This is a genomic window from Cupriavidus sp. GW822-FHT02D05 (assembly GCF_058802485.1).
This window is the reverse complement of record NZ_JBXAOE010000009.1, coordinates 1-115,343: the sequence shown is the minus strand read 5'-3', so window position 1 is coordinate 115,343 and position 115,343 is coordinate 1. Positions and strand designations below refer to the sequence as shown.

Sequence of the window (115,343 nt, the reverse complement as noted above, 5' to 3'; positions counted from 1 at the left end):
ATATCGTTACCTTCGCCGCCGCTCAATATTCCGGATCCCGTCAGATGGTCGTCGCCCTCGTCGCCATACAGTGCCCCACTGCCGACCAGAACGTCATCGCCTGCGCCGCCGTTCATCGTGGCTGTGTCGGGACCATGGTATTGAACACCGTTCCACATGATTTCGCCACCCTGCAACAGGACTCCAGCGCCGCCGGTCTGTGCGCCGCGCAGGATGTCGTCACCGGCGCCCCCGTCCATGGTGTCCCCACCAGCCGTACCGATCAGCGTATCGTCGCCGTTGCCGCCGATCAGCTTGTCGTTGCCGGCGCCACCGTCCAGCACATCGTCGCCATCACCACCGAACAGTTCATCGTTGCCGGCCCCGGCATTGAGCGTATCGTTCCCGCTACCGCCCAAGAGCAGGTCGTCGCCGCCATTGCTCGTGAGTAAATCGTCCCCGGACCCGCCATCCAGTATCTCGGCGGTGTCGTCTCCGATGATCTCATCGTTCCCAGCCCCAGCGCTGAAGAAACGTTTGCTGTTCTTCAGCACCTGCGCCCATTCGGCGGTCAGCCCCATGGGATTGACAGTCGAGGTCCCCACGAGCATCAAGTCATCACCGTCCGTGCCCTGCGGCCCCCAATTGACTCCCACGATCTCGAAGTAATAGGCCAGTTGCTCAAGGGTGTAGGTGTCATTTCCCACCTTGTACACATTGATCAGCTCGCCTGTGCTGGTACGCTCCTGGATCAAGGTCGGGTTGTAAGCTACACGCTCATTATGTTGATACGACACGACCCCGCCACTGACGACGCCGTTGAAATACACCCCTTGATCAGTGACCATCAGGCCATCCCTGGCGTAGGGCTTCTTACGGCCGACGCCAGGAATAGGCGAGACATAAATGACGGTCTTGTTTGTCACGGCGCCGGACACAGGATTTACCTTGATGACCCCATCGGTCGACATCCATCCCATTTGCTCGGCGGTCAGCTTCTGCGTCACCCCTTGCAGCAAAACACTGCGCGTGCCGGAGTGACCCGCATAGCTCAGTAGCAACCCGCCCGGCTGCAGGATCTGGGTCACCGCGTTGGCCGACAATCGGGCCGCGGACCGGAGCATCAACAAGTCACCCGCGGCCGCGTTGAAATCCGTGATCGTGGTCACACCTGCCCCGTCGTCCTCAATCACGAAGGTATCGGCCTCGGTGCCGCCCGTCAGCGTATCGCCAATACCGCCCAGGAGTACATCCTTGCCTGCTCCTCCGGTAAGAGAATCACTGCCTTGACCGCCTTCCAACCGGTCTTTTCCTTCACCTCCCACCAGTGTGTCGTTACCCCGCCCTCCTACCAGACTGTCGTTTCCGGCCGCACCAATCAGCGTATCGTTCCAGTCGGTGCCGACTACGCGGTCGATCCCGGCGTTCACCCCAAGACCATAGTCGTTGGCGCGACTGGCCGTCGCGCCTGACAAGTCAATGTAAACCGCACTGCTCAAGGCCGACGCATTCAGCTCCGACAGCCCGCCCTCTGGCGCGATGGTCAACTGTCCGGCGTACTCGTCGGTCAGCACATATCGCTTGACCTGATCTGCGCCACTGCCAACTACCTGCAGGCTGGCCTGAAGACCGTTCACCCCACCTGCGCCCGCCGCCTTGTCTTCGACCACGAGTTGCCATTGACCATGAACGTCTTCGCCCCGGAAATGCACGCTCATCAGGTCAACGTCCAGCGTCGTCGCATTCAAGGGGTTAGCGATCCCACCCGTCAGGCCGGGCCTGTCCAGCAAGATGCTACGCGTGCCGGACGGCGAAATGAGCGTGACCACCAGGTCGCTCCAGCGTGCGTGTCCTAGGCTCAGGTGCAGCAACACCTGCTCGGCGCTGACATGCTGGTCGACATGGAATGCCAGTATGCGCTGCCCGCCATCAGGCAGCGCATTGGCTTGTGCGGCCACCGAATCAGTATAGACGGGGGCCTGGTCATTCGAAACCCAGGTCTCCGCCATGCGCACGGCCGCAGCGGCATCCACCATGCCAAAGCCGAAGTCGTGACTGAAATGCATGCCCACGCCGTTCCAGGCCTTGTCCTGGTTGTTCGACCACGTGGTACTGGACGCCGCGCCGGCGCCCATATCCTTGCGCGCTGTCAGCGCGAGAATGCTCTGGACGTCGCGGTACGTCAGCTTGGCATTGGCTTCCAGCATCAGCGCGGCCACACCCGAGACGATCGGTGCGGCAAAGGACGTGCCCTGGGTCTCAGCGCTCTCGCCACCCACCTTCTCGCCATCGGGCGTTTCTACCGACACGCTGGCCGTCAGGATATTGGACGCCGGCGCGGCCACCAGAATATTGGCGCCGCGCTCACTGAACGCCTTGGCAGGCTGGTTGCTGCCGCCCACATTGCCGATCTGATTCACACCCCCGACGTTGATCGCGTATTCGTTCGAGGTCAGCGTGTTCAGGCCCGCATCAAAGCCTTTGGCACGCTGATTTCCGGCACCGTAGACCATGACCGTTCCCAGGCCATTGCGTCCGTGAGTCGCTGCGGATTTCTGCGCGACAAACTCGGCTTGTGTCTGCAGCATGATCGCCGGATCGCCGGCGGTCAGACTGGCGAACCAGCCGAACTGGTCGGGGTTACCCTGTCCCCAACTGTTGTTGACGACGTCGTAGTCGCGCATCGTCATCAAGTCTTCGCGGAAGCGGGCGACCGTCGATGCGGGGTTGGAAAACGGGATAAAGGCCTTGGAGTCCAGCGTAACGCCATACGCCACTCCCACGCCGCCGATGCCATTGCGCGCCGCACCGATGACACCAGCCACTTGCGTGCCGTGAGCGGAGTGCTGATTCGTGTCCTTGAAGTACGCACTTTTGTTGGATACCAAGTCAGCGTGATTCAGATCTGCCGCCTGGCGATCCACCGCGAAATCGCCGCTGGGTTCGAGCACCAGGACCTTCACGCCCTTGCCGCTATAGCCACGATCCCACGCCACGGGTGCGCCCACGGCGCCCAGGTACCACTGCTTGACGTAGTCAGGATCGGCTGGAGCGTTGCTGGGTACCAGCAGGACGCGTGCCTTCATCTCGGCGGTGACGGCCGGGTCGGCGGCATTGGCGATGATCGGTGCCGCGTTGCCCTGGGCATCCTTGACACGATAGCTGAACTCGATCGGACCTGCGTAGCCGGCCTTTCGCGTAAATGTGACGGTTTGACCGTCTTGACTTAAGGAGACAAAGCCGCCGACTGCATCACCGACCCAGTGGATGGAAAGCTGTGCGGCGCCAAGGTGCTGGAAGTCCAGGTCGTTGGCCAGCAGGCTACTCACGGAAATCGTCACGGGGCCGGCGGCGGCCACCGCAATGCGATCATCTACGGGCAATGGCTCGTCCAGCCCTAAATCAAGGGTGGTGGAAGCCGTGCCGGTTTTGAAAGAGAACTTCTCGACGTTGGTCAGCACCATTGTGCCGTCGCGATCAGCCACGGTATCCGTGATCTGATATCCGCCGCTCGCCGTGCGTATGAAGCGATAGTCGGACAAGGCGCCCGAGAGTTCAATCAGGTCGATGCCAGCCCCGCCGTCAATGGTGTCCCGTCCGGCCGAGGCCGAGATCACGTCGTTGCCTGCGCCGGCATCGATGATGTCGTCGCCTCCACCGCCATCAAGAACGTCACCGCCAGCGCCGCCGAACAGTTGATCACTACCGCGGCCGCCGCGAATCAGATCATCGCCATCATCACCAAACACAACGTCATCCCCGTCCTGCCCCGACAGTGCGTCGTCGGCGCGGCCGCCCCGGATGTAATCGTCCCCCGCTGCTCCCTCAATGAAATAGTTGTCCGCTCCGGCTCCCACCAGTACATCGGCGCCGTATCCGCCGTAGACCACCTCGACATTGGCCTGATATAGGTTGAGCGTGACGCCACGATCGTCGGAGATCAGCACGGTATCTATCCCGTCACCGCCATTAATGTTGGCTTGACGGTCATCTGAGTCAATGACCAGCAGGTCGCTGCCGCCGCCGCCCGAGAATGTGTCCGAGCCAGCACCGCCAATCAGCCAATCGTTGGCGGTCGTGCCCAGTAGCGTGTCGTTGCCCGCCTGGCCCATCGCTTGTGTCGCGCCACTGCCGTTCAGGTCGATGCGTACGCCCAGTGCGCTCTTGGCGACCAACACCGATTTTCCATCCAGAACAATTTTGTCGATGTCTGCAGCGTACTTCGTGGTTGATGCCGATCCGGGATTGCCTGAGGACTCCAGGTCCACATCCCACAACGTGCGGGTGCTGCCGTCCGTATAGGTGGCGACCACGCCCTTGACATTGCTTTGCCCCGCCACCGTGCCGGTTACGGGTGCAAGATTAATCGATTGGATACCCAGATCCGCCAGACTGGTCAATTCGCTAGCGCTCGCATAGGCGTCCTGGTTGCGATCGCTCCAGACGCGCAGGTCCGACCATTGAATGTCCGCAGCATCCAGCTTGCCATCGGCATTGCTGTCCAAGATGGCCAGCGTAGGGCGCGCACCGGCGCCTTGCGTCAGTGTAAAGAGTTCGGCGCCGCCGGATATCCTGCCATCGAAATTGCGGTCCATCACCAACAGTGGGTCGGTCGGCGCAGTCCAGCGCACGCGCTCTGGTGTGCCGTCGGAATCCATGTCGAAGTCCACCTGGCCAACTCCGAGGACCACGCCGTCGTCGCCCGCGTCGAGCATTATCGGATCGACATAGGGAACCCCGTTCGCAGCCGTCTGCGACTCAAGACTCCTGACCACGATCTCGGTGGCTACCGGCATCCAACCGCGCGCAATCAGTTCTCCATCACTCTTCACGGCGCTTTCGCCAACCAGGATGGTCTGCGTGGGATCAAGTTGGATCACCGTGCCGTCCGCCATGCTCACCGTCCCGGTCTGCCCGGCAATGGGCGTGAAGCCAATCCAGCGGCCCTGGGCGTCGAAGTAGACGGTCGCCTCGAAACGTTGCCCCCTGAAATCCACAACATCGGGCCGAGCCGAGTTCGGCGCCTTGATGAGCATTACCTGATCCCCGGACTCGACCAGCATGCTCTGTTGATGGGTCTGCGTGCGCACACCTGCAAGCAAGCCAGAAAGATCATTCAAGCTGTTGTTACCCGGGCGCGTGCCGCCTGTTACGACGTTGCCGGGTGCGACATACTCGATGCCGTCACGATTCACGTAACGTTCCAGCATGGTCGCCGTGTAGCCTGCACCAGCTTGCAATAGCCCATGCCCGCCACCGGATGCACCCAGATCAAGGCGTGACGGCTGCATCGTCACCGTGTCCGTGGACACGTCCAGGATCGTGCCGTTGCGAGGAGTGGACGCCGCGGAAGGATTCAGAATGTCCGTCACGCCCGTTGCGATCTGTTGCACGCTAGCGCCGATCTCGGTCACCGTATCGCCAAAGCCTTGAACCACGCCGTGCACTTCCTTGCCAAGGGTTGCGACAAGGTGTTCCTTCACTGCGTCTCCCAGGGAGGCGAGATTCTCATCGACAAAGACGCCGCTGTCTTTCCATCTCTCCAACAGCCCTTCTTTGGTACTGTTCCAGATCGCTTCGGCCACTGCCTTCAGGTACCCCTCAGGATCCTGTGCGAAAGCAGTAGCGTTGAACTGGATATTCTTCAGGTAGGGAACGACGACTTCCTGGGTCCACTCCGCGATCCCTGCGCCGACCGACTTCAGGTCCGCCAGCGCCTCGCCGAAATCGGCGTCGCTGAGCGAGCCCGCCATCTTGGCCAACGGCGCCCCGACGTAGTCCCAAGCGCTGTCGGCGACCGCTCCCACAATCGATACGCCGGCAACAAGGGCGCCAGCCGACAGCGCCGGTACTCCTGCGGTGGTGAGGAGAACGGTCCCGCCCACCACCAACAAGCTCACAGCCGCATCGTGCAGGAATTGCTTCCCTGCCGTGACGTCAGCCTCCAATACCGTCTGCCCCGCTGTTCTGGCCGCTGTATAGCTGCCGAATGCATCCGTCGTCGCAATAGCTCGGTCAAAGGCTTTGCCGGCGACCGACAGCACGCCACGTCCCAACGAGGCGGTGTCCTGAGCCTTGGCCACCGCGGAAAGCGATTTGTCCTGGGCGGATGCGATCGCGCGTTGCCTGGCCTGGGCGAGGGCCTGCAGCCGGGGCGTGACAGGTTGGCTGACGGTCAGCCCCTTGGCTTCAATATAGGTATTTAGGTCGGCCAGCTTGGCCTTCTTACCAAACAGATTGGTGTTGTTGGCTTGTGCGGTGGACAACAGTGTGTCGATTTTTGTCTGCGTGTTGAAGGCACGCCAGCGTAGGTCGCCGTGGGCCGCCTTGATTGCTGCGGTCTCGGCGCGAAAAGCGGAAAGATTCTGACGGCCGACTTCGAATCCGTCCGGCCCTGACCCGAACACCTTGGCAACGTCTGCTTTCCACGCCGCATCTGCTGCCGCGTCGGAGAGATTGGCGTATTTCTGATCTGTCTTAGTGAGAGTAAGGCGGTTGTCCAGCATCGCCTTGTTCGTATAGTCCCGCACATCGATTGCAAGCTGCTCGGCATCTTTGAAAACGTGAGGTCGTAGCGCCCTGTCGGCAGGAAGCAAATCCTCCTCTTTCGTTTGCATTAGTGCAGCATAGGACAGCCCGGATGGCGTTACTTGAGCTCCAAATTTATCAAAAATTCTCTTTTGAGCCGCCTCCACTGGCTCATGATTACTGGCATGGCGAATAGTACCGGTTGCCTTTGAAATACCTGCATCTCTCGGCAAAAATAGTAAATTCTCCGGAGCATCGATATTGAAGCGTTTGGTCGCAATCAGAACGGCCATAACATCACTAACATCTCCAACATTCTGTTGAAGCGCGTGATGTCGCTCCATAACTGAATTCGCCACTTCCAGCCTCCAAATATGATCAATCGATTATTTATCAGCCACGTCCGCAAATTTGAAGCAATTCAATTTTTCTTCGCGAATTTTTTTAACAAAAATCTCATCGACGATCTCCACAAGCGGCGAATACTTCAAACGAAATGCTCGGGACTGACCCACGGATTCAGGTCTTATTCTTACGCCATTCAACGCGATATAATTTTTGAATGGAACATTTTTTTGAAATTCAATTTCTGAATTATCCTCATCAATACAATCCAAAAATCGCACGATGTCACAAAACCAAAATTCTGGCCCAGGTGTTTCAAAGTTGCTATAGTCGACCTCCGCCTTAACAAATGCGAAAGCGTCAAGATCCAATGACTCTAGCAATTCTTTCAACCGATCTGAAATAAGCCATATACCCAGCATAATTCCGTAGGCATCCCAGATGGCACCACGCCGCCCCTTTCTGTCAAAGGAAATTTTTGGTGGCTCCTGGAAACGCAATCCATGAAATGGCTTGGAACTTTCCGGACGCCATCCCGTTTTCAGAACAGACTCATTTACCCAGATACGCCACGGCGTGACGCGAAGACCCCTAGTTTCTTGTTCTATTCTAAAATATTTACCCTCTTTTTTATTCTCACCGTCAACACCGGATCGATTTTTTTCTGTGTCACGCAGTTCACAATTTTTCATTTCATTCTCTCATTTATCGAACAGCGAGCTTTACGCCAACTATATCTGATAATTATTCTCATTTCCGGCCAAAGGTAGTGCGACGCTCGTGTTGCGTCGGCGTACGACCGAACTCATCCAGGATTGCCAGCTACGCCGCATGGATTGGCAAAATGGTTCCCCGCATAACGGATGGTACCCGGGACCTTGGCGACGGACTCGTCTCTTGGAAGAAACGGCAGGTTCTCCGGAGCGTTGATATCAAACCGTTTCACATTGAGCAGCAGTCTGAGTATGGCACTTTCTTGTCCGACATTCTGCTGCAGTGCACGATGCCATTCCGTTACAGCATTCGCCATTTCCCGCATCCTCCAACGTTCGATCGGAAATTGCTGCGGTTGCAAGTCCGGCTGTGTCCATTTTTTCGCGACAACTAGAGACAAAGTAGTGACGCTCGCACGAGGGCATCCGAAGCAAAGCGAACGTTTCTTCTGCGACGAATACTACACAACCATTCGTGACGGTTCTATGTCATATTGTATTTTATGTTCCCCCAGTGAGAAGGGGAGCGTCCGAGGCTCAGGGCGGAAGGACCTGGTTGGCGTTGACCTGCCGTCAAAGTGGAGATTCTTTAGGCCGGGAACGACGACCTCCTGGATCCAATCCGCAATTCCGGCACCGACCGCCTTCAGGCCCGCCAGCCGAAAGGGTCGGGACACGTGCCGCAGTGAGGAGGACGGTCCCGCCCACCACTGGCAAGCTCACAGCCGCATCATGCAGGAATTGCTTGCCTGCCGTGATGTCGACCTCCAGTACCGTCTGCCCCGCTGTTCTGGCCGCCGTATAGCTGCCGAACGCATCCGTTATCGCAATGGCACGGTCAAAGGCTTTGCCAGCGACCGACAGCATGCAACGTCCCAACGGAGCGGTGTCCTGAGCCTTGGACATCGCGGAAAGCGATTTGTCCTGAGCGGATGCGATCGCGCGTTGCGTTGCCAGGCCTGGGCGAGAGCCTGCAGCCGGGGCGTGGAAAGTTGGCCGACAGTTAGCCCCTTGGCTTCAATATAGGTATTGGGGTCGGCCAGCTTGGATTTCTTGCCGAACAAATTGGTGTTGTTGGCTTGTGCAGCGGACAACAGCGTGTCGATCTTTGTCTGCGTGTTGAAGGCACGCCAGCGTAGATCGCCGTGGGCCGCCTTAATTGCCGCGGTCTCGGCACGAAAAGCAGAAAGATCCTGACGGCCGACGTCGAATCCGTCCGGCCCCGATCCAAACACCTTGGCAACGTCAGCCTTCCACGCCGCATCTGCTGCTATGTCGGACAGGCCCACATACTTGGGATCGGTCTGGCTGAGAACAAGGCGGTTGTCCAGCATTGCCTTGTTGGTGTAGTCGCGAAGGTCAACGGCGAGCTTTTCGGCCTGATCGAATACCTGGACCCTCAAGGGTCTTTCTGCGGCGGTCAGCTTCGCAGGGGCAACTTCCATAAGCAGAGCATAGCTCTTGCCAAATTGCGTGGGAGTACGACCGAACTCATCCAGGACTGCTGGCTGCGCTGTATCGACTGGCGCATGGTTCCCTGCGTGGCGAACGGAACCCATAGCCTTGGCGATGGACTCGTCTCTTGGAAGAAACAGCGAGTTCTCCGGAGCGTCGATATCAAACCGTTTCGCATTGAGCAGCAGTCTGAGCACAGAACTTTCTTGTCCGACATTCTGCATGCAGTGCATGTGCCGTTCCATTACGGCATTCGCCATTTTTTCGCATCCCCCAACGTTCGATCGGCAATTGCTACGGTTGCAAGCTCTGGAACGAAAATCCTTCGATTTTGCGCTCCGGAGTGCGTCTACCACCACGTCGTCGGCAATCTGTATCAATGAAGCGTGTGTGAGTCTGAATACACGCGCCTCCCCAACTGTGTCGCGCCTCACTTTCACATCAATAAGAATCTTGTATACCTTGAATGAAACGTCTTCGTAGCGGGTAACTTGCGACCGTTCGTCGGCAATGCAATCAAGCCTGCGCACAGCGTCGCAAAACCAGAATCCGGGCCCAGCCCCATCGAAGTTGCTGTTGTCCACCTCCGCCCGCACAAATGCGAACGCAGTCGGATCCAATTGAATCAGCAAATCTCTCGGCCTGTCTGAAACCAACCAGATACCAAAAGTGATGGTATAGGCGTCGCGGAGGGCGATGGGTCGTGCTTTCTTGTCAAACTCGATCCTGGGTGATTCGCAGAATAAATGGCCAAAGAAAGGCGATGCCTCATCGGCCGAAAGCCTCTATTTCAGCGTCTCTTCATTTACCCAAACACGCCAATGTATTATTTCAAAGTTGAGATCAGTGTCTAGCATTTAGTATTTCCGCTCCTTCTCCTACTTGCCGTCGCCTCCAGAAATGTTCAGTTTCCCGCCCGGCATTTTATTTTGACCGTCTCACCCTGCAATTTATCGCACAACGAGTATACATACCCACTGAACCCGATAGTCACATTTTCCAAATGCTCTATACTTCTGTTAATTATATGCACAATTCTTAGGTCGACACATTAGGTCAACAAGGAAGTCAGTCGATCAAACCGATTACTCTTTCTTTTTGATGCATTTCTTCGCGAAATTCCATCCGTCCATGCGCTCTGACGCGACAAAGTCCCGTAACGCATCAGAACAGAAGAACTCATTGCTAGAATGCTCCGGATACTGTTTCGTTGCCCCAAAATCGCTAGGCAATTGCCAAAAATGGTGACCAGCCACTATATTTCCGTCTAACACGCAGACACCATCGGCAGCGCTAGAGATTTGACCGCCGCTTAGTTCGTAGCCAGTGCGGCCATATCCCTTGGCAAATGTCGTCTCCTCGACAATCACCGCATCAAGCCGCGGAGGTGATACAATCCAGTAATAAATCCCATAGCATTGGTCCCGGTGCGAGTTCTCCAGCCCCCATATCTCGAGCGGAAAAAAGCGGTGCCTACCCGGCTCGAGCGATTCCAGTTTGTCTTTGAGAGACTCACAAACAATGAATGGGCCGGCAAGCCAACCGAGAATTGCGGGTATCCCACCACCCTTGCGTTGCGCCACTCTCAGCACTCGGGGAACTCCCGCTTGCTCTTCGTCTGTTAGCTCCAGTCCGCGGTCGATTTTGGTCTTTAACCGGATAGAAATTGGCGGATCGAATTCCCTGCCCACAGCGCTTGCTCCGCTGCTGACCATTACTAGGTATGACATACCGTCTCCTTTTCCTCATCCTTGCGTTGACAGTTGATATAGCAAGACGCGTCGATGGGATCACTTCTGCAAGCAGAAGATATAGTGCACGCCCATAACGAATTGGGCCTTTGAAAACTGGCGACGACTATCTCTACGTCAGTATGCAACATACCAGATTGCCTCACGCTGGATGACCGCAATCTCCCTTCGTGTATGAAGACCAGTTCATTCAGACGATCAAATAGCCAGCTTGTGTCAGCTGTACTTCGAGACTCTGTGACTCTTTCCTTAAGCGGGTCTTGCAATCGGATCCCGATCCGAAGGTTGGATCACCCGTCCGGCTAGACGGATTCGCGCCATTCATCGAGCAGAAAGTCACAGAAAATTCATCTCAGATCGCGAAAAAATGGCGACCGTATCCCGTTCCCCACGCCGCCCAGAACTATGCGATTCGATACGCTATGGCACGCCAGCCCGTAGACACGTACGTCCGGTACGTACGTTCATCGATGCTTGGAAATGCACTTCTTGTCGCCGGCCCATCCGTCCATCTTCTCAGCCCTGATGTGCCTCCATAGCTCGTCCGAGCAGAAGTAGCTGGGGATACAGCGGTCTGGGTGGCTTTGTGTTTGGCCGTAGTCCCGTGGCAGTTGCCAGAAGTGATGACCCTCAATGACATCCTGATCAAGCACGCACTGCGCATCGTCGTCCGTATCTATATCTGCGCTGCGTTCATAGCCTTCGCGGCCAAATCCTTTGGTAAAAGTGGTCTCCTCGATGATCACAGCGTCGAGTCGCACTGGGCACAAGATCAGGTAGTAGGTGCCGAACACCTTTTCATTGGGTCCCGCGTCCAGGCTGCGAATCTCGATCGGCACGAAGTCATGCCGTCCGGGTTCCAGTCCTTCCAGAATGCCGCGCAGGCGCTCGCACACGATAAAAGGGCCATTTCCCCAACCAATAATCGCCGGCACCCCGCCACGGCGCCGCTCCTCGACCCTCAGGATGCTGGGAATCACGGCCCGCTCTTCTGGCGTGATCAATGTCCCGATCGAAAGGCGTGCCTCCAGACGCCCATCGATCTCCGGATCAAATTGCTTGGTGACCGCACTGCCGCCATTAACGTTAACGGTGATCAGGTAAGGCATGTTCATTCTTCCATTGGAGATGGTGTCAGAAATTAGTTCCCGTGAGGCTGGCACCATTGGAACATCGGGAATCCCGTAAGATCGGAAAGGCCGATAGTGTCAACGACGGCGCTTACTGACGAGTTCGATTCGATGGAGTATCGCTGAAACGGCATGCTGGGCCTCGGACACGTACGTCCGCCATGTTCCTCTGCGTTTGGCAATGCACTTCTTGTCGCCGGCCCATCCGTCCATCTTCTCGGCCCTGACGCGTCGCCATAACTCGTCAGAGCAGAAGTAAGTGGGGATACAGCGGTCTGGGTGGCTCCGTGTTTGGCCGTATTCCCGTGACAGTTGCCAGAAGTGATAACCCTCAATGACATCCTGATCAAGCAGGCACCGCACATCGTCGCCGCTACCATCCAGGACGACGGGGTAAGATTGTCTTAATATCTTATATATTTCTTACGACACACTTTTTCTCTATCGTCCACCCATCCATCTTCTCGGATTTGAACCTAGACCATAGTTCATCTGAACAAAAGTAACCTGTTTCTGAGTGATTCGGATAATTCGACGTACTCCCGAAATCAGATGGCAATTGCCAAAAATGATGACCCTCTATAACCATTTTATTCAATGCACAGACGCCTTCCTTTAGTGTTGAAATTCCACCTCCGCTCAGCACATAACCTTCCCGCCCACCCCCCTTATCAAATGAAGTCTCATCGATAATCACCGCATCGAGCCGAATAGGACACAAAATCAGGTAGTACGTACCAAATATTTTTTCATCGACCCCACGATCTTCGCTGCGAATTTCGATAGGCAGAAAGTCATGTCGACCCGGCTCCAACTCTTCAAGAATATCGCGCAAACGCTCGCAAATAATAAACGGTCCGATATTCCACCCAATAACGTCGGGTATTCCGCCGCGTCTACGTTCCGAAACTCTCAATACTCGAGGAATAGCCGCCCGATCTTCTGTCGATATTGACGTCAGGAGAGTTATCTTCGCGTGCAACTCACGGGCAATCTCTGGATCAAACTGCTTACGAACAGCGCTCCCATCTGAAACACTAAGTCCAACTAGATATGGCATAATTACCCCACTTATCTTTTTTATCCTAAACCAAATCAGTGATTTATATTCCACTGAATCAAGTAAATCACACAAGTGGAATTATAAATATACTCTCAACCCGCCAACGGAATAAATAATCTCGATCACCGAGCCTGGCTAGGGTTAGTCCACCGCATGGCTACTGCCGTCGAGCCGTCGAGAGACTTGACAGTAATCTGGGGCAACTCTTTGAAATCCGTAAAGTCGATAGGGTCAGCCATGATGCTTTCCGATCACTTCACTTCACTATTGGTTGGTTCCGAAGCAGAACGCCTGAGCCTTTCCGAAACATAGACGTCCGTCATCTTCATCTGCGTTTGGCAATGCACTTCTTCTTGGCGGCCCAGCCGTCCATCTTCTCGGCCCTGATGTGCCTCCATAGCGCGTCCGAGCAGAAGTAGCTGGGGATACAGCGGTTTGGGTGGCTTTGTGTTTGGCCGTACTCCCGTGGCAGTTGCCAGAAGTGATGACCCTCAATGACATCCTGATCAAGCACGCACTGCGCATCGTCGTCGCCATCAATCCGTGCGCTACGCTCATAGCCTTCGTGGCCGAATCCTTTGGTGAAAGTCGTCTCCTCGATAATCACGGCGTCGAGTCGCACCGGACACAGGATCAGATAGTAGGTGCCGAACACCTTTTCATTGGGTCCCGAGTCCAAGCTACGAATCTCGATCGGCACGAAGTCATGCCGTCCGGGTTCCAGTTCTTCCAGGATGTCGCGCAAGCGTTCGCAAATGATGAAAGAGCCACCACTCCAGCCCAAGATCGCAGGAACCCCGCCACGCCGCCGCTCCCTCACCCTCAACACGCGGGGAATCGCGGCCCGCTCTTCTGGCGTGATCAATGTCCCGATCGAAAGGCGCGCCTCCAGACGCCCATCGATCTCCGGATCAAATTGCTTGGTGACCGCACTGCCATCGTTAACGTTAACGGTGATTAGGTAAGGCATGTTCATACTTCCATTGAAAATGGTGTCGGAAATAAGTCACCGTGAAAGGCCAGTGGTGTCCCCCACGGTGATTTCTGACGAGTTCGATTCGATGGCGTATCGCTGAAACGGCATGCCCGGCGTCGGACACGTACGTCCGTCATGCTCTTCTGCATTTGGCAATGCACTTCTTCTTGGCGGCCCATCCGTCCATCTTCTCGGCCCTGATGTGCCTCCATAGCTCGTCCGAGCAGAAGTAGCCCGTGATACAGCGGTCTGGGTGGCTTTGTGTTTGGCCGTATTCCCGTGGCAGTTGCCAGAAGTGATGACCCTCAATGACATCCTGATCAAGCATGCACTGCGCATCGTCGCCGCTATCAATCCGTGCGCTACGTTCATAGCCTTCGCGGCCGAATCCTTTGGTGAAAGTCGTCTCCTCGATAATCACAGCGTCGAGTCGCACCGGACACAGGATCAGGTAGTAGGTGCCGAACACTTTTTCATTGGGTCCCGCGTCCAGGCTGCGAATCTCAATCGGCACGAAGTCATGCCGTCCAGGTTCCAGTCCTTCCAGGATGTCGTGCAGGCGCTCGCACACGATAAAAGGGCCACTTCCCCAACCTATAATCGCTGGCACCCCACCACGCCGCCACTCCTCGACTCTCAGGATGCGGGGGATCGCGGCCCGTTCGTCTGGCGTGATCGACGTATCGATAGCAAGGCCCGCCTGCAGACGTCCATCGATCTCCGGATCAAATTGCTTGGTGACCGCACTGCCGTCGTTAACGTTAACGGTGATTAGGTAAGGCATGATCATTCTTCCATTGGAAATGGTTTCGGAAATTAATCACCGTAAGGCTACCACCATTGGAACATCGGGAATCCTGTAAGATCGGAAAAACCGATAGTCCCACCGCAGTGCGTTCTGACGAATTCGATTCGATGGAGTATCGCTGAAACGGCACGTTGGGCCTCGGACACGTGCGTCCATCATGCTCCTCTGCGTTTGGCAATGCACTTCTTCTCGGTGGCCCAGCCGTCCATCTTCTCTGCCCTGATGTGCCTCCATAGCTCGTCCGAGCAGAAGTAGCTGGGGATACAGCGGTCTGGGTGGCTCCGTGTTTGGCCGTAATCCCGTGGCAGTTGCCAGAAGTGATGACCCTCGATGACATTCTGATCAAGCACGCACTGCGCATCGTCCTTCGTAGCTATTTGTGCGCCACGTTCATAGCCTTCTCGGCCAAATCCTTTGGTGAAAGTGGTCTCCTCAACGATCACGGCGTCGAGTCGCACCGGACACAGGATCAGGTAGTAGGTGCCGAACACCTTTTCATTGGGTCCCGAGTCCAAGCTACGAATCTCGATCGGCACGAAGTCATGCCGTCCGGGTTCCAGTTCTTCCAGGATGTCGCGCAAGCGCTCGCAAATGATGAAAGGGCCACCACTCCAGCCCAAGATCGCAGGAATCCCGCCACGCCGCCGCTCCCTCACCCTCAACACGCGGGGGATCGCGGCTCTCTCGTCTGGCGTGATCGACGTACCGATAGATAGACGCGCTTCAAGACGACCATCGATTTCGGGGTCGAATTCTTTAGTCACCGCACTGCCATCGTTTACGTTGTCGTTGATCAGGTAAGGCATGTTCATACTTCCATTGAAAATGGTGTCGAAAATAAGTCACCGTGAATCTACCACCATCGGAACATCAGAAGTCCTGTAATATCGGAAAAGCCGATAGTGTCAACCACGGCGCTTTCTGACGAGTTCGATTCGATGGAGTATCGCTGAAACGGCATGCTGGGCCTCGGACACGTACGTCCGTCATGTTCCTCTGCGTTTGGCAATGCACTTCTTCTCGGTGGCCCAGCCGTCCATCTTCTCTGCCCTGATGTGCCTCCATAGCGCGTCCGAGCAGAAGTAACCCGTGATGTAGTGGTCTGGGTGGCTCTGTGTTTGGCCGTAGTCCCGTGGCAGTTGCCAGAAGTGATGACCCTCAATGACGTCCTGATCAAGCACGCACTGCGCATCGTCGTCCGTATCTATATCTGCGCTGCGTTCATAGCCTTCGCAGCCAAATCCTTTGGTAAAAGTGGTCTCCTCGATGATCAAAGCGTCGAGTCGCACTGGGCACAAGATCAGGTAGTAGGTGCCGAACACCTTTTCATTGGGCCCCGCGCCCAGGCTGCGAATCTCGATCGGCACGAAGTCATGCCGTCCAGGTTCCAACTCTTCCAGAATTTCGCGCAAACGCTCGCAGATGATAAAAGGTCCGACGCTCCAGCCCAGGATCGCTGGCACCCCACCACGCCGCCGCTCCCTCACCCTCAGGATGCGGGGGATCGCGGCTCGTTCTTCTGGCGTAATCGACGTATCGATAGCAAGTCCGGCGTGCAGACGGCCATCGATCTCTGGATCAAATTGCTTGGTGACCGCACTGCCGTCGTTAACGTTGACGGTGATTAGGTAAGGTATTTTCGAGGCTTCCCAGTCTCAATGGAGTAGCCGATGCGGCTCAAATGATCTACCCGTTGCGCCTTCTTGTATCGCTCGGTGGTCATTCCGAGTCCTCTTGCGCAGGCGATCCACTGTAAGCATCTGGAAGCGTCGCACCGTCAAGGTTTGCTCCGGCCAAATTTGCCCCGGTAAGGTTCGCCTCCTTGAGATTTGCACCCGTGAGGTTCGCGCGCGCTAGATTCGCGTACGTGAGATTTGCACCCGTTAAGTTCGCGCGGGTGAGATTGGCCTCGAGCAAGTTTGCGCCCGTGAGGTTCGCATTGCTCATGTCGGCTTCACCCAGCCGCGCACAAAGAAAAGTGGCCTTCGACAGATTCGCTCCGCTCAGGTCCGCATCGAACAGATTGGCCTCAGTAAAAATGGCAGCCCTGCAATCCGCACCGCTCAGCGTGACACCGGGCATGTCCGTTCGCGAAAAATTTGCCCAGCTCAATGTCGCACCGGAAAAGTAGGCGCCGCAGGCGTCTTCTACGTTGGCGAGACGGGCGCCCGTGAGATCAGCACCGGTAAAATCAGCATAGAGAAAGTCGGCCTGCTCTAAGTCCGCACCACTGAGATTCGCGTTGGTGAAGTTGGCCGCGCGGAGTTGCGCATAGGTCAGATCGGCATTGATGAATTCGCTGCCAGTGAGATCCGCACCGTCGAGATTCACGCCGTGCAAATCCGCGCCGCTCAGGGATGCGCTACTCAGTTTCGCCCCGCTCATGTTGGCGAAACGCAGTTCGGCGGAACGAAGAACTATGCCGGCAAGATCCGCATCAGCCAAGTTCGCATTATGAAGATCCATGATCCCAGCGGCGATCCGTTCAGAGCGGGTAAAGGCGCCAGCCGCCGCCTGCAGCGTCAGTCGGATACTGTTGTTTTCTGCTTCATGGGAGAAAATGACCCGATCGCGGTCGTCTTTGATGTCGATTTTCATGGGGACCCTTTGGAACAAAAAATCAAACTTTCGACTGAGGTGCCGCAGCGCACGAAAATATCGAGTGCAAAACAAGTGCTCTCTGTGTGCCTAATAGTACACAGCCATTCATGACGCTCTTGTGTCACATTGTATTTGTTGTGTCCCCACCGAGGAGGGGCCCGAGTGGATGGCCCAATGTTGCCGTCTGCATTAACGGCTTCGACGAAACGGCCTATGGGTGGCACGGCCTCGCAAGGAGCGTTTGGTCCGACGGCACGGCAAGGTGGCAACTTGCGAGTGCCCCGCGGTCTGCCTTGGCCCACGGCGCCCTATTGGCCGGTTGATCGCATAACATACCCCACCCGGAAAAGCTCCTCCGTCTGCCCCGTGTGGGACCGCGCGCTGCAGCCACTCCGGCATGGCGCCGCGGCCGTCCCAGCTCTGCCCCTGTGCGTTGCGGTAGCGCACTGGCCCAGACGATGGGGTCGGCAGTATCTCGACAAAGCAGCCTGCCGCCTGCAGGTCGGCCAGGGTCGGGCCGTGCTGGGCCATCAGGATGATGGATCCAGATAGTTGCTTGGGCGCGCTCGATTTCAATCGACATGGTGTGGGTGAACAGATTTGGGGCCGCGCCGGATTCCGCGTTGTGCCGTCTTGCGGGAGCGCTGGACTTCAGGGTTGTTCTAGGTGATGGCTGTTGTGGGAATCAGTGCCGGCGGGAAGACACGGCCACCCTCGCTGCTTAAATTTTAATCAAATCTGCTGACGCCGCTGGCACTCGACCCCGCGCGGCTTGTCCACAGGCTTGTCCCCTCGCGCGGTGGATAAAAGCCATCCGACACCTCCGGCCTCCCCCCTCAGCACGGCCCCGGCTTGAACTCGGTTTTCGTCGCCGGCGCCCAGCGCATGCTGCCTACCAGGCGACGCGTCGCGGTGGCTTCCGCATCAGCCCTCTCGGCCAGCTCAGCGCCGCTTCGAGTTTGGCTCGCAGGCCTTCCTGTGCCGCCTCGCCATGCGCAAGCGCCTGCTCTGCCTCCGCCAGTTGCCGGCAGAGCGCGTCGCGCTCGGCCTGCAGCTGCACCCGCGCCTTGCACGGGCCACGGCCGCGTCTTGCGCCTGCGCGGACGCGTTGGGCCAGTTCAGGCGCGAGCAACCCGCGTCTTTTTCATCTGGTTAATGGAGAAGCCCCATGCCGTGGTCAATGATTGGACGAGCGGCGCTAGTCTCGCACTGCAGCAGAATGTGCGGTATTGCCCATCGGTGACCTCCACAAGCGCTGCCCGCCCCTTCACGAAGGCATAGGCCCCAGAGCCACCGGGTCAAGCGCCCAGACCAGTCGCTCAATCTCCGGCACCTCGCAGGGCGAGGCCACCGGCGACGCCACCCTCGTGCGGTACCGCGCACTCCCCTGGCGCCCGGCATTGAGGCAGCGACCTTCACTTGTGATTCAGCACGCCAATGCTAGGCTAAATGTCCCCCAGTTATAGGAGGCAAGTCATGGCAACGTTCCAACGCGACAATCTATTTATCGTCACTTCCGTGGAGGAGTTGCCGTCGGGGCGGTACCGGGGATTTTTGACCTTGACCGGAGGTGCCAAGCCACCGCGAGCAAGGGCATTACGGAACTCAAGTTTGCGTTCTGGCAGAAGATGTTCACCGGGCGATTTGATGCCCAGATGTGGAATCCATGGCTCAAAACTGTTCTTCCCTACGTCGGCCAGGGAAGACCGTGCAAGCAGCGCCGAGAGCTTCGGAACCGGATCGCACATTACACAACGAACCCATCCACGCTCGAACGCTCGCCGCCGATTTTGCGAAAATCGAGGCGCTAGTTCGGCTGCGATGTCCTGTCACGGCAGCTTGGATGAGCTAACACCAGGATGCTCGGTCCCTGATCGGGATCGGACCTCCTTGATTAACCTCTGATGCGGTCAGACCTGGTCCCGTAAATAGCGCTTGAGCTGGCTGTAAGCGTGGTGGCAACCTTTCCAATCCGTCTTCCCACTCAGCCCGGTCGGACGCGGAACGTCATCCCATTCGCAAATGCGACGGCCCGCCGCAACGAGCCCGGCATCTCACCCTGCCCATCCCATTTCTGCCCTTCAGCGTTGCGGCATGAGTCGTGCGGGTTTCGCCAGCCGTGGCATTTCGCGATTGCCGCATGCTAATTGCCGTGCCGGGACGGCAATTAGTCCCATTCCAAATCCCTCGCCCCCCCAACTTCGTACGCCTTAGACTCGCGCGCTGCATGAGATGCGGCTTGCTCAAGAAGAGGCACGTGATCCTTCGGGACGACCAGCATTGTCAAACCCAAACCGGCTAGAGCGCGGAGGACATAGTCAAGATGAACGCCCTTTCCGTTCTCTAGCTTCGACAGCATTCCCACAGACACCCCACACGTTCGGGCAGCCTGATCAATTGGTAGGCCTTGGGCGGCGCGAGTCGCGCGCACCCTATCCCCAAGATGGGAGCACATCTTGATCGTGGCGCGCGATGGCAATGTTGAATCTGGCAAAGGTCGTGGCATGTGCAAGACAAAGTTATGGGGGGCCCGAAAGTAGCGGACACATCTTTATTTCACGAAGATGAAAGTATATCGGAGACCGGCTTGCTTCGTACCATGAGCTTCTGAAGAACTTTAGGGGAGCGCCCCGGCGCCGGCCATCAAATCAAAGTGTGCTGAAGAGATCAGCAACACTGATCCGTAAAGCTGTCGCGAGCGTTTCGATCGCATCGAGAGAGGGATTGGCACCTCCTGTCTCTATGCGGCTCATGTAGGTACGGGCAAATCCCACTCGATCTGCAAAAGCCTCTTGGGAGAGGCCTGTGGCTTTCCGTAGGTCTCGAATGCGCGTGCCAAAGCGCCGGCGTAGGGTCATTTTCATAACCCCCTACTGTGGTGGGGTGCACACCAATCGTACACACACTAATCGTGACATTCAACGCAAGACTGGCTACGCTATGCCGACGCGAGACGCGATCGTCGACATCGTTGTCGACTCCAAACGAAAGTACACGGTCACTATGAGCGGAATGTTTGTGATTTGGCATACGGCCCGCAACGCGGGCGAACTGGCGCGCGCCGCCGCTCCATACCACGCACTCGGAATCGCCATGGCGCGAGGGGATTCGCCCCTAGTTGAGCCACAACATGCTACCGCGCTGAGGTTACGTGAGCTGGTAACTGCGTATCTGCGATATCAAGCCGGTGAGGTATACCTTCATCGGGAGGCCATACAATGCGTTTCCGCCTGTTGTGCCTACTGGCAAGGCCGGAACGCGCTGCCCTGCCGTTGGCGGCAGATCCGTAACCTGGTGGTACGATTCGAATTCGATCTCGCTCGCTCCCTGTTCCAGCCTAGCCGGGTCTATGCTGTCGGACAAGAACTAGCACGAGTGACTTCAATCGAGTAACTGACCAGGCTGGTGCCGGCGGGATGTCGGCGGTTCGGCGCCACAGTATCAACCGCCATCAATCGATGCCCTGACCGTCATTTGTACATGGCCTGTCGTATGGCCCGGAAAGCTCCATCTGGTCGACCAACCCCATCCTTGCCACGCGATGCGATGAGTTCGCTTTGCTATCTGGTCCCATGCTGGGCACAGATGCCGTACCCCTGCCATGCTATTTACAGTCGTTGCCTGCCCTAGAAAGGTGGACAGGGTTGAAGATCCCATTGCTCAGACCCGAACGGCAACTATGCTGTCTGGTAACCTCACTAGGTAACCTAGTGTCGGCCTCCGGCCCTTCTCTCCGCTTGCTCCATCGATCAGGATCGGGCGATGGGGGAAAGCGCCCCGGCCCAAAGCCCCATCCCGGCCCCTATCAGCTCTCTGGCGGTGAGCACTGGATCTATTAGCGTCCGGCAGGCCACGCGGTGGACTGAACCGCAGTCGACGCCGGTTGGCTCGACACAGGAGACAGCGGCGACTCCGTCTGCGTTGGCGAACTCGCGGCGTTCGAGGAATCCGATGGCGCGATTTGTCCTGGGCTCGGCAGTCAAGCCCCCCTACAAACTGGTAAGTATCTCGCGCTGCGGTTGGCCAACGTACAGAATCCCTCCGCCCGCAAGGGGTACGGCGACGGCAAACATCGACATATCACGTCGCCAGAACGCGTACCCGACGAGGGGCTTTCCCCTGATTAGGCAGCTACGCGGACCGTCAATCCGCAATTCGACAGGACACAAGCCGGAATCCGAGTCGACCAGGATGCCGTAAGCAACACAGTTGCCCGGGATACGAGCCAACAAGCGGTAACCAGCTTCGGTGGCTGTTACTTCTATATCAAGTTTGCCCCCCTCCTCAAGCGCCCAGACCTGCCCGACGAAATTCCCGACCAAAGAGTCCTCACCGGGAAATGACGCCAGCTCCTCGATTCGCAAGAAAACGCCCTGCTCTTGATCCGTTCCGGGCAAGAGACGCAGAGTGATCTTCCCTTCCTCGGTCAAATCGCTGACCAGGGCCACATCCCTTGTGACGCCCTCGAATGGGATGCACTCGACTGCGGAGACCGCCTCTGCCAACGGCTCTTCTATATACAAAAAACGCTCGGACCGTGCCGGCACTCCACCAAACAGCAGCAAGGTGGGACCCCCTCCATATCCGCTTGCGCCGACAACTCGGCAACCACAGGTCGTGGTGCCTTTGAACAAAGCCTTCGCAACACTCGATAACGCAATATTTGAATTCAGGCCTAAAGTGCTATCCACAATTGCCGCTCCCCGTGGTCAAGGCAGGTCCATCGAGTCCGGTCCGCTCGCTTGGTGACACTTCGGCGGTCCCGACCATATTTCATTAACGCACAGCGTCGTTTCCTGACTACCTCGGTGTGGCATTTTTTTTGTTACATTCGGCATCCAATTAATACATTGGCTTTCATGGATAGCGATCACTGAGTAGGGGAAATGGCAAGCATCCTGTCAACGCGACCGCCGACAGGACGGCATAGCGTGAGCAAACCGTTCGCGCAATAGCTTCAGGCGGAAAAAGCGCCATTCGACCCTGCGCTCAGGACACGCGGATGGACCCCACTTGATAGGGGTAATCGGCCCCGAACCCCGGATGGCTATACGTTATTGGGCCGAACAACAGACCGCCGACGCAATCTCTGTAGATTTTGTAACGAATCCGCCATCTCGGCTTCTTAGCATCAGGTATTTCTGCCTACGATTGCTGTGACGAGCACGCTACCGTTTGCGCTGGGCACCACGTGAACGGGCCTGGGAGCCAGCCGCACAATCTCCACCCAGCGTCATCAAACCCATGAGCCTTTGGCGAAACGCCTGTGTTCACTAGAACCCGAAAGAATATTGACAGTCGCGCCTCGCGTTGACAACGAAGGCGAGGCAAGCAAAGAGCGAGGCAATACCGAGGATCCGATGCCGCTCCAACCGGGCAGAGCAACACCACATTTCTCCAGCCGCCAACAAGGCTTCGCCCGCCGCGATTGCGGACGACCGCCTGATTTTGCCAAGGGCGGTCGTCTCGTCTCTACATTAAAAGGTTACGGCATGACGGAAAGTCAGTGGGTCATCAGCGTAACAAAGTTCAGTGCCAACCCCTCCCGTGCCTTGGAGGCCGCGCAAGAGCAACCGGTACTGATCACAAAGCACCAACGCCCGCACGCATACCTAGTGTCTGCGGAGTGCTGGGTCGAGATGCGCACCCTCCTCGCCAACAATCGCGCAGAGAAGGCCGAAAAAATCAATGGCGACAGCGCCATCAAGCAAGTCAGCATCTCCGGTACCTCGTGCGGTAATGAATAAGCGCAGGAGGAGGGTTCGTACCTCGAGCAGGAATCAGTCCCCCAGACAAGGTATGTCGTATGTGCCACGCATGGCAACTTGAGACGCCGTATGCCGTCTCGCTCTGTCGGGTAGGGGATACCGCAGGCCGACTCCTTGACGACGAATGGGTACGTTCGCGCCAGTACGCCGCACCACACCGCGCAAGGAATGGGCCAAACCGCGAGGCGTGCGCAAGATGACATCCTGATGGCAGGAACTGGCCTTTCGACGCCATGGCTCTGTTGCACTAACCAGATAGCGTATGCGCTCTGCCATGTCCCACCAGCAACCTTTGGTGACGCGCCACCCCGACGGCATTCCGCCAACTCACTGTCGCCGTGCTAAAGCGACCCCAGTCACGGCCATCCCGCATGCCGAACATGAACCTCAAATGCAATCCTGGGCGCGCTTGCGCACTGCTGCTTGCCTTGACCGCCAGCCTGCCGCAAGGGGTGCTTTCGGCGCAGGTCTCCCCGCAACCTCAGCGACGCGTTACGCTGGAGTTCGATAACGCTGAGATTGTCCAGGTAGTGCAGGCCATCGCTACCGCGCACGGAAAGACGGTGCTGCTCGACCCTCGTGTCAAAGGCTCGCTTAGCCTGTCCTCGGACAAGCCGCTGACCACCACGCAAGCCATGCGCACGCTGCAGTCGGCCCTGCGTCTGCAAGGCTATGCCATGGTGGAGGACGGTGACATCTTGAAGGTTGTTCCCGAGGCCGACGCAAAACTTCAGGCGATGGCGACGGTCATTGGCAACGCAAACGAGACCGGCACGCGTGGCAATCAGGTCATCACGCAGGTATTCCGCCTCAAGCAGGAGTCCGCAACCACGCTGATACCCGTGCTGCGCCCGTTGATCACGCCAAACAGCGTGATCAATGCCTACGCAAACAACAACACCATCGTTGTCACAGACTACGCCGACAACGTGCGCCGCATCGCCGACATCATCGCTGCCGTCGACAAAGGCGTGGCAGGAGGCGATGTGGAGGTGGTGCCGCTGCGCCACGTGATTGCCAGCGATGTGGCAGTCCTGCTGCAGCGCATGCTCGATCCGGGTAACGCCGCGACCAGCGGCAGTGCCACTGCCGGCAGCGCAAGCGGCGGCAGTGGCGAAGCCGGCCTTCGCGTATCGGTGGTGGCAGAGCCGCGCAGCAACACACTGCTGATCCGCGCCCCAAGCACAGAGCGGCTGCAGCAATCCAAGGCGCTGGTGGCCAAGCTGGACCGTCCTTCCAGCCGCCCAGGCAATATGTATATGGTGCCGCTCAAGAATGCTAGTGCCGCTACATTGGCCCAAACCCTGCGGGCGCTGGTGGCGGCGGACGCCACGCTGTCAATGACGAGCAGCGGCGGCATCGCACAAGCGACAGCCAGCAGCGGCTCCTATCCGTCGATGCCACCTCTCCCCACGGGCAGCGGCGTGGGCGGGAGCCTGGGCGGTGGGCTTGGCGGCGCCACCACCACTACAACCAGCGGCGGCTTTGGCACCTCGAACATGGGGGCGAGCACCGGCAGCGCGGCCCCTGCCACCACTGGCGGCACCATCCAAGCCGACCCCGCCACCAACTCCCTGCTGATCACGGCCTCCGAGCCGGTCTATCGCAACCTGCGTGCACTGATCGACGAACTAGATACCCGCCGGGCCCAAGTCTACGTCGAGTCCATGATCGTGGAGATCACCTCGGACAACGCCGCTGAGCTCGGCATCCAGTGGCAGGTGCAGAACGGACGCCTATTCAGCGGCACCAATTTCGGCAGCGGCGGACAGAACATCGTCACCCTGGGCGCAGGCGCGGTCACCGGCGGGGGCATCCTGCCATCGCTTGCGGCGAATGTAGCCAGTGCCGGCGGCCTGAATGTCGGCGTCATCAGCGGCAAGTTGGGGCTCAATGCGTTGTTGCGCGCGCTTAGCACACAGCAGGGCGTCAATATCCTGTCCACCCCGAACTTGATGACGCTGGATAATGAGGAGGCCCGTATCATGGTCGGCCAGAACCTGCCCTTCGTCACAGGCTCCTACGCTCAGACCGGCAGCTCGGCTAGTGTCACGCCGTTTCAGACCATCGAACGCCAGGACGTGGGGTTGACCTTGCGCGTACGCCCGCAGATCACCGACGGCGACGGCGTCAAGCTACAGATCTACCAAGAGACCTCGGACGTGATCTCGGCGGGCGGCAATAACGGCCCCACCACCAACAAGCGCGCGCTGGAAACCTCGGTAATGGTTGATACTGGTGACATCATCGTGCTCGGCGGCCTTATGCAGGATTCCTACAACGAAGGCGTGGACAAGGTGCCGGGCCTTGGCGATATCCCGTTGCTCGGCGCGCTGTTCCGCTACGAGAACAAGCAACGCCGTAAGACCAACCTGATGGTGTTCCTGCGGCCCACCATCGTGCGCACGCCCGAGTCCGCGCGCAATGTCGTAATGACGCGCTATGACTACATGCGCAACGAGGGTGCACGCTACCCTAGCGACAACTGGTTTGTGCGCGATGACGATACGCCCCAATTGCCGGCAACGTCCGGACAGCCGGACGGCGCGCCGCTGCCCTTGGGCAACCGCCGCGCGGTACCTCCGGCCCGCCCGCAGGCCGGCGGCAGCAGCCTTTCCGTTCCCCCACCGCGTCCCGCGGGACCGATGCCCGACGCTGCCGGCGAGATCGCGACACCTGTTACGCCCAACACCGCCCCTGCACGGCCGGTGACAAGCCCCGACGAGCGAGGCGGATGATGGTCACGCCCGCCGCCACCCCCTCCCGTCGCTCTGCCAACGCGCGCCTGGTGCCCTATGCCTGGGCCCGAGCGGCTAGGCTGCTGGTCGTACCGCGGCCCGGTGACGTGCCGGAAGCGTGGCTATGCCCCGACACCTCTGCCCAAGCCATCGCCGAAGCCGTACGAACATTTGGCATCAACCGCCTTGTCATGCTTAGCGCCGAAGCCCTGCAACAGGCTCTGTCACAAGCGTATGCGGCCAACGAAGGCTCCGCAGCGCAAGTAGTGGGAGAAGTGGAGGGCGAGATCGACCTGTCGCGGCTGATGCAGGAGCTGCCAGCCGTAGAAGACCTGCTGGAAGCCGAGGACGATGCGCCGGTAATACGCATGATCAACGCCCTGCTCACCCAGGCAGCGCGCGAGGGCGCATCGGACATCCACATCGAAGCCTTCGAACAAAGTTCGGTGGTACGGCAGCGCGTGGATGGCACCATGCGCGATATCGTCCGACCCAACAAGGCACTGCACGGCGCGCTGATCTCCCGCATCAAGATCATGGCGCAGCTGGATATCGCGGAGAAGCGTCTGCCCCAAGACGGGCGCATTACGCTACGGGTGGCTGGCCGCGCCGTGGACGTGCGCGTCTCCACTCTGCCCACCGGACACGGCGAACGGGCGGTGCTGCGCCTGCTTGACAAAGATGCTAGCCGGCTCGACCTGGCGAAGCTTGGCATGAGCGCGGATACGCTGAGGCTGTTCGATCGCCAGATCCAGCAGCCGCACGGCATCGTGCTGGTCACCGGCCCCACAGGCTCGGGCAAAACCACGACCCTGTATGCCGCTTTGTCCCGGCTGGACGCTGCCGCCACCAACATCATGACGGTCGAGGACCCTATTGAGTATGACTTGGACGGCATCGGCCAGACCCAGGTCAACGCGCGTATCGACATGACCTTCGGCAAGGCGCTGCGCGCCATCCTACGCCAGGACCCCGACGTCATCATGATTGGCGAAATCCGTGACCTGGAGACAGCCCAGATTGCAGTGCAGGCCTCATTGACCGGCCACCTCGTGCTCGCGACCCTGCATACAAACGATGCCGCTTCGGCAGTCACCCGGCTCACCGACATGGGGGTAGAACCCTACTTGCTTGCCTCCAGCCTTCTCGGCGTACTGGCGCAGCGATTGGTCCGGCGCCTCTGTCCGGCCTGCAAGTGGGAACAGGAAGGTCTCTGGCACCCACGCGGCTGTACCCGGTGTGGGCCCACCGGGTACCAGGGCCGCTCCGGCATCTACGAGCTGCTGGTGGTAGACGACCAAGTGCGCAAGCAAATCCATCAGCGTGCGGCCGATGCCGATATCCGCGCGGCGGCGGTCAGCGCCGGCATGCTCAGCATGCGCCAGGACGGGCAGCGCTGGATCGACGCCGGCCTGACCTCGCTGGAAGAAGTGCTGCGCGTCAGCAAAGATTGAGAGGGAGTCTCGGCATGCCAGCTTTTCGCTATGAAGCCGTAGATTTTGCCGGCAAGATCTATCGCGGCATGATCGAGGCCGAGGGCAGCCGCGCCGCGCGCGGCCAACTCCGCACGCGCGGCCTGACCCCGCTCAAAGTGATGGTAGTGACCGCCGCGCCGGCAGGAAGCAGCACCTTCGGCAGTCGCCTGGGCACCCAGGAGCAAGCGCTCTTCACCCGTCAGGTGGCAAGCCTGCTGACCGCTGGCCTTCCGCTCAACGAAGCGCTGGGGGCACTAGCCGACCAGGCAGAGCGTACCTATGTACGGGAACTCATCGGCGCGATCCGCGCCGAGGTCATCTCTGGCCAATCCTTCTCCGGGGCACTCTCGCAACACCCTCGGGACTTTCCCGACATCTACCGCGCCCTGGTTTCCGCCGGGGAACACAGCGGGAAGCTGCATGTGGTGCTGACGAAGCTGGCGGACTATATCGAGAGCCGCAATGCCTTGACACAGAAGATCAAGCTCGCCTTTACCTATCCCGCTGTGGTCACCGTGGTCGCGTTCGGCATCGTCATCTTCCTGCTGACCTACGTGGTCCCGCAAGTGGTAGGGGTGTTTACCACCACCAAGCAGAAACTGCCGACGATTACGACCATCATGCTCGCCTGCAGCGATTTCGCGCGCGACTGGGGCTGGCTGGCCGCGCTCGTTTGCGTCGCCGCAGCGTGGCTGGTTCGCCGCATTCTCGCCCTACCCGGCCCGCGCCACCGCTGGCATGCCTGGCTGCTCACGGCGCCGCTGCTCGGAAAGCTTGTGCGCGGCTACAACACCGCGCGCTTCGCCAGCACGCTGGCCATTCTCACCAGCGCCGGCGTGCCGATCCTGCGCGCACTGCAGGCGGCCGGCGAAACCCTTAACAACGTGGCATTGCGCGATAACGTGGAAGACGCCATCTCGCGCGTGCGCGAGGGCACATCACTGGCCCGCGCCCTCGCCTCCGCCAACCAATTCCCGCCAGTGCTGATTCATCTGATCCGCTCTGGCGAATCCACCGGCAAACTACCTGAGATGCTCGAGCGCGCGGCCGAGGGCGAGGCCAGTCAGTTGGAGCGGCGGACGCTGTTCATCACCGGCCTGCTAGAACCTGCGCTGATACTAGGCATGGGCCTGATGGTGCTGTTGATCGTGCTTGCGGTGCTGATGCCAATCCTGGAGATCAACCAGATGGTGCGCTGACACGGCCGCTGTCCCTTTGTCATCCGGCGGTCATCAACGGCCGCTAGCTTGGCAAGCACGCTATCGGCTTCTCCCCTAGGAGGTAAACGTGAACGACGTCAAGCAACAGCTGGACAGCCTGGTACGCGAGCGCGCGGCAATCACCGCCGACCAGCGCAAAGCCTCACTGCTGGCAGTATGGAGCAAAGATCCGTTGGCGGCGGAGCCGGACCGCGCCAGGGCAAAGAACTTCGCCGCACGCATGGGCGCGGAATCGCTGCAGGGCGACAGTATCGATTACCTGCCATCCTCATTCCTTGCCCTGGGCACCCGTCGCAGCCGCGCCGTCGCTATCGTCCGCTCAGACACGGGCTCTGCACTGGCAACCGGCTTCCTGATCAGTCCCGCCCTGTTCATCACGAACAACCATGTGCTGGAGACCGCCACGGATGCCGCAGCCGCCCTGATCGAGTTCAACTTCGAGACAACAGAAGACGGAACGCCCTTGATCGGCTCACGCTTTGCCCTCGCGCCTCAGCGCTTCTGGCTGTCAAGTCCGATCTATCAGCTTGACTTCGCCATCGTAGCGGTGGGTGAGCGGCTCGCCGGCCCGAACGACATTACGAGCTTTGGCTACCTGAGCCTGAGCGACCGTCCGGACAAGCATGCGCTGGGGATGACAGTGAACATCATCGAGCATCCACAGGGCCGCCGCAAGCAAGTCGTGGTAAGGGAAAACCGCCTGCTGGCACGCGGAGAAGGCGGTGGCGCCGAGCATTGCCTGCACTACGCCGCCGACACCGAGGAAGGCTCCTCCGGCTCGCCCGTCGCGAATGACAACTGGGAGGTGGTCGCGCTGCATCACTGGGGCGTCCCGCATCTGGATACGGTCTCAGTCGACGGCGTCGCCATCCCCATGACAGTCAATGAGGGCATTCGCGCAAGCGCCATCGTCGCTCAACTGCGACGGGACCTCGCAAGCCTCGCCGCCCCCGCCCAGGCCCTGCTAGGCGCCGCGCTGGCTGCCGGCGACGCGGCGCTGCCCACCGCCGTCCCGATTGCCCCACTGGCACCCGGAAACCCGCCGCCGGGCGCCCACGTCCTCCACCTCGGGGGCGAATCCCTACAACCAATCGCCACGGGAAGTACCATGTCCGCTGAAAACGCAGAAAACACGGAAACCCGCCAGGTCGTCCTGGTACCGCTGGAGATCAGCGTGCGCGTCGCGCGGCAAGCCGACACGCAGCACCTCTCAGCAAGCCAATCCGCACTGGTGCTGCCCTCCGCAAGCGAAACACTGCCGCGCGGGCTGCAATATGCCGAGCGCATGCGACTCGACCGGAACTATAAAAACCGCAACGGCTACAACCCGCACTTCATCGACGGCCTGGCCATTACACTGCCTGACCTCGTACAAACACGCTCCGGCGAAATCGCGCCCCTGAAGAACGGCGTGCCCGGTAACCCTGCCCTGCTTGAGTACGAGAATTTCTCCATCATGATCTGCGCACCGCGCCGGATGGCATTCGTGTCGGCCGTGAATATCGACGCCGCGCACTATATCGACATTGATCGCGATACCGGCGCGCCCAAAATCGGGCCGGAAGGTGACAGCTGGTACGACGACGACCGCATGGACCCTCGCCACTATATCGGCCAAGACTTCTATGGCGCCTGGAGTACGTACTTCGATCGTGGCCACCTCACGCGCCGCAGCGATCCCACCTGGGGCACGCCGGAGCAAGCAGCCAGAGCCAATGCGGATACGTTCCACCGGACGAATTGCACGCCGCAACACTTCCGCTTCAACGAGAGCATCAAGTTCTGGCAAGGCCTGGAGCGCTACATTCTCGAATTCGGCGTACTGAAGACTAACGCCAAGGTCACCGTGCTGACGGGGCCAGTCCTCGACGACGACAATGTGGCACCTTGCGACGGTATTAATGTGCCACTACTGTTCTGGAAGGTGATCTTGCGCGTAGGCCCCGACCAGCAGCCGCAGGCAAGCGCCTTCGTGGTCAGCCAGGAAAAGTTGCTCAAGGAAGCCCGCGTCGCGCTCAAGCCACCTGCGGACGGCATCGCCCCGGTCGTGGAGACCTTCAGGATTGGCGTGGCCAAGCTTGCCAGCCTGACCGGTCTGGACTTCTCGGGCTTCGCACAGTACGACACCTACAAGAGCCGGCCAGGCGCCGAAGCTGTTCCCCGGCCGATGACGGCGTGGGAGGATGCGCTCTGAGGCCATCGCCAAAGGCCGATGTATCGAGAAATGGATTGGCGAAGCACGGACCGCTGATCCGAAGAACGGACATCGCCATCCGCTCGACCTTTCTCGATATGCAAGGCAGTTGCGTATCGCGCCCACACATCGTCAGCAAGCCGTATCTGCGGGTCGCGGCTATTTGACTGCGGTCTGTGAGCCGGCCCGCGGCACATTACTCACAAGCGCTGGCGCGCCATCATCCCACTCATGCCCGCCAATCGTCGTAAAAGAGGACAGTACCGGTACCTTCGGCGCTGCCGCCATGCGCACCTCCCGTCGTACGCCGTAGCTTGACAGCACAACCAAGCGCTCGCCAACCTCCTCTAGCACCAGGCCTGGCGCCGCTTCGCGCCCAGTCAGCACAAGCCGTGGCGGCTTGCCATTCACTGCGATCACCGCTGCGCCACTTGCCTCCCCAGCATCTCTGCCGGTGCGAATGACGCCGCTAACCGTGATTGGAAGTTCACTATCCTTGGCCGAACGGGCACCGAACAGCCGCGCTCCCTCTCCCGATACGAATGGAGCCGAGATTGCCTTGGCCGCCGGCACGCTAGCTTGCCTCGCGGCGTGCAGGCGCGTGCCCCAGTATCCCGCCGCGGCGATGCAGGCCAACGCGCAAACGAGCGTGAGGAGTCGCTGGCGATAGACCGCTGGATGCGCAAAGCGGGCCACCAGCGCGGAGCCGCGCACACGCGCGAATATTGACCGGGTCATGGCGGTGAGCCTCTCGTATGAAGTTTTGGTGTCAGAAACCGCGTAAGGCGCGTAACCGGTTTGCCCCACATCTTCGACAGAATCACCCTGGCCCATCCCGGAGCGCGGCCCTTGCAGCTTTGTACCGCGCAGGCATGACAGACTTCTTGCGGAAACTACGATGAATTCGCCCAATGTGCCAACGACCATGCGGACACGTTCCGCCGCCGGCTTTACCCTGATCGAAATCATGGTGGTGATCGTCATTCTCGGTGTGTTGGCCGCGCTGGTGGTGCCCAAGATCATGAGCCGGCCAGACGAGGCCCGGCGAGTCGCAGCACGCCAGGATATCGCCGCGATCATGCAGGCGCTCAAGCTGTACCGGCTTGACAATGGTCGATATCCCACGGCCGAACAGGGACTGCAAGCCCTCATCGCGCGCCCGACGGCGGAGCCGCTGCCCAACAACTGGAAGAGTGGCGGATACCTCGAGAAACTGCCCAAGGACGCCTGGGGCCAGCCTTACCAGTTCGTGAATCCGGGCGTCCGGGGCGAAATCGACATCTTCAGCTTTGGCGCCGACGGCCAACCTAACGGCGCTGGTAATGACGCAGACATCGGATCATGGGAATAGGCCCTGTCATGATCGCCACGTCAAGCCGCCGCCTCATGGCCCGCCAGTATTCAGGCAAGAGTCAATACGGCTTCACGCTGCTTGAGATGATGGTGGTGGTGGTCATCATCGGCATCGTCAGCGGGCTTGTTGTGGTCAATGCCCAACCTAGCCCTCGCAACTTGCTAGAGCATCAGGCCCAACGACTGATCCTGCTGCTACAGGATGCGCACCAGGAAGCCAGGTTGCGAGCGCAGCCCATCGCATGGGAAGCGACGCCGCAAAGCTACCGGTTCCTGGTCCGCGATGGAGAAGGCTGGCAACCCATGCGCGACGAGATACTGCGTGCTAGCAGTTGGGGGGCACCGCTATCGGCGCTCACTGTGGCGCAGCCGAATTCCGCGCCACAGGCCGGCGCGGTGAGAGTCTTGTTCGGACGCGAGCCAATGGAGCCCACGCTCACCATTACGCTGGAGCGCGACGGGGCGCGCGCCAGCATCCTAACCACCGCGCCAGGCCGCTATGTGGTCCAGTAGGCGACGGCCCGCGCGCCATACACTCCGGCCACACGGCATGGTTTGCCGTGTCCTCAGCCTCTCGGGACGGCCTATGCCGGCTACGCCTCGGCCCTCATCGCCTGGCGGGTTCACGCTGATCGAAGTGCTGGTAGCCTTGACCATCGTCGCCGTGGCGCTCGGCGCCTGCCTACGTGTGGCCGGTCTGCTGGCCGACAGCAGCGACAGCCTGCGCGCGCGCAGTGTGGCCGAATGGAGCGCAGCCAACCGGCTTGCCGAACTGCGCCTGGCCAGACGCTGGCCGGAACCCGGCACACGCCGCTTTGCCTGCGACCAAGGGCGGGTGGCGCTTCGCTGCGAGGAAAGCGTCAGTCCCACCGCGGATCCACTAATTCGCCTCGTGGTGATCTCGGTCTATCGAAATAGCGACGGCAATGACGCAGGCACGCGGCTTGCCCAACTGGCCACGGTGATGACAGATGGCTCTCGTTCGGATCGGTAAGTACCGCACCATATGCAACCGTCGCGGCTTCACGTTGATGGAGATGATCATCGCCATCGCCATCCTGGCTATCATCGCTGTGGTCTCCTGGCGCTCGCTCGATGGCATCATCCGCGGCCAGCATGCCGTGGCCGACAGTATGGCGGAGACCCGCTCGCTGGATCGCCTGTTCGCGCAACTCAGCTACGATCTCGCCGAGGCCGTGCCCGACGCCCAACTGGGTGCCGGGGCGATCCAGTTTGATGGCGCACAGTTGCACATCGTGCGCGCATTGCGTGAGCCGGGCCGGCCGACGCGCTGGCAAGTGGTCGGTTACCGCACCGCAGATGGCATCTTGTGGCGCAGCATCTCGGCCCCGGTGGCCAGCCGCGAAGCCGCGCGCGCCGCACTCGAAGCGCCGCCCTCCGAGCGTCAGGCACTGGTCGAGCATGCCGTTGGGCTAGAGGTACGCGGCTGGATTGATCCGAGCGGCAATCTCGGGAACTCCGCCAATGCGATCAGCGCGGGCTGGGCCGTGCGTGACGGCGGCGTTCGCCCTCCGCCCGTACTGGCAGGTGCATCTCCCATACTGCCACTCAACCGGGTAACCGGGGTGGAAGTCGTGGTATTGACTGGAGCCCCCCCAACCGCCTACCGCCGCGTTCTGGCACCCACTCCATAAGCCGCCCGCCTTTTCACGCGTGCCGTCCGAATTCCCACGAGCGCCGATCCAATGTCCGAAACCGTCGCGACCTGTTATGTACGCCTGCCGGCCTGCCCTGCGCCGCTATCGACCGCACATCGCACAGCCAGCCTGTTTGACCCGCTGCGCGACGCATTGGCCTATGCCATCGCAGACGCAGACGGGCACCTGCTGCGGACCGGCCACGCTATATCCGCGGAACTACCGCTTGCACACGAAACGGTGCTGCTTGCCGACTCTCGCGATATGCTCGTGCTACGAGTACCTCTGCCGGCCGTCGCCGGCACACTGCTTCGCGAGACGCTGCCGGGCCTGGTCGAAGAACACCTGATCCGCGATGCCGAACACTGCCATATCGCCGTTTTGGCCCGTCATGCCGACGGTCAAGCCACACTGGCCATAGCCGACCGCCAATGGCTCAGCCTCCTCCTGGGCGCCTTCGGTCAACGGCGCCTGCGCCTGCTGCCAGCGGTACTATGCCTACCGCCGGGAGACCGCGGCTGCGGCACCGTCGTACTTGAGCCGGCTCCGGCAGCTCAGCCGACCGGGGGCTTGCCGGAACCCGACTCCGACTTCCGGGTTGCCACCGCGCCCGACGGGAATACCGAAGCCGGCGTAGCCGATACGCCATGGTTGCTCACCGTGCGCCAGTCCGGCGACGCTACCTATGGCGTTGCACTTCCCCCTGCTGAGGCACTAGCTTGGATTTGTGGCCCGCTGGCAGGCAGCACGCTGTACGCCGACAAAGCGCTTCATCCGCATCTTCCCGACGATCGCCACGCACAGGCCGCAGAGTGGCCGCTGTGGATTGCCGGCGCACGCGCCCTTCCGCAAATGGACGCCTGCCAATTCGAACTAACGGCGAACCGCCGCCGTGGCGCGGCAACCCCTGCCTCGAATGCCTGGCCGCTTGGCCTCGCGCTGGCGGCCAGCCTGCTCTGCCTAGCTGGGGTCAATGCGCAATGGTGGTCACTACAGCGTCAGCAGGATGCCCTAACGGAAACGATGAACAGCCTGCTTCGCGAGCATTTCCCCAAGACTGGCCCGATCGTCGACGCACTGGCGCAGATGCAGCAACAATTGAATAGCCTCCGCGAAGCGAAGGGCCAACCCGCCGCAGGAGATTTTGCGATACTCGCCGATCGCTTCGCCACTGCGCTGGGCCCGGTCCCCGTTACCGCTGTCAGCGAGATTGGCTACCACGAGGGTAGCCTTCGCGTGCGTTTGATCTTCTCCGGCAGTAATGCAAAAATTGACACCAATGGCCTGCGATCCCGCCTCGAGAAGGCTGGCGTGAGTGCGCGCCTGGAGGACGGCCAATGGATCCTGAGGAGCCGCACATGAAATCCCAGGCCGATGATGAGCAGCTCGCCATGCTGCCCCGTCAACTGCTGCGCAGGTATGCGCTTCACGTGAAGCCGCCCTTAGCAAGGGCTCGCGCCGCTTGGCTGGCCCGAGCCCCGCGAGAACGGCGTGCACTGCTGTTATGCGCACTGGTCCTCTCAGCCACGCTGGGCTGGTTTGTTGGCTGGGAGCCTGCCACCAACGCCATCGTACGCCTGGAGCGCGATCTGCCGCTCCAGCGTGAGCAGGCGGCGCACATGCAGGCGCTGGCGGCGCAGGCCGCGGCGCTGCGCGCTCTGCCCGACCCAACGGCGCACACGCCAGGCGAATGGAAATCTGCGCTGACAGCCTCACTAGCGCGCCATGGCATAGCGGATGCCAGCGTCAGGGTCGAAGACAGCACGTTGCGAGTGGAGGTGCCTCGCATCTCCTTCCACGCCTGGATGCAGTGGCTGGAATCCGTACGCAAGGAGTACGGGGTCAAGCCACTGCAACTGGACGCTAAAACTGTGACTGGCGCGGAAGAGGGACAGGTTTCCATAGACGCGGAGCTGAGCGCGCCTAGTGGGGCCAAGCGCTAGGCCCCGAGCCCATCCGCCTGCTCAATCTGAGGCAGGGCGCGTGTTCCCGCCAGCCGGCGGGATCGACCATCCACGGATGATCGCCACAACGGACGCAGCATAGCGGTCCCGCAGCGCGGGTGTCTCCGAATGGTAGGCGCCGACAGCCGTCCAGGTGTTGCCATACTTGTTCATCTTGCGACGCAGGTGCCACGCTCCGATGTAGATGCTGGCGCAACCATCGTAGAGCGTCTTTGCCTCGACGCCATAGCGCCTCAACTCCGGCAAGTGAATCGAGTTGATCTGCATCATCCCCATGTCCACCGACTGATTAACATTGCGATTGACGGCGTCCGGCCGAAAGCGCGACTCCTGCCACGCGATCGCGCGCAAGATCACCGGATTCACGCCGTGATAGGTACCGGCAGCTTCAAAGCAGTCTGCGTACGCCAGCGCGCAAGGTGCCATGAGCAGTACCATCCCGAATCCATACGTCATCGCCCCATGCATCAATCGAGCTCCTGCGTTTCAGGATCGCTAGACCACACCACTCGCGTACGCACCGCTGCGCCAATGCCCTCACGCAGCACCAATGCCTCTAGACGCAATACGGCACGCGCGTTGCGAACCTCACCTTGAACCAGGAAGTACTGGCTGCGCGTCTCCAGGAGCAGGCCTTGCGGCTCGGGCAGTCCTGGCGCGATGGCCTTGAGCCTGAGGCTAAGGTCGCCCACGTCACGAAAGTACGCCCGCTCCCGGTCCGACACCAAGGCGCTGGCCTGCGACACGGACAAACCGGGAATGCATGCGGCCAGCACCTGCGCCTCGGCCGTGTTGAGGTTGATCGAAGTCGCGACCGGAAGTATCACCACGTAGGGAATCAGCGCGCGAACCGTATCCCGCGTATAGCCGGGAATGGCGAGCAGATCCCGCATCTGCACTAGCGGCAGGCCCTCTCGTGCCGAGCCACCACCCTGAGAGGTCTTTAGCATGTATGTCGCTGTCACCGAGGCCAGCTCCGGGTTCAACGACAAGGAGGTGAGAAGCCGCTGATAGAGTGCCACGCCACTGACACGAACCCCGGCCGGCTTGCCGGCTTCTCCGGGCGCAATCAAGGTTGCCAGGTTGAAACGCGCCTGCGCATCCCGCACGCGCGAGCTGACCATCATGGCTTGCGGAGCGTCCGAGAAGCCAGCCAGGCGCACGGCCTGGGGGCCGAGCAACTCCGCCGCACGTATGGGCTGCAGCGGCTGGGCCCAGCGCTGGCGCAGGTGATCGACAGATGCCACCCGGCTGCTATCGAGCAACTGCAATCGCGCCCGCTCCACCACCAGCCACTGCATGGATTCTGCCTGCATGCGCAGACGATGCGCCTCCACTGAACGTGTGGCCACTTGCTGCTGTGCGAACATGGTTGCGACCAGCGTCGTCGCCAGCGCCACCACCAGTAACGCCGTCACCACGGCAGCACCGCTCTCCCGTGATCTCATGGCAACGTCCGCCCCGCAAGCGCCCAGAACGCTTCGATGTCGGATGTGGATACGTTCGGAGCTGGCTCTTCGAGATAGCTCCCCAGCAAGCCCACCTCCTGCACATGAAATAGGTGATGTTGCGCCGGCAGCGGTGCGGACCGCGGGCGCGCATAGTGCGTGCGAAAAAAACGCGGTGGATCCGTACGAGGCTCATGGAGATCACGTATGTCGCGCACGGTGGCATCAAACCAGAATCGTACCCAGCTACCGCCCTCACGATATCCACGCTCGCCGCGCATGAAGCCTGCGTAGGCGAGCAGCACATATGGCACGCACTCTTCTCGCAACCCGGGGTAGGCCCAAAGATTGCGACACGTCGCCACGTCAATCAACGAGATAAAGCGCTGTATCGTCAGGGAAGGGACATAGTGTACGTGACGCATCAAGCCAAGGTGCCATTGCCACTTGCGCAAGAAGCGAGCGCGATGCCATGCAGCCAGCGCTCCATTGGGTTCCGCAGTCACGGTGATCTCCTCGGGCGAGTCGCCATTTCGCACCAGCGGACAACGAGATCGCTTGTGCGTGTCGTGGCTGAAACGCGGCTTGATGCGCAGGCTGCATGCGGCGATCAGTAGGAGCGGCTGATGACAGATCGGACAACGCGCCTGCGGCAGACGACTTGGTGTCAAGCTACTACCAAATTCATCGAGATACGCCTGCAGCGTGATCATGCGCGCTTCTCTTGGATGCAATACCAGATTCATCGAACGGACCTCAAGTCCAGAGTGTCCGCAGTGCTCCCCTGGTGCCTGGCCCGAGTCATGCCCGTTTTGATGAAGATACACAGTCACTCGCCCTTGTTCCGAAGCACCCTGTCGTCGCTGGCTCATTCCGGCCGCGTTAACGCTAAGCTACAAACAGCGATTTGCGTACCCATGACGAAATCTGCGAAGATCACGGCCATCAGACGAATATCGCAATCGCCGTGGCGCTTTGGCTTTTTCTGATCGGTTTCCGTAAAAAAATAGACAAGAAGACCCGCATCGCTACCGTAGCAATCCCCATAAGCGACGCCCGATCAGAAGTCTGCTCTTCATATCCGCGACGCACCTTTTTTCGTTCGCTAAATGACGAAAATGCATGAGCCAGCTTCGTCGTCTCTTCACCATTTCATCCCGCCTTCTTCATTTCGCCATCCAATAATTTCATTGCGGACGGCAACCACTCCAGCACCTTCTAAACGACGTCCGCGGCAAGTGAAGTCATGCATCAATCCTTAAATGCTTTCCACCCAATCAACGGGAGTTGCACTGTGAAACTGAAGCACGCACTGATCAACGCGGCCTGCCTGGCCGTCGCTTTCTCGGCCTCGTCGGCCATGGCCCAAAACGTGGTCGGCGGCGGCGCATCGCTGCCCGAGTTCCTGTACAAGGCGGAAATCGGCGCCTTTGCTCCGGACTATCTGTACGCCTCCACCGGCAGCGGTGCCGGCAAGACGGCCCTGCTGACCAACGTGGCAACTGCCTTCAACAACACCTACACGCCTCCGCGCACCGACGCGGTGGTTCATTTCGCCGGCAGCGATTCCGTGCTGTCGTCGACGGACATCAGCGGCTACACCCGCGCTGCAACTGACGGCAATCTGGTGCAGATGCCTTCCGTCGGCACTGCGGTAGGCATTCCGTTCAAGGTCGGTACGCTGAGCGCCCTTACCCTTACCGCCAACCAACTGTGCGGCATCTTCTCCGGCAAGTGGAAGACCTGGGACAAGGTCAACGTCAGCTATCCCGCCAGCGACATCAATGTCGTCTACCGTAGCGACAGCAGCGGCACTACCGAGATCTTCACCCGCCACCTGAACGCGGTCTGCAGCACGGCATCAGGCAATTCCCTGATCAACTTTCCGGTCACCACGCGCTTCTCCGACGTTGTGGCGCTGATCAATGCCGCGCCCAACGACCCGCTCAACCCGAAGAACGTGAGCACGAACTTTGTAGCTGCATCGCTGAGCGCTGGTGTCCGTGATGCGATCGATGCTCGCACCAATGTCATCGGTTACCTCAGCCCGGATTACATCAACACGACGCTGGCACCGACCTCGACCGCGGCCACGAAGAATCTGACTGCTGCATCGCTGCGCAACAAGAACAACTCCACGGCCTACACGCCCTCTTCCGCCAACACCACGTTGGCTCTGACCAACCTGACGCTGGGCAGCAATCTCGCTGACCCGACAAGCTGGGCGCCGACGGTCGCCGATCCCGCCAGTGGCTACCCGATTTCGGGCGTGACCTTCCTCGACCACGTGACGTGCTACAGCAACAGCAGCGTGCTGAGCAAGATCCTGGGCTTCCTGGACCGTCACTACACCTATAGCGGTGTCAACGACAACACGTCGCGAATCGAAGGCAACGGCTTCGCCAAGCTGCCGGCCACGATCGTCACTGCGATCCGCAACAACCTGCTGACCAATAGCAGCGGCAATAACCTGAACCTCGGCAACGCTACCGCGTGCTCGGGCAAGGCCGGCCGCTGAGACGCGCCGATTGATGCAGTAGCTGCCGGCGCAATGCCGGCAGATCTCTGACAAACCCCACACCGTTCGAGTGTGGGGTTTCTTTTTTGGCGACGCCGGTCGTCATAGCCCCCTTTCTTTTAGACTCGCTGCAGAGGCAACTCAACAATCGGATTTGGAAAGCGAACATATGGAACAGCAGACAAAGATGATGGCGAGCAAAGAATGCGTCCATTCAACACCCGACATGCACGGATTGTGCGGCGCTGGATGACCGTGCTGTCGAAGGCAGCGCGGCGGGGGCGAATTCGGAAGATCGATTTTGGTTACGTATCGATGCGCTGTAGTGTCCGCTGCAACTCAATTGTCGAGCTGGCGCATGCAAACCGAGAGCGCTTTGGCAGTTGGACATGGCACCACAGCCCCTCAAACCCAGCCGCGGCTGACCTTCATCTCGTGGCTACTCTACCGGAGAGATCGCGACGCCGGCGGCGCCCCACTTGATCCGCCATCGCGGCGACGCACAGCGGGACGCGTTCGCACCCACCGTCACCGTCCGACCAGTACCCTCGGCGCACAGGTCCAGGGCCCGCCTCAGCATCTTGTCGACGCTGCGCATTGACAGGCGATGAAACGCCGCCACCTCCTGGCGAGTCTGCTCTTCGACGCGCAGCGCGACCAGGACCGCTTGATGGCGATATGGCAGGCGACCGAGAGCATCGACCACCGCCACAAGCTCGGACCGGGCCTCGACAATGGTTGCCGGACCTGGCGCGGCGTCGACGATGTACTCCAGTTCGGCGCCGGCGTCACCAGTATATTGCCACGACCGGTTGGCGCGCAGGCGGTCCACCGCCTGGTTGCAGGCCATGCGGTACACGTAGGCTTCGGGACTCTGGATCTGCGCGCAAACCCTCCGTTTTCCCAATTGCAGCCAGGCATCGTGCAGGGACTCGCTAGCCAGGTCGGGACAACGCAGATGACGCAATAGCCGGCTGTGCAGCCGGTCGTAGTTCGCCACTAGGAACTCGCGCAGCATCACGCTGTGATCGCCCTCGACGAAGGTGACGCGGGCTGCGTCGGCAACCGCGTCGCCCCCCTCCACGCAGGATTCGTTATTCAGGTCCATGACGGATCTGCCTCCATCTACCATATCGACAAAACCTGCCGCATGACCGGCACTTAATGCGGACGTTGCCGCCCCGATGGCATCCCTACGACAGGCAAGCGGTTGCAATAGCAAGCCAGCAAGCCATGCCCGAGTCAAGGGCGAAGCGATCCCCGGCCCTGCCTCGCGAGCGCGGCGACAGGCCGGGAAAGCCACGTCCTATACCCGCCCTAGCGGTCTTGCTGCAACTGGCGGCGCTGCTCCGCGGTCAAGCGCGCTACTTGCCTGACATCGAAGTCCCCGCCAACGCCCACGAACTGCACTGGACTCGTTGCGTCGTAGGGGATGTGGAGCTGCCCGGAACGCGGCGGCACATTGCTCTGCTCGCCTTCAGTGGGCGGCGATTGCTCGCTGCCAAAGCCCAGTACCCGCACCGTGAAGATGGATGGCAGATTCTGACGGGCCGCTGCACGATCGCGCTGCGTTGCGTCCTGCGCCGCCGTCGCCGCCTGCGCCGCGGCCGAGCTCGCATTGGTCAGCGCACCGACGTTCACCGCCGCGATCGTCGGCAGGCCCGTCGCCTTGCCCTGCCCCACGATATTGGCCGCGTTGACGATCTGCAGCGCCGCCAGGTTGATGTTGCCCGAGAACCGGATGCCCGCCTCGCCTGCATCGATGGTGCCCAGCGGGGCGTACAGGTCCACATCGCCGGCCGGCACGTCGGCAATCGGCGCCAGCGTGGCGATACCGGCGCCCGACGATGGCGTCTGCGAAGACAGCTTCACGTTGCCGTAGTCGTCGTACACCCGCTTGGGCGGCGTGTAGACCACCGTCGTCTTGGAGCCCCGCCCCGCATTGATGTCGCCTTCGGCCGACCATGCCAGGATGCTGCCGCCGAAGGTGGTCATGATGCGCGACAGGCCCAGCAACACGCTGCCCTTGGAGTACAGATCGATGTCGCCTGCGCCTTGCGTGACGATGCCAGAGGATGCCGGGGGTACCGTGCCCTGTACGCCCGCGACGATCTGGCCTGCCGGCGCCAGCATCTGGATGTCGCCGCCGAACAGCGTGCGGATGCCTGAGCCGCCGAACATCGTGATATCCCCCGTGCGCGCGATCTTGCCGCCCTGGGCATCGCGCTCGGGGAACAGCGCCGCGATGGCGTTGCGCCCGCGCAAGTAGCTGCCATAGCGCCGGCTGTCGGGATCGTTGTACTCGCGCCCGCCGGCCTTCAGTTCGGCGTAGTAGACCTCACGCAGGAACACGCTTTGCTGCTCGGGTGCGAGTGCATTGAAATAAGCCAGGGCCTCGGCACCAGTGCCAGCATAACCGTAGCGCTCCCTGAGCCATGCAGCCAATTCGCCTTCGTAGGTCCTGGCGACCTTGCCCGAGCCGTCCAACGGCGTGGCGGCTGGCAACCGATTGGCGGGGTCGAGGTAGCGTTTGAGCGCCGCATAGTCCGGACCATTGGACCCGACACCGGCCATGGCCACGATGGATGCGCCGGGACGGCTGTCCCCGCTGGCGAGCGGACCGATGCTGGCGATCGAGCCCTTGTCGCCCTGGTAGAAATTGCGGCCTGCCGAGATCTCCAGTGTGCCTGGGCCCGCCACCTGGAAGTTGGCTTGAAGGATGTCGCGTCCTGCCCGTACCAATGACACATCGGTGGCATCGGGGTGGTAGATGAGGTTGCCCGAAGATGCCGCACCATAGTTGCCGTTAGCATAGAAGGGCTTGCCGTCAGTGTAGTGGTCAGGTTGTGCGCCGGCACCCACGATGTCGCGCCCTGCCATGATCCAGACCGGCTTGGCCGCGACATTCCACTGATTGACCGGCTTGTTCGAAACCTGTTTTCCGCTGTTGGTGAAATCCAGCACCTCGCCGGTTCTTAACCCAATGATGTCACCATCGACCGCATAGAAGCGCTGCGGCTCATAGTCACCGGCGTGAAGAATGCCCGTCACCGTATTGGGACCGAAGGCGTAGAGCGGCAAGCCATAGTCAAGGCCGCCGCCATCCACGCTGATGTTCGTGAACAGCGCGCCGCCAACCCCGGTCGGACCCATAAAGGCCGCCTTGAACGGCGTCGGCAGCACGCCCATGCCGGCACCCGACATGTTGATCGGCATGCCCAGTGTCTGGATCGAATTGCGCGCGAGAATTTCCAGTTGCCCGCGCGGCGACGGCGCCAGCGCCAGCGAGGTCACATAGCCGTTTTCGTAGAATTTGGCACCGTAGTAGATACTGCCTTCGGCCGCCGCGGCGCGCAGGATCGATGGATAGTCCCCCCCTTGGCGGTTGTCGTTGATATTCACACCGACAGTGGTGGGCGTGAGGTTGCCGCCGGCGGCAAACAGATCGACCGCCGTGCGATCGGTCCACAGCGTGAACCAGCTGTAGCCGCCGCCCTTGTAAGGTATCGTCACGCCGTTGGACGTGATGCTGTAGGGCGTGGTGTTCTGCTGTGCCGTGCGGCCGGGATCCTCGGCGCTCGACAGCACCAGATCGCCGCGCGAGGTGAAGGACACGGCAGTGTCGCCCGCCAGCACCAGTGGTCCGCCGTTCGAGCGGCCGCCATTGGCCACATTGGGATCGGGCGCGCGTGGATCGGCCGTGTACGAGGGTGCGCTCATGCCATAGCCGAGATCGATGCGCCCGATGGAACCGGCGCTCACTTCGATGGCGCCGCGCACATTGGTCAGCACGCCATTAAGGTTAGCTGCCAGCGTGTTACCGCGTACCAACGTTGATACGCCGTACTTGCTAGGATTGACGTTGGGATCGAGCGGGTTGAGCGCACCGCCGATCCGGATGCTCACGTCCCCGCCGCCGCTCTGAATCAATCGGCCATCGGCGGTAACGCGGCCCGTGCCGCCTGCGGCGACCGTCAAGCCCTGGCTGACCGGTTTGATGTCATCACCCATGCCGTCGATCACGCCGGCATCGCCCCCGGTCCGGATGGCGACATTGCCGCCACCCAGGGCGCCGAAGCCAGTGAAGCCGACCAACCGAGGCTCGCCGCCGGCATAGGAAGGCAGCGGCACGCCGCTGCCATTCAGCGGTAGCACGTAGGTGCCAAAGTTCACCCACCAGGCGGTGGGCAGGCCGGATATCTCGGCACCCTGCCGCCATAGCCAGTTGCCTGTGGCATTGGAAGGCAGAAGGCTATCGGCGTTTGAAGAATTGAACACCGTCAAGCCCGTGAGCTTGCCCTGGGCCGTCAACAGCAGATTGCCCCCGTTTTCCGGGTACCACGCCTGATAAAGGCTGGACGATCCAGCGACAAGGCTTTCGTAGCCACTGCCATCGGGGCCCAGCACGCTGGCGCCGCTGCCGTCTGGCTGCCGCCCGCGCGGCTGGTTGTACGGATTGGAGCCGTCGGCCGCGAGCACCGGCACCGACTGGGTACCCGCCGTATAAACGCCGAACAGCGACTTCATCGAGACATCGCCTCCGGCCAGCAGATCGAGATCGCCAGTACCGGTGCGCACCACACTGATGGCCTTCGCAGTCTTCGTCGGCCCGCTGAAATGCTCATCGTCGAGCACCAGATTGCCCGTCCTCGTTGCCTGCAGCGCACGCGTATCCACCGACGTGACATCGGCGCCGCTCGCTAGGCGCATCGACCACGATTGAGATCCGGCCGGCAGCATTGGCGATACCGCCCAGAGCCGGCCAGGCTCAGGGCGCGGGCCCGACGATGAGATAGTGATCGGACTTGGCGATCCGGCTCCGATGGAGATATAGCTCGTGACGGTGCCGCGCGGTACCGTCATGCCGGGATCGTAATAGTCGTTCTCGGTGATGTCGACGATGACACCGCCGTCGGGCACGACATAATCGATTTCAATCGTCTTGGCTTCCCTGGTCAAGAGAGGCGACGGCAGCGTTTCACCTGGACGGACACGCAGCGAAACGACCCAACCGTAATCATCTGCGGTTTCCGGCGGCGGCGCAAAGCCATCATTGATACTGCCCTTGATGGTGAGGTCACCGCCGGCGCGCAGCGTCAGGACGCCCGGCTCGCCCGAGCCGCGCGTGAACGGATCCGCACCCGGACCATAGCGGTAGCCCGAGAAATCAAGATCGCCATCGACCACCAGGCTGCCATTGGCCATGGCGCTGGCGATCTCCACACCGGGACGCAGATGGTAAGCCGCGCCGTAGGCCCTGAGTCCGGCCAAGCGCCCTTGCAGACCGGCATTGCTCCAGGCGGCGCCGATGAAAGCCCTGCTGTCCGCATCGATGCCGTCCAAGTAGGCCTGCGTAATCACCTGGACCGGACGGCCGTCAGCCGAAGGCGTCCCTGGCGGCGCGTCGATGTAGCGCCGGAAGCCGTTCACCGCGACGCTCTTCGCACCGTCGATGAAGACAGGTCCGGCCGCGTCGACAGCGATGTCGCCATCACTCCCATCAAGGCGCGGTGCATTCAGACTGACCGTACCGCGCGCGACGCCATCCGCCGCACGCACATCGATCGTCGCGCCGGAGGCGATTCGCAGCCAGCCTGGCAAGCCGGTGACAGGGTTCTTGCCGGCCGTAAGATCGACGATCGCCCGGTTGGGCGCATCGATCGGCTGGCCGTAGCTGTCCACGCGCAACTGAGTGCCATGCGCATCGAGCACGGCGTTGGACGTCAGGGTCAGGCCGTCGCGCGCAGCCAGCCGGATCGTGCCCACCTGCGGTCCGCTCGCATCGACCCGGCCGTTGACCGTCAGGCTACCGCCATCGACCGACACATTGATGCTGTTGGCCTTGATCTCATCGCCGACGACGAGGTTGAGCCCCTCCCTCTTCAGCTGGAAGCTGCGGCCACCGAGCACACCGTTACCGTTGAGGCGCTGGTTGAGCCCCGCGAAATCGCCAATAGCCTGGGCCCGCACGTCGATCGTCGCACCCGGATACGGCACCAGCGTGCCGCCGGCGTCATGGGTGCCGCTGGCGGCGCCGAGGATGGCGCCGGCCAGCGTCACATCCCCCGCGGCCGCATCGGTTGCAGCCGCGGACAGCGAGCCGCCACGATTGTTCTTCGCCGAGAGGTCGATCACCGATCCGGATGCCTGGGCGATATTGCCATGCGCGCTGGAGAGGATCAGGTCGCCGCCCCAGCTGTACTTGCGGACGTCGAAGAAGCTGACCTCGCGTCCCGCCAGATCGATGTGCGCGGTGTCCCCCAACCGGATATCGCCGTCGGCCTCGACGGTAAGCTTGCCGCTGGGCAGCGACACCACGCTGTCGAGCGTCACCGTCCGCCCCTTGAGGCCGATCTCCGCACCCAGCACGCCAGTACTCGCCGCGGCAGTACCCGCGGGCGCAGACACCGTCAGGGCACCGCCCGCCGTGTAGCGGTTGATCGACGCGGCAGCGCCGGTCAGCAGCGGCGTGACCAGATTGAGGTTGCCTCCCGCGTAGGAGGCCGCATCGGTGCCGCTCTGGTACACCGCCAGGGTGTTGCGATTGTTGGCGGTAATGCGCTGGCGGGCATTCAGGTTGACCGTAGCGAAGCCCAGCGCCAGCCGGTCCAGCGTGAGCTGCGTATCGGGCTGCGTGAACCTGGGATAGCCAAAGACAATTTCGTCGGCCACGAGGTCTAGCGTGCCGGCACCGGTACTAGGACCGCCGGCTACCACCTTGGGCGGCGGCAGGCTGCCGGGTTGAGACATGGAGTCCCGCGCCTTGCCATCGCTGACGCCGTTCCAGAACAGCGTTCCCGTAGTCAGCGTCGCCTTGTCGCCGACGGCACCCAGGCCATAGATGGCCGGCGTGCTAAGCACCAGTTCGGCAAGGCTCGACCTGCCGGTAGCCGGATCGATGGTGTTGAAGGAGGCGGGTCCGAGAAAGTTGACCGAACCGCCCGCCGACAGAATCAGGGTTTCGAGTTTTGGGATGCCGATCCCCGCATTGCCTCTGAGCAGGCCGTCGAACACCTGCTGGTTGAGGGTCAGGCCGTCGGGCAGCACGTGGGCGGCGGCGGCGGCATCGATTGCTGCCTGCTGTCCGATATTGATGCTGGGGGCCGCCACAGACAAATACCTGGCGCCGTAGCGCGCCTCCGGATCGAGCACCAGCTTGCCGGCCGCACTGACCACAAAGCCCAACGTGCCTTCCGTATACAACTCGGCCTTGCCCACCGTGATGCTAGACGAGGTATCGCTGGCTTGCGACACCAGGTCGACAAAGCCATTCGACAAGATCAGGGCGCCGGTCGCGCGATTGGCAAAATAGCGGTAGCCATCCGCCGTAGGAAAAGGAGTCGCACTCCCTCGTCCAAGGGTACTGATCCGCGCGCCGTCTTCCACGGTCACGCCATCAACGCCCGCAGCCAAGAATATCTCGGGGGCCTCAAGCACAACGCCATTGCGAACGACGATGCCTTTGGCGCCGCCGAACAACGTAATCGTATTTTGAAATTGGACGACGTTGCCAATCATCATGCGATCCGCACCGACGGCGTTGAGGTCGTCTGCCGATAACGAAATGCGATCCGCGGCAGAAGGGGCTCCCGAAGACTTGATTTCAATACTTCCGCTTCCAGTCGTCGCAACGCTTAGCATGCCACCGTAGCCACCCCGGCCCGGAGTATACAGGGCATGGCCCTTGAAACTGAGTGCTGGCCCGGCACCCGGCTGCTCGGCATATGACAGGATCAACGACTTGGCATCCACCGGCAGTATCGGGCGCAATGCTCCCGATCGAGCCGCATCGGCGATCAGGAAGTTGGCATAGCTGGTCTCGTTGTATTGCGAATGGGCTCGCACCGTCTGGCCGGGCGTCACCATCAGCTGCGTCGGCTGCGCATCACGGTAACTGGTATTGGCGATGCCCTGATAGCCCGACACAAGCCAGGAACCGTTGCCGGCGGACATGGTGGCAACGCCCGCTGTCGACAACGCCGCTTGCCCGCCGACCTCCACGCGATAAGCGCCGGGTAGCAGCGCATAGCGCGCCGGCATCAGCGTATAGGTGCCCGCCGGCAAGCCTGGTACGCCAGCGGGCACGGTGATCTGCCGCCCGACGCCGGGCGCGGCGCCCGCAGAGGCGTCGATCGGGGCGACGCCCGGCTGTGCCCCCGGCACGATGGCATAGACCTTGTTTCCGGCCGCACTGAACCCATAGCCCGGCCCGGCATTGGCCAGCGGCGTAGTCAGCACGTCGACCGAGCCGCCGCGTCCACTGACGAATCCCGAACCCAGCAATTCGCCACCGCCGGACAGGTCGATCGTAGCGCCTTGCCGCACGTCGAACGCCTTGCCTGCCAGTGTGACGCCGGCGTTGAAATTCAGCGATCCGCTCAGCGCATTGCCGCTGTGCGAATAGGTGATGCCGTCCACGGTACCGCCATAGGGCAGCACCAGACCGTTGGCGCTGACCGAGGTGATACTGCCGGGCAGCAGGTCGATCTTCTCGGTAACCGGCGGTTTGAGCGTACCGCTGCTTGACGTCGTGCCGAGCGTGATCGAACCCAGCGGGGCACGCAGCACGCCACCCTGCTCGATTTCCTTCGCGTAAATAGTAAGGCCGCCGAATACCGACCCGGGTAGGGCCGGCAGCGCGTCACCGGTACGGCCAATACGCACAGCATCCCGGGCCATGATGATCGAGCCCGGAGAGGAGATCGTGCCATTGGCGCTGCTGATCGGATAGATCTGCGCGGCGTTGAGATCCAGCGTGCGGCTGCCGACGAGATTGCCGATCACCCGGATATCGCCCCGGCTGTTCAATGTTGCGCCGTCAAAGCCGGCGTAGTCGAAGGTGCGCGAGCCGCCCAGCAATGGCACGGAGCCCATGGCACCGCCGAGCTGCAGCGCATGGATGTCGATCAGGTCGGCATCGACCAGCAGCTTTGCGCTGCCCACCCGAGTGGAGGGCGTGATGGCGGGCAGATTGCCCTGCGCCTTCGGATAGACCGAGCTCCCGGTGATCGGTTTGCCCGGCGCTTCCCGAAATGCGACGTGCGGCGCGGCAAGCCGAACGGACACCGCGGAGCCGTCCGTGACCAGCGCCGAGTGGTAGAGCTCGATATTGCGGCCAAGCGCCAGATCGACATTGCCATCGAAGCGCACGATGTCGGCATAGGCCGAGAGACTGTCGAAGCCACCGGACTTGATCTGTTCCGCGCTGATACGCGCGGTGCCAATCTGCAGCGGATGGTCGGAGCCGCTGGCGACGTGGTCCTGCCCGATGACCAGTTCGCGCACGAAGCGCACATCGTCGGGTATCAGCGGAACGGTATCGCTGGACTTATAACGCGCCGTTTCCAGCGTCAGAATCAGCGTGCCGCCCCGGGCGCCTGCGCCGCCGACAGCCGCCTTCATCGTGCCGTCGAGGTATAGGCCATTGAACGAATTGAGCGCGATGGTACCACCGTTGCTGGCCAGCGCGAGCGGGTGGGACTGACTTCCCGGGGTCGATCCGATGGGCAGATCGATCATGGCGCTCGTGCCGCTGGCGTCGAGCACCGCGCCCGGCCGGATCACAATGAAGGCCTCGGCCGCCTGGGCGATGCCGCCCCCATTCTCGCGCCTAGTCGGCGCGCCAATGGTGATGCTGCCGCCATCGGGCGCGATGCCGTAACGCAAGCCCTCGCGGTCCGTTGCCGTCACGGCGCGCGCGGCCACATCCAGCACCGCATGATCACCGATAAGGATCGAGCGCTGTCCCGGCGTCGAACCGGCCGGAGCACTTTCCCCCGCGGCCGTATTTGCCTGGATGACATCGATCGCGCCGCCACCCGCTTGCAGCCTGCCGTCGATCGTGATCTGACCCGGGCTTTCGACCACGATGCGACGGCCGGGGTCAACGGTGATCGACGCACCCGTGCCGATGTTGACGCTGCCTACGCCACCGACCATGGCGGCATTCGACTTGAGCGCAACATCGGCGCCCGCGCGCTGAGTCAGTTTGCCGGCAACGGGGTCTTCCTGATACTGCGGCGGCGTCCAGAGTTCGAAAACGGCGGACGGATCAGCCCCCGTAGCCACACCGGATGCCGCCGCCGACAGTCGATAGACTGGCATCGCTGCATCGATCTTCGTGCCTGCCGTGACGGCAAGGCTTTGATGACCGTCGATTGAGTAGCTGGAAAAGCCTTTCTGAAAGAGAGATGTGTCCAGATACTGAACAGGCTGGACCTTGACCGCCTGCGGCAGTCTCGTCCCCGCCGCGAGTTGCGTTCCAGCGGCAAACGTGGCGTCTTTCGGCGCGATTTTTCCGGCAGCTATCACCACCTGAACAGGCTGAATGGGTATGCCATTCGGAAATATGCTGGCAGGAACAACATAGCTGGCCGGAAACTCACTTGGAGAATAGATCGCGGTGATGACCGAGCCGGCGCCAAATGACGGCTGCGACCAGGGATATACCGGCGTATAGACCCCGTCGACCATCAAACCATAGAAGTTACTGGTCGCGGGCGGTGGAGTCCAGTCCTGTGCCAGCACAACCGGATGGCTTTCGGAGAAATTGGGAGCTCCGCCAACAGCCTCGCCCGGCAGCGAAACGGTCTTGGCGTATTGATAAGTGATCGGCAGGACATCGCCAGCCTTGACGGTGAACGCCTCGGTAGTGACGAGATTAACCACGGCCGCCTCGCCCACCCCGAGCGTGCCGTTGGTCTCAAGCACCGTGCCGCCAATGGCGATGGCTGGCCCGGCGCCGATGGTGAGCGTGCCGCCGCCATTGACGCCATAGCCTCTGATGTCCCCACTCAGCGTCAGCGTGCCCGCCCCGTTGCCCCCGTCATCGGCACTCAGTTTCACATCGCCGCCCTTGCCGCCCTTGATCTTGCCGTTGGCCAGAATCGCCGCACCCGACGACACATCGATCAGGCTGCCCGCGCTGAGCGTTACGTCCTGCGTCGAGCCAAGCGTAACGCTGCCGCCGTCCAGGTAAGCCAGGCGGGACAGATCAGCCGGGCCTTGCTGCGCATTGGTCCACAGTCCCCGCGCATCGATGGTTCTTCCGGCAGCCAGCGTCACGCCCGCGTGGCCGTCCGGCGTCAGCAGTACTTCGGGGCTACTGGCCTGGAAGAGGTTGCCGACGGCCACCTGGCCGCCACGCGCGGTGATATCCGCATTGATGCTGGTGACGGGAGAGGTGATTGAGAGCCGTCCGCCATTGGCGAGGACGAGCGGGGCATCTACCGCGACCTGGCCGCGGGTTGCGAGGTCCAGCCCGCCGAGCTGTTGCCCGTTGAGACGAGCTGCGTCCAGCCACACCGTACTCAATCGTGTCGCTTCCAGCGCATCGGTCACCGCCATATTCGACGTGATGCTGTCGATATTGCCAATCTTCACATCGCTGCTGAATGCATTGGTGCGCCCCAACGCGCCATACTGCCCCAGCGCCAGGCTGCCCGCGCGGGCCACCGCGCTCTGGCTCTGCTTGTAAGCATCCGTCACGCCGGCCGAGGCGGCACGCGTCTGCTGCGCGCCATTGAAGACGGTGGCGACGATGTCGCCTTCGAGCACCGCCGTCGGCGCGCTAACGATCAGCTGGCCCGCATCCCGGCCCACCGTATAGCCGTTCTCCAGCAGCCGCTGCGGCGCGATCAGCGGTGTGTAGTAATACTCCGTCGTATTCTTGCCCCAGCGCGCATGCTCGCTCTCGAAACCCTTGTACACGCCGGTGAACACGATGTCCGCCGGCGCACTGTTGACGTTGTACAGCCGCCCGTCGCTGCCTTTGAGCCAGGTCTGGTTCAGGTACCCGGTCTGCACGTTCAGGCTTCCGCCAGACAGGTTCACGCTGGAGCCGGCCTGGGTGACGACCTCCTTGCCGCCCAACACGATGGTGCCGCCTTGCGCGGCCCACTCCCCGATGCCGTGGCCCTGGTTGTTCAGATACCCCCCGACTTCCAGCAGGCCGCCCGCCGTGTACCAACGCTCGCCCGCGTATCCCCCGGTGCCGGCAGGCACGTAGGTCAACCTGCGACGGTCGATCCAGACGTTCGCGTTGAGCAGGTTGCCGCTGTCGCGGTTACCCGGCGCATCGCGCTGCTCGTTGCCCTGCACGTTGATCTTGACGTTGTTCGCTTCCATCGCCAGGCTCACACCCACCGCGCCGGAGACATCGAGCTGGGCCCTGTCCGCCACGAAGCTGCGCCTGGCCGCGCTGACCGCGATCTGGCCACCGGTGGCGAGCGTCAGCGAATTACCGTCGAGGAGTACGTCGCCGCCTGAAACGATCTCGATGCGCGACTGGTCGCGCCGATCGGGCAGGCGCGCGAGATTATCGAAGGCGCCGGCGGCCATCTGGGCACGTATCTTGTCCTGATCCGCCGAATCCTTGATCAGCGCATCGCGCTGGCTGTCCAAGGCACGGGCCATGCCGTCGTCCTCGATCAGGATCGCGGTGGTGGCACCCTGGCCCAGCGTGACCTTGCCCTGCTTATCGCTGGCCGAGTTCAGCAGGTGGATCGTGCCGCGCGCGTTCACGGTGGTGCTGGCCACGGCCACGCCGTCTTGCCGCACCTCGCGCCCGGCCAGCGTGATGTCGCCTTCGCGGGCCAGGATCAAGCCGGTGTTGCCCACCTTGCCGGCCGTGCTATCGGCGGCGAACTGCGGTGCGATTTCATTGCCGCGCGTGGTCGAGGCGGTGTTGCCCTCGGTCCCCGCGCCCTTGCGGATGATGAAGCTGTCGCCGGCGGCCAACTGGGTCTGGCCCCGGTGTGTGGTGATCGCGCCGGCGTTGTTCACTTCGCTGCCCAGCAGCATAACGTAGCCACCGCCATCGGTGACGCGCGACGGCTCACGCGCCGAAATCCGCGCCCCCGCCTGCACCTGCACCTTGCCCAGCGCGTCGGTAAAGCTCGGCGTGGTTGCGTTGGGTCCATAGATGCCGTTCTTCTGGAACTGGTCGTTGCTGATATTGGCTGCGGCGGCCACCAGGTTGCGGGTGTCGACCTGGCTGCTGCCGTTGAAGATGATGCCGTTACGGTTGACGACCATCACCGTGCCGTCGCCCTGGATCTGCCCCTGGATCTGGCTGGGCCGCGCCTGCGGGTCGTTGACCCGGTTGAGCACAGCCCAGTCCTTTTGCTGCGCGAAGGCCACCGTGGTGCTTTTGCCGACGTTGAAGGTCTCCCAGCTCAGGATCGCCTTGTCGGCCGTTTGCTGGATGGCCACCGTGGTCCTGCCATCCGCGACGGTCTGCACCGGGGCCTTGGCGTTGAGCCAACTGGCGGTCAGGCTGTTGCTGTCGACCTTGAGGCCGCCGTCGGCGAGACCATCCGGAACCGAAGCCTCATTGAGGGCGGCCAGCCGGGCTGCGGCTTGCGCAGACTGCTGGGCGGCGATGGCCTGCGCCGCCGCGCCGAGGTTGGCGATGGAGCGCTGCAATTGCGCGTTGGCCTGTTCTTGCTGTCCCTGCGGGCCGGTCAACGACGAGGCCAGCGTCCCGTTGGGTAGCCTGCCGGTCTGCGCCGCCGTGCTTTGCGCGGCGCCCTTGGCCGCGAACCAGGCACCGCTGAAAGCCTGCTGCGCATGCACATCGGCGACGAGCCCGCTGGCTACCAGCGCCACGGCGATCGGTGCCATGCGGAACGCCCGTCCCTCTTGCATTCCCGGCGATGGTGCCGTCGTCGCGCCTCTGTGTCCGCCTGTGCTCATGTGAAATTCCTGCCCGAAAGTTTGAGTCGATGCCAATCGCCTGCCCGCCTCGCGTCGGGTAGCTCACGTCCATTGGGGCCATCACATGCCCACCGACTCGCGCCGGCGACAAAACGCCCCCCTGTCTAAGGGACGAACAGCGTCACTCAAAAACCGCAAACTTTTTTCGGATCGGATTTCTTCGGGATCGGTCCCGGCACCCCGCACACAGGCAACGCGCGACACGTTGCCTGGGCACATTGCACAATCAGGCGGAAAGTCTCTGCGTCGTAAAACCGACCTCAGCTCAACACCAGCAGCCCACCCGGCAGGACGCGGGCATTGAGCCCAAACACCTCCTGCAACTGCCACAGCGCCACGTCCAGCGAGGCGATGACGAAACGCCCGCTGACCGGCTTGTTGCGCACGCTGTCGTTCACCAGCAGCACCCGGCCCGGCCGATAGCGATTGATCTCTTCCAGCACGTCGGACAGCCTAGTCTGGTTGAACACGAGCAAGCCATTGCGCCACGCCGACACATCCGCCAGGTTGACATTGCCCACCCCACTGAGCGCCTTAGCGTCATAGATCGTCTGCTGCCCGGCTTTCAGCGTCCGGCTGCCGGTGGGATGCTCCACGCGCACTGACCCTTCGATGCACGTCACGCAAACCCTGCCGTCCAGATTCCTTACCTCGAACTGCCCAGATTCGGCCAGACTGTTCCCGGCACCAGCGGCCACCGCAAAGACGCGCCCCGCACCATTCAGGTCAACGGCAGCCTCGCCATTGATCAGGTCCAGCCCGACCGTTTCCCCACCATTCATCTGACGGCGCACGCTGGTCCGCGTATTGAGCGTGACGCTCACGCTGGCAGCCAGCATGAGCGTACGCTGCTCGCCCGCGCGTGTCTGGTCGTCGGCATCCCATTCCGCCAGCGCTGGCCACAGGCCGAGCGGTGGGTACACCACGGCGACGCCGCCAGCAGCAGCCGCACTCGCGGCCGCACCCAGGAAAGCCCGGCGGCTCCATTGAGGTGCGCCTGGAACGCGTTTGTGCAACACGGCCGCTTCCGGTTTGAGCCGTTGCAGTTCTCGGGCTGGCGCCTCGATCGCGTCCCAGCGGAGCTTGACCGTGCTATAGGCCGCCTGGTGCGCCGGGCTGGCCTGCACCCAGCGACGGAATCTCTGGGCGTCCAAGGCCTTCGCATCGCCCGAGGTCAGCAGGCGCAGCCAGCTCCACGCCTGCGCTTCCAGTTCGGCAAGCGACACAGTGTGGCCTTCCATGTGCGTCGATGTCTTCGTCATGTCATGTCCGACGTCCAGACTTTAGCGGCACCCGTAGCGCAGTCTGCGGGCAGGGTTCCCTATTTCTTCTGTTCTCATAATTGATGACGAATGGCGGTACGTAAAACCCGCATTATTTCTTCCCGACAGTCATGCACGCATCCAGGGATTCGTGAATGCGCTTCAGTTCATATTCCACCGTCCGTAGAGACACACCCAAACGCTGGGCAGCTTCCTTCTGGGTGACGCCCTCTGAATGCACCAGCAACGCCAACGCCCGGCGACGCTCCGGCATGCGATCCAGCAGCCTCATCAGCGCATCCAGGTCGGAGCGAGCCTCGGCGACTTCCGCAGGGTTGGGAGCCGGGTCGGCCATCTCTTCCAACAGCCCGTCAACCTCGTCGCCCGACAACGAACGGCTCTGCCTGCGCTGGACGTCCACCGCTGCGTTGACCGCCATGCGCAGCAGGTAGGCGCCCGGATTCTGGATCGGACCGTAGTTCTCCTTTCCCTTCAGACGCAACCAGGTGTCATGTAGCGCATCGCCGGCCGCGTCGTCATTGCCAAGCAGCCTGGTCAGGCGTGCCTTGAGATTACCGTAGCTCTTGCCCAGATAGTCCAGCAGCATGAGTTGTGAGTCTTCGGACATGGTCAGAACTCGCTAATATCCTGGCCGCATTGCGGCCCGGCTGCCGGATCGGTCGGTCGAATCACCATAGTCAGGGGCTGATGCGCGATTGCCGGCGGCGCAGACCGCTCGATATGCACACGTCGCAAGGCATCCAGCAATGCGGAATCACGGCGAGCGTCGCCGCTAGAGCCAAGCAGGCGCGCCCCCTGGATGCTGCCGTCCGCGTCCAAATGGAAGCGCAACAACGCGCTGTAACTGCCCGGCGCGGTTCGCGTATTGGAACACAAAGCCTGCCAGATGCGCGCCTGCGCCAGTCCAGCGTAGCCCTGCGCGCTGAACAGGGCAGCCATGCCGCCCCGTTGCCCGCCGGCCTTTTCGTCCGCCTTCTTAAGCACGAAGGTCTGGCCCAGGCCCGAATTGCGCTTGTCGGCAACCAGCCCCGTGCCATCCAGCAGAAGGCGCATCGATGCTTCGGCAGAATAGCGGCCCCGCACTGCCGACGACATGCGCCCCTCAACAATATCGCTGGGAAAGAGAGCCGGGTGCCCGGTGACATCGGCATATCGGTTCAGCGCTGCATCGAGGGGCTGCACCGGAATATCGAAATCGAAGAGCTTTGTGCTCTCCCCGGCGACAGGCACCGTAGGCCGTGTACCCGACGACACGGTCGACTGCGCGCGCGCCGATTCCATCGCGGTCAGAGCGCCCAAACCGATCAGGCATCCCGCCAGCGCAAGCACACTGACCGATGCCGGGTTGCCTGTCATCTTCTATTGCGCGATCGCTTGAACTTCAGGTGATTTCTACAGCATAAATCGTCGGAATAAGTTGGAGAATACGCATACGAAGTGACAAGTTCGTGACGTGCGATCAGCCATGCGTGAGTCCCGCGCTCCTGGTACGGCCCTCGCAAGCTCTGGCCCCCACCTGCCCTTTGTCCGACCCAAGACATTGAATAGCGCAGCGCTTGCAGGATTGGCCCCAATCGCACCCGGCGGCCACGTACGGCCTTCCTATGCCGGCTCACGTATGCCTGGCAGGCACACTCCATTGCATAGCCCGGGGCATCGGGTGCCATCACCAAAGCTCCTCAATCGGATCTGCTCGCCCGTTTACGATGGCTGGCGGAATTTGAAGTCCCATTCCGGATCCCTGGGCCGCCACTTCGTACGCCTGAGACTCACGCGCAGCATGAAATACGGCGCGCTCAAGAGGAGGCACGTGATCCTTTGGGACGACCAGCATTGTCAAGTCCATTCCCGCTAGAGCTTGGAGGACATAGGCAAGGTGACCGCCATTTCAGTTCTCACGCTTCGACAGCGCTCCCGCAAACACCCAACATGTTCTGGCGGTGAATCGCTTGGTAGATCTTCCGCGGCGCGAGCCACGTGCACCCAGTCAAATACGGGAGGCCTTGGGTCCTCTCAGTACCATCTTCCAGCGCCCGGGGCCGCGCGCCGCACCTTGTCGGCTCCTCCAATGGAGGAAGGCGCCGACGCGAGAGACATCGTCCGTCGGCCCAAGATAGATACTCGACTGAATAGGGAGGAGGCAAGTCTCGTTCCTTCTCGTGCATCGAAGCGTGGGCGCATCGGATCGCGAATTGGCCACCTGTGCACCGGCTCGCTTCGTCAAGATTGCGGTCGTCCGTAATCCTCCAAATATGGATTCTTATCTGAGATAAGTCACCAGATATGGGTGGTTATGCCTGGTTACTCTGAAAACAAAATAGCCGATTGGATTTGGGAGTTGCGTCAGATTGGCTCTGTCCTTTTCGCAATGACAGCATCGCGATCGACGCGACCCTCGCACCTTCGGCTCGGGCCACATCGGTGCCTTCTGACTGGAACCAAAGGCCAACTACACCTCCGCCACCCGCATGCGAAAGTTGAAACTGCTCGACATGCTGTGCAGCAAGTTGGTGGCCATCAGTGTGCGACACAGCGACCCTGCCGAGAATCTGGAGCGCCATGGAGAATGGTCACAAGACGATCCCCCGCCGATCTTTCATCCCGGAAGACGCAGATGCCCAGCTGCAGGCCCATCGGCAGCCGCACGCCGGCGACAATCTCGCAACGCTCCGCAGCACGGCCATCGTCGGCTTCCTTTTCGGCACTGGCGTCACGGTAGCAGAGGGCCTAGCTGCTGCGCAGGTGACCGACCTGCAGCCCGTGGCCGCGCCGCCCGATCTGCGTGATCCTGCGCATGGCACGCGTGTCACCCGCATACGCATCTGGACTCGTTCGACGTGCCCATCCTTTCGGCATGGCTCGAATGCCGTGTCTCCCGCCCTTCTCCGTGAATCTGGTGTTCTCGCTGACCAGTGGCACGCCGATCACGGAGGCCAGCCTCGGCAGAATCGTGTGCGCAGCGCTTAAGGCTAATGAGTCCGAAGCGGCCTACATGCCTCGCGGATCCTGCGTAGTCCATTCAGCCGGTAGCCGGCTGCATGCGGGACGCTCGAGCAAGGATGTCAGCAAACCGCTGGGCTTGGTGAGTTTAAGGACCTGCGACCGAATCGCTGCCATGATCGAATAGCCGCCAGCGCGTGATCGAACCTGCAGAAGTGTTGGAAATGCGACAGTGGGTCACAGCTTGCAAGGACTTTGCTATCCTTCACGCTGCGCCAATGCCGTCGGCATGCTGGCGCCTCACTTAACAGACAACGAGCACCCATCCATATGGCAACCAAAGCAAAACCTGTCGCGAAGAGCGCCACGCCTGTGGCCAAGAAGGTAGCACCGGCCAAGAAAACCGCCGCCGCAGCGGCCGCCGCGCCAGTCGCCAAGCCACTGGCGGAGAAATTCAACAAATCCAGCCTGCTTGCCCACCTGGTCGCAAAGACCGAGCTGGATGCCAAGACCGTGAAGACCGTATTGACTCATCTGGAGAACACGGTCCTGAGCGCCGTGCACAAGAAGGGCGCGGGCGAGTTCACCCTCCCCGGCCTGCTCAAGGTCGTGGCCACCCAGGTCCCGGCGACTAAAAAGCGCTTCGGCAAGAACCCGTTCACCGGCGAAGATCAGTGGTTCGCAGCCAAGCCGGCAACCGTCAAGGTAAAGGTTCGCCCGCTGAAGAAGCTCAAGGACGCCGCGCTTTAAGCTACACGTAGCGCCGCCGGATGCCTTGGCATGGTCCCTCGGCGGCGCTGAACGAATCCACGCCGACCCATCGCCGCGAGCCGCTTTCCCGCAACTCCGACTGCCGTATCGCCGCGGAAGCCGCCATCATTGGAGCGTCGCAGTAGCGGCAGGAAGCAAACATGCACGAACTGCGTAACGAGTGCCGTTTCCCATCAGCGGATCTTCCGATCGAGCCTATCTGGACTATTGGCAGAATGCCACCGACATGCTGTGGATCGTCACCGCCACGGCAATGCGCCTGGTCTCGTTCGATAATGTCGCTCGTCCAGACTTGGTTCGGTGCCGTTGCCGCGAAGTTGCGCTCCGGCAGGTTCGGCGCTACCGGCAGATTGTGATTCGAGTTCGTCGTCGCGATGTACTTGCGCTTGTGCTTCGCACGGATGCTATGCTGCGCCATCAGCTTGCGAACACGCTCCGTGCCTACGCGCACACGGCGGCGAGTTCCATCCACACGCGCGGCCAGCCGTATTCGCCGTTGACCTGCGCGTAAATCGCCTTGATGTGTGCAAACAGAGCATCGTTGCTAATACAAGCTCTGGGCGCCTTGTCGCCGCCGCTGCACTGCCGATATCCACTCGGGCTGATTTCCAGCGCTTCACACAGGACTGCGACTGGCCAGTGGTGTCGGTTCCGGTCAATGACCGCGCACTTCAAATCGACTCCTTCGCCAAGTCGCTTTTTTAAAATATCGCGCTCCATCTTCAAGCGAGCCACCTCCACACTCAACCTCGCCAGTTCCATCTGTTCTGGACAGACCGGCTTCGACCCAGCCCCGACCAGTTTGCCTTCCCGGTCCGCTTTGACCCAGTTGTGAAGGGTCCGCTGTACCACACAGCGTCGCCGACACCGTCGCTTGGCTTTGACCCCTCTTCACCAATCGCACCGCTTCCAGTTTGAATTCGAGCGTGTACTGCGCCCGATTTTTTAACCGTCATCGCTTCTCCCCTTGTTCGAGTTTACACACTCAGCAAGGGATTCGTTTCACGGGGGCAAGCGCAGGTTGACTCCGGAAAGACCTAGCCCAGTACACACTTCAAAGCACTCCCTTCTACGCATCACATCTGAGTTACGAGCACTTCGCGGTCGGGCCGACAGGAAGCAGCGGCGTGGAGCTCACGGAAGCCAATTGCACTTCGCCTGCGCAATGCTTCGATGCTCAGAGATTGAGACCCGACGCCACAAGTGGCCGCTATGATGTTTGGCCGCTCGCCCCCGCTATCTCACTCTCTGCCTCTGTGGCACCGACAAATAACACAGCAACAAGCGCCAGAACAAAGAACGCAACGGCATAGTGCGCGGGCGCCAGTTGGCTGCCGGTCTGTTGATGAATGTACATAACGACGAAAATTGAAAAACCTCCAAACACCGTCGCGGCGATATTATAGGCGATCGATAGGCCCGTTGCCCGGACCTTGACCGGAAAAAGCTCCGACAAGTACGTCGGACACGGCGCGTACGCTGCCGCAATCAACACAGCAAACCAGCATTCGACAAACAGCAATGCCGTAACGCTTGGATGTGCAATGACATAACTGTAGGCTGGATAGATAGTGGCCGAGAACGCCAACAGCGAAGTGATGAGAACCGCCCTACGCCCTACCCTGTCGGACATGATGCCAAACACCGGAATCAACGCCATCCGGAGTGCGACAGCCACGAGAAGCACTACGAATGCATCGCCTTCCTTCATTCCAAGCGACTGCTTAGCATAGAGAGGAAGGTATGTCACGATCACGTAGGACATCACATTGATGGCAGCACTTACAGCGGTGCCGGCAATCAGCTGCGGGGAGTACGAACGCCACAACACGCTGAATCCCACCGACTCACGCTTTGCGGCGGAGAATTCAGTTGGCTCGTCCAGATGGCGGCGAATGTAGAGTCCCACAGGCCCTATGAGCAACCCAAGCAGGAACGGAAGTCGCCACGCCCAGTTGTCAATCTCCGTCTGGGTATAGACCTCAAACAGCAGCGCGCCAACGAGCGTGGAGAGCAGCGCGCCGGATGCTTGCGCGAACATTTGCCAGCTTCCATAGAAGCCTTTCCGGTTAGCTGGGGCGAACTCGATAAGGTAAGACGTGGCGCTCCCGAACTCACCGCCTGCCGAAAAGCCTTGCAACAACCTGGCACAGGCGATAAGTACCGTGGCCCAGATTCCAACCTGGGGATACGTTGGCGCAAAGGCAATCATCGCCGTCGAAATGAACATCAGCAGGATAACCAGCGTCATCGCGGGCTTGCGACCCACCTTGTCGGCATAGACGCCTAATACGACGGCCCCCAGGGGCCGCGCAATGAAGCCGATGCCAATGCTCAGGGTACCCAGAAGAAGCGCCGCCTTTGGTTCACTCTCCGGGAAGAATAGGCGACTCAGCGTGGCCGCGAGAAATCCGTAAACGATAAAGTCGTACCACTCAAGGGCATTACCAATAGTCGCCGCCAGAATGAGCTTCCATGGCTTGACCTCCACCTTTGCTCTACCTTCCATACTTCTCATTTCTTCAGCTCATGAATGTTTCGTTAGGGACCAGCTGCCCCGCGCGCGCGTTTCCAGCACGCTGTGAATTGGAATACGTCGATGATATTGACCATCGCGTGGCTTCCCTTCCGGGGCACCGAAATTGCGTTGTGGCGCCACACAAGTTTGTTACGCCGGTCCTCATATTCATACCGCATGAAAGAAATCGCGATTACCTTAGGCAATCGTGCTCGAGCGACGGCTGGCCGACCCCTCACTTTGCATGGAAACTTAACCAGGTGGATGCTTCGCGGACCGGTGTGTACGCCGTCACCTCTGCCCCCGGCTTGACAACGACGTTGTCGAATTGCTAACCGCCATGTTCGTGTCCCGTCGGTTGGAAATTGGAAGTATCCCCTAGTGTTGGTGTGTTGCCACACGCAATTCGAATGCGAATTCCTATCTTGAGACACGTGGCACCCGTGGCGCTCAGCTCCCTCCAGGCGCGATTCACCGACCCGCTTTCGGCGCCTCATCATGTAGCGCAGCACGAACCGCGCGCTTCTCTCGTGTCAAAGATTTCATAGAATTCCGCTACCGACGCAGATTACTTCTTACTATAATTATTTTTCACGTATAGATTGCTTATAACATCGTGACTACGGTCTAATCTATATGCGCACTAAATTAATGCCAAGCAGCATGCTTTGCGAGCGCCATGCACGAGCCGGGTGCATTTTTTGAGTGGCGCGGCTTACCGTCGCTGCAACGACAGATCGATTTGATTGAGGATTGCAATCGCGATTACCATCGACGCATGGTGATGCCTTCTAGCCCAACACACACTAACGCCGCAGTCTGAATCCTCTATTGACTACGGAGTAACGGTGATTATGGCTATAAAGCGCATTTCAAGTATCTCAGCGGTGGCAGCCCTTTGTCTGCTGAGCTTCTCGGTCGCAGCCGAAGAAAAGCTTCCCCCAGTCGTTCGCCTCGTCGTTGGATATCCTCCAGGTGGAAGCGTTGACTACGTTGCACGCTCTATCGCAGAGCCTCTGCAGAAGCTGCTCAAGACAACAGTGATAGTCGAGAACAGACCTGGCGCGGGCGGCCGAATTGGAGCCGCGTACCTCAAGGCAGCGCCAAACGACGGAAGCGTAATTCTTGTCGCGCCCAACGCGTTGACGACACTGCAATCGCTCATTTACGCTGACTCCCTGACCTACAGGGTGAGCGAGGATTTCACACCCGTCTCCCGGCTTATTTCCTACCCGTTCACCATCGCCGTCCCGGGGAGCTCGGCAGTCAAGAGCTTGGCAGACCTCAGGACTTGGATGAAGGACCATCCGAACGAGGCGACCTATGGCAGCTCCGGTGCTGGCGGCTTCGGTCACTTCTCTGGCCTTGTACTCGGCAAGGCGATGGGCATAGCGTGGGTCCATGTCGCATACAAAGGAGGGGCGCCGCTAGTCAATGACCTTGCTGGCGGACACGTTGCCGCAGGCATCGACACCATCGTCGACCAGATTCCTCATCATCGGGGTGGAAAGATTCGCATTCTGGCGACGCTGACAAGCACCCGATATGGGCTGGCCTCCGATATTCCGTCGCTTGGCGAACAAGGCGTTAAGGGCGTCAATCTCGAAGGCTGGACCGGACTGTATGTCTCCTCAAAAGTGCCGTCGAGCATTGTCGACCAAATCGACCGTGCCGCGGGCAAGGTGATGGCTGACCCTGCACTTGTCGAGAAACTTAACTCCCAGATGATTCAGGCCGCGTACCAGTCCAGTTCGGCGTTCCGCAAGACCCAAGCCGACGACCTCGCGCAATGGGCTCCCGTGCTGAGGGCCTCCGGCTTCAAGCCGGAATGAGCTGACCTCACTACCTCAACACCTCCTACTACAAAGACATCAATAGACACGAGCCATGAAGCGAAATATATGTAATGCTGCCCTCATTCTTGCGTCCCAACTCGCCTTGATTCCTGCTGCCGCCTTCGCTCAGTCGAACGTCACGCTCTATGGCATCGTGGACCAGAGCGTCAGGTACACGACGAACGCCAATGCAGCTAACAACGGCAAACTGGAGCTGACCAACGGTGCAATCACGAACAGCCGCTGGGGTCTTCGCGGAACTGAAGACCTAGGGGGCGGCCTGAAGGCCCTGTTTCAGCTCGAAAACGGCTTCGACCCTGACACAGGCACGGCAAACCAAAACGGCAGTCTGTTTGGACGCAAGGCTTTTGTCGGCCTTTCAAGTTCCGTTGGAACGCTTAAGCTGGGTCGGCAGAATACCGAAGGGTTCAACTTCTTCGTTGAGTATGACCCACTGACCATCGGCAACTACAACCTGAATTCCTGGCCGTTTTTCCTCACCCGTATCCGTAGCAACAACGTTGCCAGTTATGACGCGAAGTTTGGCGCGCTAGGGGTGGGCGCGAGCTACGGCTTTGGCGAGACGCCCGGGAGCCTGACTTCCAATCAATATTGGGGCGGTCGTACCACCTATGACTTTGGCTCGGTCGGCGTTGGCGCTCTCTACCAGGAATTCCGGGATTCCAGCGGCAATCGTCAGCAGATGTGGAGCCTCGGCACCAAGTACTCCGTCGGCAGTGCGAAGCTCTTCCTGGGGTACATCGGAGGAAAGGACCGCACAGGAGCGATTGACAACAACTACATGAACGCATCCTCACGCAATATCGTTGTGTCAACGAGTGCCGCTGTCGCCAACCCGCGAGAAGACCGCATTGGGTACGCTGGTGTTACTTACAGGGCCACCCCAGCGTTGGCGCTAACAGGGGCGTTCTACTTCGATAGCATTGGGAACAAGAACGGTATCGCCGACAACAGCGGTAAGCGCTATACGGCTGTCGCACTGTTGGAGTACTCTCTGTCGAAGCGAACCCAGATTTATGGGACCGTTGACTTCAACAAGGTATCTGGTGGCGCTACGACCGAACTTCCCGGAAAAAGCAATCAGCTCGGCATCGCTGGGGGCGTGCGTCATATCTTCTAAATGCCCGCCACAGGCCTCGCCGACACTGCGCTGGACGTAGGCGCTTAGTTAGACTTACGGGTTTCGGCTCGAATGGTGCTGCCCTTGAGACCGCGTACCTCATACACGGAGACGCGGTCTCTTTTCATCTGCGAAGCATCAGCGGCTCCCTGACTACCAGATGGTCCTAGACTTGGCGGCAACAGTTTTCGGCGACCCTCTTTGTGGCCTCTGGCGAGGGCAGCAAGATGAAGCGTTATACGTCGCTGAGTGTCACTGCATAACAAAACGGCCCCACACATGCTAACGCGCGGGGCCAAGGTAGCTACCGGTGCCGTCCTGAAACCTAGTGTGCGCCGTGTAAAGAACGGTATGACAGGCACTCCTCTATGCCGAAACGGCCATTCTCGCGCCCCGCACCAGATTCACCCCAACCGCCGAAGGGGGTCGCCAGATTCTGGGCGGCCCCATTGATGATTACCTGACCAGTCTTCAAGTTCCGCGCAAAGGAAGTCGCTGTCTCTGGGCTACCCGCCCAGACTGCGCCAGACAAGCCGTACTTCGTGCCATTGGCCAGCGCGATTGCCTCTGCCTCAGACTTGTACCGGAGAATCACCAGCACTGGACCGAAGACCTCTTCCTGAGCGATTTCCATATCAGGCTGAACATCCGACAGAATCGTGATGGGGCAAAACCAGCCTCTCTCCTTCCCCTCCGGCCGTCCTGGCCCACCTGTCAACAAGCGCGCCCCTTGCGACAACGCAGCCTCAACCATTGTGGTCACGCGTTCGTGTTGGCGAGCATTTGCAACTGGTCCAAGGCGTGTTGCAGGGTCGAGTGGGTCTCCCAATGGCCACGTGGCAACCAGGCTTGTCAATTTGGCCTCCACTTCGGAAAGCAGCGATTCCGGCACCAACAGGCGCGATTGGCTCACGCATGCCTGACCGGAATTGACGGAACTCATGCGCAATACAACGGGGAGCGCCGTGTCCAAATCCGCATCAGGCAGGACGACGGCGGCGGACTTGCCGCCAAGTTCTAGCGTGGTGCGCTTGAGTTGCTTAGCAGCGGCCGTCATGATTTTCTTGCCGACCGCGGTACTTCCCGTGAAGCTAACCTGTTGGATGGCGGGGTGGGAAACAAGTTGTTCTCCAAGCTCTGGACCGCCCCACACCATGTTGACAACACCCGAGGGGAGCCCCGATTCGTGTACTGCTTCCATGAACAGTTGCGCGGCGCCTGGGGCTAGTTCGCTGGGCTTGAGCACAACGGAACAGCCGGCCGCGATTGCCGGCACCACTTTGGCAACGATTTGGTGGAGAGGGAAATTCCAAGGTGTAATTGCAGCGATGACACCTACAGGGACCCTCTCGACCAAGCCATTACCAATTTTCTCCGTCCACTTCAGCTCGAAGAGGCCCTCCCTGGCAAATTGAATCCCCTTGAGCGCCATTGGTACTTGCATCAACGCGCCCAGCCAGACCGGGCAACCGATTTCCCTAGCGAGACTGTCAGCAATCCTAGTCGCTCGCTGTGCTAGCCCCTCTTCGAGGTTCACCAAGACGCGGTGCCGCTCTTCAATCGAGGAGCAACTCCACGCTCCGAAACCGGCCATCGCACTCGCAATTGCCGCTTCCAAATCCTCGTCGGAGCACGTCTTGACAACGGACTCCTGCGTCTCGGTAGTGGGGTTATAGACAGGGAATTGCGTTGGCCCGGTGCAATACTGGAATTCTCCTCGCGAATAGAACCTGTCGTACAGCATCAGAAGGCCCCATCAAGCGGGTTCGCCGGCGCCGCCTGGCCCGCCATTCCGGCCATCGGCTGCAGGCGCAACAGGTGCCAAGGGCTCGGTACTTCACCAATCTTCACTTCAACGACGACAGGACCGCTACCTTGCGCCGATTCTTTGATGGCGGCGCCGAGCCCCTCAGGAGAATCGACTTGGACGGATGGAATGCCAAATGCCTTCGCGAGAAGCTGGAAATCAGGGTTGCACAAATCCACGGCAACCTCCGCACCGAATTCGCGCTTCTGGATGGCACGCACGTTGCCGTAGTGGCCATCGTTGAAGATGACCAGCGTAATCGGGAGGTTATAGCGGCGAGCTGTAGCAAGCTCCTGCATGTTCCAGCCGAAGCCGCCGTCGCCGGTGATAGAAAGCACACGCTTGCCTTGGCCGCCGACCGCCGCACCGAGACCAACGGGGAAGCCGTAGCCCAACGTCCCCTGATAGCCGGGTCCGATATAAGTTCGCGGACTGTAGACCGGAAACGCGATTCGGGAAAGATAGCCGACTTGAGTCAGCTCGTTCACGAAGATTCCGTCCTCAGGCAATGCATCGCGCATTGCCTTGACGTACGCAGCCTGAGGTTGAATCTTGTCGATTTGGCTCTGGGCCCATTCTTTGACGGCGAGACACTGGGCCTCCGACAGAGCCGAACGCTTCGCCAGCCGGTCCTTCAGGTGCTGGAGTGTCTCGGCAGCATCTGCGACGATGGCCACATCTGGAGTGCGAGGCGGCGTCATGTCCGCCGCGTCAATATTGATGTGGATGAACTTCGTCGCGCCTTTTGGCCAAGAGGCGGCCGGCACCAGCACGTCGGCAAAGCGGCTGCCGATGACAACGACCACGTCGGCATGCTGGAAAACAGCGCGGCCAGCAAGGGAGTTCATCGCCAGCGTATGATGGTCCGACAGTGCCCCGCGGCCGTTGTCGCTCATTACGACGGGGGCCCCAATCTTTTCTGCCACTTCCTTCAGCTTTTCCGTGGCGTTGGAAGTAAAGATTCCACCACCAACGTAGAGGACGGGCAGTCGCGCATTGTTAATCATTTCCGCAGCCAGGTCGACCAATTCCTCTTGCGGCAACGGCGCACGCTCGGGCACAGCCCGCAGCGAGACTTCGCCGGCACACTCAACCTTCGCCTGCAGATAGTTATGCGGAACCTCGATACCCACAGGCCGCGGTCGTCCCGAGTTCACCTGTTGATAAGCTGCATCCAGTGCTCCGCTAATGGATTCCGGGGAATCCACAAACGTGTGCCACTTCGTCAGCCCCTTGACGAACCCTGTCTGGTCTTTGATTTCGTGCAGAAGGCCGTAACCCTTGCCGACGCCACTCGAGTGAATTTGCGGCGTAATGAAGACGACTTTGGAATTGGAGGCATAGGCTGTTGCCAGGCCTGCACCCGCATTCAGCGCACCGGGGCCGGGGACGACCATCGCGGTACCTACCTTGCCCGTGGCACGGTAGTAACCGTCCGCCATATAGGTCGTGGTTTGCTCATGACGCGGTATGAAGAGGTTCATCTCGTTCTTGCGCTTGCGCAGCGCTTCTACCGCCCAGTCGAGCTGGATGCCAGGAATGAAGAAGAGGTCTTTGACCTCGTTCCTGATTAGGCCTTCGGCGAGAAGCTCACCACCGGTGCTTACTTGTTGCATGTCGATTTTCTCCACTGAAATGGGTTCACTGCAAACTACTTTGTTTTTCCCTTGCCGATACCAGCCACGACGCCAGCCCATTTCTTCGATTCCGCGTTCACATAACGCTTGAAATCTGCAGAATCCTGGTAAGCCGGCTCGGCGGCGAGCAACGCCATTTCCTTGACAACCGCCGGGTCAGCAAGCGCAGTTCTGACTTCGCCAGACACCTTCTGCACAATCTCTGCCGAGGTACCCACCGGCGCAAATATCCCCAGCCAGGCGCTCGCTACGTAACCCTCATATCCACGCTCAGCCACGGTCGGGATGTCAGGTGCCGCTTTCGCTCGCGTAGCGCCGGTTACGGCCAAGGCAATAACGCGGCCGCTCTTGATATGCGGATACGCAGATGTGAGGTCGACAACGCCCAAGGGAATCTGTCCTGCAATGACATCAGTCAATGCAGGAGTGCTGCCGCGGTATGGCACGGCGGTCATGCGCAGGTTCGCCGTGGAGGAAAACAACTCTCCAGCCAGATGCTGGGAAGTAAACTGTCCCGCAGTCCCATAGCTCAGGCCGCTACCATCGCGCGCAACCTTGCCGAGTTCCTGAATCGTGTGGATTCCGGAGTTCTGGCTGGCGACAAAGACCAACGGGATGTCAGCAATCTTCGCCACTGGCTGCAACTGCTTGTCCGGATTTAGCGGGGCGGCATCGGGGAGATGATGGTTGACGGCGATAGCACCTGTCGCGCCGACGCCAAACGTGTACCCATCAGCCGGCGCGTGGGCCAAAGTCATCAATCCTGCCGTGCCGCCTGCACCCGGACGGTTGTCGACGACAACGGGCTTACCCAACGACGCCGATAGCTTCCTGGAAAGAATTCGCGCCACGCCATCTGCGGACGCCCCCGGAGGGAACGGGACAATCAACGTGATTGGCTTGTTTGGATAGCTCTGAGCACTTACGACCTTGCAAAAGGTAAAACAGAGGACGGCAAGGCCGGCTCGGCTGATGAGGCGAATCATTGGGTTGTCTCCTATGTGTAGTTGTATATCCCGTCACGGCATATCAAAAATGCGTCCCGGATTGAGAATGTTGTTTGGGTCCATGGCGGTCTTGAGCACTTTCATCGTCCGTATGTCCTCCTGGATACGAGACTGCAAGAGGTAGCCCTTACGCTTTCTACCTACGCCGTGTTCTGCGGTGATGGAGCTATCAAGCGCGGGCAAATGGCCATACACAATTCGGTCGACTTCGCCGCGCTCGTCCGCATTGGCGCACGGTCCAACGACGGCGTGCAGGTTGCCGTCACCAACGTGCCCGAAGAAGACGCTCCTGCAGTGAGGAAGTGCGCGGGTGAGTGCCATCTTCGTGGTCCTAACAACCGCGTCGTGCTTCGAAGGCGAGACACCTAGGTCGAAGCCAACATAGGGACGCATTCCTGCCTGTATCTCCGCCACAGAATCCCGGATGGCCCAGAGGTCGTGCGCATCCTGAGCAGACATCGATAGCACCGCGTCGACCACCGACCCGCACTCCATCAGCTCCGTGACGAACCGCTCCAGCATCGCCTCTACGGATTGCTCGTCAGTGCCCTCCACTTCGACTAGCGCCGCGCGTCGGCCCTTGAATGAGGCGGGCAGCTCCCTCCCCCGAGCTCGTATTGCCAGTGCGCTCTCCATGAAGTCTTCCCACATAACTTCGAAGGCGGACAACGCGTCGCGCAGGGCAATCTTTGCTGTTCGCAGGACTTCATTGACACCAGTGTTCTCGCTCAACGCCACGAGGAGCGTCCGACGCACTGGCGGCACCGGCGTAAGACGCAGCGCAAGCCGAGAGATGACCCCAAGCGTTCCTTCACTACCGATGAAGAGCGAAGACAGGGAATAGCCGGCGTTGTTCTTCAGCAGACGGTTAGGTGGACTGAGTACTGTGCCATTCGCCAGCACAGCTTCGAGACCCAGAACCGATTGCCGTGTTGTCCCGTACTTGATGACACGACAGCCGCCAGCATTCGTCGATGCATTTCCTCCCAGCTGACATGAGCCCCTCGAAGCAAGGTCAATCGGAAATGTCCAACCGAGCTTCTCGGTCTCCGACTGAAGCGTTTCGAGAACAACGCCGGCACCAACCACAGCAATGCCAGAACCAATATCGATTTCTTCAATCTGGTTCAAGCGCTCGAGCGATAGAATCAATTCTCCGTTCGAGGGCGAAGCCCCACCGGAGACGCCGGTCCTTCCCCCCTGTATTGCGCAAGGGGTTCGTGCTTGATTTGCATCGCGCAATAGCGATGCGAGCTCATGGGTCGACCGTGGGCGCTCCAAGCCCGCTGGTACCCCGTAGCGGGTGCCAGACCAGTCGTGCAGGTATTTTTCGTCAATGTCATCGGTCATAGCTCACTCTATTTGTCCTTGCACGTTCCTGTCAGCTGCGATTCCGTAATCGTGAGCGCCGGAGGCAATCACCGCAGCCGGCGCTGCACAAAGAGTGCTATTCCACCTTCACTTTGGCGTCTCGTACGACCTTTTCCCATCGTGCGGCATCCGCTCGAATCCACTCCCGAAATTGCTCCGGAGTGCTCGCAACGACTTCGAACTCCATTTCTTGCAGCTTTTGCTTCACTTCGGGGGTATTGAGAATCCGCGAGATTTCGGCGTGATAGCGACTGATGACAGCCTTCGGCGTTTTTGCTGGCGCAAGGAAGCCAACCCAAGATGTGGCGATAAAGCCCGGGAAACCCGATTCTTGCAGTGTCGGTACTTCAGGTGCGCTACGGAACCGCCGAGAGCCACTTGTCGCAACCACTTTCAGGCGACCATCCTTGACAAACTGCTGCACATTGCCAGGAACAAGGAATGCAATTTTGATGTGCCCAGCGACAAGGTCCGTAATAACTGCGCCGGACCCTTTGTACGGTACGTGCACCATGTCGACGTGCGCTGCAGCCTTGAACATCTCCATGGTGAGATGAGAGGCGCTCCCCGGCCCAATAGAGCCATAGGACAACTGGCCAGGATGTCTGTTGGCGTAGTCAACCAGCTCACGAACCGAGTTGACGCGCAACGTAGGACTGACGACAAGATATTGAGGCGCTGTAACGGCCAGAGAGATTGGCGCGAAGTCCTTCAGTGAATCGAAAGGCATTTTGTCGAACAGCGAGCGGTTTATGGCTATCGGCCCGTTGTATCCGACAAGGATTGTTTGGCCGTCGGCTGGAGACTTTGCTACCAGGTCCGCACCAATATTCCCACCCGCACCAGGGCGATTCTCCACTACCACGGGTTGCCCAAGCGCCGGCCCGAGTTTCGAAGCAACTTCACGGGCAATTACATCATTTGTCGTGCCCGCAACCGGAACGACCATTCGCACGGGCTTGGATGGGGACCAATCGCTCTGCGCGGAAGCTGACCACGGTACCAGGGCAAGAGCACCCAAAAGACAAAAAGCAATACGCCGATTCTTCACTTGTAGTCTCCTTTTGTTGGGTACCACGCAGCGGCGTCAATGCCGATGGTGAGACCGCATCTGCTGATTCGAATCACCAGCATTAAAGTGGACGCGCCGCCGCTCCCGTGACGAGGGCGCGCGGCGTCGCACGAGCGGCGCGCCCTCGCTCGTGTGTCGCTTGAACTCAAAAAAAGGCTCACCTATGGCTTAGGTGAGCGCGAGGAGAGAACTAGGTTCTTGCAGTACGTGGCGTCAGCATCATTACCGCTGCCCCGATAAAAGGGCCTGCGGCCAGTGCTGCTAGTGCAAGACTGAAGGAGTGAAAGCCGCCATAGATTTGGCCGACGAGGAGCGGAGACAGCGCGCTGCCAAGCTGCCAAACTGCATTGGTCATACCCGCTGCTGCCCCGGCAAGCTGCTCACCAGAAACTTCGGTCACTTGGGCAACAAGAAGGGGCGTGTAGCCGAAAGCGGTGGCCCCGAGAACGGGAGCGATGAGATAGAACTCAGCAACAGTTGATGCTTGCCCAAAGAGCATCAGCATTCCGCCAAATCCAGCGAGGCATGCGATGGAAAGCCAGCGGCGAGCACCTTTCCGAACGTCCGACAACCAGCCGAGGATGGGCTTGGCAATAACAGCGCCAAGCCCAAACCATGCTGCAATTGCGCCGGCCGTGACAGGAGAGATGCCATATTCACGCGTCATAAGCGCGTTACCCCATGCACCAAAACCGACGGTTCCCCACAGTGCACAGCAGCCCACTATCGCGAGAAGAATCAGGTCTCGATTACGAAGAAGTCTCAGAAAGTCGCGCCCGGAGGCTCTTGTCTGCGCGCGCCCAATCGGAGCATTGCGAATCAGCAAGAACGCTAGAACGGCCCACGCACAGGTGATGATGCCGAGAATCCGAAATGCGTTTCCCCAGCCAAAGGCCTGGGACGCGCGGGGTACCGCCGCGTTTGCGATAACCACAGCAAGCGAAGTCGCCGTCGTGTAGAGCCCCATCGCCTTTCCTTTCTCCTTCCCGAACCAAGCGCTAATGAGTTTCACGCCAGCTGAGTAGTCCGCCCCGGCGAAGAGGCCCATTGCAAGCTGGATGCCGATTCCCATCGACAACGAACTGGTATAGCTAAAACAGAAGGTTGCAAGGCCGAGCGGAATAAGTGCGAAGGTCAGAGTTACTCGACCGCCAAAGGTATCGGTAAGGATGCCGCCGACCACGTTGGCGATGACATACCCAACGTAGAAGGCCGTGACGAAGGCGCCCAGAAGAGCAACGGAGATGCCAAGGGAATGTCCCACCGGCGCTGCGACCGAACTCCATGCCACTCGGTCTACGTAGCTCATTAGGAAGGCACCCCAAACCACGAAGAGAACCAGCCAGCGATACCGGCGTAAGGGATTCTCCGCCTCAGGTATGGGGCGCGCCGATTGAAATACGGCTATTTTCATCACAACTTGTCTCCTTGTCACCCGCCTTCGCTCGCGCGCCTCTGGCGGGCGTGCGTCAACCTTTTTTATTCCTACTACTTTTCTATGACCGTTGCATACCGTTGCGCGACGGCCATTGCGGAAGTCGAGAAGGATTGCTCCTTCGTGTTCCTAGCCGCCCATACATAGGTACTTGGTATCGACGTACTCCTCGATTCCTAAGTAGGACCCTTCTCGGCCCATTCCCGATTGCTTGACACCGCCAAATGGGGCTACGGCGGTGCTAATGAGCCCGCTGTTGATGCCAACCATGCCATATTCCAGCGCCGACGAGACGCGCCACACCCGGCTGGCGCTCTCTGTGTAGAAGTAAGCGGCAAGTCCAAACTCAGTGTCGTTCGCCATCTGGATAGCTTCTTCTTCCGTGTGAAAGCGGATTACAGGTGCTACCGGGCCGAAGACTTCTTCCTTGGCCACTCGCATATCAGACGAGACGTTGACCAGAACGGTTGGCTCGAAGAATGTCCCACCGAGCTTGTGAACATTTCCGCCCACGGCAACGTTCGCCCCGTTCTCGAGCGCATCGGCGACTAGCTCCTGGACCTTCTGTAGCGCGGCCTTGTCAATCAGCGGTCCCTGCTGCACGTGGGGCTCCAACCCGCGCCCCACACGCAACTTGCTAACGGCAACAATAAGCTTCGCAACGAAGGCGTCGTACACCGCGTCATGAACTAGCAGGCGATTCGTGCAGACACACGTTTGACCGCTATTGCGGTACTTCGAGACCATGGCGCCTTCGACTGCCGCGTCGAGGTCTGCATCCTCAAAGACCAAGAACGGGGCATTTCCACCGAGCTCCAGTGACATCTTTTTAAGCGTCGGAGCACACTGGGCGGCAAGTATCCGGCCGACCTCAGTCGAGCCCGTGAACGTCAGCTTCCTCACTTCTGCACTGGAGGTCAGCACGCCGCCAATTGCACGCGCGTCACCAGTTATCACGTTGAGTACTCCGCGAGGAACGCCTGCCCGAGTGGCGAGCTCTGCCATGGCAAGTGCTGTGAGTGGCGTCTCGAGAGCTGGCTTGACGATAATCGTACAGCCCGCAGCAAGGGCCGGTGCAACTTTTCGCGTAATCATGGCCGCCGGGAAGTTCCACGGGGTGATTGCAGCGCAAACGCCAACCGGCTCTTTGGTTACGACAATTCTCTTGTCTTGCCAGGGCGAAGGAATCGTTGTGCCGTAAATGCGGCGCGCCTCTTCTGCGAACCACTGGACATACGAGGCTGCGTAGGTAATCTCCCCGCGGGCTTCCGCCAGTGGCTTACCTTGCTCGCTGGACATGATGACTGCCAGGTCCTCCTGATGCTGAATCAGGAGGTCAAACCATGCACGCAAAACACTGGCACGGTGTTCTGCCGTTTGTGCACGCCACGCGATGAAGGCGGCAGATGCCGACTGAATGGCTCTGTCAGCTTCTGAGCCACCCATCATTGGAACCGCCCCAATCCGCACCTCGGTGGCAGGGTCAAGAACGTCGACACAACTCTCGTCGTCGGCCTGGAGCCAGACGCCGTCGAGCAGACATGCGGATTTGAGCAGATTGGGGTCGTTCAGTACCATCATTATTTGCTTCCAGATTGAACGTCAATACACGGCGCCGTTCGAAGAGGCGCCCGCGTTGGTGCCTCCCTTGAACTTCGCGGCGAGGTCTTTGGCGGTCCTTACCAATAGGGTGGTGTCAACGCCGACTGCGACGAACAATGCGCCGGCCTCGATGTAACGTTGCGCCAACGCTGTATCCGCAGTCAGAATGCCCGGCGCCTTTCCGGAACGTCGCACCGCCTCAATACCGTCGAGGATGGCGCACTGAACGTCAGGGTGTCCTGGGTTGCCAAGGTGTCCCATCGACGCGGAGAGGTCGGCGGGCCCGAAGAACACACCGTCCACGCCTTTTGTGGCGGCGATAGCCTCGAGATTCAACAAGCCCTTCGTGGTTTCGACTTGCACCAGCACACACATCTCTTCATCGGCCTTGTGAAGGTAGCTGTCGACCTGGTTCCACCGCGACGACCTAGCCAGCGCACTGCCCACGCCGCGGATACCTCGCGGCGGATATCGTGTGGCCGCTACCATCTCGGCTGCCTGGTCAGCGGTTTCCACTACCGGCACGAGGAGTGTCTGTGCTCCGACATCAAGAATCTGCTTAATCAGCGGTACATCCCCGATGACCGGTCGAACAACCGGATGCACCGGGTAAGCTGCCACTGCCTGCAGTTGGGCGAGTATTTGCCGAACGTCGTTCGGCGCGTGCTCACCGTCTATCAGAAGCCAGTCGTAACCCGTCCCGGCCAGCGCCTCCGCGGCGTACGGGTCAGCCAAGCCAACCCAGAGACCAATCTGAACGCGCCCTTCCTTGAGAGCAGCTTTGAACGCATTGCGCGGAATCTCCATGGCAATGGCTCCTCAAACGAACCGGAAGTTCAGCACACCCAGTTGTCCATAGTCGGCCTCAAAGGTGTCGCCAGCCTTGGCTGCGACCGGGCGAGTGAACGAACCGGCCAGCACAATTTGACCGACTTCGAGCCGCTCACCCCACGGTGCGAGTTTGTTAGCTAGCCAAGCCACGCCGACGGCCGGATGACCCTGGACGCCGGCCGCAAGACCCGTTTCCTCGACGACGCTGTTCTGGCGCAAAATCGCGCCGCACCAGGGCAAGTCCAACTCATCCGGCGCAACTTTCTTGCCGCCAATCACAATGCCGGCATTCGCCGCGTTGTCACTAATCGTATCGAAGACCTTGCGCATGGCCTTGGTATTCCTGTCGAACTGCTCAATGCGAGAGTCAATGATTTCGATGGCAGGCGTCACGTACTCGGTCGCCTCCAGTACATCGGCCATTGTCACGTAGGGCCCCTTCAGGGGGGCCTTCAAGATGAAGGCAAGTTCCACCTCCACACGCGGTGCGATGAAGCGTGAGGCAGGAATCTCCAGCGTCTCGCCGCCCCGGCAGGTGAACAGCATGCTATCCAGCAGTGTTCCGTAGTCCGGCTCCGTAATCTGGCTCGCTTGCTGCATCGCGCGGGAAGTCAGCCCGATTTTGTGACCGATGACCTTACGGCCTTGCTCGAGCTGCAACGCGACCCAGGCGCGACTAATCCGGTAGCCGTCTTCCAGCGTAATTCCCTGGTACCGCTTCGAAAAGTGCTCCACTTGCACCCCGGTTTTCTCGGACTCGTGGAGTTCGGCAGCAAGCTGTTGAATGAGCGATTCATTAAACATCACATGACCTTTTGGAATAGAGGATGGAGATTGCCGAACTTGGCATCGAAGACCTCCGGACCGACATCGATTTGGAACGTCAGACCAACGCGGCGCTTCTCGAGCAACGGGCTGAATAGTGTCTTTGCCACGAGGGCAATCGTTTCGCCGGCCCGCTGCTGGATGGCTTCACTGCGCCCGCGCCCCATTCGTAGGTTGAGGTAGACGAAGCCATATTCACCGGACTCGCCGGCCAGGCGGCCGGCGGTGCCGCCATCGGCCACCGCAAAATGCGGCGCCGGGAATGCCAGCACTCTTACGCCGCCCGTAGGGAACACAGCCTTTCCGTCGTCGTCTTTCACCGTCAGCATGGCTTCGGCCAAACCATCGCACACAGCGGTCATGTCGACGTCTTGTTCCAGATTCCTGGAGTACAGAATAACGAGATGAGGCATGTCACACCTTTAGCGCTGTCACCGGAAACACGGCGTTAATCTGCCCGGTACCCGAGCTGCCGAAGTACGGCGTGACGACCTCCACAGGCTGGTCGTAGTCGGTCCAGCCCAGCGCACCGAGCAGCATCGCCGTGTCATGCATACCGCCCTCACCCCAGCACTTTTCGTTGTACAGAGGCAACATCGGGCAGAAGGTTTTGAAGTCACCCTTTTCCCATAGCTCCACCACGCGTCGGTCCACTTGCTCGAGGAACGGGTCCCAGACCTTGTGCATGAACTCAGGGGCCGTGCCGTTCTCGGCGAAGTGATGGCTCATAGAGCCGCTGGCCAGAATAGCCACCGTACCGTCGTAACGCTCCTCGATGGCTTGGCGTACCGCAAGGCCGAACTTGGCACTCGTGGCCAGGTCATGCCAGACGCACCAGCCCGACACGCTGACCACCTTGAAATGCTGGTCAGCGTTCATGTAGCGCATTGGCACGAGGGTGCCGTACTCCAGTTCCAGTGTTGTGTCGCTGTGAGCGCGGCTGGCCACGCCCATCTCGTTGGCGACATCAGCAATCAGATGCCCCAGCTCCGGATTGCCGGGGTATGCATAGGGCATGTTCTTGATAAAGTGGGGCAACTCGTTGCTGGTGTAGACACCTGAGAACTCCGGCCCACAGTTGATGTGATACTCGCTGTTCACCAACCAATGGACGTCAAATACAACGATTGTGTCCACGCCGAGTTCGCGGCACCGTCGGCCAATCTCTACGTGCCCGTCGATGGCCGCCTGGCGGCAGCCCTTGTTCGGCCCATCCAGCTCACTCAGGTACATCGACGGTACATGCGTGATTTTGGCCGCCAGTGCCAGCTTGCCCATGCTTATACTCCCCAGTGCGGAATGTGATGGTCGCCCATCGACACCGCGACGTTCTTGGGTTCACAGAACACTTCGTAGCTCCAAGTGCCACCCTCGCGGCCGGTGCCTGAAGCCTTGGTGCCGCCGAACGGCTGGCGCAGGTCACGTACGTTCTGGCTGTTGACGAAGCACATCCCGGCCTCAACTGCCGCAGCGACACGGTGAGCCTTACCGATGTTTTCGGTCCAAACGTAGCTCGACAGCCCGTACTCGATATCGTTGGCGAGCTCGATAGCGTGCGCTTCGTCGCGGAACGGAATCAGGCACGCCACCGGGCCGAAGATTTCTTCCTGGGCGATGCGCATGCGGTTGTCGACGTCTGCGAACACCGTCGGCCACACGAAGTTGCCGCCTTTCACGCGGTCACCCAGCTCCGGAGCGTACGACGGGCGGTCCAGGCCACCACACAGCATCGTCGCGCCCTCCTTCGGGCCAAGCTCGATGTAGCTGCGTACCTTGGCAAGGTGGGCTTGGCTAATCATCGGACCGACGATTGTCCTTTCGTCGAGGGGGTCGCCAACCACGATGCGTCGCGCACGCTCGGCAAACTTCTCTGCGAAGTCCTTGTAGATGCTTTGCTGAACCAGAATTCGGCTGCCGGCGGTGCAGCGCTCACCATTGTTCGAGAAAATCATGAACACGGCTGCGTCCAGTGCGCGTTCGAGGTCCGCATCCTCGAAGAGGACGAACGGGCTTTTTCCGCCTAGTTCCATGCTGAACTTCTTGAGGCCGGCTGACTTTACAATGCGGTTCCCCGTCACTGTCGAACCGGTGAAGGAGATAGCACGCACATCCGGATGAGCGACCAGCGGCTCCCCCGCGTCCTTGCCGTAACCGTGCACCAAATTCAGGACGCCAGCTGGAATGCCCGCCTCCAGCGCCAATTCACCCAGGCGCGCCGCGCTCATCGGCGACAGCTCGCTCATCTTGAGCACTGCGGTATTGCCGAACGCGAGGCACGGAGCCACCTTCCAGGTTGCCGTCATGAAAGGCACGTTCCAGGGGCTAATCAGGGCGCACACGCCCACCGGGTGGAACAGGGTGTAGTTCAGATGCGTCGGCGTCGGGTAGGTGTGACCGTCGACACGAGTGCACATCTCTGCGAAGTAGTAGAAGTTATCGGCAGCCCGCGGTACCAACTGCTTGCCAGTCTGCGAAATGGTTTGACCGCAGTCGTTGGTCTCGGTCTGCGACAGCTCAGGTACGTGCTGTGCAATCAGGTCACCGAGCTTGCGAACGCGACGTGCCCGGTCAGCCGCAGCCATTCCTGCCCACTTCGGGAATGCCGCCTTGGCTGCTGCGACTGCCGCATTGACTTCCGCTTCGCCGCCCGAAGCCACCTCGGCCAGAACTTCTTGCGTGGCCGGATTGACCGTTTCGAAGTAGTCTTTGCTTTCGACGGCCTTGCCGTCAATCAGATGATGAATACGCACAATGAATCCTTATCGCCCAAATACCGCATCGCCTACGATGGTGTTCTGGAGGGAACCAATCCCTTCGATTTCGCACACCACCTCATCCCCATCATTGACATTGACCACCCCATCCGGCGTGCCGGTCAGGATGACGTCGCCTGGCATGAGTGTCATGAAGCTGCTCAGATACTCAATCAGCGCGGGAATTTCATTAATCATGTCCGCCGTCGAACCCTGCTGAGTCACCACTCCATTGACGAGGGTGCGAAGTCCCAGTGCGTGCGGATTTGGGATGTCCGCAGCGTCGACGAACCATGGCCCGAGTACCGTGCAGGTATCCCTGTTCTTCACCCGCAGGTTGGGGCGATACCAGTTCTCTAGGTAGTCGCGGATAGCATAGTCGTTGCAGACCGTGTAGCCGGCGACGTGGTCCATCGCATCGGCAGTCTTCACATCCTTCGCTGGCTTGCCAATCACGACGGCAAGCTCGCACTCGTAGTGCATGAAGGTGGCGTCCTTGGGACGGCGACTCTGCGCACGGTGCCCAACGAGAGCTCCCGGCCCCTTTAAGAACACCAAGGGCTCGTCCTTTGTGGTAACTGTCAGCTCCTTTGCCAGCTCTTTGACGTGGTCCGCATAGTTCAGGCCCAGGGCGATGATGGTACCCACCTCGAACGGAGGCAGCCACACGACGTCTTCCTCGGCCACCACGCGGCCATCCGCTAGGCGTACGCCGTCGGGATGTTCCGTCCCCACATGAATCGCGCCGCCGTAGGCCACACGCGCAGTCTTCATACGACCACTCCTTCGAGACGTCCAATGCCTGTCGCAGCAATGGCGAAATTTTGCCCCGCACGTACGCGCGGCATGGATACAGGAATCCCGAGCAACAGGACATCGCCTGGCACCAGCGTCATGAAATCCGTGACGTCGGCCAGCAGCTTCGCTGCGGAGCGAATCCGCTGCGGGCGCACCGAAGGTTGTTCCTGCCCATCAACGAAGACCGTCAGAGCAATCTCGTCAGGTTTCGGCAAATCCGTCAGTCCGACTACTTCTGGTCCGATGAAGCACGAGCCGTCGCGGGCGTTGAACCGAACGGAAGGGCGATAAAAGCTATCGTGCGGGACGCGCAAATCCGCAACCAGCGTCACGCCACTGACGTAGTCAAGGGCATCTTCTTCCTTCAGACGTGAGGCGACTCGCCCAATAACCAGGCCGATAGTCGCTCCAATGTCCATTTCGTTCACGTCAGCAGGCATCGCCATCGACGCCCCCGTGGTGGAGAGCGTATTGCGCGGTTTTACGTACAGGACAGGCGCCTTGGGCGCGGCCTTGTACGGCGGTTTCTCAATGCTGTCACCAAGCTTTTCAAGCAAGGCACGGTCATTCGCCAGCGTGCCGTAGACCGTACCGGTGAGCCTGTATGGCGGTACGCCAACTGTGAGGTTGGACAGTGTCACTATTTCGCTCCATCAACTAGTGCTTTGCCTCGGTATCTGATTGGCTTGGGCGCGCACACCCAAGCCCGGAAGGGGCCGCTGATAGCGATTGCTCGCCAAGGGGCGGCCGCTACCAGGCGCATCGACTTATTCGACGATGCGTACGGCTTCCTCGCAATGGCACAGCTCTTCGGCCCCGACCATTGACGGGTCTTGCGGAGAGTCGATATACCGGACCTGCACCCAGATTCCATCGCCAATGTTGTCGATGACCTCGGCCACGGCATTGTTCTTCAGGACCAACTGTTGGCCAGCCTTCAGTTCCATAAAATTAATCATGGTTGCACTCCTCAGAAGAACATCGTCAGGTTCTTGGCCAGCAGCACGGTCTGACCGAGACTGATTTCGCGCCGCGCGAGCTTCCACTGGCCATTCACGCGACGCACAACGTCGTTACGCTTGCCGACGAAGTAGTACTCTTCGTATTCGCAGCGGTTCTGGTACATCACGAACCGGCTGCGAACCGAGACTTCGTCCTCACCAGCCGCATTGCGACGCACATCCGTAACCTGGACATTGGTTACGAGGCGGCAAAGACGGGAAAGAGGTTCCTCTGCCCAGTGCACGCCGGTCAGAATCTGCTCAGCCCGTTTGGTGAGAGTCCATTTCCCCTCGTTGAACCAGCTCATGTCTTTTTCGTAGCGGGTCTTTTCACGTTTCTCGTGCTCGCCGAACTTGACGTTGTAGGTCATCGGCATGAAGTACACGAGGTCTTCCGCGAGCGTCTCCAGCCATTCCTTGAAGCGACGCTCATCAAGCAACTCCGCCTCGTCGTAGAGGAACTCTTCCATCTCGCGCTTCAGGTCGTAGTACTTCGCGTCGCGGACGATGGCGGGCACTGCTGCAGGTGCCGCTTCTGCCTGAACTTCGGCAATCTCACTCATGATTTGTCCTTCCAGATTTCTATTGTTTCGACGGGACAGGGCCGCCTTGATGCGCGAAGCATCCAACGTCAACCACGGTGCCTGAGATAGTGGTGGCGTCGTCGGACAAGAGGAAAGCCACTGCGCGCGCCAGGTCTTCGCCCGTGGCGGTGCGCCCCGCGACTGTGCCCGCCACCTTCCTGCTCTTGAACACGTCAACGTCGCCGCCGACACGGCCAACACTCATCCCTGAGACGATTCCGCCGCCACCGGGAATTGCGACATTCACACGGATATGGTCGTGAAAGTGGTCATACGCCATGGCCATCGTCAGCGCGACAATGGCACCCTTGCTGGAAGCGTATGCGGCCATGTTCGGCTTGCCGTATCCAGCCCCAGAACCAATGTTCACAATCGAACCGCCTCCCTGGCTCGCCATCTGCGGTATCACCGCACGGCTGGTCAGGTAGGTTCCGCGGACGTTCACTGCGAAGATGCTGTCGAACAGCATAGGGTCAGTGTCGAGTACCGTTCCCAGTGGACCGATGGCGGCGTTGTTGACAAGCCCATCGATACGTCCAAAGCGCCTCAGAGTTTCCTCCGTCACACGGGCCACGTCCTCGGGATTTGAGACATCGGCTTCGCGAAGAAGAACTCGGTCGGACAGACCGAGATGTGCGATTTCTGCCTCCAGCTCTTCGAAGCCCTGCGCCGTGCTCGAAACCTGCGCTTTGCGCAAGCCGAAAGCCACCACGCTGTGGCCTCGTTGCGCGAGTAGCAGCGTGATTGCCTTGCCCAAGCCGAAGGTTCCGCCTGTTACGATAGTTACTGGCATTTCATTCACCTGTTCAGGCTGCAGCGGCGCGCGGTGCATCGTTCTTGCCGAGCAGGGTTTCCCAATCGGCGCCGTTCATGTAATCGCGCCAACGGCGGTAGAACTGACGCGGATTCTCTTCGCTCACCTGCAGGCTTACGTTGCCTTTAACCGGGTCGTTTGACTGCACTGCGCCCAGGGATTGCTGGTAGTTGTACGGGTAACGCTTCGCAATCACGCCGCGGCTGCCGGCGGTGGCGTAGTTCCAGTTCTCCATGTCATCCTGCTCGGTCATGCCGGCAGGGCCCGAATAGCGCATGTAGTACTTGCGCAGGAAATCCTTCACCTCTTGCGGCGCGCTCTTGTCGACCAGGAAGAAGCGCCACGCCTCGGTGGCCTCCGGCCCGTGCGGATGCCAGACGCAAATCGAGCGAGGCTGCTTGCCATGAAACGACGCGTTCGGGAAAATCGTGCCGACGAAAGGAACCAATCGAGCTTGGTTGCCCAAGCGGCGTTGGCGCTCCTCGTGGCAGTGGCGGAAGTACTCAGCCACAATCGGGTCGTTCTGGAACGTGTTCACGAACGGGGTGTTCTCCGGCATGATTGCGCTATGCACACCGTGACCCGACGGGAAGTTCACCCACACGTGCTTGGCGTGTTCCAGCTCATTGTCGCGACGACCCTTCACACCAGCCTCCGCGCTCGGGCCGATACCGATGAGGTCCACCGAGCGGTGGCTGACGTTGTGGTACGTATCGCCCAGGAAGTTCTCCGCAGCGAACTTCCAGTTGCAGGGAATAATCCACTTGTGGACACCCATCAGCACTTCCGAACCGCCTTCGCTGCCATCACGGCCATCGAGCGCCAGGTCGAGGTGCGTGCGCGCATCACCGAGGTATGTCAGGAAGTCCGGAGCGTCCTTGTCCCAAGTTGCCCAGATGGTGCCCTTGTAGTTGTAGAGCGTGGCCACTTCAATCAGCGACCAGTCTTCCTTCTGCAGGCAACCTTCATACAGATTCTTGAACTGCGGCACGCCGAACAGCTTGCCTTCGGTCGTGTAGCTCCAGCTGTGATAGGGACACGTGAAGAGCTGGGTGTTTCCATGGTCATACTGGCAGACCTTCATGCCGCGGTGACGGCATGAGTTCAAGAAGACGTGAATCTGGTTCTTCTTGTCGCGGGCCAGGATGACGGACTCTGCTCCCATCCGCGAAGTGAAATAGTCTCCCGGATTGGGAATCTGGCTTTCGTGACCAACAAACAGCCATGCGCGCGTAAAGACCTTCTCGAGTTCGTCGTCGAACACCGCTTTTTCCGAGAAGATTTCACGGCTAATCATGCCGTGGTCGGTGTCAATCATTGCGTTGTATTTCATGTGTCCTCGCTCTAAGTACGAATGGTGGTTACGCCTGCAAGTCAGGCAAATCGCTCGCAAAGCACGTCGCCACGGCGAAGACCTGCTTTGGCTGCTGCATCACGTCCTGCCTCCACCATCGGAGGCGGGCCGCACAGATAGACCTGGGTCCGCGGGTCGACTTCAATTTGGGCTATCAGGTCAGTCGCGTAGCCTTCGTGACATCCCTGAACTACGGCGCTCTCGGCAGCGTACTGCACCTGGAGCTGTGGGTTCTCACGCTTAATGGCTTCGATTTCTTCGGTAGCAAACAGGTGTTGGCCCGTTCGAACACCAACAAGAAGTCGTATCGGCGTGGTCGAGTAGGAGCCGTTACCGACAGCGCGAAGCATCGCGAGAAAGGGTGCAAGCCCAGTACCGCCGGCGACAAACAGTCGTGGGCGGTCGTCATTGCGAAGAAAGAAACTTCCACGCGGAGCGCTTACCTCAATCTCTGCCCCAGGAGCGGCTTCACTTGTGAGCCAGTTCGAGAACATGCCGCCCGGCACAATGCGCACGTAGAACACCAGCCGCGTTTGTCCCGACTCATTGGCCATCGAGTACGAGCGCCATTGCGTCTGCCCCGGAAGAAGCATGCGCACGTACTGACCTGGCAAGAAGTGCACCGGCTCGGCCACATCGACCTCGAGTCGAACGGTCTCTTCAGCAATGCGTTCGATTGCGTTCACACGGCCGCGCTGGGTCGGTGCTTCTTCTGCACTCGCTTCACTGGAGTCGTAGGGCAACTCAATCACCGCTGGTTCCAGCACGCGGGACACACAGCACAGCACTGCACCGTCTTCCCGCTCGTCGTCAGGCAAGACGCTCGGGTCGTAGTCGTCCAGTTCGAGGGAACCGGACACGCAGTTCGCCGCGCATGTACCGCACTGCCCATTCGAACAGTCGGTGAGGAGCGTCAATCCGGCGCCTGCTGCAACATCGAGAAGTTTTTCGCCCTTCTTCGCTTGGAGATGGTGTGTAACGCCATCAGCGAACAGAAGAGTTACCGGAATCGTTTCCATGCTTGTGGTCCTGCAAGTGATTCAGTTACTGGGGCTTGATGTTGGCCGCCTTGGCGACAGCGGCCCAACGCTTGATATCTGTGCTGATGCGTTCGGTCAGGGACTGCACATCGGTATTTCCGGGCTCCATACCGAGCGCGACGAACCGGTCGACCGTATCCTTCTCAGCCAGGATTTCTTTCAGACTGATGCGCAGTTTTTCGAGAATGGGCTTCGGGGTTCCTTTCGGTGCCATCAGGGCGGTCCAAATGGGGACATCGAACCCTGGTACGCCCGATTCCGCGACGGTGGGTACGCCCGGCCATGCCGCCGACCGCTTGGCGGTTGTGACGGCGAGAGCACGGATTCTTCCGGACTTAATTTGCGGCAGGATGGCGGCGCTATCCACACACTCGACATCCACCTCGCCCGCCATCAATGCAACCAGTGCTGGGCCCGACCCGCGGTAGTTGACCTGGTTGAACTTGAATCCGGACTTGCTTGCGAGAAGCTCAGACGCCAGTTGGAACGATGAAGAGATTGCGCCGTGATTCAGAGTGTCGTCTGGGCGTGTTTTCGCGAAGGAGACTAGTTCTGGGAAGGTCTTGACCGGCAGCGCAGCGTTCACCGCAACGACAAGAGGGTATGAGCCGAGCAACGCAACGGGCTCGAAGTCCTTGACCGGGTCGTAGGCCAGATTCGCCATCGTGACGGGATTGGTCGTCAAGCCGCCGCTAGACGAAACGAGAAGCGTGTAACCGTCAGCCGGCGCCTTTGCCACGAAATCGGTGCCAATCGCGGAGTTCGCACCCGGCTTGTTTTCCACCACGAATGCCTGCTTCAGGCGCTGCTGAAGCTTCTGGGACAACACTCGCGCAAGGATGTCATTGGTGCCACCAGGAGCAAATCCGACCACGATTTTGACCGGTCGCTCTGGATACCGCTCTGTGCTCTGGGCATAGCTCGGGACAGTCGCAGCGCAGAGAAATGCGCCTAATGCAGCGCCCCAAAGACGAGTGGACATGGACCAATTGGCCAATATGCGGGGGAACATACTTATTTGTCTCCGTGTTGCGGGTTGAGTTATTCTGTCCGTCTAGTGATATTTGAGTCCATTGTACGAACTAGCGAGAGATTGTCAAGGCGGGGAGATCAGTGTGTGGGCGATGACCGGCCACTCACGACGACGCCTTTTTGGGGTGACTCGAACGGCGACCGGACCCAGTCCATGTAGCCGCCGGGGTATCGACAAGTGGCATGGATGCTAGAAGTAAACGCAACTTGTGGGCACCGGTCCGCGTCCGTGCGGGGCGAGGTCAGGGTGCAAACTCCATGTAGAATTCCCAACAACCAGCTCCCGAGAGCCCCACGTTCCGGTAGTGACGAGGGCGCGCGGGTCGCAAACATGAAGGCTTACGAGAGAGCAATGGCAGAGGTTGAGAAAGAGAAGGGCGGCGAAGGTGTTCGCGCAGTAGACCGTGCACTAGACATCCTGCTCGCCTTTGGTGCCGGCGACCGTGAACTCACAGTTGCTGAACTGCTCAAACGTGTCGACTTAAGCCGTCCGACGCTTTACCGGCTGCTCTACACGCTCGAGCAGAATGGTTTTTTGACGGCTAGCGGAGACCCTCAGCGCTTTCGTCTTGGCCCATCCGTCGGCCGCTTGGCCTGGGCATGGACCTCTAGCTTCGACTTGGCGGAAATCGCTCAACCAGTCATGCGCAAATTGTGGGAAGAGACTGGGGAAACGGTGGCACTCTTTGTGCCACATGGCGCGACTCGACTCTGCATCGCTGAGATTCCCAGTCCACAACCGCTTAGTTTCAAGCGGGGTGTTGGCTACAGCGAGAAGATTTTCCGCGGCGCGAGCGGACGCGCTTTGCTTGCCTGGATGGACCCGTCTGCCGAGCAACTGCGCAAATACAGTGATGGGATGAAGCTCGACCTTTCAGAGCTCCGCAGTCAACTCGATGCTGTACGCAAGGATGGCTACGCGGAGAGTCATGATGAGCTTATCGCTGGAGCAGTCGCAATCGCTGCTCCGTTCTTTGACCAGAAGGAAAGCTTGGCAGGGTCAGTTGCCATTTTTGGGCCGAGCGTCCGCCTCGACAACGACCGCATCAAGGAACTCGCCGCAACGCTCCGAGAGCACACCGCAAGTCTATCGGCGCTCCTTGGCAGCACTTCGAGCCACCGCCAAGCCTGACGTTCGCGACCGCCTGCTGAGCACTACTCTCTGCCCATTGCGGTAGTGATGCGCGCATAAGAAGTGAGCATCGCGCTCAGCGTCTGCGCCTCGGGTGAGAGCCGCCGGGATGATTTCGACACCACTGCAACCCAATATGGATGCTTGGGCAGAGTTGTCGGAATCGCGACCACGCGGCGGCTCACCAGTGGGTGTTCAAGAACCGAGCGTGGTACACGCGCTAGTGCGTCCGATTCCAACAGCATCGATAGAAGACTGAAAACGGAATTGCACACGGCGGCGAAACGAGGTCTGCTCTCGCCGCTTTGGTCAAAAAGCTCCCAAGTACTGTCATCGGCTTCGGCACCAGATTGCGAGGTGTCCCCAATGACCACCCAATCGTACTTAACAAGGTCACGAATCGTCGCGCCGCTTGCACACGGGTGACCTGCCCTCCCGACAATCACTGGCTCCGACTGATACAGGCGCTCCACTCTCAGGTCGCTTGCATCGAAATTTCGTGGCAGCCGCATCACTGCCAGTTCAATCCGGTTCTCTCGTAAGGCTCTCAGCAATTCAAGGGAGACGCTTTGCGTTAGGCGAATCATGACGTTCGGCAGAGTCCGCCTGAAATCTTGGAGCACCGCCGGCACCAGCCGTATCGACGGTTCCACCGAAACGCCGAGGGATACGCTGGTCGAGGCGTTCTCGGAAACCTTCTTCAGCCAGTCTTCCGCCCGGTCCGCTTCCTCCAAGATGGACTTTGCAAAGTGCAGGAACGCTTCCCCTTGGGGGCTGAGAAGCACTCCCTTGGCACTCCGGTCAATGAATGTGATTCCGTATTCTTCCTCAAGTGCCGAGATGTTCTTGGTCAGTCCCCCTTGAGAAACATTGAGTGCCCGTGCAGCAGCACGAAATCCGCCGTGAGCTACTACTGCGACCAGTGCTCGGAGCTGTTGAATTGTCATGACTCTAGGACCCTATGCGACGACCTATCTCCTAGCAAGGTTCGTGCTCGAGATATGGCTCGCTTCTTGTGCACCCCCGTTGTTGCAACAAGGGGGGTTGTCTCCTTGTGATTCCAATCCGGAATCGCGATGTACCTCAAACGATGGCAGATATGCGGCATTGGCACCAACATTGTTGCAACTGGCACCGACCTCCATGGATGCGTCCATGGACACCGCCATTGCGTGCAACAACAGGTTGCAGACGTGCCACCGACAAACTCGACGCCATCCTTTACCATATGCCTGATTTCCCGGAACACATTCAAAAACTGCAACCATATGTACCAGGACTCGCCATCAACGCGCTAGCGAGTGAATTGGGCATCAGTCCTGACGATATTGTCAAGGTCGCTTCCAATGAGAACCCACTGGGTCCTAGCGTGCTGGCCAAGATGGCTCTCGCTGAGACGCCACCGGAAATCGCGCTCTACCCGGACAACGACTCTGTGGAACTCACTGCCGCGATTGCAACTTTCCACAACGTGCCACCTGAGTGGATTGTAGTAGGCAGCGGTTCTGAAGCAGTGCTGAGCATGGCCGCGGTGTCGCTTCTCACGCACGGCCGCCAGACCGTGTACTCGCAGTACTCCTTTCAGGCATTCGCAAGCGCGGCACAGCGTGTCGGTGCGACTGCCGTTGTCGTGCCGTCGCCAGACTTCCGCGTCGACCTGGACGGTCTGCTAGGCAAGATTAATGAACATACTGCCCTCGTCTATATCGCCAACCCTGGGAATCCCACGGGCACGTATATCGAAAACGAGAAAATTGAAGGCTTTCTGAAGCACGTTCCGAAGAACGTAGTGGTCCTGCTTGATGAGGCTTACTACGAATACCTGCCTGAACACGAGCGCTCGCGTTCAGTGGAGTGGGTGCGAGACTATCCCAATCTCCTTCTCACCCGCACGTTCTCCAAAGCCTATGGGCTGGCAGGTCTTCGCGTTGGCTACGGCATCGCACAACCGAAGGTGGCGGACATGCTCAGGCGGGTACGAGCGCCGTTTTCTGTGACCTGCATGGCTCAGATTGCTGCGGTGGCAGCGCTCAACGACACCGAGTTCCTTGGCAAGACGGCCGGATGCAACGCCACAGGGCTCACGTACCTGTATGAATCGTTGGACAAGCTGGGCCTCGAGTACATCCGGTCTCACGCGAACTTCGTACTCGTGAAGGTGGGGGATGGAGTCAAGATGAGCCAGCGTCTCAATCGCCGCGGTGTCATCGTACGCCCCCTGAAGTCCTATGGCTTGACTGAATGGCTTCGCATCTCAGTCGGCTCATCCTCTGAGAATGAGCAGGCGATTGCAGCCTTAGGGAAAGAGCTGGCGTAGTTGATGCGCGTTTCCCCGGAAGGAACAAGACCAGGTACCGGCACCGCTATGCGCTAATCGTGCAGAGGCTGGAGTGCGAATCAACCGGTCCATGCAACACTTTTCACTGCTCGCGCAGCTCCTAGTATGTTGCATCGAACGGTTGATTCCACAGCCGAACTCAGCCGTCGGGCCGATTCATGAACTGTACCCACCCCGCCTCGGCTCTCCCGTCCCGCAATTCGGCGATGAACAATGCCGCCCCCATAAGAGGCGGCTGACTGCAGTTGGAGTCCGGTGGACGACTACCAAGTTACGCGCATGGCGTCCCCACTGGACACGCGCATCACCCGATCGCCAGCGGAAGACGGTCGATCCGCGTCTTGTGTGAGGGCCACAAGTCGCCCCATGTCGGCTCGGACAGGAGCCTGCGGGCGTGCGCCGTCAAGGAAACTAGCGCCGGGTTGGTGCGTCCCGCAGGCGCAGCCGAGGACACGGCCCGGCACGCGTTGACGGCGCACGGCTGCGGGCAACAGTCGCGGACGAGGTGATGAGCGAAAGAAAACGGCTGGACAGCCAACCCCGGCCGCAGTTGGCGCAGGGCCCACGCAAGCGAAGCGCAAGCCTGGATCAGGCATCCGGGCCGAAGGCGCCATCGGTGACGCCGGCCGCAGCCATCAGCGGCCGCAAGGCGGCGTCTAGATCAGCCACCAGTGCCGCGGCGTTCAGCATGGCAAGTGGCACCGCTGCGCACATCGGGCGAGAGCGTGGCTGAGGGTCCTGAAAGGTAGGAGAAAGGTCGCGATTCATATGGAAATTGGGCAAAAAAAAGGCGCCCCCGAAAGAGCGCCATGCGGTTGAACGGGATCGAGCCTAAAGCAGGCTGGGTGCTGTCGGCTGTTTCGTGTGGCACTCAACAACCAGACGCGCGGACGAGGACTTGAGTGACTTGGCCGGTCTCGCGTGCATCGGCGGAAACACTGCTGCAGCCGCTCGCAGGGCAATGAAAAACACAAGAAGAAGGATCGGGAATTTCATGGGAAGAAGGAGAGGACAGCGCAGCCCCGATGGGGCATGCCCCATCGGGTTAAACAATCGCTTAGGCCGCAAGGGCCGCCACGTCGATGACTGCATCGGCCTCGTCGACCGAGTTGGGGGTGTGCGAGATAAAGAACTCACGCTCATACCCACCCTGGCGAAGCACTTCGCGCTTCATCTGCATAAAGGCGCGCTTACGATCCGGGTCCAACGGCCCGTCTGCCTCGTCGGTAAAAAGGGTCTGGAAGGCCTGCCCCGTGTCTCGCGCTCGGTAGAGCGCGATGCCGCGGGTCAGGCACTCGTTGATCCAGATCTTTTGACCGCCAGACATGACCGTGAAGCTCTTCGATTCGCCGCTATCGCCATCCTGCACAGCGATCTCGAACCCCTCGCGCTTCTCGCCATTGGCTAGCGCTGTCTGTGTCTGGATCGCGATGGTGAATCGCGGTCCGTAACAAGCCAGCAACAGGTCATTCACGGTCCGTGTCAGCTCGGGACCCGCGTCATCGATGGATAGCGCGATGACGCCATCATTGCCGAGGGCTTTCGCCAACAGCTTCCATACGGAAATGCGATCGGACAGCGCTTGCGCCCTGCCCTGCGCCGCCGGCAGACCTGCCAACTCCGCCTCAAGCCGCTCCACTTCCGCCGCCAGCGTACTTTGCTGGCGGATGAGCGCCTCGATACGGGCGTCCAGGGCCGCAACAGTCTCCCGGCTGGCAGTCACCTGGCGATCCAACTGGGCCATCTTGCCGGTCACGTCTTCCGTGGCCAGCGTCGCCAACTCCCGCTGCACGGCAGTGGACTGCGATTCCGCGTCGGCCAGATCCCGGGCATGCCGGGTCTGGCGCGCCGCTTCCTCTTCAGCCAGCGTCGCAGACTCACGTGTGGCCTGGGCCGAGCCCTCCCGGGCGGCCTCCAGCAATGGCAGTTTGGCGGCCAGCGCCGTCAGGCGCTGCAGCTCTCGCTCCTGTTGCACCAGGCCGGCCTGCAGCGTGGTGTGGGCAGCACGGGCGCTAGCCAGGGTGGCCAACGCAAGATCCATTGGCTTCTTAACCTCCAGCTTGGTGCGGTAGCTGCCCCGAAGGTCAGTGACCAGCACCACCTGACGGTCCAGCTTCGCTTTCGCGTCGCGGGCCTGGCCCAGCAATGGGCAAGCTGCATGCATGGGATGGTCCGCACACGGTACGGTCTCAATGACATCAGCTTGCCCCTTGAGGCCCTTCGCCAGCTGCGCCTCGGTGGCGCCGCGGGCTTCCAGGCCAGCCAACTCAGTGGTAAGGGATGCATGCGCCAGTCGCACGGCTTCCAGCTCCGTGACCGACTTGTGCAGTTTCGCGAGTTCGGCCTGACTGCGGCCGATCTCCATCTGCACGGCATCGCGCTGCGCTACCGCCGCAGTGATCGCATCGCCATCGGCAAGCGTCGCCTTGCGGGCGCCGAGTTGGCTCTCCAGCTCGCGCCGGCGCAGGGCTGCGCGACTGCCGGCAGCCTTGTCATCGGCCACCAGCTGGCGGCTACGCGACGTCAGTTCGCTTTGGCGCTGAGTCAACTCCCGCAGGCGGGCTTCCACAGCGGCGCCGGCGGACTGCTTGGCCGCCAGCGTGGCCCGCTCCTGCAGCAACTTGGCGCCGTTGGCAGTCTCGCTCTCCCGCGCTTCCCGCTCAGCACCCAGCCGTTCGCTGATCTGCCGAATCTCGCCGGCCAGCACGGAACCGCGATCGCGCTTGCCCATGAGGGCAACCACATCGCCATGCAGCGCATCGAGATTGCGGCCGAGCAGCTTGGCCACCTCGCCGGCTTTCGCCGACAGCTCCCGAAGGTGCTCGATGCCCAGCAACTCGGCCAGCAGCTTCTTGATCTCGCCAGTCTGGTAGCTGGCCAGCGGACGCCGGTTCTGCGCAGAAAACACGCTCGTGAAGAACGCTTCGGGCGAACCCATGACCCCTTCCAGACAACGGTTGTAGGTATCGGCCTTCCCATCGGAGACAGTCCCGTCCGGCAAGCGGAGCGGCACATCGTTGCCTGCAGCGTCGCGCTCGAACAGGTAGTACTCAGCCTTGCGCGTCTTGCCGGAATTGCGGAAAGAGAATGCAGACCGGTAAGTCTTGCCTCCGTGTTCCCAGACCAGTTCCTTCTCAGCGCGCGGGGCGCAGAGATGGTCCCAGTAGGAAAACGCATCCGCAGACATCTTGGCGGCATGGCTAGGCATGATCGGGTACGGATGGAGGTTGTCCATCAGCGTCGTCTTGCCGGCCCCGTTCGGGCCCACCAACGCGATCAAGCCGGTTGGCAAGTCACTGAGGTCCAGGGTAACGCTTTCGCGGCGCATGCCGTCACGCACCCCATGGAATCCCGAGAGGGTCAACTTCAGCGGGCGCATGACAGCTCCTCATCGGTCTGCATGTAGGACATGTAGTTGCCAGGCAATTCCAGCAACCCGGACTCATCCACGGGCATTTCCGGAAACAGAACGGACAGCGGGGGCGTTTCCGCTTCCGGCAGCCCCTGCAATGCACGCTCAACCGAACGTACCGCAGCGGCGTACTGCTTGCCGGCCAGGTTGGCTACTTCCGGCCACGTGCGGCAGCCGGTCAGGATCTTCAGCTCGCGCTCGCTCCACTGGCTTGTCAGCCCGTTGGACAGGGACCAGAGCAGCTGCTGCAGCGCCAGTGACGGTGCCACAGAGAACCAGCCGTGGCCACCCTCAGTATGCAATGCCATGAGCAGGATGTGGTCCCGCTGCGCAATCACGGCACCCCGTCCCGCGCCGAAAGGCTGGAACAGCGTGCTGCGTGTGAAGCCGTGGCCGTTTGTGACACGCGCGGCCATTTCCGACGCGGCCATGGCTGCGTCAAACGTATGGGTCCATTCCGGGCCGGCAGGATAGAGAATCATGATGCACTCCAAATGGGACGGAGTGCGCCCCGGACGGGAAGCACCCGTCAGGGTCAAGGGAAGAAGATGGATACAGCGGGTCGATGCGTCAAAGACGCGGGGAAAACCTGGTTTCGATAACCCCCATGGGGCTATCGGAACATGGCTCGCATGCTCAAGAGTTAGGCCGTCTCGCCAGCAAACAGATCATCGGTTAGCCAATCCAGCGCTGGCGCGGTAGCAGGCGTAGGTGCTGGCGCTAGCGCGGCGGGAGGAGGCAATGCGCTCACCACAGGCACAACAGCGTCAACCAGTTCGGCAAGCTCGAGATCGACAATGGCCTGTGCGTCCAGGCTCTCCAGCACAGGCAGATACTCCACCAGACGGAAGGTATCGACCGCGGCGAGCTCGCCCCAGCGTTCCACCTTCTCGGCCAGCGTCGCGGCCCGGCTGATGCCCTCGGCACGGCTTCGCACCGCCGGCAAGACCCGGCCTTCCAGCTTCAGCTCGGCGGCTGCACCAAACAGCGCGCAGATTGCGTCACGATCCACCAGTTGGCGGTGCTCTTCATCGATCGTCCATCGGATGCGGAAGAACTTGTCGTTGGCAGTTGCAGCCGCCAAGGCAAGCTGATCCATATCGGGGGGACCGTTGAAGTCGATGCAGACGGTTTCCCGAGCTGGCGTCACGACCGGCGTGGCCACCGCGTTGCCTGGTGCCACCGACCATTGGAGGTAGGACTTCTCGCCTTCCTCTCCGTAGTGAAAGCGTCCGATCGATCCCGGATACGCGACGACTCGCCCGTCCCGCTCCCATTGCTGGCAGCGGTGGATGTGGCCAAGCATGAAGGCATCGCACTGCGCAGCGAACAGCGCCCCGATCGTGAACTCGTGATCGAAGCCCGCCATTGGCACGCCGTGCTCAGTGAGACAGCCATTCACCGTGCCATGGGACACACCGACCGTCCGGATGCCGAAACCACGCAGCTGTTGATTCACGGCGCCGGCGGCAACCAAGAACGTAGACAGATGGTCCCCCAGCGCCGTAGCGGCCGCAGCAACACCGACCACCGACGCCAGCACGGCCTTGTTGACCGTCGGCACACAGGTAAAGACCACGTCCGGCAGCCCGCTGGCCACGAGCCGGTCCAGTTCGGGCCGGGTGAACAGGGCGCCCTCTGACGGAATGAAAAGGCCCGCTCGCAGCGCCACCTGGTGGATGCGATCCGCAACGTAGACCGGATACCGCGCCCCGATGAGGCGAAACAGGTCTAGCGTGCCGGCTGGCTCATGGCTGAACGTGCCCTGCAACATCAGGAGTGGCATGTTCGCCGAGAGTTGGTGAATGCGGCGGGCTAACGCACCCAGTGCGGGCGTGTGCGCATCCAGGCGGTGGTCGGTCGAATCTCCCGACACCACCCCCACGACACACTCCGCTGCGATGGCGTCCTCAACGGCAAAGCCGAAACAACATTCCGCCTCGGCCAAGTGGCCGGGCGAGTAGTGCAGATCAGAAAAATGCGCCATGCGCAGGCGCGCGCCTTCGTGTTGCATGAGAGACCTCCAGGAATGGGAAGTGGCGCCGCGCGGGCACCAAAAGAAAATGGCCACCCCAACGGGGTGACCATGAGAGGAACAGCAACATCCATCAGGCGGTGGCACGCGCCTCACTGGCTGCGGCATGCACACGTGCGCGGAACGATGCCGGATCGGACAACGACGCCTGCATCTCGTCGATCAGGCTGCTCAGATCGTTGGGGCGCTTGAACCATCCCTTGCCGTAGTGAACGTGAGCGTAGACCCTGAGGCCTTGGCGATCGTCTTCGCTCGCAAGACCCAAGCGGGCAATCAAATCCTCCAACTGATGCGCCTTGTCGTCGGGATCCCCTTCGGCCAGACCAAGCTGGCCTACCTGGGCCGAGGTGCGATCTCCTCCCGCATCGTCAGCCTGGGAAGCCGCCGCGGCCGGCGCCTCCAGTGCGCCGACAGCTTGGCTAGCGGCCTCGATGGCCTGAGGCACCTGATCGCCGCCGTCCAGGAGAGCACCGAGGTCGATCTCCGCATCCAGCATAGTGAGCATCTGGCTTTGCCGGACAGGGCGACCGTTCTCGTCGATGCGACTAATCTCGGCCTCCAGCTTGCTCAGCCAGAATTGCACGCCAACCAGCCGGCCACCTCGCGCGAGCGAAACGGTCTGCATGGCGGCAAAAGCCTTTTGGAGAACGTATATGGAGTTGGTAGGCAGCTCGATCAAACCAAGCCCGCGAATTCCCGGGATGGCGAAGAACATCGATGCGGACATATTGCATGATCGAGCCTGATACTGCGGGCATTGCGCCGGGTCGCAGATGCCGTCCGGGATATCGTCATCCTGACGCAGGATGATCGTCCTGCCACCAAAATTGCGCTTGACGCGGCTGGCACGGGGGTCTTTCTCCGGCGGCGCATAGGTCTTGCAGTAGCGCCGTCCGTCGGGTCCGTATTCGGAGAAGAACTGGCGACCGCTGGCTCCCCACGCGGCGAGCTGGTTGGGCATATTGCTCAGCCAGTCGTCGAAGGCGAATAGCACTGGGAAGCGCCAGAGTTTCAGGCCATCCCCGCGATCCTCGCCGTGCCGCGCCAGGATCTCGTCGGCGATGGCCGGATTGGTGAAGTCGGAACGCCGGCACGTGAACCAGCCGACATTCTTGGGGGCCATTGAGTTCCGGATGCCCGTCGCGCGCTCTAATTCTTTCTCGATCGTCTCGAAGGATTTTCCCTGGACGAGCAGCGAATCGTGGAGCTTGACCGCGCGTTCACTCTCACGGGCCTTCTTCGTCAGGACTTTGATGCCTGGGCGAATCTTGCCGATGATGGGCGGCCGCGCGGGCCGCTCCTCGATCAGGCTTCGGACTGCCCCGAACTCGCTGTAGGTGATGGGTGCATGCATGGATTGGTACTCCTTCGCTCAAGGTGCTGAACGACGGCGGCGCGGATCGACGCAGCATGCTCCCGAAGGCGCAGGGCTATGTCGGCCCCGCGCTGGGTCGTTACGTTGGAAAGGAACGCCGCGCGAGCGGGTTCGGGAAGTCCGGCGACAAATGCCGCCTCACAAAGGGTGCGCCAGGCTTGCGGCTGGTCCGTGTACTGGGACCGCCGGGGAGCCAGCGTTGCCGCGATTGCGGCAGGAATCTTGAAATCAACTTCGGAATTGATCGTCATCATGGGCTCCCGTTCGAAGGTGTCTCACAAACAAAAAAAGCTCGCTCCGACATGCGGAAGCGAGCTTGCTTGCGAGAAACCTGCAGCCACGCCCCTTCCGGGGGCGTGGCTTACAGGGAGCAGACGCGCGGATGCGCGCAGCTCGATGCGAGGACGTGAAGCCGTCCTCGTGCAGCAGGGTCACGCTGCACAAATACCCATTTCGGACATAGTCCACCGCAGGTTCACGGATCAGTCAACGACGGCCGTTCTGCCTAGGAGGGGCCTGGAGAGAGACGCCACATGGTCCCAGGCTCGAACGGTGCCCGCTGTGCACACCGAAGTGGCACGCTGCGAGGCGCGTTTTACAAGCTGACATGGGAAGTGCTCGGCGAAAACACGATTCAGAAAGTGATTCCACACCAGTAGCCAACTGGTTGGAGCATGCGCAAGGCACGACTTGGTACAAAGGGATGGACTCGCTAGGGAGTCGGAGGTCGATGCGTCGGTGACGCGAGGTGTAATTTAATTCTGTCACAACTATCGCAAATGCGAAAAGTAGAAAGCTCGCGAATATCACATCGCTTTCTCCGAACACTGCGAATCCCACGGCCCGACAATGGCAGGCGAGAGAGATACGCCGAGACATGAATATGGAAGCCGAACCGGAAGACATCGCCACCGATGCCATCATCAGAATAACGCAGGCAGCAGGCCAGCAACCCGATTCTGGGTTGAAGCCGATCAAGCGATTGATCAGCGAGGATCGCCTGTCCCGCATTGTGCCGGAGACCCAGACAACCATGCAGTTGTCGTTCTCCACCACGTTCGTGCGGGACTTCGTTCGGGCGGACTATTCCTTCTGCTCCGCAAAATTCAGCGTCTCCCGTGGCGGCAAGGTGAAAGCGATCGACGAGGCGTTCAGGCACGCCGAGGCTTGGTTCGAAAGCGCGCACCGATGGGCGGACCGGCTTGAGAAGCGGACCATACCGCTCCAGTACCACAAGAGGGAGCTGCTTCTCACCCACGCGCTCTCAGGGCGCCTGCTGCGATTGCTTCGTCATTACGACACCCTCTCCAGCAAGCTGACGTTTGCCTTGATGGTCAACTCCGTAGACGGGCTAGCCCGCGACAACGCGCTGGGCGCGGCCGGGCACCACATCGCGGCCATTCACGCCCTCTGCATGCCCGATAACGACCAGTTCCAACCCGACGGCATGCGTCGCGGCGTTGATCAGTAACTGCCTCCCCCTTCTTCCCATTCTGGACACGACGCTATGGACCTCCGGGACATTCAACGCCTTCACGAACACTACAACCAGCCGGCACTCACCATCGAGATGCCAACCACCCCCGATGGCCCGCCCACCTTCCTTGGGCTTCCCGGACCTGCGGCTGCCCCCGATGCGGCGCCTCCCGGAAAGTTCGCGCTGAGCCAGGGCATGAAGCGACTTGCCGCCGGCGTTGTCTTTCTTGCCGCAGCGGCGGCGGTCGGCATGCTCACCGCATCGATCCTTGGCCGCGGCGGACGGACGCCCGAGGCCAGTGTGCCAATCGTGGCGCCTCAACCTGACGTCCCACCGGCAGTGGCTGCATCGCAGGCAGACACGATCCATTGGCCTGCTCAGCCCGCAAGTCAGGCTGCACCGGCAGCGCAGCCGGAGCCTCAGGCGTCCGCGCCGCAGGCCCAACGAAGCGAGGCAGTACAAGCGCGCCAACAAGTGGCGCCCCAACAAGCCCAGGCGTCTCGCCCCTCCGCCCAACCCGCGCCGTCGCGGATCTCTCAGGCAGTCGCTGAGAAGCCGACGGCCAACCCGAAGCCTCGTGAGGCGTCGGAAATCAAGTTGTTTTAAGGACCGCACATGAAGCAAGCGATGACAATCAGTGTCCTGCAACAAGGACTGAGCATTCATGGCCATATGGCGCTCGATCATGGCCTGACATGCCTTGGCCTGGTGGACGGCGGCATTACGGCCAGCAACGGCCTGCTGCACATTGGACCGGGGGGAATGGTCCGCGGCGCCGTCGAGGGCTACCATGTCGTGATCGACGGCACCGTCGAAGGCGACGTGACTGCGGCGGCCTCGCTGGTGGTCAACGGCCGCGTGCGAGGGGACATCTCCTATGCCGGCACGATTCGACTAGGCCACCATGCTGTGCTCGAGGGCAAGGTGTCTCGCGTCGTCGCGTTGGCCGCGCCGGCCGACATCAAGATCGTTGAGCCCGCCGAGGCGCCAGCGGCGGAGAGCTAGCCGTTAATCATGATTCACACTATTCCCCGATAACGCGGAAGCAAACTGATAGCTTTCAACTGAAAAAGCCTGGCACATTGGCCTGGCTTTTCTCTTTCTACTTCCATATCGTCACGTTGGCCATGAGCCGGGAGTGTATCGAGACTAATGGTGGGATGTGCAGGCTTTCGCATGGAAGCCTCCGAAAGAGAAAAACCCCGGCCTAGGCCGGGGTGCCTAGGCCGGGGTCAATTCAGACGATGACGTCAACTGTTTCGCCAAATGGCGGCGGTTTCGTCTTATGCAGTGGAATGGTCGACGCCCAAAGGGTCGGGTAGGCAGGCGGACAGGCTGGGAATTCGCCGTCCAGGTCGGTCAGGTAAACAAGGAACGCCGGATCGACGCCCTCCTTCTCCAACCACGCGAACGGCGCCCGGAAGCTGGTACCGCCGCCGCCCTTCACTTGGCCGAGATCGAGCGCGTCACCACGCTCGAACACCTGGACCTGATTGATCCGTGCGTCGCAGTCGATGACGAAGAGTCGCGCAGGCTGCAGCTGGTGGAAAACCGCTTCGATTTCCGCAGCAAACTGCCGTTGCGTCTCACCGAACACCGAGCCGCTGGTGTCACGCACGAACACCGCATCGCCAACAGCCTGGGTGTGCAGAGAGGGCAAGTACAGCCCGAGGTGCGTGTACCGGGAATTGGGACGTGACCAGGTGTAGTCCGTCTTGCTGGCCTCGTTGACGAAGCGGTGCAAGACCGCCCGCCAGTCCACAGAGGGCCGGCCGGCAGCCTGCACCATCGCCTCCAGATCCCCGCCCATGGCACCCCTCATGCGGGCAGCTTGCGCCGCCTGCAGCATGGCTACCTTCCATTGGCCCTCGACATTGCCGTTGGCATCAACAGGCCGGTCCCGCACCTCCCCGGGCTCGAACTCGGAGGCCGGGTCAGTACCGGGCGCCGCCGGCGCCTGAGCACCGCCCGTCCCCCGGCTGCCCGCATCCGGCTGGGCTTGCAGCTGCGATTCGGAATCCTCCTCGCGCAACTGGGCATAGATCTCCTCGGCGGACTTGCCAAGGAAGCGGCCATCGACCAATGCGCCGGGAGGCAGCTGGAACCCCGCCCCCAACACCAATGGGTTGATGGCGTAGTGGCAAGCACGATTCCATCGATCAGGATAGCGGCCGCCGCGGCGCCAGTTGTGACCGTGGGCCGGGTGCATGACGCTACGAGCCAACTCGCCCCGCAGTTGCAGATCCGTCAGGGCTGCGACATAGGGCGGGTTCAGCCCAAGGGACACGCCGTCGGTCCACGTGGACTTGCAGGTCGGATCCTCAACGATGAGCAGCCGTCTGGCCAGAACGCCGAAGAACGGCTCCGACAGGATCATCGCCACGCGCTGGTTCTTGATGCGATCGAGCATGATCACCTCACGCCGACAGCAGCCGGACCATAGCCGACGGCGCCGCTTGTGCCGGCGCCGGCATCGAGAAACTCGGCATGCCGCCCATGAAGGCCGACATCTGCGCTTCGATCTCCATTGCTTTCTGCGCGACCTGCTGACGCAACTCCGGCGATTCCTTCAACTCCGCGCCCGAATGAACAGCGAGGTGGGTTTTGGCGTCGGCCAGGATGGTGGTCAAGGTTGGATCAGCCGTGAAGTTCAGCTGAGGCAGCAGATCGCAGAGCTCGCGCACCTTGTCTGCCACGTCCAGCCGCACGCTCGTGCCCTGGTAGAGGCGGTTGGCCAGGTGCTGGACGGCTTCGAACAGCCGGCCGACCAGGTCGTCATTCGCCGTCTTCACCCCGCTGAGCACCCGATCGTCCATTTCGCCCTTCAGTCCCACCAGCACGTCGTGCGGCAGGTTGATGTCGAACTGGTCCGCATCGGGAAACGGCAGGACCGACATGCGCATGCCGAACTTCTTGCACAATTCGGCGACGGTCGGATAGTCGGCCTCGTCAAAGAGATCGTTCAGTGCGGATTTCGCCTCCTCCATAAAAAGGGGATAGTCGGCGAGGAACCTTTCGGTCGCTGTGCTGAACTCGTCCTGGTACTGGCGCATGCGATCGGCGACGTCCATATAGACGGCCGTCGGCATGAGACGCACACCGAGCTGGTCATAGTCGAGGGTCCGGGCGTCGAACAGCGCGCGAGCGCGGTTGCCAATGGCGCACACGTCCTTGTACGACATGGCACCGTCGGTCAGCAGACGCTTGTTGAAGCGGCCGATGTCCTTGGCCTCGTGCTTGTTTTCGACCTCGGCCGTGGCCTTGGTGTCGAACCGGCGTGCCCGCCAGACGGATACGTTAAGTGTGGCCAGCATGACGCGCGAGCCAATATCTTTGATGTTCATGGTGGTTCCTGGAAATGGGATGGATACGGCGGAAACGAAAACGGCGAGCCAGGTGGCTCGCCGTTCAGGGGATGGATGAAGCAGGAAGGGGTTAGGCGTTGCCCATGATCAGGCGACCGAACTCGGTGCCCTGGGCCTTGATCCAGGCAGGGGTTGCGCAAATCTCCGAGTTGCGACGGACGGCGTCGCTACACAGCATCACCGCATATTCGCTATAGCCTGCGGCCATCATGCGATGCGCGTACACCATCACGCGGTCAAAGTTGTTGGGATGTGACGCCTGGCCCAACGCGGTTGAAATTGCACAAAGCGCCGAGAGGTTGGTCGGAATCGGCGCAACATCCGGCGCGGTCAAAATGCCGTCAATCGAAGGCAGGTGTTGATAGATCTGCCGAAACGCAATGAACTCGGCCGCGGCCGCCTCGCCAACGGCGCCGGCGATCGCTTCCAGTTCCAGTCCTTTCGGCACCACCGGCAGTTGCCGGGCCACACTACCCCAGCCGCGCGGCGACGGAAGATTCTCTAGCTCCTTCGTCTTCTGGTCGGTGAACAGAAGGGCCGGCCTGAAACGCAGGAAGGCGATCAGATCGGGGGCAACGTCGTTGGACACTGCCCATTCCGTCCACGCCTGAATGCAAGGCTCCAGCTCCACGATCGTCGCAAAGCGAGACTTCAGCGGATCGAGGATATTGGACACCCCAGCGTTGTCGACGCGACGGTTGGTCGCGGCGACAAACGTGACGTACTCGGGCAGCTTGTGCTCACCGATCTGGCGAGCGAGCAACAGCTGCATCTTCGCAGCCTGAACGGACGGCGAGGCCTGGCCCAGATCGTCGATGAACCAGACGAGTGGGCGCTCCGCCGTCATCGCCTTCGCCAGATCCCCAAACGGCAGGAAGCGGGCACCGGAGCCGTCCGAATTCGGAAAGGGCAAGCCCTTTGAATCGGTTGGATCTTCAACAACGGGGTGGGAAATGAGAAGGTCGTGGCCAGCGGCTTTCGCAGCTTGCTCCACGATATCGCTCTTGCCGATGCCAGGGGCGCCGGTGATGAGCACGGGAAGACGCGCCGGTACATAGGCGGCCAGCAGGGAACGCAGTTGGGAAGGATTGATTTTCATTTGGGGGATCCAAAAAGAAAGATCCCGCATGAACGCCACCCTGCAGGGATGGAATCCCTGCGGGAGCGAGAAAGAAAGCCAGCGGAGCCAGCTGAGGTCGATGCGTCGAAGACGCGGGTAAAGCGCAGTTGGGATTGGCTCGGGCCAATACGAACGCCGCTCAACGAAAGGCAAGATTACGACGAATAGCGCGCCAGCGCCAGTAGAAGACGCCGCCCTCCCGCGAAGGGAGGGCGACATAGGCTTAGGACTTCACGCCGCCACGGCAGCGCCTACAGCGCTGCCAGCAAGCCTCGCTTGCGCATAGGCCAGCGTTCCGTCCTTGGCTCTCAGAGGTCGTCCCGCCTGACGTCCGGGATCCTGGATGTAGTAGCGACGCGCGCTGCCCGTTGGCACGTGACAGATCTTCGAGAACCCCTCTGCAATGCAGCGGTCGACGTACTCGCGTCCGTTGAGCACGGCGCCGGTCTCAAGGCGGTAGTTCGTTGCCTCAGCCCGCTTGCCAGCCTCCTCCAGATCGCGAAGGCTCATGGCATTGGCACGGTCGGTCGCGGCCTGCGCGTCCCACTGCTGCTGCTCGGACTCCGAGAAACCACAGAGGTCGAAAATGCGCCGCCGGCGAGTGGCCGCAGTCACGCCCGTGAGGCTCACACCAAGCACTTCCCGGATGGCCCGCTTGGTCGCCGTATTGCTGTCCGCTGGTGTATCCAGCATATCCAGCAAAGCGGCGACGTTGCGCTCCAGAACGGCCAGCGCGACGCGATTGCCCCATTCATAGGATGCGCGCCCCCTCTCCTGATCAGCGAGTCTCAATTGGTGCTCCACCTCGCGTTGCGACATCAGGCCCCGCGCACGCTCCTGGCTCACCCGATCCACCGTTCTCCGATGGATTTGGTCTGCCACCACGTCACGAATTCGGGCCGCCAACGGCGAGGCAGGCGGATCGAGCGCGACAGGTGGGCGCACGGCGGCGGTGCGCGGCGGCAACACGCCACCGGCAAACAACGCGTCGTCCACCTGAACAAACGTGCAGTCCGCCGGTAGCGGCTTCATGAGGTTGATCAGGCGGCGCGCGTTGTCCGCCGCGATAGGCAGATGCTCATGACGCATTGCAGCGCACAGCCACTGCAGCGGGTTGGGCGCGAGCGCTCCCCGCAGCGCCGGGACATCGATCAGCACGCGCATCCATTGCAGATCGTGGCGCCCAATGTCCCCATTGGCACGGTAGGCATTCAGTACACTGTCCCTGACCGTCTCGCCGCGCTGCAAGGCATAGGCGACATGCACTTCGTGCCGCGAGTTGGTGCCGGATCCGGGCGCGTACTCGGGCCCGTTGGTCCCGTAGCCGAACCGTTGGCGGAAGAACTGTTCAACGTGGGCTTGGGGGTCAATGAATGCGGCGCCTGGGTCGGCAAACAGCGTGCCTTGATCGAAGCACTCGGGTGCAAGGGCTTCCTCCGGGAAGTAGCCCAACCGCCCTGCGGCCGTCACTGCATCCCATGCCTCGCGGCTCATCTCGAACGGGCGCAACGGCTTGCCGTCAGGACGGACAATCACCCGGTCAACCTCATTGAGGATGGTGTCCAGGATCTCGCGGATCGTGCCTTTCGGGCGAACAGCGAAAGTCCCGTTGGGCAGGCGAACAAGCGGAATGTCACCGCGGGCTATGTGGCGAACGCTCACTGCGTCCACCGATGTGCGCCGACGGAGATCGTCGTTGCAGTTGAAGAAGGCCAAGACGCCGGCCAGGGTGGTGCAGGATTCGGTACGACCCGAATCGAAGTGGATCACATACATGGGGTCTGCTCCGGGGAGCAAGGCCCCAACGGGGCATTGCCCCGTCTGGGTTGGAAGGAAATGGCTCAGGCGGCTGCCCGGGTCCGGCGCTTGGCCGGAAGCTGGGCGCGAAGCACAGCAGCAGCGCTCAGCAGCTCGGCCGACACGACTCGCCAGACTTCGGCGCGTCCGGTGCCGTCAGGGATTTGTCGGACGGCTTCGAACAGGCCGCTGGCCAAGAAGGAAGCCTTCAGATCCGTCGGCAGGATCCAGCCGGCCTGAACGACGAACTCGTCCTCAGCCAGTTCGACCTGCGGCACGTTTGCGGTCAGCATGCCGTAGGGCATGCCGTCATCCGCGTCCGTGAGGCGCAGTGCGATGCGGCGGTTGCCGCTATACAGCTGGACGTCCAAATGGACGCCGGCGGGTTGGCCGGTCAGGCCTGCGCCGTAGATTTTCCGTGCGATCATGTTGGGGTAACTCCGGGTGTGGATGCGAGCTGCCCCGGCGGGGCACGCCCCGCGTGATAGACAAAAAAAAAGCGCACCCCGGCTGGGGTGCGCTTCATGGATGGCCCGGCAGTACCGGGCGACATCGTTGGATGGCTGAGCTGTCAGTCCTTATGGTAGCGCCGACCATTTCGGTCGACCCACAGGAAAAACGCGGCCAGTCCAAGCGCCAATACTAGAACAAATGGTCCGAACATCACTTTTCTCCCTTGGAAAGGACGGCTCCTACGGCAAATAATACAACGCCAGTCACAAAAAGGCTTGCGGCGTTCAATACCGACGCCCAAGACCATCCGGGCTTGCCGACCAGATAGCCCGCCATGCCGATGACAGCCGAAGCAGACAAGGTATGGACGAAGCGACCGTACTGCATCCGCTGGTCCTTGGACGGTAGAAACACAGCCAACTTTGCCTCCTGCCAGAATCCCTGCTTGGCGATTGCCTGCGGGTCGACTCTGTAGCCGCCATCCTCACCGATCGCCAACGGATACTGGAATCCATTGTCGAGCAGCACGAGGACATACTTCTCCCCGTTAGCCTCGGCGTCATCGATCAGGTCAGCCAGACGGGCGGGCAACTCCACCCTCCCTGCTCCCACATTGTGGTGTACGGAACAGGTGAACTCGTCGCCGCTGGTGGTCTTGAGAATTACCTTTGCGAGCTTGGTCATGGCACCCCCTTAACCGCGCCGGCCAGCGACCGCGCGAAGCGAGGTCAACAGGTCGGTGTAGCCTTGCGGGGTGTCCAACGAGTCGAGGCTCACGACATTGTCGCGGCCACCGCTCATATCGCCGCGACCGCGGCAAGTGCGAAAGGAAACGCTCGCCGCATGCCGGTCGGGACCGTGTGCGATCTGAACGCACAGTGTCTCAGTATGCAACGAGAACACTTCGACCTGGTGGCGGCGCTGGCGTCGGGCTCGGATGTCGAAGTCGCGTTGACGCAGCGACAAATCACCGGCGAAACGACGAAGCACGCGTGACGCATCACGCTGCAGGGTGGCACAGGCCGAACGGTTGTCCGGCACGTGTGGATGGGTAAAGGATTTGGGGATCTTCATGGTGTTTCCAGAGAAGCGCGAGACACCAATCCCCAACGGGACGATGTCCCGCATGGGTAGGGTCTGGGCAAGCCAGACATAGGTTCGATGCGTCGAAGACGCGGTCAAAAGCGTTTGCCGAAGCGCAGATACGTTTCCGCAAGCGCTCTTTTATGGTGGCCAGGCACCTCGCGGCGCCCCACCATTTCAGACGAGATCCAATGCCTCGGATATCACCCTAGCGATCATGAATGCGAGGTCGGAGCCGAAGACCTTGGCACACAGCAGCTTCTGTGCGGCCAGATACTGCCCGGAGGCGTCCGTCACGAGATGGATTCTCTCGACGTTTACGGTCCAGCCTTCCGACCAACCACGGAAGACAGACACAGCCAGGCGGTCGCGGCCACCAAGTTCCGGCCATGGTGAATCTGCGCGCAGACCGTGGATGCGCTCGTCGTCCCGGTAGCGATTGGTGGCGGTAATCCATTCGGGCTCGATCTCCATGCCGCGCAGCAAGACATAGATCTTGGATTCGACTTGCTCGACCGTCAGGCCGCTCGTTTCGATCGGGGCGACCTTGGGGCGCCGGACAACGGTGCTGTGGGTAGCAGTGAGTGTGGAATGCAACATGGGGGCTCCTTGAAGCGGAGCGCTCCCCGTCGCGGGAGGCGTCCCGCGGGGTGCGTTGAATCGGTTGGGTTGAAGCGAGGGAGCGAAGAAGTGGGGGACCGGCAAGTCGGTCCCCTTGGCATCAACGCGTGAGTCGATAACCGTTTCCGGCCGCGACCAAGTAGACGCGGTCTCCAGCATTGAACTGCTGGTCGGCATCTTGCGTGATAGCAAGCTGGCGGCCATTGTCCGTGCGGACAATCACCTCCAGCCCGGCACGCTTGCTGACATGCTCGGCGACCTGCTGCGACACGAAGCCGCCTGCAGCGCCAGAGAGCGCACCGACCAGGTAGCGACCGTTGCCACCACCGATCGTGCGGGCGCCGAGCAAGGCACTGAGGCCGGCACCGATCATCCCGGGAAGACCGCTGCTCGCGGAGAGCATGCCGTCATTGCCGGTGATGGTGACCTGGCGCACGCGTACCACCGTCACCATCTCGATGTCCCCTTTACGGAGGGCTTCGGAGGTGCGATAGACGTTAGGCGAGGTCTGTTGCGTGGCGCAGCCGGAAGCGAGCGCACACAGTGCAACGAAAAAAGCGATGGAGAACGTGCGGATCATGATGGCCTCAAAAAAAAATAGGCCAACATGCCCACGGGCAGGATGGCCCGTGGTGGGAGAAAAAGCTGTGCCGACGGTTGTCGGCAGGTGTCGATGCGTCGCAGACGCGGTAAGTACTTCTATGATAGCAGCGAACCTCGGCGCTGCGAAGCTTCAACTAGTTGGTCGCATGCAGCAAAGCCGACCATCGGAATGCTCGCCGAATTCGATTTGCAGAGCTGCTGGCGCCGGCTCGATGATCGAAGTCGATCGGCATTTGTTGCATTGCGCGACTAGCTTGCGGCTTGGCTCGCGCTGAGCGCTGTACATCCGGAAGAGGCCGTGGCCACAATTTCCGCAGGCCATCGGCTCCATGTTGGTCATCATCGTTGGCCCCTGATACGGTGACTAAAATTCCGGCTCTACCGCCACTCGTAAGTCGGGAGTCCTTCGATCTCGTCCGCATCGCAATCGAAATGCAGCAGTGAGGCACCGAGAGCGCGTGCGCGCTCCAGAATCGTCTGCAGGTCAGACGGAACCTGATCGCCGACCTCGCCGGACGTAGGTACCCGTACAAACAGGCCGGTGTCGACCTGGCCGATCACGGGAAAGCGAGCGAATCCGCAAGCGGTGTGCTGCGTCAGATGGGCGGTGGACAGCATAAGGTAGTGCTGGATGGACATGGCGTCTCCTGAAGGTACTGGAAACGGGGAAACCATCGCCCGAACCGGGGATAAGAATCCCCGTGGGTGGTGTGCTTGCGCAGGCAAGCGATTCGATGCGTCGACGACGCGGTGTGTGCGTCCATTCTAGCAAGTGCCAAACCAATTGCTCAAGACCGTCCTGGGCAAAAAAAGCGCCGCCCCCCATGATTCTGGGGAAACGGCGCCGCTTCAACATCATGCTGCTCTCTTCTTTCTGGACGGAGGCACGCACTTGACCGCATCGTAGCCAAAGCGTGCCCACGCAGCTGGATCGATGGGCAGCGGGTTAGTCCGACCAGCCTGGAGGTTCACAAACACCCCGGAATAGCTCAGCGAGCCAGTCCGGAACAATGTCCAGAGCAAGTTGAACGCCTGCACGGCGATGGCTTGGTTAATCACCAGCGACTGCTTGGCCAACGCGTCCGCCATCGAGCAAGAGGGAGCGACATCAACAGCATCGCCCCGCGGGTTTAGCAGGTCGGGGAAGAGGTCTCCAACATGGGGAAGGCGATCCGGACCGCGAACGCCAACCTCACCCAGGATCACCTGGCCACGGTCTGTCTCGTTGCCGCAATCCAGGTAGTAACGGACCTTTCCCCGTTTGGCAGCACCCAGGATGGCTTTGCGCCCAGTGCGGGTGTCCACGCAGCCAATCACCAAGTCGCAGCTCAGACGGTCCGCGCTGGCGAGCCGCCGGGTCCGCGCTTCCCAGCGCGTGCCCATCAGCAGGTTCAGGCGGTTGACGATCAGCGATGCCTTGTACTGCCCGACATCGTTGGGGTAGAAGCCCTGCCGGCCCACGTTGGTCTCGCTCACCGTATCGTCGTCCAACACAGTGCAGTCGATCCCACCGGGGTGGCCAAGCTCCAACATCGCATGGTGCAGTCGTGCCAGGTTCGGAAGCAGCGCGCTGCCAGTGCCGCCGGCGCCCACCACCACCACGCTCCAAGCACGGCGCGTCATGGCTGATGGGACACTGTGCAAAGTAGTGGATACCGTCACAGGGCGACCTCCCGTTTCGAAACGGCATGCCGCCAGGCCACTGGGACATCGGCGACCGGTTCAAGGATCCCCTTCGCACATAGCCGCACTTTCATCGACGGAGAATGACTCCCACAGTTTCCAAGCACGAATGCGAACTTCACGTCGTGCTGATCGTCGGTGTCGTCGGTACGCGAGAAAAAGGCTTCCGAGGCGCCGTGCGAGTGGCAATCCATGACCAATGACTCGCCGGCATCCAGCTCCGGCCGGTCATAACGCAGATGGCCAGCACTATGCTCCAGCACTCTCACTGGCACTAGCCGGAAAGTATTGGTATCACGGCGCCAGGTAATCCAGGCACCCGCCTCGTTCGGCATGGTCTGCCGCGCAAGCGCGGCAAACTCACCAATCAGCGCGGGCGGCACCTTTCCGCAGAACAGCTCGGTGCACACCTCAACCTTCCCATACGGAATGGCTGTCGAGACATCGAACTGCGCGACACGACGCACGAGGTGCAGCCAGGGACGGAGGATCTCGAGGAACAGGCCATTGCTGCCGACCACAAGCCTCTCTCCGTTGGCCTGCATTGCCTGCAGGCTACCGAAGCGCGGCATCATCACAGTCGGGAACGACTGCTGCAACGTCAGATCCATAGGATGCATCACTAAACTCCAATTTTGCCGGCGATCAGGTCGCCAAGCTTCTTTTTCATAGGGATAAGGACTTGCTTGGGATAGGAAGGGAACTTCCCGTCTAGCATGTCCCGCCAAAACGCGAAGGCACCGTCCGCATAGTCGACACGCTTGCCACCGGCATTGGGATGGGTGAACGCGGAGGAGAAGAAACCGGCCTCCCAGCCGGGAATGGAAGCCACGTCAATCTGCTTGGGCATATGCGCGTTGCCGACGCAGATCTTGCCGTTGTCCCACGTATTGAAGTACGGGGGCTCGTGCAACATCGTGTCGGGCAGCGGCCGTTCGTCAGCGCAGAGGCTAAAGACGCGAAAGCCACGCTCGGAAGCCTGGAATACCAGGCCCGGGTGCGGCACCAGCTCACTGCGAGTACCAAGCTCCTTGCATTCGAAGAACACACGGCGCACTGCAGGCGGACACCACCAGGTAACCGCATGTGGGCTGATCGACAACACGTTGGGGGTCAGAAACTCCCCCTTCGGCAGCGTGGCCGCGGCAACCTGGGTGACGGCGTGAATCAACGCCCGGCGGTTCAACGGCGTGCCGGCGCCGATCTGCGGGCGCTGGGACTTGTCATCCAACGTCACCACGTGCGCAGTGGCGTAGGAAAACTCGCTTGGCCTGGGCCCATACAGCAGAATGGCCCCTTGCAGGGCCACCTCGTTCGTGCTCTTGTCGGAGACAATCTTGGTCATTGGTTCGGATCCGGATAAGAAAGTAGAGTGAGCACCCGGTCAAGGCGTGCCATGACATCGAAAGCGATTGCCCAATCCGCATACTGCGCACGGATGGACTCGAGTGTGGTCGCAAGAGGGACAAACATCTGATACATCGTGCAGTCGCCAGCGTTGCTCAGGCATTCAAAATGGTCATCAATTACCTCTTCCGCATAGCCGCCGGGAATGGTGACGATCGACGCTGCGGCATAGGCAGGCTCGCCCCACTGTGCGTCGCCAAATAGCCGTTGCGCTTTGCTCCGCGCCAGCTGCTTCTTCAAGGCCGCTAGTTCGAGACAAAGGCTGCGCGCCCAGCCGCGCTGACGCGCGGCGACCGCCATCAGAGCCTTACCGGAAAGCTCCCGAAAGATGCCCCCAGATCGACGATCGACCCGCATGTACTTCGGCAGGAACTCGTCCGGCGCCATTTCCGCCCGGACGACCGAAGGCAGGTAGCGCTCGACGTCGGAATCTCCGTCTCCGTAGCGCTCTGCCAGCCCCTCTCTGACGTCCTCGTCGGTGGCGCTGGTTTCATACTCCCAGTGCCAACGGCCGAACATCTCGAGGTAATCATCAGGCGCACGCACATGCACTGTCCTGCTTGATGCTTCGCGCACCAGCGCCATGGCAGTGCACAGCAGCCCCGGGCACGTTGCACGCAGCACGTCGGCCTTGTCGCCGATGACAAAGACGCTCTCTTGGGGCATCACAATGCCGAGATAGGCCGGCGCGTCCAGGCAGTTCTCCCCCCCGAACTGTTGGACCTCGGCACATACCGCACCGTGGTCCAACAATTCGAAGCCGAAATTCAAGCGTTGGCACCGCGATCGATGTCGCCTAATCCACGCGGTGATACCCTGTGCAAGGGCATCACCGGCGCACAGGGCTGTCTTAACGTCCCTTGGGCGAAGCACCCCAGATTCAAAGTGCGCAAGCGCGAGCGCGGCGAGATCAACATCCCCCCCGCGCTGAACAACCGCGCGCACAGGGACGCTGTCCGTCACGGAAGGCAGTGTCAGAAAACCATTGGCAGATCGATGTCTGGCAGCGGCAGGCTGTCGCGATGTCGTCCATCGGGAGAGGTCTGCTGTGAAGCCCGAATCAGTGAACCCAGAATCGAACAGCATTCCTCGTTCTCCTTGTCAAAATGAAAAACCGCCCTGACGGGCGGCTTGTCGTTGGAAAAGCCCCCGGCCGGGTCGGCCAGGGCTTTCATGAGATCGCGCTTACGCACGGTTTCCCTTCGCGCCCGCTGCGCGGACAAAGGTGTAGCGTGCGGTGTCGCCTTGGTGCACCGGGCCATCCACCGCAGCGGTGGTCAGCTCGGGGTACTGGGCGGTGTACATGTCGCGCACTTGGTCCGCCGAGAAGGTCGGGCCGGGATCAGGCAGGGTCATGCCGTTGTAGATGAACTCGCGAACGAGCGTCTTCACTTCGATCATGGCATCTCCTTAGATAAGGTCAGCGAGGTTGGTGCCGGTCGGCTTGGCTGCCGCCGCAGATACAACAGCGTCACCCGTGGCATTCGACGCAGAGGCGACTTCCGACGACGAGCCATTCGCTTCGCTGTCATCGTCACCATCCTCCGAGGAGACCTCCCCGCCGGCCTTACCCGCATTCGCCAAGGCCTTGGTGGCCTTGTTCGATTGCTTGGCAGTTGCCGCCTTCAGGATCGAAGCGGTGGCTTCAATCTGATCGACCAACTCCACACGCGCAGCAACAACCGACTGCATCGCAGCCGTGAAGCTCTCGTCGAGCTCCTGTGGTGTGCCCGTGAGGACCATCGGTGTAGCCAAGGCGGGGTCGGTTGCATTCTTGACGACCGGGGCCACAAAAACGGTCAGGCTATCCCCTTGCGGGGTAATGGTCAGGACAACCTTCTCGCACGTACGCACGAGCGTTGCCATTTCCTGGAAAAAGGACATGGGAAACCTCTAAAAGAATGGTGGATGTAGACCGCCGGACGGCGGCTTAGAAATGCAGGACCTTGGGCAGCTTGCCGGCATAGTCGAAACCGTCGACAGCCAGCAGTGCCGTGACCAAGTCGGTCTTGGATTTGGCAAAGAGTTTGGTGAAACCAGCACCGATTTTTTGGCGCAGGCCCAGCTCATCCGCGATCACCTTCATCTCGGATTTGGTCAGCAGCTCCAGAAAGTCCTTCGATTGCTGAAGGTTCCAGTGCTGTGTCAGGTCAAGCTTGTGGTATTTGCACAGCGTGACCAGGTGGTTCACCTCAATACCTTCGATCGCTGATACTGCGAGGGCGATTGTCAGGTTGTGGCGCTGCCCAGCCTCCAGCGCGTGGACGCCGTGCAGGTTGGCTGCCAGATCGATAGACGAAGCCTTCTCGTCGGCGATCTTCTCAAAGAGCTTGCCCATGCTTTCGGCTGAGATGTTCCGCGACAAGCCAGTCATGCCCATGGCGAGCAGGTACTGATTGGCCACGTTCGGATCCTTCGCCACCTCGCGGCGCAAAGCCTTGCGCCAGAGAGCCACGCGATAGGATTTGACGCGATCGGTCTCCGACACGGCCGTGACCGGCTTTTCGGATTCCTGCGTCTTCGGCTTACCGCTGGCAGTGGCCTTGCCGGCCTGAACGGCAGCCGTCGAGGAACCAGCCTTCCCAGCTTTTGCCCCTTCAGCCTTCACGTCACGGTCGGCCTTGAGGCGCGCCGCCACCTTTTTAGTGTGGCATGGCGTATCGAAGCATTGGCCGCGGAAGACCCTGCCCAACGAATCGGGCAGCCCGCTCACGGCGGCGCCGAAGTTCTGGCAAGCGTGGCAAGCCTTCGCCTGCTCATCACCCACCCCGGTTGGGCCATCGGCCAGCAGCTGGATGCGCGTGTGGTTCTCACCGGCACGCACGATCCGGACAACCGGATACTCGTCCTTGAGGCCGTAGGCGACGGTGCTGAGCTGCTTCTCCGTCTTTTCCTTGTAGCAGGCGGCGTTCGTACAGTTGCCGGACGCGATCGCCTCGCCAAACATCTCGACTTGCATCGAGGAGTTGTGCGGGCACTGCGCGCACTCGGCCTTATCGAAGATTGCGGCTGCAAGGCTGCAGGCGACTTGTTCGATCGTCGCCTTGAGCTCGGCGACCGACTTACCCTCGCTGGTAATGACGGGCAGAAGCGTGTCCTGCTTCTCCTTAGCCAAAGTGGCCAGAAGCTCGGCGTGCCCAAGATTGATCTGCTCGCGGGAGAGTGCTTGGAGCACCAAGGCGCTGCAGTTCATGAGCGCAAGGCGCTTGTCGAGCTTGGAGCGCGACCAACCGATTACGCGAGCGGCCTCCTCCCGGTCTCCCTTGAGCTTGCCTACAAGACGGGCAGCCCAAACGGCTTCGTCCGACGGCGCCATGTCTGCGCGCTGGGCGTTCTCGATCAGCGCAAGCATGTCCGCAGTCTCGTCGTCGACATCCTTGACGAGGACCGGCATGTCATAGTCGAGGCCATGTTCTGCCTCGGCCGCATCCAGGCGGCTCTCGCCTGCGATATGTTCGTACTCGTACTCGCCGTCCGGCTCGATCGGCCGAACCAGGATGGGTTGAATGACCCCGTGAACCTTGACCGAAGCACGCAGTTCCATGAACTTGGCTTCGTTGCGGTGGGTGCGGGGATTCACCCTGTGACGGATCTTGCGCAGGGGGACAGTGAAATTGGACATTGTGGGGTTCTCCGAAAAGATAGGGAACCCGTTGCCGCACCGGGAACAGGTTCCCGATGGGGTAGAAAGAATCGTCGTTGGCTGGTCCGCGAGCGGCCCAATCCAAGTTACAGCAAAAAGCTTTGCACCAGGTGGTGCGTGGTCGATGCGTCAATGACGCGGTTGATGGCGAGAGAATACCGCAACTGCGCACGGCGCGCCAGAGGGCGACGATGAGCCAACTCAGCATCAGGCGCTGGTCAACAGATCTTGGAATCCCCCGAGTGAAACGAAGGTCCCAGTTCGGCCCATCTCGGCCACGCGTACTCTACGCTGCAGACGACTGAAGGTCATTGCGAATCGGTCATTCCCGCGCTGACATGATCGAGCCTGTATGAGCGCGGGTTCTCGCCTTCCAGCATCAGGCGCAGCTAATTTTCCGTATGACCGTCCACTTTGAGTCTCCTCGCAGAACGCATTCAAGCGTTGGACCAACCAATTGCGACACCATTGTGACCAATGACAACGAAGCCACGAAAATCCCGATCGGCTAAATGAATCTCGCCTTCTCCCCAGTGCGCGGCAGAAAATACTGCGGCTTCGTTCTTGCTAAGGTAGTCGCCGAGCTTTCGATGTACTTCAACAAGAACGCGCTCTGCTGGAAGATACTTGTCCAGTAGGTACAGTAGTTCCTGTTTCCGAAGGCCTTCCGGCCCAACGATGTGTATCCATTCTCTTGACGCCGCATCAACAGGCGGGAAATGATGACGCATAAGTTCATGAACGCGCCGCGGATTCATGGCACCTCTCAGGGAAATCCCGACTTATCGGCGGGCAGACTTGAGATATTAACTCACTTTCCGTGTCGAGCAAGCCGCGAGGGCGATGTGAGTTATCCGCATAGCGCCGTTGATGGCTACGCCAATGCTTCGCCTGGTGTTAACAACGGGGACGCACTCAAAACGCCGCAAGTATGTGTCCTGGCTAGAGCGACGACCAAGGCCAAAATCGAGCAGCGGATCTCAACGCTTGAGGCCTCAGGAGCCTGACCAATCCTATAGTTGATTTTCTCTATAGTACGTATCAACAAAGATAAGTGCTTTCTTCTCCACGTCATTCAGTTTGAATCTTTCTTCCTCTCGCTCCAACCTATACTTACGATCAATTCCCAACATGACGTTATGTATCTCCAGCGGAAGCGGCGCCACGGAATCTATGAAGCATACCGAGCCATCACCGCACACAGCGCCCCCTGTCCGCCGATCAAACTGAAAGCGATATTGAGTTGTTACCGTCCGGACGTAGATGATGGCTTCGTCAATCCGAGTGGCGAGGCAAATTAAGCTGGCTCCATTCGGGCTTTCGGCATGAAAGATATCGCCCACATCAAGCTTTTGGAGGAGGGTTTCTCGTTCAGTCATCGCTCGATCTCCTGAGGCCTGATGTTGCTTCGCACTTTCCCCGACACGCTACCAGGAGCTCGTCGGCTTGTACGTGCGTTGGAGAACACAGGAAACCGGTCGACGGTTGCTGCCTGTAGCATGCCGCGATGGCCCAACACACTAGGCGACGTGTGTAGTCGCCTTCGAAGGCGGTTTCGTGGTGCGGACCGGCCGTCCGAGCGAGTCATGGAGCGGCCGAACGACGCCTTCTGGCCGGTCACGGTCGGGTGCTCGTCGCGAGGCTGCGGCCGTCTCTGACAACCCTGAACCGCCTTTTGAGCTCGAGACACCGTAACGACCGCTTCCGATGTAAAACCTAAAACCGCCGCTTGCCTGGCCGAGTTGGCTGGAGAATGATTGCTCCAGGCGGATAGCGCCATCCAGCGGGCAGGTTCATCCGACCGGCAGACGAACCCGCTTGGAGCAAGCGGTCGCAATTGGGGCGAGCGCAGGTGACTCGACCTTGGACAGCGCTGCTAGTGATTTCCGCTCATATTCTTTAGCGACCCCAGGTTCTGGCTCGAGAAAAGGCGAGGTGCAGATGTTCGCCAAATCAAATCCATGACCGACCAAAGCTAAGACCCGATTTGGTGTTTTTGGGAGGGCGAGCGCCACGGCATAGTCGAGGGCTAGGGATGCGCCGGCATCTGAAAATGGTCGAAGAGCGGTTGCAACCTTTAGCCACGATGTGTCGCCGGACTCAATACCAGAGAGCACGTGGCCAAAGTCCTTCTCATGTTCCCACAGATCCCAGAGCACATTATTCCCCCCCTCTTTGGCGATGCGGGCAATCAGATTCTCTGCAGAAGTTTCCGAGTTACCCGCGGCGAGAGCCGTCATAGGAAATAGTGCAAGGAGCAGAAGGATTTTGGCTAGTTTTCTCATAGAACGCGTTTTCACGTGCCGCACGGTGCAACCAAACGAGATGGGGGCGAAAGTAGCCCTCAAATTTCAAATTTTCTTCTCATCACCGCTTCATACAGAATAACAAGGGGCGGCCGGCTTGTGCGTGCGTTGGGAAACACAGGAAGCCAAGCGATGCGGCCCGTGGCATGCTGCGACCAGACACACAAGGCGAAGTGCGTAGCCGCCGTTGAAGGCGGCTTTGTGGGTACTCCGGTCGTCCGAACGTCTTAGGCAAGGGAAGACCGAACGACGCGTTATGGCCGGCAGGCGACGGCTGTGATCGAGGGGCGGCAGGCCGTACCCGACCCGGAGCCGCCGTTCGATACCAGCCCGGTGTTACGTCTCTTTTCGACGCGCAGCCGTCATTCCGCGGTGGGAACACCCCGGCCCGTCGTTCGGGCAAGACGCCGCGGCTCGCTTGACCGACGCGTCAATCATTGCGCGGAAGCTTCGCAACGACCTTGATCTCAAAGTCGAAGCCGTAAAGCCATGTCACTCCGACTGCTGTGAGCGTAGGATGCGGCGCGTCGCCCCAGAACTCCGGCACGACCTGCCAGACGCGCTCGAATGTCGATTGCGGATCGACCATGAACACCGTGACGTCCACCACATCGTCGAACGTGCATCCGGCCTCGTGCAGG

General features: G+C 60.5%; 92 protein-coding genes and 2 pseudogenes (1 of these 94 running past the window's edge). 19 read left to right on the top strand and 75 right to left on the bottom strand.

Translation table 11 applies throughout. The annotated features are described in order from the left end of the window. The 16 genes and pseudogenes from AC1RQK_RS13980 to AC1RQK_RS13905 all read right to left on the bottom strand — a co-directional run. A protein-coding gene (locus AC1RQK_RS13980; RefSeq protein ID WP_492809398.1) for an SPM autocatalytic domain-containing protein crosses the window boundary here: on the bottom strand, nucleotides 1-6,800 show its 5' portion. The gene continues 7,351 nt to the left of window position 1, outside the view; the window shows 6,800 of its 14,151 coding nt (coding positions 1-6,800); the start codon lies at nucleotides 6,798-6,800; the stop codon falls past the left edge of the window. A 93-nt stretch (nucleotides 6,801-6,893) separates the two neighbouring features. Then, nucleotides 6,894-7,544 carry an imm11 family protein gene (locus tag AC1RQK_RS13975; RefSeq protein WP_492809397.1) on the bottom strand — a complete coding sequence of 217 codons (651 nt, stop codon included), beginning with the start codon at nucleotides 7,542-7,544 and terminating at the stop codon, nucleotides 6,894-6,896. A 113-nt stretch (nucleotides 7,545-7,657) separates the two neighbouring features. Continuing rightward, nucleotides 7,658-7,927: a hypothetical protein gene (locus tag AC1RQK_RS13970; protein ID WP_492809396.1), complete on the bottom strand. Its 270-nt coding sequence runs from the start codon at nucleotides 7,925-7,927 to the stop codon at nucleotides 7,658-7,660. Nucleotides 7,928-8,386: 459 nt separating this feature from the next. Then, nucleotides 8,387-9,751 (bottom strand): annotated as a pseudogene (locus tag AC1RQK_RS13965) (imm11 family protein); the annotation flags it as partial. 354 nt (nucleotides 9,752-10,105) lie between these two features. Next, nucleotides 10,106-10,750, bottom strand: a complete 645-nt coding sequence (locus AC1RQK_RS13960) for an imm11 family protein (RefSeq protein ID WP_492809395.1) — start codon at nucleotides 10,748-10,750, stop codon at nucleotides 10,106-10,108. A 485-nt stretch (nucleotides 10,751-11,235) separates the two neighbouring features. Beyond that, on the bottom strand, nucleotides 11,236-11,880 hold the full coding sequence (locus tag AC1RQK_RS13955; protein WP_492809394.1) for an imm11 family protein: 645 nt from the start codon (nucleotides 11,878-11,880) through the stop codon (nucleotides 11,236-11,238). Between the two features lie 433 nt (nucleotides 11,881-12,313). Beyond that, nucleotides 12,314-12,961: an imm11 family protein gene (locus tag AC1RQK_RS13950; RefSeq protein WP_492809393.1), complete on the bottom strand. Its 648-nt coding sequence runs from the start codon at nucleotides 12,959-12,961 to the stop codon at nucleotides 12,314-12,316. Nucleotides 12,962-13,289: 328 nt separating this feature from the next. After that, nucleotides 13,290-13,934 (bottom strand): imm11 family protein, encoded by a 645-nt coding sequence (locus tag AC1RQK_RS13945; RefSeq protein ID WP_492809392.1) that lies wholly within the window; start codon nucleotides 13,932-13,934, stop codon nucleotides 13,290-13,292. A gap of 139 nt (nucleotides 13,935-14,073) precedes the next feature. After that, a complete protein-coding gene (locus AC1RQK_RS13940; RefSeq protein ID WP_477134789.1) occupies nucleotides 14,074-14,724 on the bottom strand; it encodes an imm11 family protein in 651 nt (216 codons plus the stop codon). 179 nt (nucleotides 14,725-14,903) lie between these two features. After that, nucleotides 14,904-15,554: an imm11 family protein gene (locus tag AC1RQK_RS13935; RefSeq protein ID WP_477134788.1), complete on the bottom strand. Its 651-nt coding sequence runs from the start codon at nucleotides 15,552-15,554 to the stop codon at nucleotides 14,904-14,906. A gap of 180 nt (nucleotides 15,555-15,734) precedes the next feature. Next, the gene (locus tag AC1RQK_RS13930) at nucleotides 15,735-16,235 is read right to left on the bottom strand and encodes an imm11 family protein (protein WP_492809391.1); all 501 of its coding nucleotides are present in this window, start codon (nucleotides 16,233-16,235) and stop codon (nucleotides 15,735-15,737) included. A gap of 232 nt (nucleotides 16,236-16,467) precedes the next feature. Beyond that, nucleotides 16,468-17,346 carry a pentapeptide repeat-containing protein gene (locus AC1RQK_RS13925; protein WP_492809390.1) on the bottom strand — a complete coding sequence of 293 codons (879 nt, stop codon included), beginning with the start codon at nucleotides 17,344-17,346 and terminating at the stop codon, nucleotides 16,468-16,470. Between the two features lie 192 nt (nucleotides 17,347-17,538). Continuing rightward, nucleotides 17,539-17,880, bottom strand: coding sequence for an H-NS family nucleoid-associated regulatory protein (locus AC1RQK_RS13920; RefSeq protein ID WP_492809389.1), 342 nt, complete (start codon nucleotides 17,878-17,880; stop codon nucleotides 17,539-17,541). Nucleotides 17,881-19,516: 1,636 nt separating this feature from the next. After that, nucleotides 19,517-19,804, bottom strand: a complete 288-nt coding sequence (locus AC1RQK_RS13915) for a helix-turn-helix domain-containing protein (RefSeq protein ID WP_492809532.1) — start codon at nucleotides 19,802-19,804, stop codon at nucleotides 19,517-19,519. Nucleotides 19,805-19,997: 193 nt separating this feature from the next. Continuing rightward, complete coding sequence (locus AC1RQK_RS13910; RefSeq protein ID WP_492809531.1) at nucleotides 19,998-20,207, bottom strand: helix-turn-helix domain-containing protein; 210 nt, start codon at nucleotides 20,205-20,207, stop codon at nucleotides 19,998-20,000. A gap of 1,131 nt (nucleotides 20,208-21,338) precedes the next feature. After that, entirely contained in the window at nucleotides 21,339-21,914 is a 576-nt protein-coding gene (locus tag AC1RQK_RS13905; protein WP_492809388.1) for a hypothetical protein, read from the bottom strand. A 726-nt stretch (nucleotides 21,915-22,640) separates the two neighbouring features. Here AC1RQK_RS13905 and AC1RQK_RS13900 point away from each other — a divergent pair. The 5 genes from AC1RQK_RS13900 (at nucleotide 22,641) to AC1RQK_RS13880 (ending at nucleotide 30,744) form a co-directional block, all read left to right on the top strand. Next, nucleotides 22,641-23,096: a type II toxin-antitoxin system prevent-host-death family antitoxin gene (locus AC1RQK_RS13900; protein WP_492809387.1), complete on the top strand. Its 456-nt coding sequence runs from the start codon at nucleotides 22,641-22,643 to the stop codon at nucleotides 23,094-23,096. A 401-nt stretch (nucleotides 23,097-23,497) separates the two neighbouring features. Then, entirely contained in the window at nucleotides 23,498-25,855 is a 2,358-nt protein-coding gene (gene gspD / locus AC1RQK_RS13895) for a type II secretion system secretin GspD (protein WP_492809386.1), read from the top strand. Then, a complete protein-coding gene (gspE, locus tag AC1RQK_RS13890; RefSeq protein ID WP_492809529.1) occupies nucleotides 25,855-27,309 on the top strand; it encodes a type II secretion system ATPase GspE in 1,455 nt (484 codons plus the stop codon). Before gspD ends, gspE begins: the two co-directional genes overlap by 1 nt. 14 nt (nucleotides 27,310-27,323) lie before the next feature. Beyond that, nucleotides 27,324-28,529 (top strand): type II secretion system inner membrane protein GspF, encoded by a 1,206-nt coding sequence (gene gspF / locus AC1RQK_RS13885; RefSeq protein ID WP_492809385.1) that lies wholly within the window; start codon nucleotides 27,324-27,326, stop codon nucleotides 28,527-28,529. Between the two features lie 88 nt (nucleotides 28,530-28,617). After that, entirely contained in the window at nucleotides 28,618-30,744 is a 2,127-nt protein-coding gene (locus tag AC1RQK_RS13880; protein ID WP_492809384.1) for a DNA/RNA non-specific endonuclease, read from the top strand. Nucleotides 30,745-30,903: 159 nt separating this feature from the next. Here AC1RQK_RS13880 and AC1RQK_RS13875 read toward each other — a convergent pair whose 3' ends face one another. Further along, nucleotides 30,904-31,728, bottom strand: a complete 825-nt coding sequence (locus tag AC1RQK_RS13875; protein ID WP_492809547.1) for a hypothetical protein — start codon at nucleotides 31,726-31,728, stop codon at nucleotides 30,904-30,906. Here AC1RQK_RS13875 and gspG point away from each other — a divergent pair. The 6 genes from gspG to AC1RQK_RS13845 all read left to right on the top strand — a co-directional run bounded on the left by gspG (nucleotide 31,670) and on the right by AC1RQK_RS13845 (nucleotide 35,698). Continuing rightward, entirely contained in the window at nucleotides 31,670-32,095 is a 426-nt protein-coding gene (gene gspG / locus AC1RQK_RS13870) for a type II secretion system major pseudopilin GspG (RefSeq protein WP_492809527.1), read from the top strand. The genes AC1RQK_RS13875 and gspG overlap by 59 nt on opposite strands. An 8-nt stretch (nucleotides 32,096-32,103) precedes the next feature. After that, a complete protein-coding gene (gene gspH / locus AC1RQK_RS13865; protein ID WP_492809383.1) occupies nucleotides 32,104-32,610 on the top strand; it encodes a type II secretion system minor pseudopilin GspH in 507 nt (168 codons plus the stop codon). Between the two features lie 73 nt (nucleotides 32,611-32,683). Continuing rightward, complete coding sequence (gene gspI / locus AC1RQK_RS13860) at nucleotides 32,684-33,091, top strand: type II secretion system minor pseudopilin GspI (RefSeq protein ID WP_492809382.1); 408 nt, start codon at nucleotides 32,684-32,686, stop codon at nucleotides 33,089-33,091. Nucleotides 33,092-33,128: 37 nt separating this feature from the next. Beyond that, nucleotides 33,129-33,752 carry a PulJ/GspJ family protein gene (locus tag AC1RQK_RS13855; RefSeq protein WP_492809381.1) on the top strand — a complete coding sequence of 208 codons (624 nt, stop codon included), beginning with the start codon at nucleotides 33,129-33,131 and terminating at the stop codon, nucleotides 33,750-33,752. Nucleotides 33,753-33,803: 51 nt separating this feature from the next. Continuing rightward, entirely contained in the window at nucleotides 33,804-35,117 is a 1,314-nt protein-coding gene (gene gspL / locus AC1RQK_RS13850) for a type II secretion system protein GspL (protein ID WP_492809380.1), read from the top strand. Continuing rightward, nucleotides 35,114-35,698, top strand: a complete 585-nt coding sequence (locus tag AC1RQK_RS13845; protein WP_492809379.1) for a type II secretion system protein M — start codon at nucleotides 35,114-35,116, stop codon at nucleotides 35,696-35,698. Before gspL ends, AC1RQK_RS13845 begins: the two co-directional genes overlap by 4 nt. A 21-nt stretch (nucleotides 35,699-35,719) precedes the next feature. Here AC1RQK_RS13845 and AC1RQK_RS13840 read toward each other — a convergent pair whose 3' ends face one another. The 3 genes from AC1RQK_RS13840 to AC1RQK_RS13830 are packed head-to-tail and all read right to left on the bottom strand — an operon-like array spanning nucleotide 35,720 to nucleotide 37,880. Further along, nucleotides 35,720-36,157, bottom strand: a complete 438-nt coding sequence (locus tag AC1RQK_RS13840) for a lytic transglycosylase domain-containing protein (protein WP_492809378.1) — start codon at nucleotides 36,155-36,157, stop codon at nucleotides 35,720-35,722. Nucleotides 36,158-36,186: 29 nt separating this feature from the next. After that, nucleotides 36,187-37,167 (bottom strand): type II secretion system minor pseudopilin GspK, encoded by a 981-nt coding sequence (gspK, locus tag AC1RQK_RS13835; protein ID WP_492809377.1) that lies wholly within the window; start codon nucleotides 37,165-37,167, stop codon nucleotides 36,187-36,189. After that, on the bottom strand, nucleotides 37,164-37,880 hold the full coding sequence (locus tag AC1RQK_RS13830; RefSeq protein ID WP_492809376.1) for a hypothetical protein: 717 nt from the start codon (nucleotides 37,878-37,880) through the stop codon (nucleotides 37,164-37,166). Before AC1RQK_RS13830 ends, gspK begins: the two co-directional genes overlap by 4 nt. 581 nt (nucleotides 37,881-38,461) lie before the next feature. Here AC1RQK_RS13830 and AC1RQK_RS13825 point away from each other — a divergent pair. Further along, nucleotides 38,462-39,685 (top strand): substrate-binding domain-containing protein, encoded by a 1,224-nt coding sequence (locus AC1RQK_RS13825; RefSeq protein ID WP_492809375.1) that lies wholly within the window; start codon nucleotides 38,462-38,464, stop codon nucleotides 39,683-39,685. A gap of 439 nt (nucleotides 39,686-40,124) precedes the next feature. Here AC1RQK_RS13825 and AC1RQK_RS13820 read toward each other — a convergent pair whose 3' ends face one another. From AC1RQK_RS13820 to AC1RQK_RS13800, 5 genes are all read right to left on the bottom strand, one after another. Next, the gene (locus AC1RQK_RS13820) at nucleotides 40,125-40,793 is read right to left on the bottom strand and encodes an RNA polymerase sigma factor (protein ID WP_492809374.1); all 669 of its coding nucleotides are present in this window, start codon (nucleotides 40,791-40,793) and stop codon (nucleotides 40,125-40,127) included. Nucleotides 40,794-41,002: 209 nt separating this feature from the next. Next, on the bottom strand, nucleotides 41,003-53,308 hold the full coding sequence (locus AC1RQK_RS13815) for a filamentous hemagglutinin family protein (RefSeq protein ID WP_492809373.1): 12,306 nt from the start codon (nucleotides 53,306-53,308) through the stop codon (nucleotides 41,003-41,005). Between the two features lie 353 nt (nucleotides 53,309-53,661). After that, complete coding sequence (locus AC1RQK_RS13810; protein WP_492809372.1) at nucleotides 53,662-54,663, bottom strand: FecR family protein; 1,002 nt, start codon at nucleotides 54,661-54,663, stop codon at nucleotides 53,662-53,664. 112 nt (nucleotides 54,664-54,775) lie between these two features. Further along, nucleotides 54,776-55,291 carry an RNA polymerase sigma factor gene (locus AC1RQK_RS13805; RefSeq protein WP_492809371.1) on the bottom strand — a complete coding sequence of 172 codons (516 nt, stop codon included), beginning with the start codon at nucleotides 55,289-55,291 and terminating at the stop codon, nucleotides 54,776-54,778. 2 nt (nucleotides 55,292-55,293) lie between these two features. Next, complete coding sequence (locus AC1RQK_RS13800) at nucleotides 55,294-56,040, bottom strand: TonB family protein (RefSeq protein WP_492809370.1); 747 nt, start codon at nucleotides 56,038-56,040, stop codon at nucleotides 55,294-55,296. A 1,914-nt stretch (nucleotides 56,041-57,954) separates the two neighbouring features. Between AC1RQK_RS13800 and AC1RQK_RS13795 the strand changes: the two genes are divergently transcribed. Continuing rightward, nucleotides 57,955-58,374, top strand: coding sequence for an HU family DNA-binding protein (locus AC1RQK_RS13795; RefSeq protein WP_492809369.1), 420 nt, complete (start codon nucleotides 57,955-57,957; stop codon nucleotides 58,372-58,374). Nucleotides 58,375-58,669: 295 nt separating this feature from the next. Here AC1RQK_RS13795 and AC1RQK_RS13790 read toward each other — a convergent pair. After that, nucleotides 58,670-59,308: pseudogene (locus AC1RQK_RS13790) on the bottom strand (IS3 family transposase); the annotation flags it as partial. Nucleotides 59,309-59,605: 297 nt separating this feature from the next. Continuing rightward, nucleotides 59,606-60,904, bottom strand: a complete 1,299-nt coding sequence (locus AC1RQK_RS13785; protein ID WP_492809368.1) for an MFS transporter — start codon at nucleotides 60,902-60,904, stop codon at nucleotides 59,606-59,608. Between the two features lie 863 nt (nucleotides 60,905-61,767). Here AC1RQK_RS13785 and AC1RQK_RS13780 point away from each other — a divergent pair. Further along, the gene (locus tag AC1RQK_RS13780) at nucleotides 61,768-62,745 is read left to right on the top strand and encodes a Bug family tripartite tricarboxylate transporter substrate binding protein (protein WP_492809367.1); all 978 of its coding nucleotides are present in this window, start codon (nucleotides 61,768-61,770) and stop codon (nucleotides 62,743-62,745) included. A 67-nt stretch (nucleotides 62,746-62,812) separates the two neighbouring features. Then, nucleotides 62,813-63,889 carry a porin gene (locus tag AC1RQK_RS13775; RefSeq protein WP_492809525.1) on the top strand — a complete coding sequence of 359 codons (1,077 nt, stop codon included), beginning with the start codon at nucleotides 62,813-62,815 and terminating at the stop codon, nucleotides 63,887-63,889. 325 nt (nucleotides 63,890-64,214) lie between these two features. On the opposite strand, the gene AC1RQK_RS13770 is transcribed toward AC1RQK_RS13775, so the two are convergent. From AC1RQK_RS13770 to AC1RQK_RS13675, 20 genes are all read right to left on the bottom strand, one after another. Beyond that, entirely contained in the window at nucleotides 64,215-65,633 is a 1,419-nt protein-coding gene (locus tag AC1RQK_RS13770; protein WP_492809366.1) for an aldehyde dehydrogenase family protein, read from the bottom strand. Continuing rightward, complete coding sequence (locus AC1RQK_RS13765; protein WP_492809365.1) at nucleotides 65,633-67,312, bottom strand: thiamine pyrophosphate-dependent enzyme; 1,680 nt, start codon at nucleotides 67,310-67,312, stop codon at nucleotides 65,633-65,635. Before AC1RQK_RS13765 ends, AC1RQK_RS13770 begins: the two co-directional genes overlap by 1 nt. Nucleotides 67,313-67,347: 35 nt before the next feature. Then, nucleotides 67,348-68,319, bottom strand: coding sequence for a Bug family tripartite tricarboxylate transporter substrate binding protein (locus AC1RQK_RS13760; protein ID WP_492809364.1), 972 nt, complete (start codon nucleotides 68,317-68,319; stop codon nucleotides 67,348-67,350). Between the two features lie 33 nt (nucleotides 68,320-68,352). After that, complete coding sequence (locus AC1RQK_RS13755; protein WP_492809363.1) at nucleotides 68,353-69,690, bottom strand: FAD-binding oxidoreductase; 1,338 nt, start codon at nucleotides 69,688-69,690, stop codon at nucleotides 68,353-68,355. 97 nt (nucleotides 69,691-69,787) lie between these two features. Then, nucleotides 69,788-70,762 (bottom strand): Bug family tripartite tricarboxylate transporter substrate binding protein, encoded by a 975-nt coding sequence (locus tag AC1RQK_RS13750; protein WP_492809362.1) that lies wholly within the window; start codon nucleotides 70,760-70,762, stop codon nucleotides 69,788-69,790. A gap of 211 nt (nucleotides 70,763-70,973) precedes the next feature. Beyond that, nucleotides 70,974-72,197 carry an MFS transporter gene (locus tag AC1RQK_RS13745; protein ID WP_492809361.1) on the bottom strand — a complete coding sequence of 408 codons (1,224 nt, stop codon included), beginning with the start codon at nucleotides 72,195-72,197 and terminating at the stop codon, nucleotides 70,974-70,976. A gap of 150 nt (nucleotides 72,198-72,347) precedes the next feature. Then, the gene (locus tag AC1RQK_RS13740; protein ID WP_492809360.1) at nucleotides 72,348-73,799 is read right to left on the bottom strand and encodes an NAD-dependent succinate-semialdehyde dehydrogenase; all 1,452 of its coding nucleotides are present in this window, start codon (nucleotides 73,797-73,799) and stop codon (nucleotides 72,348-72,350) included. 21 nt (nucleotides 73,800-73,820) lie between these two features. Then, entirely contained in the window at nucleotides 73,821-74,627 is an 807-nt protein-coding gene (gene hpaI / locus AC1RQK_RS13735; protein ID WP_492809359.1) for a 4-hydroxy-2-oxoheptanedioate aldolase, read from the bottom strand. A 12-nt stretch (nucleotides 74,628-74,639) separates the two neighbouring features. Continuing rightward, on the bottom strand, nucleotides 74,640-75,455 hold the full coding sequence (gene hpaH / locus AC1RQK_RS13730) for a 2-oxo-hept-4-ene-1,7-dioate hydratase (protein ID WP_492809358.1): 816 nt from the start codon (nucleotides 75,453-75,455) through the stop codon (nucleotides 74,640-74,642). Further along, nucleotides 75,455-75,889, bottom strand: coding sequence for a 5-carboxymethyl-2-hydroxymuconate isomerase (locus tag AC1RQK_RS13725; RefSeq protein ID WP_492809357.1), 435 nt, complete (start codon nucleotides 75,887-75,889; stop codon nucleotides 75,455-75,457). The genes hpaH and AC1RQK_RS13725 overlap by 1 nt, the downstream gene beginning before the upstream one ends. Nucleotide 75,890: 1 nt before the next feature. Beyond that, nucleotides 75,891-76,754: a 3,4-dihydroxyphenylacetate 2,3-dioxygenase gene (gene hpaD / locus AC1RQK_RS13720; protein WP_492809356.1), complete on the bottom strand. Its 864-nt coding sequence runs from the start codon at nucleotides 76,752-76,754 to the stop codon at nucleotides 75,891-75,893. Between the two features lie 2 nt (nucleotides 76,755-76,756). Next, on the bottom strand, nucleotides 76,757-78,226 hold the full coding sequence (gene hpaE, locus AC1RQK_RS13715) for a 5-carboxymethyl-2-hydroxymuconate semialdehyde dehydrogenase (protein ID WP_492809355.1): 1,470 nt from the start codon (nucleotides 78,224-78,226) through the stop codon (nucleotides 76,757-76,759). A 9-nt stretch (nucleotides 78,227-78,235) separates the two neighbouring features. Further along, nucleotides 78,236-79,003, bottom strand: coding sequence for a fumarylacetoacetate hydrolase family protein (locus AC1RQK_RS13710; RefSeq protein WP_492809354.1), 768 nt, complete (start codon nucleotides 79,001-79,003; stop codon nucleotides 78,236-78,238). Then, entirely contained in the window at nucleotides 79,000-79,668 is a 669-nt protein-coding gene (locus AC1RQK_RS13705) for a fumarylacetoacetate hydrolase family protein (RefSeq protein ID WP_492809353.1), read from the bottom strand. The genes AC1RQK_RS13710 and AC1RQK_RS13705 overlap by 4 nt, the downstream gene beginning before the upstream one ends. A gap of 126 nt (nucleotides 79,669-79,794) precedes the next feature. After that, a complete protein-coding gene (locus AC1RQK_RS13700; RefSeq protein ID WP_458766313.1) occupies nucleotides 79,795-79,986 on the bottom strand; it encodes a hypothetical protein in 192 nt (63 codons plus the stop codon). 11 nt (nucleotides 79,987-79,997) lie between these two features. Further along, on the bottom strand, nucleotides 79,998-80,591 hold the full coding sequence (locus tag AC1RQK_RS13695) for a 3-phenylpropionate/cinnamic acid dioxygenase subunit beta (RefSeq protein WP_458766314.1): 594 nt from the start codon (nucleotides 80,589-80,591) through the stop codon (nucleotides 79,998-80,000). Between the two features lie 19 nt (nucleotides 80,592-80,610). Continuing rightward, complete coding sequence (locus AC1RQK_RS13690) at nucleotides 80,611-81,405, bottom strand: SDR family NAD(P)-dependent oxidoreductase (RefSeq protein WP_492809352.1); 795 nt, start codon at nucleotides 81,403-81,405, stop codon at nucleotides 80,611-80,613. Nucleotides 81,406-81,418: 13 nt separating this feature from the next. Next, nucleotides 81,419-82,759, bottom strand: a complete 1,341-nt coding sequence (locus AC1RQK_RS13685; RefSeq protein ID WP_492809351.1) for an aromatic ring-hydroxylating oxygenase subunit alpha — start codon at nucleotides 82,757-82,759, stop codon at nucleotides 81,419-81,421. Between the two features lie 41 nt (nucleotides 82,760-82,800). Continuing rightward, nucleotides 82,801-83,799 (bottom strand): 2Fe-2S iron-sulfur cluster-binding protein, encoded by a 999-nt coding sequence (locus AC1RQK_RS13680; RefSeq protein ID WP_492809350.1) that lies wholly within the window; start codon nucleotides 83,797-83,799, stop codon nucleotides 82,801-82,803. Between the two features lie 25 nt (nucleotides 83,800-83,824). Next, nucleotides 83,825-84,802, bottom strand: coding sequence for a Bug family tripartite tricarboxylate transporter substrate binding protein (locus AC1RQK_RS13675; protein WP_492809349.1), 978 nt, complete (start codon nucleotides 84,800-84,802; stop codon nucleotides 83,825-83,827). A 402-nt stretch (nucleotides 84,803-85,204) separates the two neighbouring features. On the opposite strand from AC1RQK_RS13675, the gene AC1RQK_RS13670 reads away from it, so the two are divergent. After that, nucleotides 85,205-85,984: an IclR family transcriptional regulator gene (locus tag AC1RQK_RS13670; protein WP_492809348.1), complete on the top strand. Its 780-nt coding sequence runs from the start codon at nucleotides 85,205-85,207 to the stop codon at nucleotides 85,982-85,984. Between the two features lie 23 nt (nucleotides 85,985-86,007). Here AC1RQK_RS13670 and AC1RQK_RS13665 read toward each other — a convergent pair whose 3' ends face one another. Further along, nucleotides 86,008-86,931, bottom strand: coding sequence for a LysR family transcriptional regulator (locus tag AC1RQK_RS13665; protein ID WP_458766323.1), 924 nt, complete (start codon nucleotides 86,929-86,931; stop codon nucleotides 86,008-86,010). 281 nt (nucleotides 86,932-87,212) lie between these two features. Here AC1RQK_RS13665 and hisC point away from each other — a divergent pair, with 281 nt between their 5' ends. After that, nucleotides 87,213-88,301, top strand: coding sequence for a histidinol-phosphate transaminase (gene hisC, locus AC1RQK_RS13660; protein WP_492809523.1), 1,089 nt, complete (start codon nucleotides 87,213-87,215; stop codon nucleotides 88,299-88,301). A 1,078-nt stretch (nucleotides 88,302-89,379) separates the two neighbouring features. Here the strand turns inward: hisC and AC1RQK_RS13655 are convergent. From AC1RQK_RS13655 to AC1RQK_RS13635, 5 genes are all read right to left on the bottom strand, one after another. After that, nucleotides 89,380-91,701, bottom strand: coding sequence for an AAA family ATPase (locus AC1RQK_RS13655; RefSeq protein ID WP_492809347.1), 2,322 nt, complete (start codon nucleotides 91,699-91,701; stop codon nucleotides 89,380-89,382). Beyond that, nucleotides 91,689-92,216, bottom strand: coding sequence for a hypothetical protein (locus tag AC1RQK_RS13650; protein WP_492809346.1), 528 nt, complete (start codon nucleotides 92,214-92,216; stop codon nucleotides 91,689-91,691). The genes AC1RQK_RS13655 and AC1RQK_RS13650 overlap by 13 nt, the downstream gene beginning before the upstream one ends. Before the next feature lie 161 nt (nucleotides 92,217-92,377). Beyond that, nucleotides 92,378-93,748 (bottom strand): metallophosphoesterase family protein, encoded by a 1,371-nt coding sequence (locus AC1RQK_RS13645; RefSeq protein WP_492809345.1) that lies wholly within the window; start codon nucleotides 93,746-93,748, stop codon nucleotides 92,378-92,380. A gap of 94 nt (nucleotides 93,749-93,842) precedes the next feature. Then, nucleotides 93,843-95,123, bottom strand: a complete 1,281-nt coding sequence (locus AC1RQK_RS13640; RefSeq protein ID WP_492809344.1) for a recombination directionality factor — start codon at nucleotides 95,121-95,123, stop codon at nucleotides 93,843-93,845. Continuing rightward, entirely contained in the window at nucleotides 95,075-95,395 is a 321-nt protein-coding gene (locus tag AC1RQK_RS13635; protein WP_492809521.1) for a DUF7696 family protein, read from the bottom strand. Before AC1RQK_RS13635 ends, AC1RQK_RS13640 begins: the two co-directional genes overlap by 49 nt. A 632-nt stretch (nucleotides 95,396-96,027) precedes the next feature. On the opposite strand from AC1RQK_RS13635, the gene AC1RQK_RS13630 reads away from it, so the two are divergent. Next, nucleotides 96,028-96,615, top strand: coding sequence for a hypothetical protein (locus AC1RQK_RS13630; RefSeq protein ID WP_492809343.1), 588 nt, complete (start codon nucleotides 96,028-96,030; stop codon nucleotides 96,613-96,615). Between the two features lie 621 nt (nucleotides 96,616-97,236). Continuing rightward, a complete protein-coding gene (locus AC1RQK_RS13625; protein ID WP_492809342.1) occupies nucleotides 97,237-97,626 on the top strand; it encodes a bactofilin family protein in 390 nt (129 codons plus the stop codon). Between the two features lie 232 nt (nucleotides 97,627-97,858). Here the strand turns inward: AC1RQK_RS13625 and AC1RQK_RS13620 are convergent, their stop codons facing one another. From AC1RQK_RS13620 to AC1RQK_RS13515, 22 genes are all read right to left on the bottom strand, one after another. Further along, complete coding sequence (locus tag AC1RQK_RS13620) at nucleotides 97,859-99,031, bottom strand: vWA domain-containing protein (protein WP_492809341.1); 1,173 nt, start codon at nucleotides 99,029-99,031, stop codon at nucleotides 97,859-97,861. A gap of 7 nt (nucleotides 99,032-99,038) precedes the next feature. Beyond that, entirely contained in the window at nucleotides 99,039-99,965 is a 927-nt protein-coding gene (locus tag AC1RQK_RS13615) for a hypothetical protein (RefSeq protein WP_492809340.1), read from the bottom strand. Between the two features lie 91 nt (nucleotides 99,966-100,056). Continuing rightward, on the bottom strand, nucleotides 100,057-101,085 hold the full coding sequence (locus tag AC1RQK_RS13610) for an ATP-binding protein (protein WP_492809339.1): 1,029 nt from the start codon (nucleotides 101,083-101,085) through the stop codon (nucleotides 100,057-100,059). Between the two features lie 252 nt (nucleotides 101,086-101,337). Further along, nucleotides 101,338-102,882 (bottom strand): hypothetical protein, encoded by a 1,545-nt coding sequence (locus AC1RQK_RS13605; protein ID WP_492809338.1) that lies wholly within the window; start codon nucleotides 102,880-102,882, stop codon nucleotides 101,338-101,340. Nucleotides 102,883-102,947: 65 nt separating this feature from the next. Then, nucleotides 102,948-103,331, bottom strand: coding sequence for a hypothetical protein (locus AC1RQK_RS13600; RefSeq protein WP_492809337.1), 384 nt, complete (start codon nucleotides 103,329-103,331; stop codon nucleotides 102,948-102,950). 235 nt (nucleotides 103,332-103,566) lie between these two features. Beyond that, nucleotides 103,567-104,040 (bottom strand): hypothetical protein, encoded by a 474-nt coding sequence (locus AC1RQK_RS13595; RefSeq protein WP_416046901.1) that lies wholly within the window; start codon nucleotides 104,038-104,040, stop codon nucleotides 103,567-103,569. A 9-nt stretch (nucleotides 104,041-104,049) separates the two neighbouring features. Continuing rightward, nucleotides 104,050-104,430: a hypothetical protein gene (locus tag AC1RQK_RS13590; RefSeq protein ID WP_492809336.1), complete on the bottom strand. Its 381-nt coding sequence runs from the start codon at nucleotides 104,428-104,430 to the stop codon at nucleotides 104,050-104,052. Nucleotides 104,431-104,616: 186 nt separating this feature from the next. After that, nucleotides 104,617-105,039, bottom strand: coding sequence for a hypothetical protein (locus tag AC1RQK_RS13585; protein ID WP_492809335.1), 423 nt, complete (start codon nucleotides 105,037-105,039; stop codon nucleotides 104,617-104,619). A gap of 121 nt (nucleotides 105,040-105,160) precedes the next feature. Then, nucleotides 105,161-105,640 carry an outer membrane lipoprotein gene (locus tag AC1RQK_RS13580; RefSeq protein WP_416046967.1) on the bottom strand — a complete coding sequence of 160 codons (480 nt, stop codon included), beginning with the start codon at nucleotides 105,638-105,640 and terminating at the stop codon, nucleotides 105,161-105,163. 401 nt (nucleotides 105,641-106,041) lie between these two features. Further along, nucleotides 106,042-106,302, bottom strand: coding sequence for a DUF5983 family protein (locus AC1RQK_RS13575; RefSeq protein ID WP_492809334.1), 261 nt, complete (start codon nucleotides 106,300-106,302; stop codon nucleotides 106,042-106,044). A 216-nt stretch (nucleotides 106,303-106,518) separates the two neighbouring features. After that, nucleotides 106,519-107,307, bottom strand: coding sequence for a PRTRC system ThiF family protein (locus AC1RQK_RS13570; protein ID WP_492809519.1), 789 nt, complete (start codon nucleotides 107,305-107,307; stop codon nucleotides 106,519-106,521). A gap of 14 nt (nucleotides 107,308-107,321) precedes the next feature. Beyond that, a complete protein-coding gene (locus tag AC1RQK_RS13565) occupies nucleotides 107,322-107,966 on the bottom strand; it encodes a PRTRC system protein A (RefSeq protein WP_492809333.1) in 645 nt (214 codons plus the stop codon). Nucleotides 107,967-107,968: 2 nt separating this feature from the next. Then, nucleotides 107,969-108,691, bottom strand: coding sequence for a PRTRC system protein B (locus AC1RQK_RS13560; RefSeq protein ID WP_492809332.1), 723 nt, complete (start codon nucleotides 108,689-108,691; stop codon nucleotides 107,969-107,971). Next, a complete protein-coding gene (locus AC1RQK_RS13555; RefSeq protein WP_492809517.1) occupies nucleotides 108,688-109,698 on the bottom strand; it encodes a PRTRC system protein F in 1,011 nt (336 codons plus the stop codon). The genes AC1RQK_RS13560 and AC1RQK_RS13555 overlap by 4 nt, the downstream gene beginning before the upstream one ends. Nucleotides 109,699-109,727: 29 nt before the next feature. Beyond that, on the bottom strand, nucleotides 109,728-109,928 hold the full coding sequence (locus AC1RQK_RS13550) for a hypothetical protein (RefSeq protein ID WP_253927780.1): 201 nt from the start codon (nucleotides 109,926-109,928) through the stop codon (nucleotides 109,728-109,730). Between the two features lie 10 nt (nucleotides 109,929-109,938). Beyond that, a complete protein-coding gene (locus tag AC1RQK_RS13545) occupies nucleotides 109,939-110,154 on the bottom strand; it encodes a PRTRC system protein C (RefSeq protein WP_492809331.1) in 216 nt (71 codons plus the stop codon). Between the two features lie 9 nt (nucleotides 110,155-110,163). Then, nucleotides 110,164-110,637 (bottom strand): PRTRC system protein E, encoded by a 474-nt coding sequence (locus AC1RQK_RS13540; RefSeq protein WP_492809330.1) that lies wholly within the window; start codon nucleotides 110,635-110,637, stop codon nucleotides 110,164-110,166. Nucleotides 110,638-110,683: 46 nt separating this feature from the next. Then, nucleotides 110,684-112,375 carry a PRTRC system ParB family protein gene (locus tag AC1RQK_RS13535; protein WP_492809329.1) on the bottom strand — a complete coding sequence of 564 codons (1,692 nt, stop codon included), beginning with the start codon at nucleotides 112,373-112,375 and terminating at the stop codon, nucleotides 110,684-110,686. 458 nt (nucleotides 112,376-112,833) lie between these two features. Continuing rightward, entirely contained in the window at nucleotides 112,834-113,154 is a 321-nt protein-coding gene (locus tag AC1RQK_RS13530) for a hypothetical protein (protein ID WP_416046879.1), read from the bottom strand. A 255-nt stretch (nucleotides 113,155-113,409) separates the two neighbouring features. After that, nucleotides 113,410-113,775 carry a hypothetical protein gene (locus AC1RQK_RS13525; protein WP_492809328.1) on the bottom strand — a complete coding sequence of 122 codons (366 nt, stop codon included), beginning with the start codon at nucleotides 113,773-113,775 and terminating at the stop codon, nucleotides 113,410-113,412. A 414-nt stretch (nucleotides 113,776-114,189) separates the two neighbouring features. After that, nucleotides 114,190-114,681 carry a hypothetical protein gene (locus AC1RQK_RS13520; RefSeq protein WP_492809327.1) on the bottom strand — a complete coding sequence of 164 codons (492 nt, stop codon included), beginning with the start codon at nucleotides 114,679-114,681 and terminating at the stop codon, nucleotides 114,190-114,192. Nucleotides 114,682-115,132: 451 nt separating this feature from the next. Beyond that, nucleotides 115,133-115,343: Rid family hydrolase (locus AC1RQK_RS13515; protein ID WP_492809326.1), on the bottom strand; the 211-nt coding region annotated here is incomplete at its 5' end.

Bases quoted from the DNA above. Each gene is read 5' to 3' on its own strand.
- AC1RQK_RS13700 (WP_458766313.1), bottom strand. From the start codon at position 79,986: ATGATTAATTTTATGGAACTGAAGGCTGGCCAACAGTTGGTCCTGAAG.
- AC1RQK_RS13575 (WP_492809334.1), bottom strand. From the start codon at position 106,302: ATGTCCATCCAGCACTACCTTATGCTGTCCACCGCCCATCTGACGCAG.
- AC1RQK_RS13725 (WP_492809357.1), bottom strand. From the start codon at position 75,889: ATGCCTCATCTCGTTATTCTGTACTCCAGGAATCTGGAACAAGACGTC.
- AC1RQK_RS13830 (WP_492809376.1), bottom strand. From the start codon at position 37,880: ATGATCACGCTGCAGGCGTATCTCGATGAATTTGGTAGTAGCTTGACA.
- AC1RQK_RS13520 (WP_492809327.1), bottom strand. From the start codon at position 114,681: ATGAGAAAACTAGCCAAAATCCTTCTGCTCCTTGCACTATTTCCTATG.
- AC1RQK_RS13920 (WP_492809389.1), bottom strand. From the start codon at position 17,880: ATGGCCCAGCACGGCCCGACCCTGGCCGACCTGCAGGCGGCAGGCTGC.
- AC1RQK_RS13590 (WP_492809336.1), bottom strand. From the start codon at position 104,430: ATGAAGATCCCCAAATCCTTTACCCATCCACACGTGCCGGACAACCGT.
- AC1RQK_RS13630 (WP_492809343.1), top strand. From the start codon at position 96,028: ATGGAAGCCGAACCGGAAGACATCGCCACCGATGCCATCATCAGAATA.
- AC1RQK_RS13650 (WP_492809346.1), bottom strand. From the start codon at position 92,216: ATGATTCTCTATCCTGCCGGCCCGGAATGGACCCATACGTTTGACGCA.
- AC1RQK_RS13785 (WP_492809368.1), bottom strand. From the start codon at position 60,904: ATGGAAGGTAGAGCAAAGGTGGAGGTCAAGCCATGGAAGCTCATTCTG.
- AC1RQK_RS13875 (WP_492809547.1), bottom strand. From the start codon at position 31,728: ATGACGATCACCACCATGATTTCGATCAGGGTAAAGCCGGCGGCGGAA.
- AC1RQK_RS13540 (WP_492809330.1), bottom strand. From the start codon at position 110,637: ATGTCCTTTTTCCAGGAAATGGCAACGCTCGTGCGTACGTGCGAGAAG.
- AC1RQK_RS13950 (WP_492809393.1), bottom strand. From the start codon at position 12,961: ATGCCATATCTAGTTGGACTTAGTGTTTCAGATGGGAGCGCTGTTCGT.
- gspH (WP_492809383.1), top strand. From the start codon at position 32,104: ATGATCGCCACGTCAAGCCGCCGCCTCATGGCCCGCCAGTATTCAGGC.
- hpaI (WP_492809359.1), bottom strand. From the start codon at position 74,627: ATGGAGATTCCGCGCAATGCGTTCAAAGCTGCTCTCAAGGAAGGGCGC.
- AC1RQK_RS13710 (WP_492809354.1), bottom strand. From the start codon at position 79,003: ATGAAGACTGCGCGTGTGGCCTACGGCGGCGCGATTCATGTGGGGACG.
- AC1RQK_RS13585 (WP_492809335.1), bottom strand. From the start codon at position 105,039: ATGTTGCATTCCACACTCACTGCTACCCACAGCACCGTTGTCCGGCGC.
- AC1RQK_RS13945 (WP_492809392.1), bottom strand. From the start codon at position 13,934: ATGCCTTACCTAATCACCGTTAACGTTAACGATGGCAGTGCGGTCACC.
- AC1RQK_RS13655 (WP_492809347.1), bottom strand. From the start codon at position 91,701: ATGCGCCCGCTGAAGTTGACCCTCTCGGGATTCCATGGGGTGCGTGAC.
- gspL (WP_492809380.1), top strand. From the start codon at position 33,804: ATGTCCGAAACCGTCGCGACCTGTTATGTACGCCTGCCGGCCTGCCCT.
- AC1RQK_RS13525 (WP_492809328.1), bottom strand. From the start codon at position 113,775: ATGACTGAACGAGAAACCCTCCTCCAAAAGCTTGATGTGGGCGATATC.
- AC1RQK_RS13685 (WP_492809351.1), bottom strand. From the start codon at position 82,759: ATGAAATACAACGCAATGATTGACACCGACCACGGCATGATTAGCCGT.
- AC1RQK_RS13800 (WP_492809370.1), bottom strand. From the start codon at position 56,040: ATGACAGGCAACCCGGCATCGGTCAGTGTGCTTGCGCTGGCGGGATGC.
- AC1RQK_RS13755 (WP_492809363.1), bottom strand. From the start codon at position 69,690: ATGACCGATGACATTGACGAAAAATACCTGCACGACTGGTCTGGCACC.
- AC1RQK_RS13550 (WP_253927780.1), bottom strand. From the start codon at position 109,928: ATGAAAGCCCTGGCCGACCCGGCCGGGGGCTTTTCCAACGACAAGCCG.
- AC1RQK_RS13665 (WP_458766323.1), bottom strand. From the start codon at position 86,931: ATGACAATTCAACAGCTCCGAGCACTGGTCGCAGTAGTAGCTCACGGC.
- AC1RQK_RS13845 (WP_492809379.1), top strand. From the start codon at position 35,114: ATGAAATCCCAGGCCGATGATGAGCAGCTCGCCATGCTGCCCCGTCAA.
- hpaH (WP_492809358.1), bottom strand. From the start codon at position 75,455: ATGTTTAATGAATCGCTCATTCAACAGCTTGCTGCCGAACTCCACGAG.
- AC1RQK_RS13975 (WP_492809397.1), bottom strand. From the start codon at position 7,544: ATGAAAAATTGTGAACTGCGTGACACAGAAAAAAATCGATCCGGTGTT.
- AC1RQK_RS13620 (WP_492809341.1), bottom strand. From the start codon at position 99,031: ATGCTCGATCGCATCAAGAACCAGCGCGTGGCGATGATCCTGTCGGAG.
- gspD (WP_492809386.1), top strand. From the start codon at position 23,498: ATGAACCTCAAATGCAATCCTGGGCGCGCTTGCGCACTGCTGCTTGCC.
- AC1RQK_RS13810 (WP_492809372.1), bottom strand. From the start codon at position 54,663: ATGACGAAGACATCGACGCACATGGAAGGCCACACTGTGTCGCTTGCC.
- AC1RQK_RS13915 (WP_492809532.1), bottom strand. From the start codon at position 19,804: ATGTGCTCCCATCTTGGGGATAGGGTGCGCGCGACTCGCGCCGCCCAA.
- AC1RQK_RS13745 (WP_492809361.1), bottom strand. From the start codon at position 72,197: ATGAAAATAGCCGTATTTCAATCGGCGCGCCCCATACCTGAGGCGGAG.
- AC1RQK_RS13645 (WP_492809345.1), bottom strand. From the start codon at position 93,748: ATGCAACACGAAGGCGCGCGCCTGCGCATGGCGCATTTTTCTGATCTG.
- AC1RQK_RS13600 (WP_492809337.1), bottom strand. From the start codon at position 103,331: ATGATCGCACGGAAAATCTACGGCGCAGGCCTGACCGGCCAACCCGCC.
- AC1RQK_RS13640 (WP_492809344.1), bottom strand. From the start codon at position 95,123: ATGCATGCACCCATCACCTACAGCGAGTTCGGGGCAGTCCGAAGCCTG.
- AC1RQK_RS13815 (WP_492809373.1), bottom strand. From the start codon at position 53,308: ATGGCACCGATCGCCGTGGCGCTGGTAGCCAGCGGGCTCGTCGCCGAT.
- AC1RQK_RS13595 (WP_416046901.1), bottom strand. From the start codon at position 104,040: ATGACCAAGCTCGCAAAGGTAATTCTCAAGACCACCAGCGGCGACGAG.
- AC1RQK_RS13615 (WP_492809340.1), bottom strand. From the start codon at position 99,965: ATGAACATCAAAGATATTGGCTCGCGCGTCATGCTGGCCACACTTAAC.
- AC1RQK_RS13625 (WP_492809342.1), top strand. From the start codon at position 97,237: ATGAAGCAAGCGATGACAATCAGTGTCCTGCAACAAGGACTGAGCATT.
- AC1RQK_RS13925 (WP_492809390.1), bottom strand. From the start codon at position 17,346: ATGAAAATCGACATCAAAGACGACCGCGATCGGGTCATTTTCTCCCAT.
- AC1RQK_RS13535 (WP_492809329.1), bottom strand. From the start codon at position 112,375: ATGTCCAATTTCACTGTCCCCCTGCGCAAGATCCGTCACAGGGTGAAT.
- AC1RQK_RS13760 (WP_492809364.1), bottom strand. From the start codon at position 68,319: ATGATTCGCCTCATCAGCCGAGCCGGCCTTGCCGTCCTCTGTTTTACC.
- AC1RQK_RS13740 (WP_492809360.1), bottom strand. From the start codon at position 73,799: ATGATGGTACTGAACGACCCCAATCTGCTCAAATCCGCATGTCTGCTC.
- AC1RQK_RS13680 (WP_492809350.1), bottom strand. From the start codon at position 83,799: ATGGAAACGATTCCGGTAACTCTTCTGTTCGCTGATGGCGTTACACAC.
- AC1RQK_RS13580 (WP_416046967.1), bottom strand. From the start codon at position 105,640: ATGATCCGCACGTTCTCCATCGCTTTTTTCGTTGCACTGTGTGCGCTC.
- AC1RQK_RS13940 (WP_477134789.1), bottom strand. From the start codon at position 14,724: ATGCCTTACCTAATCACCGTTAACGTTAACGACGGCAGTGCGGTCACC.
- gspE (WP_492809529.1), top strand. From the start codon at position 25,855: ATGGTCACGCCCGCCGCCACCCCCTCCCGTCGCTCTGCCAACGCGCGC.
- AC1RQK_RS13855 (WP_492809381.1), top strand. From the start codon at position 33,129: ATGGAGATGATCATCGCCATCGCCATCCTGGCTATCATCGCTGTGGTC.
- AC1RQK_RS13910 (WP_492809531.1), bottom strand. From the start codon at position 20,207: ATGACCCTACGCCGGCGCTTTGGCACGCGCATTCGAGACCTACGGAAA.
- AC1RQK_RS13545 (WP_492809331.1), bottom strand. From the start codon at position 110,154: ATGATCGAAGTGAAGACGCTCGTTCGCGAGTTCATCTACAACGGCATG.
- AC1RQK_RS13935 (WP_477134788.1), bottom strand. From the start codon at position 15,554: ATGCCTTACCTGATCAACGACAACGTAAACGATGGCAGTGCGGTGACT.
- AC1RQK_RS13690 (WP_492809352.1), bottom strand. From the start codon at position 81,405: ATGCCAGTAACTATCGTAACAGGCGGAACCTTCGGCTTGGGCAAGGCA.
- AC1RQK_RS13670 (WP_492809348.1), top strand. From the start codon at position 85,205: ATGGCAGAGGTTGAGAAAGAGAAGGGCGGCGAAGGTGTTCGCGCAGTA.
- AC1RQK_RS13840 (WP_492809378.1), bottom strand. From the start codon at position 36,157: ATGGTACTGCTCATGGCACCTTGCGCGCTGGCGTACGCAGACTGCTTT.
- AC1RQK_RS13610 (WP_492809339.1), bottom strand. From the start codon at position 101,085: ATGAAAATCAATCCTTCCCAACTGCGTTCCCTGCTGGCCGCCTATGTA.
- gspF (WP_492809385.1), top strand. From the start codon at position 27,324: ATGCCAGCTTTTCGCTATGAAGCCGTAGATTTTGCCGGCAAGATCTAT.
- AC1RQK_RS13635 (WP_492809521.1), bottom strand. From the start codon at position 95,395: ATGACGATCAATTCCGAAGTTGATTTCAAGATTCCTGCCGCAATCGCG.
- AC1RQK_RS13960 (WP_492809395.1), bottom strand. From the start codon at position 10,750: ATGTCATACCTAGTAATGGTCAGCAGCGGAGCAAGCGCTGTGGGCAGG.
- AC1RQK_RS13765 (WP_492809365.1), bottom strand. From the start codon at position 67,312: ATGCAACAAGTAAGCACCGGTGGTGAGCTTCTCGCCGAAGGCCTAATC.
- gspI (WP_492809382.1), top strand. From the start codon at position 32,684: ATGCCGGCTACGCCTCGGCCCTCATCGCCTGGCGGGTTCACGCTGATC.
- AC1RQK_RS13695 (WP_458766314.1), bottom strand. From the start codon at position 80,591: ATGAGTGAGATTGCCGAAGTTCAGGCAGAAGCGGCACCTGCAGCAGTG.
- AC1RQK_RS13820 (WP_492809374.1), bottom strand. From the start codon at position 40,793: ATGGACCTGAATAACGAATCCTGCGTGGAGGGGGGCGACGCGGTTGCC.
- AC1RQK_RS13770 (WP_492809366.1), bottom strand. From the start codon at position 65,633: ATGCTGTACGACAGGTTCTATTCGCGAGGAGAATTCCAGTATTGCACC.
- AC1RQK_RS13565 (WP_492809333.1), bottom strand. From the start codon at position 107,966: ATGCATCCTATGGATCTGACGTTGCAGCAGTCGTTCCCGACTGTGATG.
- AC1RQK_RS13560 (WP_492809332.1), bottom strand. From the start codon at position 108,691: ATGACCAAGATTGTCTCCGACAAGAGCACGAACGAGGTGGCCCTGCAA.
- AC1RQK_RS13605 (WP_492809338.1), bottom strand. From the start codon at position 102,882: ATGTATGTGATCCACTTCGATTCGGGTCGTACCGAATCCTGCACCACC.
- AC1RQK_RS13530 (WP_416046879.1), bottom strand. From the start codon at position 113,154: ATGAATCCGCGGCGCGTTCATGAACTTATGCGTCATCATTTCCCGCCT.
- gspG (WP_492809527.1), top strand. From the start codon at position 31,670: ATGCGGACACGTTCCGCCGCCGGCTTTACCCTGATCGAAATCATGGTG.
- AC1RQK_RS13955 (WP_492809394.1), bottom strand. From the start codon at position 11,880: ATGCCTTACCTGATCACCGTTAACGTTAATGGCGGCAGTGCGGTCACC.
- gspK (WP_492809377.1), bottom strand. From the start codon at position 37,167: ATGAGATCACGGGAGAGCGGTGCTGCCGTGGTGACGGCGTTACTGGTG.
- AC1RQK_RS13805 (WP_492809371.1), bottom strand. From the start codon at position 55,291: ATGTCCGAAGACTCACAACTCATGCTGCTGGACTATCTGGGCAAGAGC.
- AC1RQK_RS13675 (WP_492809349.1), bottom strand. From the start codon at position 84,802: ATGTCCACTCGTCTTTGGGGCGCTGCATTAGGCGCATTTCTCTGCGCT.
- hpaD (WP_492809356.1), bottom strand. From the start codon at position 76,754: ATGGGCAAGCTGGCACTGGCGGCCAAAATCACGCATGTACCGTCGATG.
- AC1RQK_RS13795 (WP_492809369.1), top strand. From the start codon at position 57,955: ATGGCAACCAAAGCAAAACCTGTCGCGAAGAGCGCCACGCCTGTGGCC.
- hisC (WP_492809523.1), top strand. From the start codon at position 87,213: ATGCCTGATTTCCCGGAACACATTCAAAAACTGCAACCATATGTACCA.
- AC1RQK_RS13780 (WP_492809367.1), top strand. From the start codon at position 61,768: ATGGCTATAAAGCGCATTTCAAGTATCTCAGCGGTGGCAGCCCTTTGT.